The sequence below is a fragment of the Pseudomonas sp. DG56-2 genome (assembly GCF_004803755.1).
Classification (GTDB): domain Bacteria; phylum Pseudomonadota; class Gammaproteobacteria; order Pseudomonadales; family Pseudomonadaceae; genus Aquipseudomonas; species Aquipseudomonas auratipiscis.
This window is the reverse complement of sequence record NZ_CP032311.1, coordinates 1-115343: the sequence shown is the minus strand read 5'-3', so window position 1 is coordinate 115343 and position 115343 is coordinate 1. Positions and strand designations below refer to the sequence as shown.

The 115343-nt window shown below is 58.0% G+C and carries 111 protein-coding genes (1 of these 111 running past the window's edge); 57 read left to right on the top strand and 54 right to left on the bottom strand.

Features of this window, described 5'->3' with window-relative positions:
• On the bottom strand, positions 1-285 hold the start of the coding sequence (locus D3Z90_RS00555; RefSeq protein ID WP_136473928.1) for an acyl-CoA dehydrogenase. The gene continues 897 nt to the left of window position 1, outside the view; only the first 285 of its 1182 coding nucleotides appear in the window; it begins with the start codon at positions 283-285; its stop codon lies off the left edge, out of view.
• Between the two features lie 160 nt (positions 286-445).
• On the opposite strand from D3Z90_RS00555, the gene D3Z90_RS00550 reads away from it, so the two are divergent.
• From D3Z90_RS00550 to D3Z90_RS00505, 10 genes are all read left to right on the top strand, one after another.
• On the top strand, positions 446-1372 hold the full coding sequence (locus tag D3Z90_RS00550) for a LysR family transcriptional regulator (RefSeq protein WP_136473927.1): 927 nt from the start codon (positions 446-448) through the stop codon (positions 1370-1372).
• A gap of 406 nt (positions 1373-1778) precedes the next feature.
• A complete protein-coding gene (locus D3Z90_RS00545) occupies positions 1779-2900 on the top strand; it encodes a Re/Si-specific NAD(P)(+) transhydrogenase subunit alpha (protein WP_136473926.1) in 1122 nt (373 codons plus the stop codon).
• 11 nt (positions 2901-2911) lie between these two features.
• On the top strand, positions 2912-3229 hold the full coding sequence (locus D3Z90_RS00540; protein ID WP_107024308.1) for an NAD(P) transhydrogenase subunit alpha: 318 nt from the start codon (positions 2912-2914) through the stop codon (positions 3227-3229).
• A gap of 2 nt (positions 3230-3231) precedes the next feature.
• Positions 3232-4668: an NAD(P)(+) transhydrogenase (Re/Si-specific) subunit beta gene (locus D3Z90_RS00535; protein WP_136473925.1), complete on the top strand. Its 1437-nt coding sequence runs from the start codon at positions 3232-3234 to the stop codon at positions 4666-4668.
• A gap of 177 nt (positions 4669-4845) precedes the next feature.
• Positions 4846-6339 (top strand): acetyl-CoA hydrolase/transferase family protein, encoded by a 1494-nt coding sequence (locus D3Z90_RS00530; protein ID WP_136473924.1) that lies wholly within the window; start codon positions 4846-4848, stop codon positions 6337-6339.
• A gap of 318 nt (positions 6340-6657) precedes the next feature.
• A complete protein-coding gene (locus D3Z90_RS00525) occupies positions 6658-6873 on the top strand; it encodes a DUF1127 domain-containing protein (protein ID WP_136473923.1) in 216 nt (71 codons plus the stop codon).
• A gap of 296 nt (positions 6874-7169) precedes the next feature.
• Entirely contained in the window at positions 7170-7487 is a 318-nt protein-coding gene (locus D3Z90_RS00520; RefSeq protein WP_136473922.1) for a DUF2388 domain-containing protein, read from the top strand.
• A gap of 121 nt (positions 7488-7608) precedes the next feature.
• On the top strand, positions 7609-7902 hold the full coding sequence (locus D3Z90_RS00515) for a DUF2388 domain-containing protein (RefSeq protein ID WP_136473921.1): 294 nt from the start codon (positions 7609-7611) through the stop codon (positions 7900-7902).
• Between the two features lie 27 nt (positions 7903-7929).
• The gene (locus D3Z90_RS00510) at positions 7930-8250 is read left to right on the top strand and encodes a DUF2388 domain-containing protein (RefSeq protein ID WP_136473920.1); all 321 of its coding nucleotides are present in this window, start codon (positions 7930-7932) and stop codon (positions 8248-8250) included.
• Positions 8247-10205 carry a DUF4105 domain-containing protein gene (locus tag D3Z90_RS00505; RefSeq protein WP_136473919.1) on the top strand — a complete coding sequence of 653 codons (1959 nt, stop codon included), beginning with the start codon at positions 8247-8249 and terminating at the stop codon, positions 10203-10205. Before D3Z90_RS00510 ends, D3Z90_RS00505 begins: the two co-directional genes overlap by 4 nt.
• A 10-nt stretch (positions 10206-10215) precedes the next feature.
• Here D3Z90_RS00505 and D3Z90_RS00500 read toward each other — a convergent pair whose 3' ends face one another.
• Positions 10216-10617, bottom strand: coding sequence for a GFA family protein (locus D3Z90_RS00500; protein WP_136473918.1), 402 nt, complete (start codon positions 10615-10617; stop codon positions 10216-10218).
• 301 nt (positions 10618-10918) lie between these two features.
• Between D3Z90_RS00500 and D3Z90_RS00495 the strand changes: the two genes are divergently transcribed.
• The 9 genes from D3Z90_RS00495 (at position 10919) to D3Z90_RS00455 (ending at position 21046) form a co-directional block, all read left to right on the top strand.
• On the top strand, positions 10919-12226 hold the full coding sequence (locus D3Z90_RS00495; RefSeq protein ID WP_136473917.1) for a CitMHS family transporter: 1308 nt from the start codon (positions 10919-10921) through the stop codon (positions 12224-12226).
• Positions 12227-12297: 71 nt separating this feature from the next.
• Positions 12298-13071: a TerC family protein gene (locus tag D3Z90_RS00490; protein ID WP_136473916.1), complete on the top strand. Its 774-nt coding sequence runs from the start codon at positions 12298-12300 to the stop codon at positions 13069-13071.
• Between the two features lie 219 nt (positions 13072-13290).
• A complete protein-coding gene (locus D3Z90_RS00485; protein ID WP_136473915.1) occupies positions 13291-14949 on the top strand; it encodes a Na/Pi cotransporter family protein in 1659 nt (552 codons plus the stop codon).
• A gap of 33 nt (positions 14950-14982) precedes the next feature.
• Positions 14983-16359 (top strand): pitrilysin family protein, encoded by a 1377-nt coding sequence (locus tag D3Z90_RS00480; RefSeq protein ID WP_136473914.1) that lies wholly within the window; start codon positions 14983-14985, stop codon positions 16357-16359.
• 114 nt (positions 16360-16473) lie between these two features.
• Entirely contained in the window at positions 16474-17493 is a 1020-nt protein-coding gene (locus D3Z90_RS00475; RefSeq protein WP_136473913.1) for a DUF5924 family protein, read from the top strand.
• A gap of 38 nt (positions 17494-17531) precedes the next feature.
• Positions 17532-18674, top strand: a complete 1143-nt coding sequence (locus D3Z90_RS00470; RefSeq protein WP_136473912.1) for an ABC transporter permease — start codon at positions 17532-17534, stop codon at positions 18672-18674.
• A 26-nt stretch (positions 18675-18700) separates the two neighbouring features.
• The gene (locus D3Z90_RS00465; protein WP_371922343.1) at positions 18701-19474 is read left to right on the top strand and encodes an ABC transporter ATP-binding protein; all 774 of its coding nucleotides are present in this window, start codon (positions 18701-18703) and stop codon (positions 19472-19474) included.
• Position 19475: 1 nt separating this feature from the next.
• A complete protein-coding gene (locus tag D3Z90_RS00460) occupies positions 19476-20414 on the top strand; it encodes an MlaD family protein (RefSeq protein ID WP_136473910.1) in 939 nt (312 codons plus the stop codon).
• Positions 20411-21046 (top strand): ABC-type transport auxiliary lipoprotein family protein, encoded by a 636-nt coding sequence (locus tag D3Z90_RS00455; protein ID WP_136473909.1) that lies wholly within the window; start codon positions 20411-20413, stop codon positions 21044-21046. Before D3Z90_RS00460 ends, D3Z90_RS00455 begins: the two co-directional genes overlap by 4 nt.
• Here the strand turns inward: D3Z90_RS00455 and D3Z90_RS00450 are convergent.
• The 5 genes from D3Z90_RS00450 to D3Z90_RS00430 form a co-directional block, all read right to left on the bottom strand.
• Complete coding sequence (locus D3Z90_RS00450; RefSeq protein WP_136473908.1) at positions 21028-22257, bottom strand: nucleoside recognition domain-containing protein; 1230 nt, start codon at positions 22255-22257, stop codon at positions 21028-21030. The genes D3Z90_RS00455 and D3Z90_RS00450 overlap by 19 nt on opposite strands.
• A 156-nt stretch (positions 22258-22413) precedes the next feature.
• Complete coding sequence (gltP, locus tag D3Z90_RS00445; protein WP_136473907.1) at positions 22414-23745, bottom strand: glutamate/aspartate:proton symporter GltP; 1332 nt, start codon at positions 23743-23745, stop codon at positions 22414-22416.
• Positions 23746-24508: 763 nt separating this feature from the next.
• Positions 24509-24673 (bottom strand): DUF1328 domain-containing protein, encoded by a 165-nt coding sequence (locus D3Z90_RS00440; protein ID WP_136473906.1) that lies wholly within the window; start codon positions 24671-24673, stop codon positions 24509-24511.
• Positions 24674-24717: 44 nt separating this feature from the next.
• Positions 24718-24990: a hypothetical protein gene (locus D3Z90_RS00435; protein ID WP_136473905.1), complete on the bottom strand. Its 273-nt coding sequence runs from the start codon at positions 24988-24990 to the stop codon at positions 24718-24720.
• A 172-nt stretch (positions 24991-25162) separates the two neighbouring features.
• Positions 25163-25999, bottom strand: coding sequence for a BON domain-containing protein (locus tag D3Z90_RS00430; protein WP_136473904.1), 837 nt, complete (start codon positions 25997-25999; stop codon positions 25163-25165).
• Positions 26000-26208: 209 nt separating this feature from the next.
• Here D3Z90_RS00430 and algB point away from each other — a divergent pair, with 209 nt between their 5' ends.
• Positions 26209-27555 carry a sigma-54-dependent response regulator transcription factor AlgB gene (gene algB, locus D3Z90_RS00425; protein WP_136473903.1) on the top strand — a complete coding sequence of 449 codons (1347 nt, stop codon included), beginning with the start codon at positions 26209-26211 and terminating at the stop codon, positions 27553-27555.
• Entirely contained in the window at positions 27552-29339 is a 1788-nt protein-coding gene (locus D3Z90_RS00420) for an ATP-binding protein (RefSeq protein ID WP_136473902.1), read from the top strand. Before algB ends, D3Z90_RS00420 begins: the two co-directional genes overlap by 4 nt.
• Positions 29340-29354: 15 nt before the next feature.
• Here D3Z90_RS00420 and D3Z90_RS00415 read toward each other — a convergent pair whose 3' ends face one another.
• From D3Z90_RS00415 to D3Z90_RS00385, 7 genes are all read right to left on the bottom strand, one after another.
• Positions 29355-30974 (bottom strand): EAL domain-containing protein, encoded by a 1620-nt coding sequence (locus tag D3Z90_RS00415; protein ID WP_136473901.1) that lies wholly within the window; start codon positions 30972-30974, stop codon positions 29355-29357.
• 78 nt (positions 30975-31052) lie between these two features.
• Positions 31053-31826 carry an N-acetylmuramoyl-L-alanine amidase gene (locus D3Z90_RS00410; RefSeq protein WP_136473900.1) on the bottom strand — a complete coding sequence of 258 codons (774 nt, stop codon included), beginning with the start codon at positions 31824-31826 and terminating at the stop codon, positions 31053-31055.
• Positions 31827-31887: 61 nt separating this feature from the next.
• Positions 31888-33852 carry a diguanylate cyclase gene (locus tag D3Z90_RS00405; RefSeq protein ID WP_136473899.1) on the bottom strand — a complete coding sequence of 655 codons (1965 nt, stop codon included), beginning with the start codon at positions 33850-33852 and terminating at the stop codon, positions 31888-31890.
• A 27-nt stretch (positions 33853-33879) separates the two neighbouring features.
• The gene (locus D3Z90_RS00400; RefSeq protein ID WP_168198501.1) at positions 33880-34737 is read right to left on the bottom strand and encodes an endonuclease/exonuclease/phosphatase family protein; all 858 of its coding nucleotides are present in this window, start codon (positions 34735-34737) and stop codon (positions 33880-33882) included.
• A gap of 9 nt (positions 34738-34746) precedes the next feature.
• Positions 34747-35379, bottom strand: coding sequence for a thiol:disulfide interchange protein DsbA (dsbA, locus tag D3Z90_RS00395; protein ID WP_136473897.1), 633 nt, complete (start codon positions 35377-35379; stop codon positions 34747-34749).
• A gap of 166 nt (positions 35380-35545) precedes the next feature.
• A complete protein-coding gene (locus tag D3Z90_RS00390) occupies positions 35546-36163 on the bottom strand; it encodes a cytochrome c (protein ID WP_136473896.1) in 618 nt (205 codons plus the stop codon).
• Positions 36164-36196: 33 nt separating this feature from the next.
• Positions 36197-36499, bottom strand: coding sequence for a cytochrome c5 family protein (locus D3Z90_RS00385; RefSeq protein WP_136473895.1), 303 nt, complete (start codon positions 36497-36499; stop codon positions 36197-36199).
• 192 nt (positions 36500-36691) lie between these two features.
• On the opposite strand from D3Z90_RS00385, the gene yihA reads away from it, so the two are divergent.
• Entirely contained in the window at positions 36692-37324 is a 633-nt protein-coding gene (gene yihA / locus D3Z90_RS00380; protein ID WP_136473894.1) for a ribosome biogenesis GTP-binding protein YihA/YsxC, read from the top strand.
• Positions 37325-37627: 303 nt separating this feature from the next.
• Here yihA and polA read toward each other — a convergent pair whose 3' ends face one another.
• Positions 37628-40390, bottom strand: coding sequence for a DNA polymerase I (gene polA, locus D3Z90_RS00375; protein ID WP_136473893.1), 2763 nt, complete (start codon positions 40388-40390; stop codon positions 37628-37630).
• Between the two features lie 74 nt (positions 40391-40464).
• Here polA and D3Z90_RS00370 point away from each other — a divergent pair, with 74 nt between their 5' ends.
• Together D3Z90_RS00370 and D3Z90_RS00365 are read left to right on the top strand one after the other, a co-directional pair.
• Complete coding sequence (locus D3Z90_RS00370) at positions 40465-40755, top strand: DUF2782 domain-containing protein (RefSeq protein WP_136473892.1); 291 nt, start codon at positions 40465-40467, stop codon at positions 40753-40755.
• A gap of 64 nt (positions 40756-40819) precedes the next feature.
• Positions 40820-41770 carry a homoserine kinase gene (locus tag D3Z90_RS00365; RefSeq protein WP_136473891.1) on the top strand — a complete coding sequence of 317 codons (951 nt, stop codon included), beginning with the start codon at positions 40820-40822 and terminating at the stop codon, positions 41768-41770.
• A gap of 116 nt (positions 41771-41886) precedes the next feature.
• Here D3Z90_RS00365 and D3Z90_RS00360 read toward each other — a convergent pair whose 3' ends face one another.
• Positions 41887-42804, bottom strand: coding sequence for a zinc ABC transporter substrate-binding protein (locus tag D3Z90_RS00360; protein WP_136473890.1), 918 nt, complete (start codon positions 42802-42804; stop codon positions 41887-41889).
• 66 nt (positions 42805-42870) lie between these two features.
• Between D3Z90_RS00360 and zur the strand changes: the two genes are divergently transcribed.
• From zur to D3Z90_RS00340, 4 genes are all read left to right on the top strand, one after another.
• Positions 42871-43353, top strand: coding sequence for a zinc uptake transcriptional repressor Zur (gene zur, locus D3Z90_RS00355; RefSeq protein ID WP_136473889.1), 483 nt, complete (start codon positions 42871-42873; stop codon positions 43351-43353).
• Positions 43353-44132 (top strand): zinc ABC transporter ATP-binding protein ZnuC, encoded by a 780-nt coding sequence (gene znuC / locus D3Z90_RS00350; protein ID WP_136473888.1) that lies wholly within the window; start codon positions 43353-43355, stop codon positions 44130-44132. Before zur ends, znuC begins: the two co-directional genes overlap by 1 nt.
• Positions 44125-44907: a zinc ABC transporter permease subunit ZnuB gene (gene znuB / locus D3Z90_RS00345; RefSeq protein WP_136473887.1), complete on the top strand. Its 783-nt coding sequence runs from the start codon at positions 44125-44127 to the stop codon at positions 44905-44907. Before znuC ends, znuB begins: the two co-directional genes overlap by 8 nt.
• 131 nt (positions 44908-45038) lie before the next feature.
• Entirely contained in the window at positions 45039-45752 is a 714-nt protein-coding gene (locus D3Z90_RS00340; protein ID WP_136473886.1) for a PA5502 family lipoprotein, read from the top strand.
• A 37-nt stretch (positions 45753-45789) separates the two neighbouring features.
• On the opposite strand, the gene katE is transcribed toward D3Z90_RS00340, so the two are convergent.
• Positions 45790-47928 (bottom strand): catalase HPII, encoded by a 2139-nt coding sequence (gene katE / locus D3Z90_RS00335; RefSeq protein WP_136473885.1) that lies wholly within the window; start codon positions 47926-47928, stop codon positions 45790-45792.
• A 226-nt stretch (positions 47929-48154) separates the two neighbouring features.
• Between katE and D3Z90_RS00330 the strand changes: the two genes are divergently transcribed.
• The 3 genes from D3Z90_RS00330 to D3Z90_RS00320 all read left to right on the top strand — a co-directional run bounded on the left by D3Z90_RS00330 (position 48155) and on the right by D3Z90_RS00320 (position 50666).
• A complete protein-coding gene (locus D3Z90_RS00330) occupies positions 48155-49162 on the top strand; it encodes a methionine ABC transporter ATP-binding protein (RefSeq protein WP_136473884.1) in 1008 nt (335 codons plus the stop codon).
• Entirely contained in the window at positions 49162-49833 is a 672-nt protein-coding gene (locus tag D3Z90_RS00325) for a methionine ABC transporter permease (protein ID WP_038605236.1), read from the top strand. The genes D3Z90_RS00330 and D3Z90_RS00325 overlap by 1 nt, the downstream gene beginning before the upstream one ends.
• Before the next feature lie 62 nt (positions 49834-49895).
• Positions 49896-50666, top strand: coding sequence for a MetQ/NlpA family ABC transporter substrate-binding protein (locus D3Z90_RS00320; protein ID WP_136473883.1), 771 nt, complete (start codon positions 49896-49898; stop codon positions 50664-50666).
• Between the two features lie 70 nt (positions 50667-50736).
• Here the strand turns inward: D3Z90_RS00320 and D3Z90_RS00315 are convergent, their stop codons facing one another.
• The 5 genes from D3Z90_RS00315 to D3Z90_RS00295 are packed head-to-tail and all read right to left on the bottom strand — an operon-like array spanning position 50737 to position 54644.
• On the bottom strand, positions 50737-51369 hold the full coding sequence (locus tag D3Z90_RS00315; RefSeq protein WP_136473882.1) for an SCO family protein: 633 nt from the start codon (positions 51367-51369) through the stop codon (positions 50737-50739).
• Complete coding sequence (cyoE, locus tag D3Z90_RS00310; protein WP_136473881.1) at positions 51366-52265, bottom strand: heme o synthase; 900 nt, start codon at positions 52263-52265, stop codon at positions 51366-51368. The genes D3Z90_RS00315 and cyoE overlap by 4 nt, the downstream gene beginning before the upstream one ends.
• Entirely contained in the window at positions 52250-53332 is a 1083-nt protein-coding gene (locus D3Z90_RS00305; RefSeq protein ID WP_136473880.1) for a heme A synthase, read from the bottom strand. The genes cyoE and D3Z90_RS00305 overlap by 16 nt, the downstream gene beginning before the upstream one ends.
• A 9-nt stretch (positions 53333-53341) precedes the next feature.
• Positions 53342-53935 carry a hypothetical protein gene (locus D3Z90_RS00300; protein ID WP_136473879.1) on the bottom strand — a complete coding sequence of 198 codons (594 nt, stop codon included), beginning with the start codon at positions 53933-53935 and terminating at the stop codon, positions 53342-53344.
• Positions 53901-54644, bottom strand: a complete 744-nt coding sequence (locus tag D3Z90_RS00295; protein ID WP_136473878.1) for an SURF1 family protein — start codon at positions 54642-54644, stop codon at positions 53901-53903. Before D3Z90_RS00295 ends, D3Z90_RS00300 begins: the two co-directional genes overlap by 35 nt.
• Before the next feature lie 63 nt (positions 54645-54707).
• On the opposite strand from D3Z90_RS00295, the gene D3Z90_RS00290 reads away from it, so the two are divergent.
• A complete protein-coding gene (locus tag D3Z90_RS00290) occupies positions 54708-54911 on the top strand; it encodes a twin transmembrane helix small protein (RefSeq protein ID WP_136473877.1) in 204 nt (67 codons plus the stop codon).
• A gap of 6 nt (positions 54912-54917) precedes the next feature.
• Here D3Z90_RS00290 and D3Z90_RS00285 read toward each other — a convergent pair whose 3' ends face one another.
• Genes D3Z90_RS00285 through coxB form a run of 4 tightly spaced genes read right to left on the bottom strand, consistent with a single transcriptional unit; the run spans position 54918 to position 59181 of the window.
• A complete protein-coding gene (locus tag D3Z90_RS00285; RefSeq protein ID WP_136473876.1) occupies positions 54918-55805 on the bottom strand; it encodes a cytochrome c oxidase subunit 3 in 888 nt (295 codons plus the stop codon).
• A gap of 12 nt (positions 55806-55817) precedes the next feature.
• Complete coding sequence (locus D3Z90_RS00280) at positions 55818-56387, bottom strand: cytochrome c oxidase assembly protein (RefSeq protein WP_136473875.1); 570 nt, start codon at positions 56385-56387, stop codon at positions 55818-55820.
• A gap of 24 nt (positions 56388-56411) precedes the next feature.
• Positions 56412-58001 (bottom strand): cytochrome c oxidase subunit I, encoded by a 1590-nt coding sequence (gene ctaD / locus D3Z90_RS00275; protein WP_136473874.1) that lies wholly within the window; start codon positions 57999-58001, stop codon positions 56412-56414.
• Positions 58002-58053: 52 nt separating this feature from the next.
• A complete protein-coding gene (gene coxB, locus D3Z90_RS00270; RefSeq protein WP_136473873.1) occupies positions 58054-59181 on the bottom strand; it encodes a cytochrome c oxidase subunit II in 1128 nt (375 codons plus the stop codon).
• A gap of 369 nt (positions 59182-59550) precedes the next feature.
• Here coxB and D3Z90_RS00265 point away from each other — a divergent pair, with 369 nt between their 5' ends.
• On the top strand, positions 59551-60198 hold the full coding sequence (locus tag D3Z90_RS00265; RefSeq protein WP_136473872.1) for a hypothetical protein: 648 nt from the start codon (positions 59551-59553) through the stop codon (positions 60196-60198).
• Between the two features lie 61 nt (positions 60199-60259).
• Here D3Z90_RS00265 and D3Z90_RS00260 read toward each other — a convergent pair whose 3' ends face one another.
• From D3Z90_RS00260 to prlC, 6 genes are all read right to left on the bottom strand, one after another.
• Complete coding sequence (locus D3Z90_RS00260; RefSeq protein WP_168198421.1) at positions 60260-61825, bottom strand: SulP family inorganic anion transporter; 1566 nt, start codon at positions 61823-61825, stop codon at positions 60260-60262.
• A gap of 153 nt (positions 61826-61978) precedes the next feature.
• A complete protein-coding gene (locus tag D3Z90_RS00255) occupies positions 61979-62698 on the bottom strand; it encodes a carbonic anhydrase (protein WP_136473870.1) in 720 nt (239 codons plus the stop codon).
• 245 nt (positions 62699-62943) lie between these two features.
• Positions 62944-64002, bottom strand: coding sequence for a PA0069 family radical SAM protein (locus D3Z90_RS00250; RefSeq protein WP_136473869.1), 1059 nt, complete (start codon positions 64000-64002; stop codon positions 62944-62946).
• Positions 64003-64069: 67 nt separating this feature from the next.
• Positions 64070-66100: a M3 family metallopeptidase gene (locus D3Z90_RS00245; protein WP_136473868.1), complete on the bottom strand. Its 2031-nt coding sequence runs from the start codon at positions 66098-66100 to the stop codon at positions 64070-64072.
• 129 nt (positions 66101-66229) lie between these two features.
• On the bottom strand, positions 66230-66508 hold the full coding sequence (locus D3Z90_RS00240) for a YheV family putative zinc ribbon protein (protein ID WP_136473867.1): 279 nt from the start codon (positions 66506-66508) through the stop codon (positions 66230-66232).
• Positions 66505-68556 (bottom strand): oligopeptidase A, encoded by a 2052-nt coding sequence (gene prlC / locus D3Z90_RS00235; RefSeq protein WP_136473866.1) that lies wholly within the window; start codon positions 68554-68556, stop codon positions 66505-66507. Before prlC ends, D3Z90_RS00240 begins: the two co-directional genes overlap by 4 nt.
• A gap of 91 nt (positions 68557-68647) precedes the next feature.
• On the opposite strand from prlC, the gene D3Z90_RS00230 reads away from it, so the two are divergent.
• On the top strand, positions 68648-69196 hold the full coding sequence (locus D3Z90_RS00230; RefSeq protein ID WP_136473865.1) for a gamma carbonic anhydrase family protein: 549 nt from the start codon (positions 68648-68650) through the stop codon (positions 69194-69196).
• Positions 69197-69225: 29 nt separating this feature from the next.
• Positions 69226-69882: an HAD family hydrolase gene (locus D3Z90_RS00225; protein WP_136473864.1), complete on the top strand. Its 657-nt coding sequence runs from the start codon at positions 69226-69228 to the stop codon at positions 69880-69882.
• On the opposite strand, the gene D3Z90_RS00220 is transcribed toward D3Z90_RS00225, so the two are convergent.
• Positions 69866-70993: an aminopeptidase gene (locus tag D3Z90_RS00220; protein ID WP_136473863.1), complete on the bottom strand. Its 1128-nt coding sequence runs from the start codon at positions 70991-70993 to the stop codon at positions 69866-69868. The genes D3Z90_RS00225 and D3Z90_RS00220 overlap by 17 nt on opposite strands.
• Positions 70994-71060: 67 nt before the next feature.
• Between D3Z90_RS00220 and D3Z90_RS00215 the strand changes: the two genes are divergently transcribed.
• Together D3Z90_RS00215 and D3Z90_RS00210 are read left to right on the top strand one after the other, a co-directional pair.
• Positions 71061-71474, top strand: a complete 414-nt coding sequence (locus tag D3Z90_RS00215; protein WP_136473862.1) for a hypothetical protein — start codon at positions 71061-71063, stop codon at positions 71472-71474.
• Between the two features lie 53 nt (positions 71475-71527).
• Positions 71528-71941, top strand: coding sequence for a hypothetical protein (locus D3Z90_RS00210; RefSeq protein WP_136473861.1), 414 nt, complete (start codon positions 71528-71530; stop codon positions 71939-71941).
• Positions 71942-71944: 3 nt separating this feature from the next.
• Here the strand turns inward: D3Z90_RS00210 and D3Z90_RS00205 are convergent, their stop codons facing one another.
• Both D3Z90_RS00205 and D3Z90_RS00200 read right to left on the bottom strand, forming a co-directional pair.
• The gene (locus D3Z90_RS00205; protein ID WP_136473860.1) at positions 71945-72178 is read right to left on the bottom strand and encodes a DUF1161 domain-containing protein; all 234 of its coding nucleotides are present in this window, start codon (positions 72176-72178) and stop codon (positions 71945-71947) included.
• Positions 72179-72251: 73 nt separating this feature from the next.
• Positions 72252-72677: an OsmC family protein gene (locus tag D3Z90_RS00200; RefSeq protein WP_136473859.1), complete on the bottom strand. Its 426-nt coding sequence runs from the start codon at positions 72675-72677 to the stop codon at positions 72252-72254.
• A gap of 180 nt (positions 72678-72857) precedes the next feature.
• Here D3Z90_RS00200 and D3Z90_RS00195 point away from each other — a divergent pair, with 180 nt between their 5' ends.
• Positions 72858-73862, top strand: coding sequence for an LLM class flavin-dependent oxidoreductase (locus tag D3Z90_RS00195; RefSeq protein ID WP_136473858.1), 1005 nt, complete (start codon positions 72858-72860; stop codon positions 73860-73862).
• A gap of 108 nt (positions 73863-73970) precedes the next feature.
• Here the strand turns inward: D3Z90_RS00195 and D3Z90_RS00190 are convergent, their stop codons facing one another.
• Together D3Z90_RS00190 and D3Z90_RS00185 are read right to left on the bottom strand one after the other, a co-directional pair.
• A complete protein-coding gene (locus D3Z90_RS00190) occupies positions 73971-74195 on the bottom strand; it encodes a DUF1161 domain-containing protein (protein ID WP_136473857.1) in 225 nt (74 codons plus the stop codon).
• A gap of 106 nt (positions 74196-74301) precedes the next feature.
• A complete protein-coding gene (locus tag D3Z90_RS00185; protein ID WP_136473856.1) occupies positions 74302-74517 on the bottom strand; it encodes a dodecin in 216 nt (71 codons plus the stop codon).
• Between the two features lie 153 nt (positions 74518-74670).
• On the opposite strand from D3Z90_RS00185, the gene D3Z90_RS00180 reads away from it, so the two are divergent.
• Positions 74671-74997: a YqjD family protein gene (locus D3Z90_RS00180; protein ID WP_136473855.1), complete on the top strand. Its 327-nt coding sequence runs from the start codon at positions 74671-74673 to the stop codon at positions 74995-74997.
• Here D3Z90_RS00180 and D3Z90_RS00175 read toward each other — a convergent pair.
• Positions 74994-75890, bottom strand: coding sequence for a LysR family transcriptional regulator (locus D3Z90_RS00175; protein WP_168198420.1), 897 nt, complete (start codon positions 75888-75890; stop codon positions 74994-74996). The two genes, D3Z90_RS00180 and D3Z90_RS00175, sit on opposite strands and share 4 nt — an antisense overlap.
• 109 nt (positions 75891-75999) lie before the next feature.
• Here D3Z90_RS00175 and trpB point away from each other — a divergent pair, with 109 nt between their 5' ends.
• A complete protein-coding gene (trpB, locus tag D3Z90_RS00170) occupies positions 76000-77217 on the top strand; it encodes a tryptophan synthase subunit beta (protein WP_136473854.1) in 1218 nt (405 codons plus the stop codon).
• The gene (gene trpA / locus D3Z90_RS00165; protein ID WP_136473853.1) at positions 77214-78026 is read left to right on the top strand and encodes a tryptophan synthase subunit alpha; all 813 of its coding nucleotides are present in this window, start codon (positions 77214-77216) and stop codon (positions 78024-78026) included. Before trpB ends, trpA begins: the two co-directional genes overlap by 4 nt.
• A gap of 88 nt (positions 78027-78114) precedes the next feature.
• Here trpA and D3Z90_RS00160 read toward each other — a convergent pair whose 3' ends face one another.
• Entirely contained in the window at positions 78115-78444 is a 330-nt protein-coding gene (locus D3Z90_RS00160) for a DOPA 4,5-dioxygenase family protein (protein WP_136473852.1), read from the bottom strand.
• Positions 78445-78521: 77 nt separating this feature from the next.
• Here D3Z90_RS00160 and D3Z90_RS00155 point away from each other — a divergent pair, with 77 nt between their 5' ends.
• On the top strand, positions 78522-79139 hold the full coding sequence (locus tag D3Z90_RS00155; protein ID WP_136473851.1) for an NAD(P)-dependent oxidoreductase: 618 nt from the start codon (positions 78522-78524) through the stop codon (positions 79137-79139).
• Between the two features lie 96 nt (positions 79140-79235).
• A complete protein-coding gene (locus tag D3Z90_RS00150) occupies positions 79236-80807 on the top strand; it encodes a SulP family inorganic anion transporter (protein ID WP_136473850.1) in 1572 nt (523 codons plus the stop codon).
• Between the two features lie 963 nt (positions 80808-81770).
• Here the strand turns inward: D3Z90_RS00150 and aroE are convergent.
• Both aroE and hemF read right to left on the bottom strand, forming a co-directional pair.
• Positions 81771-82595 carry a shikimate dehydrogenase gene (gene aroE / locus D3Z90_RS00145; RefSeq protein WP_136473849.1) on the bottom strand — a complete coding sequence of 275 codons (825 nt, stop codon included), beginning with the start codon at positions 82593-82595 and terminating at the stop codon, positions 81771-81773.
• Positions 82596-82649: 54 nt separating this feature from the next.
• The gene (hemF, locus tag D3Z90_RS00140; RefSeq protein ID WP_136473848.1) at positions 82650-83576 is read right to left on the bottom strand and encodes an oxygen-dependent coproporphyrinogen oxidase; all 927 of its coding nucleotides are present in this window, start codon (positions 83574-83576) and stop codon (positions 82650-82652) included.
• 130 nt (positions 83577-83706) lie between these two features.
• Between hemF and D3Z90_RS00135 the strand changes: the two genes are divergently transcribed.
• On the top strand, positions 83707-84684 hold the full coding sequence (locus tag D3Z90_RS00135) for an NADPH:quinone reductase (protein ID WP_136473847.1): 978 nt from the start codon (positions 83707-83709) through the stop codon (positions 84682-84684).
• Positions 84685-84747: 63 nt separating this feature from the next.
• Here the strand turns inward: D3Z90_RS00135 and D3Z90_RS00130 are convergent, their stop codons facing one another.
• Together D3Z90_RS00130 and dprA are read right to left on the bottom strand one after the other, a co-directional pair.
• Positions 84748-85305 (bottom strand): L-threonylcarbamoyladenylate synthase, encoded by a 558-nt coding sequence (locus D3Z90_RS00130; protein ID WP_136473846.1) that lies wholly within the window; start codon positions 85303-85305, stop codon positions 84748-84750.
• A gap of 37 nt (positions 85306-85342) precedes the next feature.
• Entirely contained in the window at positions 85343-86449 is a 1107-nt protein-coding gene (gene dprA / locus D3Z90_RS00125) for a DNA-processing protein DprA (protein ID WP_136473845.1), read from the bottom strand.
• Between the two features lie 241 nt (positions 86450-86690).
• On the opposite strand from dprA, the gene def reads away from it, so the two are divergent.
• From def to D3Z90_RS00100, 5 genes are read left to right on the top strand one after another with little or no spacing between them, the layout of a single operon-like run.
• The gene (gene def, locus D3Z90_RS00120; RefSeq protein ID WP_038605133.1) at positions 86691-87197 is read left to right on the top strand and encodes a peptide deformylase; all 507 of its coding nucleotides are present in this window, start codon (positions 86691-86693) and stop codon (positions 87195-87197) included.
• Between the two features lie 57 nt (positions 87198-87254).
• Positions 87255-88187 (top strand): methionyl-tRNA formyltransferase, encoded by a 933-nt coding sequence (gene fmt / locus D3Z90_RS00115; RefSeq protein ID WP_136473844.1) that lies wholly within the window; start codon positions 87255-87257, stop codon positions 88185-88187.
• Complete coding sequence (rsmB, locus tag D3Z90_RS00110; RefSeq protein WP_136473843.1) at positions 88184-89494, top strand: 16S rRNA (cytosine(967)-C(5))-methyltransferase RsmB; 1311 nt, start codon at positions 88184-88186, stop codon at positions 89492-89494. Before fmt ends, rsmB begins: the two co-directional genes overlap by 4 nt.
• Positions 89495-89513: 19 nt before the next feature.
• Positions 89514-90887 carry a Trk system potassium transporter TrkA gene (trkA, locus tag D3Z90_RS00105; RefSeq protein WP_136473842.1) on the top strand — a complete coding sequence of 458 codons (1374 nt, stop codon included), beginning with the start codon at positions 89514-89516 and terminating at the stop codon, positions 90885-90887.
• Between the two features lie 9 nt (positions 90888-90896).
• Positions 90897-91229: a tetratricopeptide repeat protein gene (locus tag D3Z90_RS00100; RefSeq protein ID WP_168198500.1), complete on the top strand. Its 333-nt coding sequence runs from the start codon at positions 90897-90899 to the stop codon at positions 91227-91229.
• A 28-nt stretch (positions 91230-91257) separates the two neighbouring features.
• Here the strand turns inward: D3Z90_RS00100 and D3Z90_RS00095 are convergent, their stop codons facing one another.
• Entirely contained in the window at positions 91258-92145 is an 888-nt protein-coding gene (locus D3Z90_RS00095) for a lysophospholipid acyltransferase (RefSeq protein ID WP_136473840.1), read from the bottom strand.
• A gap of 39 nt (positions 92146-92184) precedes the next feature.
• The gene (locus D3Z90_RS00090; protein ID WP_136473839.1) at positions 92185-92736 is read right to left on the bottom strand and encodes a DNA-3-methyladenine glycosylase I; all 552 of its coding nucleotides are present in this window, start codon (positions 92734-92736) and stop codon (positions 92185-92187) included.
• 82 nt (positions 92737-92818) lie between these two features.
• Between D3Z90_RS00090 and glyQ the strand changes: the two genes are divergently transcribed.
• The 4 genes from glyQ (at position 92819) to D3Z90_RS00070 (ending at position 97186) form a co-directional block, all read left to right on the top strand.
• Positions 92819-93766 carry a glycine--tRNA ligase subunit alpha gene (gene glyQ, locus D3Z90_RS00085; protein WP_136473838.1) on the top strand — a complete coding sequence of 316 codons (948 nt, stop codon included), beginning with the start codon at positions 92819-92821 and terminating at the stop codon, positions 93764-93766.
• A complete protein-coding gene (glyS, locus tag D3Z90_RS00080) occupies positions 93763-95817 on the top strand; it encodes a glycine--tRNA ligase subunit beta (protein WP_136473837.1) in 2055 nt (684 codons plus the stop codon). The genes glyQ and glyS overlap by 4 nt, the downstream gene beginning before the upstream one ends.
• Before the next feature lie 3 nt (positions 95818-95820).
• Entirely contained in the window at positions 95821-96354 is a 534-nt protein-coding gene (gene gmhB, locus D3Z90_RS00075) for a D-glycero-beta-D-manno-heptose 1,7-bisphosphate 7-phosphatase (protein WP_136473836.1), read from the top strand.
• A 61-nt stretch (positions 96355-96415) separates the two neighbouring features.
• Entirely contained in the window at positions 96416-97186 is a 771-nt protein-coding gene (locus D3Z90_RS00070; RefSeq protein ID WP_136473835.1) for a 1-acyl-sn-glycerol-3-phosphate acyltransferase, read from the top strand.
• Positions 97187-97356: 170 nt separating this feature from the next.
• On the opposite strand, the gene D3Z90_RS00065 is transcribed toward D3Z90_RS00070, so the two are convergent.
• Both D3Z90_RS00065 and D3Z90_RS00060 read right to left on the bottom strand, forming a co-directional pair.
• On the bottom strand, positions 97357-98979 hold the full coding sequence (locus tag D3Z90_RS00065) for an MFS transporter (protein ID WP_136473834.1): 1623 nt from the start codon (positions 98977-98979) through the stop codon (positions 97357-97359).
• A gap of 102 nt (positions 98980-99081) precedes the next feature.
• Positions 99082-100731, bottom strand: a complete 1650-nt coding sequence (locus D3Z90_RS00060; RefSeq protein ID WP_136473833.1) for a GMC family oxidoreductase — start codon at positions 100729-100731, stop codon at positions 99082-99084.
• A 137-nt stretch (positions 100732-100868) separates the two neighbouring features.
• Between D3Z90_RS00060 and D3Z90_RS00055 the strand changes: the two genes are divergently transcribed.
• Positions 100869-101756, top strand: coding sequence for a LysR family transcriptional regulator (locus D3Z90_RS00055; protein WP_136473832.1), 888 nt, complete (start codon positions 100869-100871; stop codon positions 101754-101756).
• A gap of 5 nt (positions 101757-101761) precedes the next feature.
• On the opposite strand, the gene D3Z90_RS00050 is transcribed toward D3Z90_RS00055, so the two are convergent.
• From D3Z90_RS00050 to D3Z90_RS00040, 3 genes are read right to left on the bottom strand one after another with little or no spacing between them, the layout of a single operon-like run.
• On the bottom strand, positions 101762-102580 hold the full coding sequence (locus D3Z90_RS00050; RefSeq protein ID WP_136473831.1) for a sulfite exporter TauE/SafE family protein: 819 nt from the start codon (positions 102578-102580) through the stop codon (positions 101762-101764).
• A complete protein-coding gene (locus D3Z90_RS00045; RefSeq protein ID WP_136473830.1) occupies positions 102577-103848 on the bottom strand; it encodes an FAD/NAD(P)-binding oxidoreductase in 1272 nt (423 codons plus the stop codon). The genes D3Z90_RS00050 and D3Z90_RS00045 overlap by 4 nt, the downstream gene beginning before the upstream one ends.
• Positions 103849-103885: 37 nt before the next feature.
• Positions 103886-104770 carry an MBL fold metallo-hydrolase gene (locus D3Z90_RS00040; RefSeq protein WP_136473829.1) on the bottom strand — a complete coding sequence of 295 codons (885 nt, stop codon included), beginning with the start codon at positions 104768-104770 and terminating at the stop codon, positions 103886-103888.
• A 248-nt stretch (positions 104771-105018) separates the two neighbouring features.
• On the opposite strand from D3Z90_RS00040, the gene D3Z90_RS00035 reads away from it, so the two are divergent.
• From D3Z90_RS00035 to D3Z90_RS00025, 3 genes are all read left to right on the top strand, one after another.
• Positions 105019-106335 (top strand): sigma-54-dependent Fis family transcriptional regulator, encoded by a 1317-nt coding sequence (locus D3Z90_RS00035; protein WP_136473828.1) that lies wholly within the window; start codon positions 105019-105021, stop codon positions 106333-106335.
• A gap of 236 nt (positions 106336-106571) precedes the next feature.
• Entirely contained in the window at positions 106572-108095 is a 1524-nt protein-coding gene (locus tag D3Z90_RS00030) for a DUF3300 domain-containing protein (RefSeq protein ID WP_136473827.1), read from the top strand.
• 14 nt (positions 108096-108109) lie between these two features.
• Positions 108110-109000 (top strand): DUF2950 domain-containing protein, encoded by an 891-nt coding sequence (locus D3Z90_RS00025; RefSeq protein WP_136473826.1) that lies wholly within the window; start codon positions 108110-108112, stop codon positions 108998-109000.
• Positions 109001-109140: 140 nt separating this feature from the next.
• On the opposite strand, the gene gyrB is transcribed toward D3Z90_RS00025, so the two are convergent.
• The 4 genes from gyrB to dnaA are packed head-to-tail and all read right to left on the bottom strand — an operon-like array spanning position 109141 to position 115343.
• Positions 109141-111558: a DNA topoisomerase (ATP-hydrolyzing) subunit B gene (gene gyrB, locus D3Z90_RS00020; protein ID WP_136473825.1), complete on the bottom strand. Its 2418-nt coding sequence runs from the start codon at positions 111556-111558 to the stop codon at positions 109141-109143.
• A 4-nt stretch (positions 111559-111562) separates the two neighbouring features.
• Positions 111563-112666, bottom strand: a complete 1104-nt coding sequence (recF, locus tag D3Z90_RS00015) for a DNA replication/repair protein RecF (protein WP_136473824.1) — start codon at positions 112664-112666, stop codon at positions 111563-111565.
• Positions 112667-112685: 19 nt separating this feature from the next.
• The gene (gene dnaN / locus D3Z90_RS00010; RefSeq protein ID WP_136473823.1) at positions 112686-113789 is read right to left on the bottom strand and encodes a DNA polymerase III subunit beta; all 1104 of its coding nucleotides are present in this window, start codon (positions 113787-113789) and stop codon (positions 112686-112688) included.
• Positions 113790-113828: 39 nt separating this feature from the next.
• Positions 113829-115343 carry a chromosomal replication initiator protein DnaA gene (gene dnaA / locus D3Z90_RS00005; protein ID WP_136473822.1) on the bottom strand — a complete coding sequence of 505 codons (1515 nt, stop codon included), beginning with the start codon at positions 115341-115343 and terminating at the stop codon, positions 113829-113831.

Here is a 115343-nt window from a genome sequence, read left to right as displayed (position 1 = left end):
AGAGTCGATCCGCTCGACCTCACGGGCGATCAAACCGTAGCAGACATAGTTCAGGCCACTGCCACCGTATTGCTCAGGAATGGTCGCGCCAAGCAGACCGACCTCACCCATTTCACGGAAAATCGCAGGATCAGTCTGCTCATGCCGAAAAGCTTCCAGCACGCGCGGGGCCAGCTTGTCCTGGGCGAACTGATAAGCGCTGTCACGCACCATGCGCTCTTCTTCAGTGAGCTGTTGGTCTAGCAACAGCGGGTCGATCCAGTTGAAGCTTGCTTTACCGGCCATGAGCGAATCCTCGAAATAGGGGACCAGAGTTGTTGTGGATTGATCCTAGGCCTGTTCGGGGCATGAGACAAACGAGGAATACGCATCGTCTTGTGATAATTTCTCACTCCGTAAAGGTAGAAAACCCCACCCTTACGCCTTATTAGTGAGATTGACGTACATGCGACGAAAGATCCCCAGTACAACGGCCTTGGTCTGCTTCGAGGCAGCCGCCCGCCACGAGAGCTTTACCAAGGCCTCCCAAGAGTTATCTCTTACCCAGGGCGCCGTTTGTCGGCAAATCGCCGGACTCGAAGAATTTCTCAACGTTGAACTGTTCCGTCGTTCGCGGCGCGGGGTGAAGCTCACAGAAGCTGGCCTCTCTTATAGCCGCAGGGTGGCCGCACAACTCGATGCCGTGGAGCGCGACACCTTGTCAGTAATGGGCCAACAGGGCGCGAACGTCATCGAGCTTGCCGTGGTTCCGACCTTTGGTACCCAATGGTTGCTGCCAAGGCTCAAGGACTTCCAGCGGCACCATCCAGAAGTCACCGTCAATCTGACAAACCGCACCCGGCCGTTCCTGTTCGCCGATACCCCCTTTGACGCAGCCATCTATTTCGGTGATGCCGATTGGTCGGGCACTCACTCTCATCGACTGATGAGCGAAAGCCCGGTACCGGTTTGCAGCCCGGGCTTGCTAGCTGGCGCCACACAACTGGATGCCGAGCAAATTGCTCGATTACCACTACTGCAGCAGACCACGCGCCCATACGCCTGGCGCCAATGGTTCAACAGCCTGGACCTGAACGTTAGCCGCGACATGACAGGGCCACGCTATGAGCTATTCTCGATGTTGGCTCAAGCGGCCATGCATGAGATGGGAATAGCCTTGATCCCGCCCTTTCTGATTCAGCGAGAACTGGCAGAAGGGCGCCTGGTGGTAGCCAATCGACACGGCTTGTCCAGCATCAAGGCGTATTACCTGATGATCCCCGAACGGAAGGTCGAATCCGCCTCGTTGCGCGCTTTCCGCGATTGGCTGGTAGCCGAATCTCAGCGCTACGCCGCAGAGCATAAGGCTAGCAGCAACAACCTGACCCCGTAGTCAGCAAAATCACAACCCTACAGATGTACGTAAATGTCGCAATTATCAAAACTGTACTAATCGTCGCGACATAGACCTTAACCCTAGTATCTATGCGGCATTCGCAGCATAAATCGCGTTTTGACCGAAGCAATCGGCAAATTCGGCGGAATTTTTTTAAAAATTACCGTAATCTCCCTGAAGCCCGTATTTGACGGGCTCCAGGCCTGTTCTTGCGACATTCAGTCACAGGGTGACTTGTAGTTTGAATACCGTCACCCTTCAAAACTGGTTGAAGCGACTCAGGAATCACCTGCAAAATGCCGCGCCCCGCCTGGATTCGGCGGGATCGTGCTGATCGGCCGCCCCAGACGCACCATCCGCAGTGCGCTGGTTTACCAACAAAAGATCACGCAGGAGATTTGACGTGCACATTGGTGTTCCTCTCGAAACGCAGACGGGCGAAACACGGGTTGCTGCAACCCCGGAAACCATCAAGAAACTGATTGGTCAGGGGCATCAGGTTACCGTCCAGAGTGGCGCCGGCATCAATGCCAGCGTTCCGGACAGTGCCTATGAAGCAGTAGGCGCTGCCATTGGCAGCGCAGCCGATGCGTTTGGCGCACAGCTTGTTTTGAAAGTTGTGGCTCCCGACGATAGCGAACTGGCCCAAATCAAGAGCGGCACCATCCTGGTGGGCATGCTCAATCCGTTCAACAACGACATGATCGCCAAGATGGCCGAGCGCGGTATTACCGCATTCGCGCTGGAAGCGGCTCCTCGCACATCGCGGGCACAAAGCCTTGACGTGCTGTCTTCGCAAGCCAACATTGCCGGTTACAAGGCTGTGTTGCTGGCTGCCCATCACTATCCACGCTTCATGCCGATGCTGATGACCGCTGCCGGTACCGTTAAGGCCGCTCGCGTGCTGATTCTCGGAGCAGGTGTTGCCGGGCTGCAGGCCATTGCCACGGCCAAGCGTCTGGGTGCAGTGATTGAAGCCTCGGACGTGCGTCCTGCGGTGAAAGAGCAGATCGAGTCGCTGGGTGCCAAGTTCATCGACGTGCCTTACGAGACCGACGAAGAACGTGAATGTGCTGTCGGTGTAGGTGGCTACGCCCGCCCAATGCCGGCAAGCTGGATGCAACGTCAGGCCCAGGCCGTGCATGAGCGCGCCAAACAGGCCGATATTGTTATCACCACCGCCCTTATTCCAGGACGCAAGGCGCCGACACTGCTCAGCGCCGAGACGGTTGCACAAATGAAACCAGGCTCGGTGGTCATCGACCTGGCAGCGGCTCAAGGCGGCAACTGCCCATTGACTGTCGCTGACCAGGTGGTGGTGGAGCAGGGCGTAACCATCGTCGGCCCGACCAACCTGCCCGCGCAGGTGGGTGCCGATGCTTCGGCCCTCTATGCTCGTAACCTGCTGGACTTCATGAAGCTGCTGTTCGACAAGGACAGTCAGTTGGTGATCAACCTCGAAGACGATATCGTCGCCGCGTGCCTGATGTGCCGCGACGGCCAGATCATCCGCAAGAACGGATAAGGAGCCAGACAATGGAAGACATGCTGATCTCTCACGGCGTCTATAACCTGATCATTTTCGTTCTGGCGATCTATGTCGGTTATCACGTGGTATGGAACGTTACGCCTGCACTGCACACCCCCTTGATGGCGGTTACCAACGCCATCTCCGCCATCGTCATTGTCGGCGCCATGCTGGCCGCCGCCCTGACCGTTACGCCGCTGGGCAAAATCATGGGCACCCTGGCGGTGGCCCTGGCAGCGGTCAACGTATTCGGTGGTTTCCTGGTCACCCGGCGCATGCTGGAGATGTTCAAGAAGAAAGCCGCAAAGGCTGAGGGGAAGCAGTAAACATGAGCATGAACCTGGTAACACTTCTCTACCTTGTCGCCTCGATCTGCTTCATCCAGGCGCTCAAGGGCCTTTCGCATCCGACCACATCGCGACGCGGCAACTTTTTCGGCATGCTTGGCATGGCCTTGGCAGTCATCACCACTGTTGGGCTGATCTACAAACTGGGCGCTGAACTGGCCACTGCCGGTATTGGCTATGTGATTGTCGGCCTGCTGATTGGCGGTACTGCTGGCTCCATCATGGCCAAGCGCGTTGAAATGACCAAGATGCCTGAACTGGTCGCCTTCATGCACAGCATGATTGGTCTGGCTGCGGTGTTCATCGCCATCGCTGCCGTGATCGAGCCACAGTCGCTGGGCATCGTCTCCAGCATCAGCGACCCGATTCCTACCGGTAACCGCCTGGAGCTGTTCCTTGGTGCAGCGATCGGTGCAATCACCTTCTCCGGTTCGGTCATCGCCTTCGGCAAGCTCTCTGGTAAGTACAAGTTCCGCTTGTTCCAAGGCGCGCCTGTACAGTTCAGCGGCCAGCACCAATTAAACCTGGTGCTGGGCTTGGCAACTATCGGCCTGGGCCTGGTCTTTACCTTTACCGGCAGCTACAGCGCTTTTGCCCTGATGCTGATCCTGGCATTCATCATGGGTGTCCTGATCATCATCCCGATCGGTGGCGCCGATATGCCAGTGGTGGTATCGATGCTCAACAGCTACTCGGGCTGGGCGGCAGCTGGTATCGGCTTCTCGCTGAACAACTCGATGCTGATCATTGCAGGCTCGCTGGTAGGCTCGTCGGGTGCCATTCTCTCGTACATCATGTGTAAGGCGATGAACCGTTCGTTCTTCAACGTGATCCTCGGTGGTTTCGGCGGCGCCACAGACAGCGCCGGCCCGGCTGGCTCGCAAGAGTCTCGTCCGGTCAAATCCGGGTCAGCCGATGACGCGACCTTCCTGCTGAGCAACGCCGACACCGTGATCATCGTTCCGGGCTATGGCCTGGCAGTAGCCCGTGCCCAGCACGCGCTCAAGGAGCTCACCGAGAAACTTACCCACAACGGCGTAACAGTTAAGTATGCGATTCACCCGGTAGCTGGACGTATGCCTGGCCATATGAACGTACTGCTGGCGGAAGCCGAAGTGCCCTACGACCAGGTGTTCGAGATGGAGGACATCAACTCCGAGTTCGGCCAGGCCGACGTGGTACTGGTACTGGGCGCCAACGACGTGGTCAACCCGGCAGCCAAGAACGATCCAAAGTCGCCGATCGCCGGGATGCCGATCCTCGAAGCCTTCAAGGCCAAGACCATCATCGTCAACAAGCGCTCCATGGCCAGTGGCTATGCCGGCCTAGATAACGAACTGTTCTACCTGGACAAAACCATGATGGTTTTCGGTGACGCGAAGAAGGTCATCGAAGACATGGTCAAAGCTGTCGATTAAGCTTTTTTCAGGCTGTGACAATTAGCCCCAGCGCGGTATCGGCTGGGGCTTTCTAATGCCCGGCCCACCGACAGAAGGCTTCAATTGGTAGCCCAGCATTCGACCATGGTCGCGGGACGCCGGGACACTAAATCTCTAGACTGCGCATCTAGCTTTAGTAGCCTGAGATAACAATCCATGTACCGTGATCGTATCCGCTTGTCCTCCCTGCACAGCAAGGTTATGAGTGCGGCTGATGCCGCTGGCCTGATCGAGGACGGCATGACCGTCGGCATGAGCGGTTTTACCCGCGCCGGCGAAGCCAAGGCCGTGCCGCATGCACTGGCTGAGCGCGCCAAGCAATCTCCGCTGCAAATCAGCCTGATGACAGGCGCCAGCCTGGGCAACGACCTGGACAAAGAACTGACCGAAGCCGGTGTTCTTGCCCGTCGTATGCCTTTCCAGGTCGACAGCACACTGCGCAAGGCCATCAACGACGGCAAGGTCATGTTCATCGACCAGCACTTGTCCGAGACCGTGGAACAGCTGCGCAACCAGCAGCTGAAGCTGCCAGACATCGCGGTCATCGAAGCCGTTGCAATCACGGAGCAAGGCCACATTGTTCCGACCACGTCGGTGGGCAACTCCGCCAGCTTCGCCATTTTCGCCAAGCAGGTGATCGTCGAGATCAACATGGCCCATAACGCCAACCTGGAAGGCCTGCACGATATCTATATCCCGACTTACCGCCCGACCCGCACACCGATTCCGCTGGTCAAAGTCGATGATCGGATTGGTAGCACCGCCATACCGATCGACCCTGCAAAGATCGTCGGTATCGTCATCACCGAGCAACCAGACTCGCCGTCGACTGTGCTGCCGGCAGATGCAGAAACCCAGGGCATCGCCGACCACCTGATCACCTTCCTCAAGCAGGAAGTTGAAGCAGGGCGCATGACCAACAAGCTGGGTCCATTGCAAGCGGGCATCGGCACCATTGCCAATGCGGTAATGTGCGGTTTGATCGACTCGCCTTTCGAAGACCTGACCATGTACTCCGAAGTACTCCAGGATTCGACTTTCGATCTGATCGATGCAGGCAAGCTCAGCTTTGCCTCGGGTAGCTCCATTACCCTGTCGAGCCGTCGCAATGCCGACGTTTTCGGTAATCTGGAGCGCTACAAGGACAAGCTGGTGCTGCGTCCTCAGGAAATTTCCAACCATCCAGAAGTGGTCCGTCGTCTCGGGATCATCGGCATCAACACTGCCCTGGAGTTTGACCTGTACGGTAACGTCAACTCCACTCACGTCTGCGGTACGCGGATGATGAACGGCATCGGTGGCTCGGGCGACTTCGCACGAAACGCGCACTTGGCAATCTTCGTTACCAAGTCCATTGCCAAAGGTGGTGCGATTTCCAGCGTTGTGCCCATGGTCAGCCACGTGGATCACACCGAGCATGACGTCGACATCCTCGTCACTGAACAAGGTTTGGCCGACTTGCGCGGTTTGGCGCCTCGCGAGCGAGCGCGAGTGATCATCGACAACTGTGTGCACCCGGACTATCGCGAAGCCTTGAATGACTACTTCGCTCGGGCCTGCGAGCGCGGCGGTCATACCCCGCACATCCTGCGCGAAGCCCTGTCCTGGCACGAAAACCTGGAAGAAACCGGGCGTATGCTCGCCAGCTGAAGCTGACTGATCACGGTCGGTGATGCGCAATGCTCACCGGCTGTACAGTTGTAACCCATTAATATTCAAAAACTGTACTACTGTACCGGTACTTTCACCTCGAAAATCCCTCCCAACTGTCTTCACGGTGCGAAAAACGCACTACTTTAGTGCCGACCAGTACAGTTGCGTCTGTTTAGAGTGCAACAGTGCTATAAAACAGTTAACTGGACCATCACAATGAAATCGAACTGTATCTACTGTTATGGACGACAGAGGAGGATCATGGGCACCAGTTAAATCACTACCTAATGCCGCCACAAGCGGAAGGATGACATCATGGAACGTACCCTCAGTTCCGATCTGGTTTTCGAACGTAACAACGAACAATCCAAAGCTGCGCTGCCACTGCGCCTGTTGGCCAACCTGATGCTTTGGCAACGCCGCATCGCCAGCCGCCACCAGTTGGCTCGCCTGGACTCGCGCCTGCTGGCCGACGCTGGTATCAGCGAAGCACAACGCTACGAAGAGCTGAGCAAGCCGTTCTGGCGTTGATGCAGGGCTCGCCGGCCCACAGTCGGCGCCCTCGAATTCTAAAACCCGTCGCAGGTTACTGCCGACGGGTTTTTTCATTCTAAAGCCGCAGAATAGAGCCTTTTACATCAGAACAAGTACAGTTTACTTTTTTTAGAAAACGACAGGTACAGTTGATAAACTTCCTGTTTACCCTGTCCAACTCGCAGTTGCTCATCGCGTGATACGCTTACAGCACCCAGTCTGGGAAATAAGTAGCCCTTCCGACTGAGCGTGCGTCTGACACAACGAACCCGTCTTAAACCAGGAGATTGACCATGTTCCGTACAAGCTTGTTTGGCGCCGCGCTGGTACTTGCTCTGGCTTCCACAGCCAACGCCACCAGCTTCGTTGTCACCACCGATGCCGTCGTTGGTGCTGTTGCAGCCTCCACTGACGCCACTTCCGACGTATCGTCTTCGTTTCGAGACGACAAAATCGTTCGCGCTGCCCGTGACGATGCCGCCAGCTTCGTAGCCAGCCATGGCGAAATCCGCGGCGTTAAGCTGGAAAGTGCATTTGCCCACATTCGCCAGCAGGCCCCAACCCTGCAAGCAAGCGATGCACAATTGGCCCAGGCTATCCTGGCGCTGTGAAATCGCCTGCCCCCGGCTCAGTCATGTAACAACATGCAACGAAGCCGGGGCCCCTGCGCTGGCCCTGACCAGCGCATTGGGATAGCCTTTGCCGCTTGATCCGCCAAGCCCAACGAGACTCATGCGTTATCTGTCATTTCTGTTGTTTGTGCTCTGCTGGACGAGTACAGCCCACGCGCTGGACCTCACTACCAATAATCTTGTCGTCAGCGGTTATGTCACCAGCAAGGTGACCTCGGCGCCCTTCGATCGCAAATTGCTAGTGGACGCGCAAGATGATGCCGCCGCATTTGTTGCCAGCGAAGGCCAGATACACGGCGCTCGACTGCAGGCGGCTTTTGAGCGGCTACGCCTTGCAGACCTTGAACTTCCTGCCGACGACCTTGAACTGGCGCAGGCAATTCTCGTCCAATAAGTAACCCTATTTTTTCGGAGATGCTCCATGCGTAACCCGCTGATTGCCGCCACCCTTGGCCTTATGTTGCTGGCCGATGTGGCCCAGGCACAAACCCTGGTGGCCACCAGCAATATCATCGTTCGTGCATTCGGCCGCTCGATCGACTTCACCTCTGATACAACCACCTCGATCCGTGACTCCAAGGTCGTGCGTGAAGCCCGAGATGACGCCGCCAGTTATGTCGCGAGCAACGGCGAGATCCGCGGCGCCCAACTGGAAGCCGCCTTTGACACCCTGCGCCAACGCGTACCTGATGCACGCCAGGCGAGCGACCAGGATCTGGCTGAAGCCATTCTCGCTCTGTGAAAACCCTGCGCGCCTGGTTGCTCGGTAGCCTGCTAGCGCTACTCACTAGCCCTGTTCTGGCTGATCTACAGCTGCACCTGCAGCCTGAGGGCCTGGAGCCTGCGCAGCAGCGAGCCAGCCAGGCGTTGCTGGATGAAGCGTTGCAAGCCTTGCCGCCCAGTTTCAAGGCACGCCTGGATCGTCGCATCCAGGTCAGTTGGAGTGCGAAAATGCCTGAGGATGCCTATGGCCAGGCATCACTGGTTTCCACGCTTGAGCTCAATAGCCGACTTCTGCCGAGCCTCACTGACGGCAGCGCAGCTACCAGCAAAACCGGGCGCGCACATGGCACTGTGCACCAGGAACTGCTCGCTACGGTGCTCCACGAGCTGACGCACATTTATGACCGTGCGCGCCTGTGGCAGGGCCGTGAGCGACATCTCATCATTCAATGCACGCGGCACGTGAGCAGCCAGGGCAAAGTCGGCCTGCCCGAGGAATGTCGCGGCCAGGCCGAGCGACGCTTCACGCTCAGCGACGACCCACGCCTACTCGACCTGGCCGGCTGGCCGCAATATGTTGGCCGGCGAGGGGAGAGGGAGCAACACAACCGCCAGGTCGCACGCAGCCCTGACGACTATGAATTGAGCAGCCCGAAGGAGTTCATCGCGGTCAACATGGAGTACTTCCTTCTTGACCCGAGTTTCGCCTGTCGACGCCCAGCGCTGCACACCTATCTCAAAACACATTTCGACTGGGCGCCGGAGCATCCGGCGTGCGCACAGGCGCTGCCATTTCTCAATGCCGGAAATGATTTTGCCAAAGCGCCTCTGGGCGAGATTGATCCAGAGCGCGTGTACGCCGTGGATTACCTGCTGGCTGAAGCCAATCAGAACTGGGTCAGTCGCTGGGGACACAGCATGCTACGCCTGGTCATCTGTGCTCCGGGACGCCCGCGTGGCCCTGATTGCCGGCTGGATCTTGACCAGCACTTAGTGCTGTCGTACCGCGCCTTCGTCAATGATGTGCAATTGTCCAGCTGGGATGGCCTGACAGGTGCTTACCCTTCGCGCCTGTTCGTATTGCCCCTGGCTCAGGTCATTGATGAATACACCAAAACCGAGCTGCGCAGCCTGGCCTCAATTCCTCTGAAGTTCGACCGCAATGAGCTGGAAAGCCTGGTTCGCCAAGCGGCGGAGATGCACTGGAGTTATGATGGCAACTACTACTTCCTGTCCAACAACTGCGCGGTGGAAACCCTGAAGTTGCTGCGTAGCGGCACCGCCAACCCGCGCCTTTCAGACCTGGACAGCATCGTGCCCAATGGTTTGCTGGAAGTTTTGCAAGGACGCGGGCTGGCCGATGTCAGCGTCCTCGATGATCCACGCGAGGCTTTGCGCCTAGGATATCGCTTCGACTCCTACCGCGACCGTTATCAGGCCATGTTCCTGGTATTGAAGCAGCACTTGCCCATCCCCCAGGACAGCGTCGAAGGCTGGCTGGAACAATCAGCCGAACAACGCAGGCAATGGTTCGCCAAGGCTGACCTGCGCACCAGCGCAGCACTGCTCCTGCTGGAACAGGCAAGCCTGCGCAAGCAGTTGCTGCTGGCTCAGGATGAAGTCAAGCAACGTTACCTGACCGGGCGCGCCGAGAACGATGCCAGCGTCAGCAAGGCCAATGGCACGCTGCAACAGATTCTCGCCAACAGTGGATTTCTCAGCCGGCCCGCGGAGCTCTTGGGAAGTAGTGGCTACGGATTACCGCAAGCAAGTGAACGCAAGCAACTGATCAGCGAGTCCAGCCAACGGCAAAAGCAGTTGCAATCACTCAGTGCCGAACTGGACAAAGAAGTACGTGCGCTTCTTGGCCCAGCCCGGGCCGCAGAAATTGCCGCAGTCGAAGCGAACATCAAGCAGGTTGGAGAGCACCTGCGTGCTCTGCACAAAGCCGCCGGAGGGTTGCAGCTACCGTGAGGGCTCCAAACTAAAGAGTTTCCTCTGGCTCGCCGGGTAAATGCTCATCCAACTGCAGCCAGGGTAGGCGACTGCTGGTCCAGATATGCCGACTGGGCCGGGCCACTTCAGGCTGGTCCAGCGTGGCTATTGTGATGTCGATAGTTTCCGGGCTCAGATCCGTGCTCAGCGCCACATGAGCACCGCACCGACTGCAGAAATACCGCACGCAGCTAGGTGATGAGTCATAGCACTGCGGGGTCCCGCTCAACCACTGGAAATCAGCGCAGGGCAAGGTTGCCCAGGTTACCAGCAGCCCACCGCTCACCCGTCGACACACCGAACAATGGCAGTGTGCAACGTCGATTAATGGCCCCCGAACCTGGTAGCGCAGGGCCCCGCAATGACAGCCACCTTCATGCATGTCGCGCATCGCAACTCCCTCTCCCTTCAATCTATTGCCAACAATGCACCTCTCGTCGTCTTTGAGCCAGCGAAAGCTGGCTGAAAGCTTGCCGACTTAGGATTGCCTCCACCACCGGCACAGACCGGTCAGCCAGGGTATCTGACGTCCAGTACAGCGCCCGGCCCAATTAACAACAACAATGGTGATTCTGATGTCTGCTTACAACCGCCACCCCGCCGTATTTCCCCCGCTACTCCACGCACTGCGCCTCGCGCGCTGACCCGCCCGACCCGTTCCCTATTCGACGCGATACGCCTGGAGTACTCCCATGCTGACCTTCCTCGGCTTTGCCATGGTCATCACCTTCATGTACCTGATCATGACCAAGCGCCTGTCGGCCTTGATTGCCCTCATTCTGGTACCGATCCTGTTCGCCTTGTTCGGCGGTTTCTCGGGCGATATCGGCCCAATGATGCTGCAAGGTATTACCAAGCTTGCCCCTACCGGGGTGATGCTGATGTTCGCCATTCTATATTTCGGACTGATGATCGATTCCGGGTTATTTGACCCGGCAGTGCGTAAGATCCTCAAAATGGTCAAAGGTGACCCGCTGAAGGTCTCGGTAGGCACCGCGGTGCTGGCACTGGTTGTGTCGCTGGATGGCGATGGCGCCACCACCTACATGATCTGCGTGGCCGCCATGCTGCCGCTGTACAGCCGCCTGGGCATGAGTCCTCGAATTATGGCTGGTTTGATCATCCTCGCCGGAGGGGTGATGAACATGACCCCCTGGGGGGGGCCGACCGCCCGCGCCGCCAGCGCCCTGCATGTCGACCCGTCGGATATTTTCGTGCCGATGATTCCGGCCATGCTCTTCGGCGTGGTCGCCATCCTGGCGATTGCTTATATGTACGGTAAACGTGAGCGTGCACGCCTCGGTGAACTGCACCTTCCAGGCGATGAAATCGATCACAGTGAGATCAGTGTTTCGCAGTTCCCGGACGCCCGTCGACCCAAAATGATCTGGTTCAATGGCGCACTGACCGCGGCATTGATGGTGACGCTGGTAGCGGGTCTTTTGCCGCTTCCCGTGTTGTTCATGGTGGCCTTCAGTATCGCCATGATCGCCAACTACCCTTGCCTGCAGATGCAGAAGGATCGGGTCGCTGCACACTCCGGCAGTGTGCTGGCTGTGGTCGGGTTGATCTTCGCCGCGGGTATCTTCACCGGCATTCTCTCCGGTACCGGCATGGTCGAAGCCATGTCCAAGAGCTTGCTGGCAGTAATTCCAGACGCGCTGGGCCCCTACCTAGCGGTAATTACAGCAATTGTCAGTATGCCGTTCACGTTCTTCATGTCCAACGACGCCTTCTATTACGGCGTGCTGCCAGTACTGGCAGAAGCAGCCAGCCACTACGGCATCTCGCCTGTGGAAATGGCTCGCGCGTCGATCGTCGGCCAACCGGTACACCTGCTCAGTCCGCTGGTACCCTCTACTTATCTGTTGGTGGCTCTGGCCGGGATCGAGTTCGGCGATCATCAGCGCTTCACCCTGAAGTGGGCAGTGCTGGTTTGCCTGTGCATAATGCTCGCCGCGCTGCTTCTGGGAACATTCCCACTGTTCAGCAGCCTATAAACCGTAGACTTATCCAACCGTAGTGGCGCCTTTGCCCAGGCGCCCTGCATCAATCGCTCGAAGGAATACACATGGAATGGCTGACCAGCCCAGAAATCTGGGTTGCCTTTTTTACCTTGACGGCTCTTGAGATCGTTCTCGGCATCGACAACATCATCATGATCTCGATCCTGGTCAGCCGTATGCCCAAGCATATGCAGCAGCGCACCCGGATTTTCGGTCTGGCCCTGGCAATGGTCACGCGTATCCTTCTGCTGCTGTCGATTACCTGGGTAATGCGCCTCACCGCCGACCTGTTCGTGGTGATGGGCCACGGTATTTCCGGTCGCGACCTGATTCTGTTCTTTGGTGGCCTGTTCCTGCTGTGGAAAAGCTCTCAGGAGATCTACCACGGCCTCGAAGGCGAAGATGAGACCCACGACGAACCTACCGGCAAAGGCGGCAAGTTCCTTTACACAATTATCCAGATCGCGATCATCGACATCGTCTTCTCCCTGGACTCGGTGATCACTGCTGTGGGCATGGTCTCGCACGTTCCGGTGATGATCGCCGCAATTGTCGTAGCGGTGTTGGTAATGATGCTGTGCGCCGGCGCTATCAGTAACTTCATCGACAAGCACCCTTCCTTGAAAATGCTCGCCCTGTCGTTCCTGATTGTGGTCGGTACGGTGCTGATCGCCGAAGCCTTCGAAGTGCATGTACCGAAAGGTTACGTATACTTCGCCATGGCTTTCTCTCTGGCAGTCGAAGCCGTCAACATCAAGATGCGTTCGGCCATGGCTCGGAAGAAAAACCAGGAGCAAGGCGACCCGGTGAAACTTCGCAAGGATATTCCAGGTCAGTAAACCTGGGGTGTTTTGATCAAAGGGCCTGCGGGCCCTTTTTTCATTTGTTTTCATGACGCTTTTGTTTCAAAGCCTGTGCAGGCTATGCGATGCTGGCGTCAGACCGTCGGACCGACTAAAGCTTAAGTGAGCACTGGTAAAAACCGCCTGCGATCAGGCCGGGCTCACGGCTCTATCCATTTTGCCCCACTGGGGCACGCTCAACAGGGGGCCTGTTAAATGCTGACCCTGCTCAATCTGCTTTCCGCTGTAGCGCTGTTGATCTGGGGCACGCACATTGTGCGGACTGGAATCCTGCGGGTGTACGGCTCCAACCTGCGACGCGTTCTGAGCCAGAACATGTCCAAGCGGCCGCTGGCGTTCGTTGCCGGCATTCTGGTTACCGCCATGGTCCAGAGCAGTAATGCCACGGCGATGCTAGTAACCTCCTTTGTGGGGCAAGGATTGATGACCTTGACCCCGGCGCTGGCGATCATGCTCGGCGCCGATGTCGGTACAGCGCTGATGGCGCGAGTGCTGACCTTTGACTTGTCATGGCTGTCACCGCTACTGATTTTCCTCGGGGTGATCTTTTTTCTGTCCCGCAAGCAAACCCGTGCCGGACAACTAGGTCGCGTCGGTATTGGCCTGGGCCTGATCATCCTCGCCCTGCAACTGATCGTCGAGGCTGCCGCGCCCATTACCCAGGCTCAGGGCGTAAAGGTACTGTTCGCTTCACTGACCGGTGACATTCTTCTCGACGCTTTGGTCGGTGCCCTGTTTGCACTTGTTTCTTACTCAAGTCTGGCCGCTGTGCTCCTCACCGCGACCCTGGCTGGCGCTGAACTGATCAGCCTTCCGGTTGCCATCGGCCTGGTGATTGGCGCCAACATCGGCAGTGGTTTGTTGGCATTCCTCAGTACCAGCATGCAGAACGCAGCCGGACGGCAAGTGGCCTTGGGCAGTTTGTTGTACAAGTTGATCGGCCTGATTCTGATCATCCCGGTACTTGATCCACTGGTGCACTGGATGGATACGCTGAACTTCAGCGCCCAAGAGCTAGTGATTGGCTTCCATCTCCTTTACAACAGCCTGCGTTGCCTGATCATGCTGCCAACGGTCACCCCCATGGGACGACTCTGCAGTTGGTTATTGCCCGAGCGGGCAGAGACCAATGGTCGGGCCAAGCCGCGCCATCTCGATCCCGCTGCACTGGGAACCCCCAGCCTGGCCCTGGCCAACGCTGTGCGTGAAACCCTGCGCGTGGGTGATTTGATCGATAACATGCTTGATGCCATGCAGGGCGTACTGCTGGGTACTCACACAGCAATGACTCAACAAGTGCGCGGCTTGGCCGAAGACGTCGAAGCCCTCAACAATGCGATCAAACTGTACCTGGCGCAGATGCCCCGAGAGGACCTCAGCGATCAGGACAGCAAGCGCTGGGCAGAAATCATCGAACTGGCAATCAACCTCAAGCTGGCCAGCGACCTGATCGAACGAATGCTGCGCAAGGTACAGCAGCAGAAAACTTCCCAGCGCCGGGAATTCTCCGACGTCGGCCTGGAAGAGTTGACCGGGCTGCATAGCCAATTACTGGCCAACCTGCGCTTGGGGCTGTCGGTATTTCTCAGCGCCGACCCGGAGAGTGCTCGGCAACTGTTGCGGGAGAAACGCCGCTTCAGAGCACAAGAGCGACGCCTGGCCCACGCCCATGTAAGCCGACTGCAACGTAAAGTGCTGCAAAGTATCGAAACCAGCGCCTTGCACCTGGAACTGATTGCCGATATGAAACGATTGAACTCCTTGTTCTGCAGCAGTGCCTATGTGGTATTGGGTGGATCCGATACCGGCGGTCTACTGCTAGACAGCGTGCCTGATGATGCCCACTCACCTTGACCCTCACCTAGAACGCCCGCAAGGAAGCTCACCATGCGTTGCCTGATTTTCCTGTGCCTGCTATTAGGCGCCTTGCCCAGCTTTGCCCTCGACCGCTCGCAGGTCGAAGGCTACTTGCTGCCCAATGGCCTGCAGGTGTTGCTTAAATCGGGATATGAACGCAACCATGTGTCGATCCGCCTGGTTGTGGGAGTCGGCTTTGACGACTTTCCCTGCGAACAGCAAGAACTACCGCATCTGCTCGAGCACCTGCTGTTCAGTGGCCTGGACAACACGGGTGAAGGCGGCTTGGAAGCCCGCATGCAGGCTTTGGGCGGTGAGTGGAACGCTTATACCAGCAGTGCTGACACCACCTTCGTTATCGAAGCACCTGCGCGCAACCAACGTAAAGTGCTCGACCTGCTACTTGCAGTGATCAAGGACACCGAGATCGATGAGAAATCCCTGGCGCTGTCGAAAAAGATCGTAGAGCGCGAAGACGGTGGACACTATTCTCACCTGCAGCGCTGGCTGGATCGCCAGGATCTGGGCCACCGCGCAAGCGATCAACTCGCGGTGGAGCTGGGGCTCAAATGTGCAGAGCGCTCAGCCGTTGCTGACATGACGCTGGAACAAGTCAATGACGTCCGCCAGCACTGGTACGCCGCTAACAATATGAGCCTGATCATAGTCGGCGGCCTGGATCGCTTGCTGCCGGCCTATCTGGAACGGACCTACGGCGAACTCGACCCGGCTGAGCCTGGCGAGCGTCGAGCCCTTGACGGAGTTGTTCACAAAGCTGAAGCACGCCGCGAGCTGACCCGTGGCTGGCTCGGCGACAGCGCCCGCCTGCACTGGATGTTCCTGGAGCCGGTGCTGGACAACGATCACGGCCAGACTTACGACTTGTTGCAGCGTTACCTGGACTGGACGCTCTACGAAGAATTGCGCCTCAAGCACGGGCTGTCATACGGGCCGTTCAGTCAACGAGAAAGCTTTGGCGACACGGGAATAATGAGCCTCAATGCCGACCTGGATCGAGCCGACATCAAGGAGGCCGAGCAAGCGTTGGGCGACATGCTTGAGGGCTTGCGCAAGGACGGCCTGGATCCGGCGACCTTTGAACGCGTCAAGCAAGCCGCAATTGACCGCGAGGCCTGGACCACACAAGGTAACGCAGCGCTGGCCGATTACTATTGGGGGGCGCTCAACGATTACCTTGACGGACGCTTTGCCGATCCTGTGCGCTCAATGCGCCGGGTCAGCCTGGAAGACGCTAACAAGGCCTTGCGCCAGCTACTGGCCGAGCCTGGCTATGTGCGTGTTGAGCAACCCATGTTCAGTTATGACGAGTTGTACGGGCTGATTGCTCTTGGACTGGGTGTAATACTCGCTGGCGGCCTGATTCTGGGGCGGCGACGGCTCCCCTGACTTCATCGCCGCCGTGGCCGGAAAATGCCGGCCTTGGCTGGCGATAGAGACCCGCCTGAAACACAAACAGGAGTATCCTGTGCAGGTTTAAACCCAACCCCTGCGAACACCTTCATGCCTCTCTATCTTCAGCGCTTGATCGAATTGATCAAGCGCTACCCCGGCGTCATCGCTCTCGGCGGCTTTATCTCCGGTATTGCCAGTTTCATTCTGGTCGACCGTCAGGAAAGTCTGGCCAGCTGGATCGCCATCGTGATGCTGATCAGTTGGATATGGCTGATGATGGAAAACACCTTTACCAAGGTGTTCGCCAAGGTGTTCAAGCGCGAGATACCGCAGCCGTTGCTGCGCTATGCCACACAGATGATCCACCAGGAAAGTCTGTTCTTCGTCTTGCCGTTCTTTTTCGTCACCACCACCTGGAACAGTGGTCAGCTCGTGTTTACCGGGTTGCTCGGCGCCGCAGGACTGATATCGATCGTCGACCCTCTCTATTACAAATGGCTGGCGCCACGACGCTGGCTGTTCCTCGCACTGCACACCCTGACCTTGTTCGCGGCGCTACTCACTGCGCTACCGATCATTCTGCATCTGACCACCTCGCAAAGCTTCAAGCTGGCGCTGGTGATTGCCATGCTGCTTTCCTTCCCAAGCCTGGCCAGCAGCTTCCCCATCAACCACTGGCGACGCGGCGTAATGCTGGTGGTCATAACGCTTGCCGTAGGCGCCAGCGGCTGGATGATGCGCTCCTGGGTGCCGCCGGCAACCTTGTGGATGACCGAAGTAGCTGTCAGTACCCAACTGGAAAACCGCACGCCCGGGAACAGTTTGAGTGAGGTAACAGCCAGCCAGATCCGCGCAGGGCTATACGCATTCACGTCCATCAATGCTCCGCGCGGGCTGAACGAGCGGATTTATCACGTCTGGCAATTCGACGGTAAAGAAGTCGACCGTATTGCCCTGGACATCCATGGCGGTCGTAAAGAAGGCTACCGCGCCTGGACACACAAGCAGAACTTCCCCGCCAATCCAGTGGGACGATGGCAGGTGAGGGTACTGACCGAAGATGGTCAGGTCATCGGTGTTCTGCGCTTCAGTGTGGTTGACGATGGTCAAGCACCCAAAGGCGAGTAACGCTATGCTCTGAGGTTGCGATACGTCAGTCGGAATGCATGGAGCCTATGACTACACAAGCCAGCGCAACTCTGGACACCTCGAGCAATCCGCCGTGCCTACGGATTGCCGGTGACTGGACACTGGCCAATTACGCCAGCCTCAAGCGCACCAGCGATGATCTGATCGGCCACTATGACCAGAGCACCGAGGTCGACCTCCAACAGCTTGGTCGCCTGGATACCGCGGGCGCGTCTCTGTTGGTAGAGCTGCTCGGGGCCGACCGGCTGTCGCGGCTGACCGCAACGGCACAATTGCCCGACGCCAGCCGCGCGTTGCTGCAGACTGTGTACTGCTCGGTGCAAGACTTCTGCATCCCGCAGAAACAGCCGGAACAGTCGATAATGATCCAGCTGCTCAGCCGCATCGGCTGCGCAGTCAATACCCTCTGGCAGGACACCCTGCAAGTGCTGGGCTTTGTCGGCTTGATTCTGCAGACCCTGGTATCGCGCCTGATTCAGCCTCGGCGTTGGCGGGTCACCGCGGTGGTAGCGCACATCGAGCAAACCGGTCTGGACGCTGCACCCATCGTTGCCTTGCTGACTTTTCTGGTTGGCGCCGTCGTGGCCTTCCTCGGTGCCACAGTATTGGCCGGATTTGGCGCCAGCATCTTCACTGTGGACCTGGTTGCATTCTCCTTCCTGCGTGAATTCGGCGTCCTACTGACAGCAATTCTTATGGCTGGCCGAACCGCCAGTGCGTTTACTGCGCAGATCGGTTCAATGAAGGCCAATGAGGAAATTGATGCCATTCGCACCCTGGGCCTGGATCCGGTCGAACTGCTCGTCGTGCCCCGAGTGCTGGCACTCCTGATTGCTTTACCACTGCTTACCTTCCTCGCCATGCTCTGCGGCATGGTTGGCGGCGCGGTGGTGTGTGCGCTGTCGCTGGACATTTCCCCGGCCATGTTCCTGTCATTGCTGCAAAGCGACATTGGTGTCCAGCATTTCCTGGTCGGCCTCGCCAAGGCGCCATTCTTTGCCTTCCTGATCGCGTCCATTGGCTGCCTGGAAGGCTTCAAGGTCAGCGGCAGCGCCGAGTCGGTAGGCGCTCACACCACCTCCAGTGTGGTGCAGTCGATTTTCGTGGTGATCGTTCTGGATGCAGTGGCTGCGCTGTTCTTCATGGAGATGGGCTGGTGAGTCAGACAACCCCCAATAATCGCGAGGTGGTGATCGAGGCGCGCGGGATTTGTAACCGCTTCGGCACCCAGAGCGTGCACGAACAACTCGACCTGGACCTGTTTCGCGGCGAGATACTGGCTGTGGTGGGTGGTTCCGGCAGTGGCAAATCAGTGCTGTTGCGGAGCATCATCGGCTTGCGCCGCCCCAACGAGGGAAAGATAAAAGTGTTCGGCCAAGAACTCAGCGGCCTGAACGATGATCAGCGCTCAAAGGTTGAACGACGCTTTGGGGTGTTGTTTCAGAAGGGTGCCTTGTTCTCTTCCCTGACCGTCACCGAAAACGTCGCCTTGCCACTGATCGAGCATGCAGGCCTGTCACGTGCCGACGCCGAGCACCTGGCTGGGGTCAAGCTGGCCCTGGCCGGTTTGCCGATATCCGCCGCCGACAAATATCCCTCGTCCTTGTCCGGCGGCATGATCAAACGCGCAGCGCTGGCCCGAGCCTTGGCCCTGGATCCGGATATCCTGTTTCTCGATGAGCCCACCGCGGGCCTGGACCCAATCGGCGCAGCGGCGTTCGATCAATTGATTCTTACCCTGCGCGACGCCTTGGGTTTGAGTGTGTTCCTGATCACCCATGATCTGGATACCCTCTACACGATCACCGACCGGGTGGCGGTGCTATCGCAGAAGAAAGTACTGGTCGCAGGTCCGATTGCCCAGGTCGAAGACACCGACGACGCCTGGATTCACGACTATTTTCATGGCCCTCGCGGCCGTGCGGCGTATGTGGCCGCCTCAGCAGCAAAGGAGCGCTGAAATGGAAACCCGTGCACATCACGTGCTGATCGGCCTGGTCACGGTCATTGTGGTCGCCGGCGCCATGCTGTTTGGCCTATGGCTGACCAAGTCCAGCGTCGACGCCACTTTCAAGGATTACGAGGTGGTCTTCAACGAAGCGGTGTCGGGTTTGTCCCGGGGCAGCTCGGTACAGTACAGCGGTATCAAGGTGGGGGATGTCACCAGTTTGCGTCTTGATCCCAACGATCCTCGCCGAGTGTTGGCTCAGGTGCGCTTGAGCGCCGATACGCCGGTAAAGGAAGACACCAAGGCGAAACTGACCTTGACCGGCATTACCGGTACTTCGTTCATCCAGCTCAGCGGCGGTACACCACATAGTCCCGAGCTCAAGGGCAAGGATGGCAAGCTGCCAGTGATCGTTGCGTCGCCATCACCTATTGCTCGCCTGCTGGATGACGGCAGTGATCTGCTGACCAACATCAACATGCTGGTGCACAACGCTAACAAGCTGTTTTCCGAAGACAACGCCGCCAGCCTGACCAACACCTTGAATCATCTTGAGCAAACCACTGCTGCATTCAGCGAACAGCGTGGCGATATTCGTACCGCGATTCAGCAATTGGCCCAGATCGGCAGCCAAGCCAGCTCCATGCTTGAGCAGACCAGCGAACTGATGCGCAATGCCAATGGCCTGCTGAGCAACCAGGGCAAGCAGGCCTTCGGCAGCGCGGAACAGGCCATGCAGTCGCTGGCGCAAAGCACTGCGACCATCAATAGCCTGATCAACGACAACCGTGAAGCGCTGGATGGCGGCGCACAGGGGCTCAACCAACTGGCGCCTGCCATTCGCGAACTGCGCGAGACCCTCAATTCGTTGAAAGCTATCTCCCAGCGCCTGGAAGCCAACCCCAGCGGTTACCTGCTTGGCCGTGACACCAACAAGGAGTTCACCCCATGAGTCGCACCTGCCGCTACCTGGCCCTGGCTGTGGCGCTGAGCCTGGGCAGTGCCTGCTCGATCCTGCCCAAACCGGAGCCTGCCGATGTCTACCGCCTGCCGTTGCTACAAGTCACTCAGCCAGCGCCAGCGAGCAGTGCAGCGAACTGGTCGCTGCGCCTGAACAAGCCCTTGGCCAGTGATGCCCTGAACAACCCGAAAATTGCCGTGGCGCCACAGGGTGATTTGATCAGTCACTATAAGGGGGCACGCTGGAGTGATCCGGCGCCCCTGCTGCTGCGCAACCGCATGCTCGATGCCTTCCAAAGTGATGGTCGCGTGCCGCGCCTCAGTGCCGACGACAGCAACCTGCAGGCTGACTATGAGTTGGCGGGTGAGCTCCAGGCATTCCAGAGCGAATACCGTGCCGAGGGACTGATGGTGGTGATCCGCTACGACGCACGCCTGGTGCAAGGGCGCGACCAGCGCATCCTTGCCAGCCGACGCTTTGAAGTGCACCAGCCGCTTAGCGACAAGGATGTACCAGCAGTGGTCAGCGGCTTTGGCGCTGCCAGTGACAGGTTAATGGCGCAACTGGTCGACTGGACCTTGGCCCAGGCCAACCGAGCGCAGGTTCAGGCGAAGAACCAGTAGCAGACGCAGATAGCCGCGATGACCCCGGACAACTCGGCAAGCAAGGCGCAGCCCACCGCGTGGCGGGCACGCTGAATGCCGACAGCGCCAAAGTAGACTGCCAGTACATAGAAGGTGGTCTCTGTGCTGCCCTGGATAGTTGCGGCCACCAGTGCCGGAAAGCTGTCGACGCCGTGGGTCTGCATGGTTTCGATCAACATCGCCCGAGCGGCACTGCCAGAGAAGGGCTTGACCAGTGCAGTCGGCAAGCCTTCGACAAAGCGCGTATCCATACCCAGCCACTCAACCACATGCCGAATGCCATCCAGACTCAGCTCCAGGGCCCCTGAAGCGCGCAGTACGCCGACTGCGCAGAGCATGGCAACCAGATAGGGCAGCAGGCTTTTGGCAACGTCAAAACCCTCCTTGGCGCCTTCCACAAAGGTTTCATACACCTTCACCCGCTTGAACGCACCAATCACCAGAAACAGGATGATCAAGCCGAACAAGGTCAGGTTGCCCAGGATCGACGACAGCCCGGCCAAGGCGGTGGCCGAAAGGGTGCCGAGAAAAGCCATGAAGCCGCCCAGTATCAGGGCGCCAGGAATCAGATAAGCCAGGACTACCGGGTCCCAAAGACGCAGGCGTTGCATCACCGCGACCGAAAGCAGACCCACCAGGGTCGAAGCACTGGTCGCCAGCAGGATTGGCAGAAATACCAGGGTTGGATCGGTGGCGCCTTGCTGGGCGCGGTACATAAAGATAGTCACCGGCAGCAATGTCAGGGAAGACGCATTGAGCACCAGGAAAAGAATTTGCGCGTTGCTAGCCGTAGTCGAGCTGGGGTTGAGCTCCTGCAGAGCGCGCATGGCTTTCAGGCCAATGGGTGTGGCGGCGTTGTCCAGGCCCAGGCCATTGGCGGCGAAGTTCAAGGTAATCAAGCCCAGTGCTGGATGGCCGGGTGGAACTTCGGGCATCAGACGGGCGAAGAGCGGGCCGAGAACCTTGGCCAACCAATCGACAATGCCTGCCTTTTCGGCAATCTTCAGAAAGCCCAGCCAGAGGGTCAAGGTGCCGAACAGCAAGACCATGACTTCAACCGACAGTTTGGCCATGGCGAAAATGCTCTCAACCATTGCGGCAAAGATCCCGGCATTGCCACCTATCAGCCATTGCGCCAGCGCTGAGACGGCTGCGACCAAGAAAAAACCAAGCCAAAGGCCGTTGAGCATCCGTTGTTCCCCCACAAAGTTGCGACGAATGATAACGGCAGAGGTCGAGCAATGCACCGCTGCAAGATGGTTGAAAGCCGATCAGGGATCTGGGCAAGGCCTACAAAGAAAAAGCCCCGACCAGGTCGGGGCTCATTCAGTCAGCCAGGCGATGTCTCAATCGTTGGCCGTCTTACCAGCAGGCACCGCTTCTTTGCTGCGCCAGTGCGGCAGCGAGTTCCAGTAGCGCTGACCTTTGGCGTCGTCGTACATGCCTTCCCAGCGTGCGATAACCAGCACAGCCAGGGCGTTACCGATCACGTTCAGTGCGGTACGGGCCATGTCCATGACACGGTCGACACCGGCGATGAATGCCAGGCCTTCCAGCGGGATACCAACGCTGCCCAGGGTGGCCAACAGAACCACGAAGGAAACACCCGGTACACCGGCGATGCCCTTGGAGGTAACCATCAGGGTCAGAACCAGCAGCAACTGCTGGCTGATCGACAGGTCGATGCCATACAGCTGGGCAATGAAGATGGCCGCGATGCTCTGGTACAAGGTAGAGCCGTCGAGGTTGAACGAATAACCGGTCGGAACCACGAAGCTGCAGATGGCTTTCGGCGCACCGTAGGCTTCCATCTTCTCGATCACTCGCGGCAGCACGGTTTCGGAGCTGGCGGTGGAGTAGGCCAGGACCAACTCATCCTTGAAGATACGCATCAGCTTGATCACCGAGAAGCCAAACAGGCGGGCGATCAGGCCAAGGACCATGAAGGCGAAGAAGGCGATGGCGAAGTACACCAGCAGCACCAGCTTGGCCAACGGCAACAGCGAGGCAAAGCCGAAGTTGGCGACGGTCACGGCGATCAACGCGAATACACCGATTGGCGCGTAGTTCATGATCATGTGAGTGACCTTGAACATGGCTTCGGAGACGCCCTGGAAGGTTTTCACCAACGGGTCGCGGATGTCTGCCTGCAGGCTCGACAAACCAAGGCCAAACAATACCGAGAAGAAGATGATCGGCAGCATTTCGCCACGCATCAGCGCTGCGAAGATGTTCGACGGAATCAGGTTGAGGATCGTCTCGATGAACGCGTGTTCATGCTGAACCTCGGCCGCGGTCGCCTGATATTTGGAGATATCGACGGTACCGAGGGTACTCATGTCGATACCTGCACCCGGGTGGAACAGGTTAGCCAGAACCAGACCCACCACGATCGCGATGGTCGTGACCACCTCGAAGTAAATAATGGTCTTCAGACCGATACTGCCCAACTTTTTCGCGTCGCCTACCCCGGCGATACCCACAATCAGTGACGAGATCACGATTGGGATGACGATCATCTTGATCAGGCGAATGAAGATGTCCCCAGCAGGTTGCAGGACGTTACTGATCCACCATGCCTTTTCTGCACTGAAATGATTCAGTAAAGCGCCGATCGCAATCCCCAGTACCAGACCGATGAGGATCTGCCAGGCGAGGCTTAGCTTTGCCTTCTTCATGTCGTTACCTTTTCTTCAAGTGGACACGGGCGTCTGACAAACAACCGCGACCTAGACCTGCTCAAGCGTCATTTTGATCGTGAATGGTTATTGGCAGATGACTCCGTAGAAGGTCACCGCAGGCGAGCGTAGGAACGTTCGGCCCAGCGAAAAAAGGCGCAACTATTCCCACGTGAGGGGGGGGCGTCTAATGCCGTAAACGACTACCCTATGCCGAATCGGCATGATCCTTTTACGCCAAAACGAGCGTCCCAGAGGGCTTTTTAGCGAGCGTTCGGAAATCCGACGATGGCCAAAGCGCCACATTTCGGCAGATTTAGACGTATCCTCCTGAGTGGAAAACACGGTTGTTCGACAATCCGAATGCGTGAAAGCACCTCGATCAAGCACCCCTGGCGGGGTGAAAAAATATCGATGTACGGTCGCATGAAAATGTGCCTACGCACGTCTGGCGGGAAAGCTTGGGAAAATAGATAGCTAACGATCAATGCTCACAGCGATACGGAAGCTCGATCAAACACCTTGCCTGAAAAGCAGTTGTTCGACCTGAGACTTCCGCTATCGCTTCACCTGACCCGGCCCTCGTCGGAGGCACTCCCTGTACCCCTAGGCCTCTCCGATCCTGAAACAATCAAAGCTGCCCGGCCCCTTGGTCATGCGCCTGCCGTCCTCGGGCGGACGCAACATAGAAGCGTGAAACAGAAAAAGGTTCAGCTTCTATATATGTACGTAAATGGCGACGCCACTCAGTACCTGCGTTTATTCAACCTCTACCACGACGACCAAAGAAGAAGGAGGCTATGAACAGCACCAGGAATACGATGAACAGAATCTTCGCAATACCGGTAGCGGCGCCCGCGATACCACCGAAGCCCAACACTGCAGCGACAATGGCGATAATCAGAAAGGTGATAGCCCAACTCAACATGGTGATTCTCCTTACCGTTCTTGAAATAAATCCTCGGACAATGCTTAGAACACCCAACGATCACGCGGTGTAGTGGTATCCACCGAGGCGGCACTCGCGGCCTGCGGCCGAGATTGCATAAGCATCGGAGGGTTAGCCACCGGCGCCTTGATTACCAAGGCGGCTCGAACTGCTATCTCGTGAGCACTCTGTACGACTTGCCAGTTGTGATAGAGCTGGCCAGCAATGAGGGTTAGCAGCAGCGTCAAACTGAGGAGCAGTCCCTGGCGCAATTGATGTGGCGATAGTTGCACTAAGGTGGCGGTGTGGCGGTTCATGCCGTGCTCCTCCTGCTGCATTCATTGTTGTCTTGCAGTAGTTATTGCAGAGTGCATGCCAGTCACCGCTTTAATATATTTTCTATATAAATCAATAAGTTAAAAAATAAAGACGAATTATTTGGTGCGTATCCTGCACGATGCCCGTTGGGCGACCGTGCGATTTGCATGATTAACCTGAGACTTTGCTGGCGATCTTGAGCATGTCTGCGTCAACACCTCGTACGCCGCGAATTTGCCGTGCCACTTCCACCGCAATGGTTTTCTGTTCACTGCTGACTACCTCGCCAGACAGGCGCACGACGCCATCTTGGGTGGCAACCTTAATATTCGGGCCGTCGAGGTTTCGGCTGTACATGAAGCTGGTCTGAATCTTGTCATTGATCCAGGCATCACTAAGCTGTGGGTCGATCCGTACCTGTTGCTGTTCTTCTCGCAGCTTGGCCATATCAGCGGCGCTCAGGCTGATCAGGTTATTGACCAGAAACACCCCCTCTGTGGACCCCGCCAGAACGCCCGCCAGTTCCTTGGCCTCAGCGCTGTTCACCTGGCCTCGCAAGGTCACCACGCCGTCGCGGCTTTCCACTTCTATAGGTACCGCCTGGGTATGGGTACTCCACAGCAAGCGTGCCTGAATGACTGAAGCCAGCGTCGCGTCCTCCAAGCGCTGGGCGTAAGCACGTCGCTCCAGAGGCTGCTCGACCAGCTCGGCATTCACCCGCAGTTGGTTCTCAACGCTGTCGATACCGCGGGTCGCCAGGGCAACTTGCTCGGCCAGATGCCGCTCGACTTGGTTTTCGACTTCGCCCTGTAAATACGCGGTTTTTCCTTCAACCCGCACTTCTATCTTGTAGGGATTGAGCAGCCGATTCAGTGCCAGCGCAGTTTGCAGCCCGCCCTCCAACCGCGCTTGGTGAGCGGGCGTAGGGAGGGATTCGGCGGCAGAAGCAGCCAGCGGTAGCGAAAGCAACATGGCAGCAGCAACTGCCAGTCGGTATGGAGCAGCCATGGGAAAACCTCCTACAGAGCACAAACCAGTTGGACAGCTGTGTGCGCCGCAAGGTCCTACAAAGGAGATCACTCTAAAGTTTTCAATGAGTTAGATATGTGGATGGACAGGAGCTACCATGCAGTGATCGGAATAAATCAGAGAAAGGCATGCAACTTGCCCGATTTCTCCGGCACTAAGTAAAGATCAATCTAAAAGGAGCGTAGGAAATGGAGTCAGCCCAGGAACATCAAGGCCGTATCCTGTTGGTGGACGACGAATCTGCCATTCTGCGTACCTTCCGATATTGCCTTGAAGATGAAGGCTACAGCGTGGCCACCGCCACCAGCGCGACGCAAGCCGAGACGTTGCTTCAACGCCAGGTCTTCGACCTGTGTTTCCTTGATTTGCGCCTGGGCGAAGACAACGGCCTGGATGTACTGGCACAAATGCGTATCCAGGCTCCCTGGATGCGCATCGTCATCGTAACGGCCCACTCTGCGGTCGATACCGCCGTCGACGCGATCCAGGCCGGAGCAGCGGACTATCTGATCAAGCCTTGCAGCCCTGATCAGTTGCGTCTGGCAGCAGCCAAGCAATTGGAGGTACGCCAGCTGTCGGCGCGGCTTGAAGCGTTGGAAGGAGAAATACTCAAACCCAAGGACGGCCTGGATTCGCACAGCCCGGCCATGATGGCTGTGCTGGAAACCGCGCGCCAGGTGGCCGGCACCGATGCCAACATCCTGATTCTCGGAGAATCCGGCACGGGTAAGGGCGAATTGGCCAGAGCGGTTCACGGCTGGAGCAAACGCGCGCGCAAGGCCTGCACAACCATCAACTGTCCGTCGCTCACTGCCGAGTTGATGGAAAGCGAGTTGTTCGGTCATAGCCGCGGCGCGTTCACCGGGGCCAGTGAAAGCACCCTGGGCCGAGTCAATCAAGCCGACGGCGGCACCCTGTTCCTCGACGAGATCGGAGACTTCCCGCTGACGTTGCAACCCAAACTGCTGCGCTTTATTCAAGACAAAGAGTACGAACGTGTCGGCGACCCGGTTACCCGCCGCGCCGATGTACGCATTCTGGCCGCCACCAACCTCAACCTTGAGGACATGGTCCGCGAGGGTCGCTTTCGCGAAGACCTGCTTTATCGCCTGAACGTGATCACGTTGCATCTACCTCCGTTGCGCGAACGCAGCGAAGACATCCTGACCCTCGCCGACCGCTTCCTTGCGCGCTTTGTGAAAGAGTACTCGAGGCCAGCACGCATCTTCAGCGAAGAAGCGCGGGCAGCCCTCCTCAATTACCGCTGGCCGGGGAACATCCGCGAATTGCGCAACGTAGTCGAGCGGGCCAGTATCATCTGCTCTCAGGAGCGGGTTGAAATCAGCCACTTGGGCATGGCGGAACAACCGGCCACCAACGCGCCACGTGTCGGTGCCTCGCTGAGTCTCGACGAGTTGGAACGTGCCCATATCGGAGCGGTGCTTGCTACCAGTGAAACCCTGGACCAAGCCGCAAAAACCCTGGGTATCGACGCCTCGACGCTGTATCGCAAACGTAAGCAGTACAACTTATGAAATGGTCGATGAAGCTGCGTACGCAGCTTTTTCTCAGCATTTCGGCGCTGATTACAGTAGCGCTGTTTGGCTTGCTACTTGGCCTGGTCAGTGTTTTGCAAATGGCTAACACCCAGCAAGCGCTGATCCGCGAAAACGCTGCCACCCTGGATCTGGGCCTGAAGCTACGGCAAAACCTTGGCGAACAGCTGACATTGATGCTGAACGAATCAGCCGATATGAACGCACTTGGCAATCTGCAGGCGCAGTTTCAAAAGCTGTTGGACGAAGGGGTCAAACGGGGTAAAAGCCATGATGCCGACGCCGGTTTCGTCAGTACCAATGCCCTTTATCAGCAGTACCTCGAGACCTTTAACGGCACCCCGGTTCCCGCCCATGGCCTGGGGCCCGAACAACCGCTGGGCAAAGCATTCGGGGCGCTGCGCAGCAGTCTGGTCGATGCCCACAAGCGAGCGCTCGAGCATATCAATGATAATGAACAGCGCAGCTATGAACGCGCCTTGATGATTTCAGCGCTGCTCGGCCTGGTGGGTTTAAGCGTACTTATCCTGGGCTTTGTCACCGCCCATAGTCTGGCTCGACGCTTCGGGCAACCTATCGAGGCCCTGGCCAAAGCGGCTGACCAGATAGGCCAGGGCGACTTCAAAATCACCTTGCCGACGGCCCATGCGCTTGAGATCAACCAACTGACTCGGCGCTTCGGCTTGATGGCTGAGGCCTTGAACAAGCATCAGGCAACCAACATCGACGAAATGCTCACAGGCCAGCAGCGCCTGCAAGCGGTGCTCGACAGCATCGACGACGGTCTATTGATCATTGATCGCCAAGGCCACCTTGAGCACATCAACCCAGTGGCCCGCCGTCAGCTGAGCTGGGATGACAGCCGCCTGGGTGTCGGCCTGAGCGACGCCTTGCAGCGACCGGGTCTGGAGGAACAGCTGCAACGGGTGCTTCGCGGCGCGAGCCTTGACCGGGTACCTGAGGACCTGAGTCTGGAGATAGATGACGAACCGCGGCTGCTGGCTTATCGCATGACCCCTGTTTGCCATCCTGACGGGCAGATCCTCGGTGCGGTCATGGTACTTAATGACGTGACTGAGCAGCGCATCTTCGAGCGAGTACGCAGCGAGTTCGTCCTACGTGCTTCGCACGAACTGCGCACTCCGGTCACCGGAATGCACATGGCCTTCGGACTGCTGCGAGAGCGGCTGACCTTCCCTGCGCAAGCGCGAGAGACCGATTTGCTCGATACCATCGGCGAGGAAATGCAGCGCCTGACGCAACTGATAAATGACCTGCTGAACTTCTCCCGCTACCAAAGCGGGCAGCAAAAGCTGGAATTGATGCCCTGCGCTGTCGACGAGTTACTGGCCCGTGCCTGCACGCGATTTGCCGGCCCCGCCAGTGACAAGCAAATCGAACTTCAGGTAGAACTGGCGACGCCGCTGCCACATATCCAAGCCGATCCTGCGCAACTGGATCGGGTCATTGACAACCTGCTCGACAACGCCGTTCGCCATACCCCAGTGGCCGGCAGTATTCGCCTGCATGCCAGGCGGCAAGCGGAACGGGTCATCATTAGCATTGAAGACAACGGTGAAGGTATCGCCTATAGCCAGCAGGGACGGATATTTGAGCCGTTCGTGCAGGTAGGTCGTAAAAAAGGGGGAGCGGGTCTGGGACTGGCACTGTGCAAGGAGATTGTTCAATTGCATGGCGGGCGCATGGGTGTTTATTCCCGCCCCGGGCAAGGCACTCAGTTCTATATGGCCTTGCCAGTTTGAAACCGCACAGCACCCTCAGGCTTCATCGTCGATCCGCCGCGGCGCCATGCGCCGCCCCCGGGTGATCAACTCGACGAACTGACGGGCACTGAGCGGATGTGCAAATAGCCAGCCCTGGCCATAATCGACACCTTCGCTGTTGAGCAGCAAGGCCTGGTCTTCGTATTCAATGCCTTCCGCTATGACCCGCAACTGCAAGGCATGCGCCATACGAATGATGTGGGGTGCCACACCGCTGCTGGCCGCATCATGTCCAAGAGCGTCGATAAAAGCCTTGTCGATTTTCAGGCAGTCCACCGGAAGTGTCTGCAAGTAAGCCAGGCTGCAATAACCTGTACCGAAGTCATCGATCAATACCTGGTGGCCGCACGCCCGCAAGGACTGTAAGTTGTCACGAGCAACCACGACGTCGATCAGGCCGCGCTCGGTAACTTCGAACGCAATCTGACTGGCAGAGACATGGTGCATTGCCAGTAGACGTGCAGCCACTCTGCCAATCCGAGGCACCATCACGTCACAGGCGGCCAGATTGACCGATACGTACAACTGCCGATTGGAGCGCAGAAGCTGCCCTAACTGTTCAAGTACCCGCTGCAGCACGAAGTCGGTGATCGGTCGAATCTGCCCGGTATTTTCCGCCAGCGGAATAAACAGGTCAGGGCTGGTCAAGGTACCGTCCGGTCGACGCCAGCGCACCAACGCCTCAGCCCCGACACAGCGACGGCTATTGAGCTCGAAGATCGGCTGGTACAGCACCTGCAATTCGCCCCGACGCAGCGCGCCCTGCAGTTCGGAACTCATCGAGCGCCGCTGACGTACCAACTGCAGCACCAACCAACCCAGGCACCACGCCAACACCAGGCTGCCGGGAAAAAGCAGCCACAACACCCCGTTCATCTTCAGCGGCAAACTGGCACGCGGCACGATCAACGCCAACTCATAGTCGGGCGACTTGGTGGGCATCAGGTAAACCAGTCGGTCGGGCAATTCCAGCAGCGAGTCCTTGGATTTCGGCGGCCAGTCAGAGGAGGGCGGCCAAACCTGAGGAGGACCCAGCACCGGCACAGCCCGCGTACCGTTATCCAGCACCACCAGCAAGCTACCATCGGGAGGTAGATCGACTACATCCGTCAAATGCCCGCGCGAGGTAGCTACCAGGAATTTGCCACGTCCCAACATCAGCGCGGCAATGTTGTCATCTGGCTCGGTGGTGGTGTTCAACCAATAGCTATAGGTCGGTCCATGAATATCCGGAGGTCGCAAAGGGCTGATGGTGCGCTGCCCAATTCGATTGGAGCAGGCCACCGTGCCATCAACGTAGGCTGCTTCATAGACGAAGCGATAATTGAAGCCAACCATCTGCAAGACATTGAGCATCGCTGCGTCACAACCGCGAAGCGGTTGCGCTTCCAACTGATCAACACCTTCGCGCAGTTGCCCGAAAATCTGCTCTAAACGCTCGAGAAAGCGCTCGCCCTTGGCGTTCATCTGGTCGCTTTCACTCAATTGCATCTGATGCATGGCCACGCCGATGCTGGCGAGCAGCAACAAGATTGCGCTGGCCGAAGCCGCAAGTGTGGCCAGTAACCAGGGACGGTAGAGCAAGTGGCGCAGCACAGAAATAGCAGCTGACATCAAGAAACACCCAGTTGAATACCAAGAGGTATAGCAACTGCCGGTCAAGTCAGCCTGGCCGTTTGGCGGCGTCGTTACTCAGCGGCCATTGAGTACCTGCAACATCGCAGCCGTTTGTGCATCTGCTACGCCGTCGAAACGCTGGGGGCGAAAGCGCATCTGGAAGGCTGCCAGAACATGTTTGGTACTGACATCGTAGACACCGGTCTGCTCGATTGCGTAGCCGAAGCGTGCCAATTGCTGCTGATACCAAGTGATACTCGGTGGATTGACGCTGAAGCGCGCCTGCTGCTGAGCCACTGCTTGCGCGTTGGGCCAGACACCCAAGCCTGCATCGGCCAGACGCTTCCAGGGGAACATCGGACCAGGGTCGAGCTTGCGCGACGGTGCGATGTCGCTGTGACCAACAATGTAGCGCGGCTGAATGTTGTTGCGCTTGACGATGTCCTTGAGCAGCGCGATCAAGGCTTCGATCTGCGCTTCGGTATAAGGCTGCCAGACCCGTCCTGCCGGTGTATCGGTGAAACCCGGGTTGACTATCTCGATACCGATGGAGCTGGAGTTGAGCCAGGTACGCCCATCCCACCGACTATCGCCGGCATGCCAGGCGCGGCGACTTTCATCGACCAACTGGTAGACCGTCGCCGGCGAGTCGCCAATCAGGTAGTGGCTACTGACCTCACCATGAGTCAGCAGCGCCAGGGAGCGCTCGAGGTTCGCGTTGGTGTAATGCAGGACGACGAACTGGATGCGTCCGTCCTGGTTGACCGAAGTGTGGCTGCGGTCGATCCGCAAACCACTGCTGCAGCCTGCAAGCGCAAGCAGCAAGAGCGCGGTAAAAATGGCTTTCATGGTGAAGGGCACATGTGATGATCTGCAATGCAATAGCATAACGTATGTACGCTACCGTCACTTATCCTTGTTCGACTCGATTTCTACCGAGATGTTTCGCGCGATAAAGCGCTTCATCAGCGCGCTTGAGCACTACTTCGCTGCGCTCGCCTGAGCGAAACGCGCTGATTCCGATCGACAGGGTAATGGTCACGCGCTCGCCCTTGAAGTGGAAAGGGCAGGCTTCTACAGCGGCACGCAAGGCTTCGACCAAACGACAGCCTGCGGCCAAAGCAGTCTGTGGAATCAACAGGACAAACTCCTCACCACCAAAGCGAGCAATGAAGTCCTGGGGGCGTAAGCGTTTACGCAACTCATTGGCGACTATCTTGAGCACCTTGTCGCCGGCCAAATGGCCGTAGCTGTCGTTGATCCGTTTGAAGTGGTCCAAGTCAAGGATAGCCATCAACAAATGGCCACCGCTCTCTTGCCAGTGCAGCAACTCCTGGTCGACGCGTTCCGACCAGGCAGCCCGATTGGGTAACCCGGTCAAGGGATCGATCAAGGCTTTCTGTCGCTGCTCCTCGAGATGCTCGCGATAGCCCATGGCTTCTTGTTCCATGTTGGCCACACGCTCGGCCAAGCCCTGCAAGCGACCCGCCATTTCCTGCTCGCGCTGATCACGTTGATGCTGATGCTCATCCATTGTGCCGAGCAACCCTTCCAAGCGGTTTTCCAGGACCGACTTGAGGCTGTCCAGATCGGCTGCACCTTGCACACTGTTTTGCAAACCGTCGACCTGTTCGCGCAACTGGCTGTCCAGGTCACGGGCAGCGGTGCTGTTGTCGGCATGGCCTTCGCTGGCTTCCTGCAAGTGGCTCTGAAACGACTCAAGTCTTTCGTTGAGTTGTTGCAAGTACGCTTCGAACTCATGCTGACCGCTGTCGTTGATGGCCAGCATGAGCACGGCCAGGTCGTCCAGTACCGGTAGCAACTCATACCAGTTCAGGCCATGTTCCAAACGGTCGCGCACATGTTGCGCCTGCTCCTTGTGGCGTTCGGGAAAGTCCAGGTCGTTGAGCAGGCCCAGCAAGGTTTCTTCAATGTGCGCGGCAACCGAGCTATAGCTTGGTTCGGTGCCATCGGGCAGAGCGTATTGGATAGCCTCGGGTAGCGCTTCGGCGCTTTCACCCTGATGCGCAGCGAGGGAGGCCTCAGCATCCACAGATTTCTCGACGGTTTCCAGAGCTTCGGGTTCTTGTGCCTGTAGCTCTGGCTCTGGCTCTCGCTCTCGCTCTCGCTCTAGTTCTATTTCTGGCGCCGAGACTACCGACACGGCTTCGGCTTCAGGAGCGATGCTGGTGGTTTGAGCTTCGGCGGGGGGCTGCAATTCATCGATGTCTGCAGACTCGTCGGGAGCAAGCAGTGGTTCGGCACCAACTGCCGCCTGCAGCGCAGGGACACTGCCCGCCACAGCGTGTCCTTCACCTGCAAAAGCCGGCTGCAACTCTTCGATTTCTGCCTCACGACCGCCAAACAATCGCTGTAGCAAGCCGGGACGCGCGATCTCCTCCGGCCGCTCCAGTGCCGACAGCGCCTGACCTTGCAGGCTGCTGAGCTCACCCAGCAACAGCGGCATTTCGCGTGACTGGCCGGCCCGGGCGTCGAGTTGCTTGGCGAACTTTTTCAGCGGACGACTGACATCACTTGGCAAGGGCAAGCTCTGCAACTGACTCACCAACGCATTCAACGCGGTACCTACCTGGCCGATCCGTGTTTCTCGACGCTGTTCGGAATCGAGCACCGCCTTTTCCAGGCGCGGAATGAGCCCAGCCAGGGCGGCATCCATGTTGTCGGTGCGGATAACTTCGCGCATTTCCTTCATGCACTGATCCACCGCCCGATCGCTACCTTCAGCGGCCAAGGTGCTACGCACCAGACCACGGCGCAACAAGTCGAGGCGGGCTTCCCAACGGCGCTCGAGCTTCTCTTGCTGTTCGATACTCTTGAGGTACTTTTCTTTCCAGCGTTGCGCTTCGTCGGTCATGCCTGGGTCCGCAGAGGGTAGTGGCAATTAGCTCAAAGCGGGCAGCGTATCCATAGCAAGGGCATCAGGCAAACGAATCTCAACAGCAACCGGAAGATGGTCGGAAATTGGCTGGGCCAGCACCTCGACCCGCTCCAGTGTCAGGCTCGGGCTGAGCAAAATATGATCAAGGCAGCGCTGCGGCCGCCAACTGGGGAAGGTGGCTTGCACTTGCGGGGCGACAAGGCCCAAATCGCGTAGGGGAGAGTGTTCGAGCAGATCATTGGCGTGAGTATTCATGTCGCCCATCAGCACCTGATGACGATATCCGCCAATCAATTCACGGATATAAGCGAGCTGCAGGGCCCGGGTCTTCGAACCCAGTGCCAGGTGCATCATGACCACGACCAGTGCGTCTTCGCCTTCACCAAAACGCACCAGAATCGCCCCGCGCCCAGCTGGACCAGGCAGGGGATGGTCTTCGAGCAATTGCGGCTTGAGGCGGCTGAGCACGCCATTGCTGTGCTGAGCAAAGCGCCCAAGGTTGCGGTTGAGCTGCTGGTACCAGTACGGGAAGGCACCCAGTTGAGCCAGATGCTCGACCTGATTGACGTACCCGGAACGCAGGCTTCCGCCGTCGGCTTCCTGAAGGGCGACCAGGTCGAAGTCACCGAGCAATTCACCGATTTTCTGCAGATTGCCGGCACGACCGTTATGCGGCAGCAAGTGCTGCCAGCTCTTGGTCAGGTAGTGGCGGTAACGTTCGGTGCTGATACCCACCTGGATATTGAAACTGAGCAGACGCAGCCTGCCATCCTCTGGCAGGCCATTTGCCTGCAAGTGATGTTCGTTGACCCGCGGGTCATGCAGGCCTACGCCTCGCTCAGCTTTCCAACGTCGCATGATGGGCGCCGCTTACTTGGCGGCGCGCTCCTTGGCGATCAGTTGGTCAGCAACGTTCAGCACACCTTGTGGACCTTGGGCAGTGCCCAGGTCGAAACGATACTTGCCGTTGACGACCATGCTTGGAACGCCGGTGATTTCATACTTCTTGGCCAGCTCTTTGGCCTTCTGTACCTGGCCTTTGATTGCAAAGGAGTTGAAAGTGGCGAGGAATTTGTCTTTATCGACACCTTGGGTAGCCAGGAACTCGGCCATTTCTTCAGGGTCGGTCAGTTTCTTGCGCTGCACCTGAATCGCTTCAAACACTGCAGCATGAACCTGGTGCTCGACACCCATGGCTTCGAGGGTCAGGAACATTTGACCATGTGCATCCCACGGGCCACCGAACATGGCGGGGATACGCTTGAAATTGACATCGGCGGGCAGTTTTTCCGCCCATGGATTAACCACTGGTTCGAAGCTGTAGCAATGCGGGCAGCCGTACCAGAACAACTCGACGACTTCGATCTTACCTGGCACCGACACCGGTACGGCGTTGCTCAGCTCGACATACTCCCGACCGGCTTCGATGGGCTCGGCAGCCTGGGCAGTCATTCCGAATACGCTGGCGGCGACCAGCGTGGCGCTGAGAATCAAATTACGCATGCTTCACTCCTGAGCAATCTATTGGTCGCCTCGATACGACCTGCGGTAAGACAGGTCGAAGCGGGCCCGAGTTCGTTAGTGTAACGGCAGCGGGCACAAAAAAGGGTGGCCCAAGCCACCCTTTTCATCTTTACGCTGCAGTATTAACCCAGCGTTAAAGCGTGGATCAGTGCAGACCCTGAATGTAGCTGGACAGCGCTTCGATGTCCTTGTTGCTCAGCTTGGCAGCGATGGTGCGCATCGTGGTGGCATCGCCGTCGTTGGTGCGATTGCCTTCGCGGAAGTCGGTCAGCTGTTTGGCAACATAGGTAGCGTGCTGGCCACCCAGGTGTGGGAAGCCGGCCAGGGCAATGCCCGCGCCGTTAGGCGAGTGGCAGCCGCTGCAGGCTGGCAGGCCCTTCTCGATGTCACCGCCATTGAACAGGGCGCGGCCATGCTCGACCAGCTTGGGATCGGCAGCACCTACGCTACCTTTCTGGCTGGAGAAGTAGGCAGCGATGTCGGCCATGTCCTGGTCGTTGAAAGCCGCGAGCATGCCGGTCATTTCCAGCACGGTGCGCTTGCCCGACTTGATGTCGTGCAGTTGTTTCTCCAGGTACTTTTCACCCTGGCCTGCAAGTTTCGGGAAATTCGGCGCCATGCTGTTGCCGTCAGGATTGTGACAAGCGCCACATACAGCAGTTTTGGCCTGACCAGCAGCGGCATCCCCTTTGATAGGCTCTGCGGCATTGGCTGCACCAGTGACGCCTAAGGTCAACAGCAGACTCACGAGTAGTTTGTTCATCAGCTAATCCAACTACGGCTAAGGGTGAAAGAGTTATGTATCGGGACTTTGGCTCATCCACTGGATGATCACCTGGTAGTCCTCGGCACTGCAGTCCATGCACAATCCACGCGGCGGCATAGCCTTGAAACCCTGTGTGACATGCTTCACCAGCGTCTCCATTCCTTGCGCCAGCCGAGGCTCCCATGCTGCCTTGTCACCAACCTGCGGTGCCTGCGGTAGCTGTCCGGCATGGCAAGCGGCACATGCTCGCTTGTACACTGCCTGGGGATCCTGTGTAGCCTGAGCGCTGAAAAACGGTATCAAGACACCTGCAGCAAGCAGCCATTTCGTCATACGAACGACCTTTCAGGGTTGGGGGTTGCACTGCGTTCTACTGCGCGAGCTTGAATCAACCGCCCCCGTGCACATCCTCCTACGCCGGGATAATGCGCACACAAAAACTGGGGCATTATATACTCCCGTTACTGAAACGGAAACGACACTGCTTGCCGAGACCTCCTCGCGCAACGCCCAACCGGAAAAACCATGCAAGTCAAAAACCCCATTCTCGGTCTCTGCCAACAAGCCAAATTCGCGCTCAGCGCCGCCAAGGTCGACCAGTGCCCAGCCGACCAAGGCTATGAAGTGGCTTTTGCCGGCCGCTCCAACGCCGGCAAATCCAGCGCCCTGAATACCCTGACCCACGCCAGCCTGGCGCGCACCTCGAAAACACCGGGGCGCACCCAGCTTTTGAATTTCTTCAGTCTGGACGATGAACGGCGTTTGGTCGACTTGCCGGGTTACGGTTATGCCAAGGTTCCGATTCCGCTCAAGCAGCACTGGCAGAAGCACCTGGAAGCCTACCTGGGCAGCCGCGAATGCCTGAAGGGCCTGATCCTGATGATGGACGTGCGCCATCCAATGACCGATTTCGACAAGATGATGCTCGACTGGTCCCAGGCCGCTGGCATGCCTATGCATATCCTGTTGACCAAGGCCGACAAGCTGACCTTCGGCGCAGCCAAGAACACCCTGCTCAAAGTGCAGTCCGAAATCCGCAAGGGTTGGGGTGATGCCGTGACTATCCAGTTGTTCTCGGCCCCCAAGCGCCAGGGCTTGGAAGAAGCCTATGGCGTATTGGCCAAGTGGATGGAATTGGCCGACAAGCCCGCAGAATAAGGGCTGCCCGGCAAACGCCGGGCAAAAAAAACCCCGGACTTCGTATGGGGAGGGGGAAGTTCGGGGTCCAAGTTTCCGGACCGCTAGGGCGGGGTCCAGATATCTGCCAACACTTAACACAACATAGGAGCATCGAAGGGCTTCACCAGCCATTCAGGTACTCTGAGTCGCAGTTCACTGGTTTAGTTCCGAAGCTTTAGAAACTATTTGCGATAGGGCCAAATTCCTTTCGAGATAACCTCCCTGGAACCGAAAAAAGCCGCGACGATATGTCGCAGATTTTTTCGGCAATTAGGCGCATTTTTAATGCGCTTCGTCCCAATTTGACCCTACTCCCACCTCAACCAGCAGTGGAACATCGAGTGATGCGGCGTTGCTCATGTGCGGGCGAATTTGTTCACGGACCTGCTCGATCAGGTCTTCGCGCACCTCCAGAACCAGTTCATCGTGGACCTGCAGAATGACTCGAGCGTCCAGGCCAGACTCGGTAAGCCAGTTATCCACAGCCACCATGGCGCGCTTAATAATGTCTGCCGCCGTGCCCTGCATCGGCGCGTTGATCGCCGTGCGTTCTGCCCCCTTGCGCAAGGCTGGGTTCTTGGCATTGATTTCAGGCAAGTACAAACGGCGACCAAACAGTGTTTCGACAAAGCCTTGTTCCGCCGCCTGCGCGCGAGTGCGCTCCATGTAGGCCAACACGCCAGGGTAACGCGCAAAATAGCGGTCGATGTATGCCTGGGACTGTTTGCGGTCCACGCCAATCTGTTTGGCCAGGCCAAAAGCGCTCATGCCGTAGATCAAACCGAAGTTGATCGCCTTGGCACTGCGTCGCTGATCGACGGTGACTTCCGCCAGATCAACACCGAAAACCTCCGCCGCAGTGGCCCGGTGTACGTCCAGGTCGTTGCGAAACGCGTGCAGCAGCCCCTCGTCCTTGGCCAGGTGCGCCATGATTCGCAGTTCAATCTGCGAATAGTCCGCCGCCAGAAGCTGATAGCCAGGCGCTGCGATGAAGGCTTGGCGAATCCGCCGACCTTCCGCGGTGCGGATTGGAATGTTCTGCAGGTTCGGATCACTGGAGGACAAACGACCGGTGGCTGCGACTGCCTGCTGGTACGAGGTATGGATACGCCCGGTGCGCGGATTGATCTGTTCCGGCAGGCGGTCGGTGTAGGTGCTTTTGAGCTTGCTCAAGGAGCGGTACTGCATCAGCACCTTCGGCAGTGGGAACTCCATGTCGGCCAGTTCAGCCAATACCGCTTCAGCGGTAGAGGCCTGGCCCTTGGCGGTCTTGCTCAGCACCGGCATGCCGAGCTTTTCGTAAAGGATCACGCCCAGTTGCTTAGGGGAGCCGAGGTTGAACTCCTCACCTGCAATGGCAAAAGCCTCGCGCTCCAACTCGACCAGCTTATCGCCCAACTCGACGCTCTGGATACCCAGCAAGTTCGCATCGACCAGCGCACCTTGGCGTTCGATTTTCGCCAACACTGGCACCAGCGGCATTTCGATATCGGTCAGCACCGGCAATACGCTAGGGGTTTTAGCCAGCTTCTGTTGCAGCGCCTGGTGCAGGCGCAGGGTAACGTCCGCATCTTCGGCCGCGTAGGGGCCGGCCTGTTCCAGACTGATCTGGTCGAACGTCAGCTGTTTGGCGCCTTTCCCGGCAATGTCGGTAAAACCGATGGTGGTGTGGTTCAGGTACTTGAGCGCCAGGCTGTCCATGTCGTGGCGGGTAGCCGTGGAGTCCAGCACATAGGATTCAAGCATGGTGTCGAAAGACACGCCCTGCATCAGAATGCCATTGGCACTATCACCACCAATGGCGCAGTTGGCCAGGATGTTCATGTCGTACTTGGCGTTCTGCCCGACTTTGAGTTTGCTCGGGTCTTCCAGCAACGGTTTGAGCGCCAGCAGCACGCTGTCACGATCCAGTTGCTCAGGCGCGCCCATATAACTATGGGTCAAGGGCACATAAGCGGCTTCGTGGGCCTGCACGGCGAAGGACAAACCCACCAGCTGCGCCTGTTGCGCGTCCAGGCCGGTAGTTTCGGTGTCAAAGGCAAACAATGGGGCGGCACGCAGCTTTTCCAGCCAAGCGTCGAAGCGGGCCTGATCGAGGATAGTTTCATACTTCGCCTCGACCACTTCCTCGACGACCTCGGCGACGATCTCCTGGCCGGCTCGCTTGGCGTCACGTTGTACCTCGTCGATCCAGCTCTTGAACTCCATTTCGGTGTATAGCTCAAGCAGCGCTTCGCGATCCGGCTCGCCACACACCAGGTCGTCGACTTCAACATCCAGCGGTACATCGACCTTGATCGTTGCCAATTCGTAGGAAAGGAAGGCCGCATCGCGGTGCTCTTCAAGCTTTGCTGGCAAGGTCTTGGCGCCACGAATGGCCAGGCCTGGGACCTTGTCCAGATTCTCGTAAAGCTCGCGCAAACCACCGCCAATACCGGTCAACAGGCCAACGGCGGTCTTTTCGCCGACGCCTGGAACACCCGGAATGTTGTCGACTTTGTCGCCCATCAGGGCAAGAAAGTCGATGATGTGCTCAGGACCGACGCCGAATTTCTCGTGTACGCCAGGTACGTCGAGGACAGTACCGGTCATGGTATTGACCAGCGTAATGTGGCCATCAACCAATTGCGCCATGTCCTTGTCACCGGTAGAGATGATCACCGGGCGGTCCAGAGCGGCGCTGCTGCGGGCCAAAGTGCCGATAACATCGTCGGCCTCTACCCCTTCTACGCACAACAATGGATAGCCCAAGGCACGAACGCTGGCATGCAACGGTTCGACCTGCACACGCAGATCGTCCGGCATGCTGGGCCGGTTGGCCTTGTACTCGGCGAACATTTCATCACGGAAGGTGCCGCCCTTGGCGTCGAACACCACCGCAAACAAGCTGTCCGGATACTGCTTGCGCAGGCTCTTGAGCATGTTCAGCACGCCCTTGACCGCACCGGTCGGCATGCCCTTGGAGGTGGTCAGCGGCGGCAGCGCATGGAAGGCGCGGTAGAGGTATGAGGAACCGTCCACCAGGACGAGGGGAGCTTGGCTCATGAGCAGAATCAACCTTTTCGGCGGGCCCGGCGCTAGAATGTCCGGAACATTGACGACAAAGGGACAAGGTTATCATGCGTACACTAAATCGCCTGTTGCTGCTCAGCCTGTTGGCAGCCACTCCGGTCGTCACCTTGGCCGCAGAAGATGCGCCATCGGCTGATCCGGAAGTAACTATTCGCACGGAAGGCGACAAGACTATTCAGGAATACCGTCAAAATGGCTTCCTGTATGCAATCAAGGTCACCCCAAAAGGTGGCAAGCCTTATTTCCTGGTACGCGCCGACGGTACGGACGCCAACTTTGTTCGCTCCGACCAACCAGACATGCTGATCCCTTCGTGGAAAATCTTCGAGTGGAAGTAAGCCGTACCCTTCACATCAACCTGGCACTTCGCTGTAGAGGTGCCCGTATGGGCAATTTTTGATCATGTCAGTCTTCACCCCCCTGACCCGGCCTGAGCTGGAAACCTTTCTGGCGCCGTACGGCCTTGGCCGCCTGCGAGACTTCCAGGGCATTGCCGCCGGCACCGAGAACAGCAATTTCTTTGTCAGTCTGGAACAGGGAGAGTACGTGCTGACGTTGGTCGAGCGCGGTCCGATCCAGGATCTGCCGTTCTTCATCGAACTGCTCGACGTGCTGCATGAGGCCGACCTGCCGGTGCCTTACGCCCTGCGCGACACCGACGGCGTGGCCTTGCGCGAGCTGGCTGGCAAGCCGGCGCTGTTGCAGCCGCGCCTGGCTGGCAAGCACATCAAGGCCGTCAATAATCAGCATTGTGTGCAGATCGGCGAATGGCTAGGCCACCTGCACCTGGCAACTCGCAACAAAGTGCTGGAGCGCAAGACTGATCGCGGCCTGGACTGGATGCTGGAGACCGGTGTCGAGCTGATGCCACGCTTGAGTGAACAACAGCGCCAGTTGTTGCAAGGCTGCCTCGACGAGATCAGCGCGCATCAGGCGCAGATCATGGCACTGCCACGGGCCAACCTGCATGCCGACCTGTTTCGCGACAACGTCTTGTTCGAAGGCACTCACCTTACCGGTGTGATCGATTTCTACAATGCCTGCTCCGGGCCAATGCTCTATGACCTGGCCATTACCCTCAACGATTGGTGCTGCGATGATCACGGCAACATCGACAGCCCGCGGGCGCGAGCGCTGCTCGGTGCCTACGCGTCACTGCGTCCATTCACTGCTGCCGAAGCCCAGCTGTGGCCGGTCATGTTGCGCATTGCCTGCGTACGTTTCTGGCTGTCGCGCTTGATCGCTGCCGAATCTTTCGCGGGCATGGATGTGCTGATCCACGACCCAGCTGATTTTGAAGTTCGGCTGGCGGCGCGCCAACACGTGGAAATTGCCTTGCCGTTTGCCTTGTAAGGTAACCTGCGATCCCGGTCGGGATGGGTTTACTCCGGGCCGGGCCCGGAGCATGCCCGCCACATTGCGGCAGGATCGCGGGGCAAGCCCGCTCCTGCCGAGTTACCGCGGTCGTCCTAGAGCTTTTCCAGGCAGCCAGCCAAATCATTGCCCAGCTTCTCGAGCAATTGCTCGTAACCCTGAGCGCTCGCCGGCGCCGTGCCGCCCAATGCATCCAGCTCAGCCAGGGTTACCGGCAAACCTGCCGTCAATGTCTCGGCCAGACGCGGACGCAGCGGCGGTTCACTGAACACACAAGTCTTGCCTGTTTCCTGCAGGCGCTTACGCATTGCCGCCACGTGCTGTGCACCTGGCTGTACTTCGGCAGCCACACTGAAAACGCCCGCATGCTTGAGGCCATACGCCGACTCGAAATAGTCGAATGCCTCGTGAAACACAAAGAACGGCTTGGCGCTGACACCGGCCAAACGCGTCTTCAGGCGCGCATCCAGGGCGTCCAGGCGCTCATTGAAGGCTTTCAGATTGCTCTGGTAGCGCGCCGCATTGGCTGGGTCGACGCCGCTGAGGTCAGCAGCCATCTTCGCCGCAATTACCCGAGCGTTGACCGACGACAGCCACAGGTGCGCATCAAGGCTGCCTGGGCGATGGTCGTGGTCATGATCATCGCCGTCTTCGTCATGTGAATGGCTGTCTTCGCCAAAATGACGCAGATGCAGCCCCGGCAGGTCCTGTACAGCTACGCTCGGCTTACTGCGGGTTTTCAGCACCCGAGGCAGGAAGCCTTCCATATCCGGACCGATCCAGTACAACAACTCCACATCGCCCACCCGGCGTACATCGGAAGGGCGCAGTGCGTAGTGATGTGGCGAGGCGCCAGGCGGCAGCAATACTTCCGGGCTGCCAACACCATCCTGGACTGCAGCGGCAATCTGCTGCAGAGGCTTGATGCTGGTCAGGACACGGACCTCAGCCTGTGCCTGAACCATCACCATCGAGGTGATAAAAGCGACAAAAAGGGCAAAAAATCGAGACACGATGACCACTCACAGGGGCAGGAACAGGTAACATAATAACGTCTCCAATCAGAACCGTCGCCGCCCATGCCTAAAACCCCGCTGGCCACTCGTCCCCACGACCACTCCCACTGCGTCCACAGCGCCTTGGCCGAGGCCGATGCACTGTGCGCGCGTAAAGGGCTGCGACTTACCGCCCTGCGCCGACGTGTGCTGGAATTGGTATGGCAAAGCCATAAACCGCTGGGTGCCTACGACATTCTCGCCGTATTGAGCGAGCAGGATGGACGCCGAGCGGCGCCACCAACGGTGTACCGTGCCCTGGATTTCCTTCTGGAAAACGGCCTGGTTCACCGTATCGCCTCGCTCAACGCATTCATGGGCTGCAGTCACCCCGAGCATGCGCACCAAGGCCAGTTCCTGATTTGCCGCGAGTGTCATGTAGCCATCGAGCTGGAACAGACCAGCATCAGCGACGCAATTGTGGCCAGTGCCAACGACGTCGGCTTCAACGTCGAAGCGCAAACCGTCGAAGTCGTCGGTTTGTGCGGCAACTGCCGGAGCGCCTGATGAGCAATGCGCTGATTCGACTCGAACAGGTCGGCGTGGCTTTCTCCGGGCAAGCGGTGCTCGACAGTATCGACCTGGCCGTGGAACCCGGACAAATCGTCACCTTGATCGGCCCCAACGGGGCGGGCAAAACCACCTTGGTGCGCGCCGTGCTGGGTCTGCTCAAACCCCACACCGGCAAAGTCTGGCGCAAGCCGCGCCTGCGCGTTGGCTATATGCCGCAAAAGCTGCAGGTGGATGCCACGTTGCCGCTGTCGGTCCTGCGCTTTCTACGCCTGGTACCAGGTGTGGATCGCAACGCCGCGCTGAGTGCACTGAAAGAAGTCGGTGCCGAGCAAGTTATCGACAACCCGATACAAGGTATCTCCGGTGGTGAAATGCAACGGGTGTTGCTGGCCCGGGCGCTGCTACGCGAGCCTGAACTGCTGGTGCTCGATGAGCCGGTGCAAGGCGTCGATGTCGCCGGCCAGGCAGAGCTTTATAGCTTGATCACACGTTTGCGCGATCGCCATGGTTGCGGCGTGTTGATGGTTTCTCACGACCTGCACCTGGTAATGAGCACCACTGACCAGGTGGTGTGCCTTAATCGTCACGTCTGCTGTTCCGGCCATCCAGAACAAGTCAGTGGCGATCCGGCGTTCGTCGAACTGTTCGGCAACAACGCGCCAAGCCTGGCGATCTACCACCACCATCACGACCATTCCCACGACCTGCATGGGTCGGTGGTCGCCCCGGCCCAAGGCGGGCATGTACACGGAGAAAACTGCAAGCATGGCTGATTTTCTGCTTTACGCCCTGCTCGCAGGCTTGGCCCTGGCGGTCGTAGCCGGCCCTTTGGGCTCATTCGTAGTCTGGCGGCGCATGGCCTATTTCGGCGATACGCTCTCTCATGCGGCATTGCTTGGCGTAGCCCTGGGCTTTGCATTAGATGTCAGTCCCGCGTTGGCAGTGACAATTGGCTGCCTGTTGCTGGCGCTGCTCCTGGTGACGCTGCAACAGCGCCAGCCGCTGGCGTCCGACACCTTGCTGGGGATTCTGGCCCCAAGCACCCTGTCCCTGGGGCTTGTAGTACTGAGCTTCATGCATGACGTGCGCATTGACCTGATGGCTTATCTGTTTGGCGACCTGCTGGCGATCAGCCCGGGCGATTTGGCCTGGATACTCGGCGGCAGCGCTGCGGTACTGCTCTTGCTGGTCGTACTCTGGCGACCTCTGCTGGCGGTGACCGTGCATGAAGAGCTGGCGATGGTCGAAGGCCTACCAGTGGCGGCTCTGCGCTTGGCACTCATGCTGCTGATTGCGGTGGTAATCGCCGTGGCGATGAAAATCGTCGGTGTTCTCTTGATCACCTCGCTGTTGATCATTCCGGCCGCTGCGGCACAACGCCACGCCCGCTCGCCGGAACAGATGGCCCTGGGCGCCAGCCTGCTCGGGGTAACAGCGGTCTGTGGCGGTTTAGCCTTGTCATGGTTCAAAGACACGCCGGCCGGCCCTTCGATCGTGGTCTGCGCGGCAGTGCTATTCTTGCTGAGCCTGGCCATACCCCGACGTTGATGATGCAGGGGGCAGCCTTGGCGGTTGCACCCTGCGACAGTTAAATCGCGCAGGGCCCTGAAGATTTATTTTCGAGTCTGCGGACTGGGTGTAGACTTGCTCGCTTTTTGCGCAAATAGAGAGTCGCAGGAATGAAGCCGTTCGCCTTCCGTTATCTGCTCCTTGCCGCGTTTTCGGTAATCCTGGCCGCGTGCTCCAGCACCCCAGCCGAGAACGCTGCCACGCCAGCCCAGGCCGATGCCTGGCAGCAGTTGGAGCAAAGCATCGCCAGCAGTGAGCTGGCTACCGCCGAAGATCAACTGGCCGCACTGCAGGCCCAGGCACCTGATGACAGCCGGGTAGAGCAGTATCAGCGGCAGTTGGCCGAGGCCTATCTGCAACGCAGCCAGATCGTTCTGCAAAAGGGTGACGTCAATGCCGCCGCCACTGCCTTGAGCCGCGCCCGGGCGTTAATGCCCAAGGCCCCGGCGTTGACCGGTGGCGTCAATGGCGCCATTGCCCAGGCCCGCAAGGCTGAGCTGGAAAAAGCCGAAGCCGCCCTCAAGGCAGCCGAAGCACGCCCGGCGGCAAGGCTTGTCGACCCCACGGCCCAGAGCACGGTGGTTGCACTCAAAACCACGAATATTCGTGAAATGCGCCGCCAATTGGATGATATCGCCGCTGATGTTGTGAATTACAAGTGCGATGTTGTGTTCCAGGTCCCGCGCAAAGACGACGCACCATGGCTCAAGACCCTCCTGGGCAAGCGAGTGCACAAGCTTGACAGCGAGTTCGACCTTCAGCAATCGCATGAAATTCATCGCAACCAGCCAGCACAAGCTGTGCTGGTGCCTCGGCGCTCCTGAAGGAACGGGTGCCTGCCCAGGCACCCGTAGCCTATAGCTACGCCGGAACCCCCTGAGCGGCAGCCTCGCGCTCCCACACCCGATGCTTGCTGATGGCGGTGATGAAAGCCTTGTGGGTTTGCGCGTCATTACCCAACAGCAATCCGCTATCTGCCTTCAAACCAAGCTTGTCGAGCAATGGCTGTGCTTCACTGGCAAGCCCCATCGGCTTCAAGTGCTTATAAGCTTCGAGCAGAAAATGCACGGCCAGGCCGCTGTTCATCAAGGCTTGAAGCGACGCTTTGCCGGCCGGCACCCAAACCGCATCGAAGACCACCGAGGGCATGCCTTCCATCGAGGCATCCACTGCTAAAGCCCTGCCTTGAGCGGTTTTCACCGGCGCAGAGGTTGGCCCCAGCAGCTTGATCTGCGCACTCTGCGCTTCCAGCGTTTTCACCAGTGTGTCGACACTCTCGGCATCGACGCCATCGGCTACCAGCACCGCCACCTTGCGCCCCTTGATACCTTCCCCAAGAAGGTTCATCTGGCTCAAGGCAGGTGATTGCTTGAGGCTCGGCTCGCGAACATCAACGGTGCCTTTTTTCGGTGCAGGCAGCCCGAGGTTCGCCGCCACACGAGCCGCCAGCTTCAGGTCGATGTTGGCCAGAATCTCGTTCACTTCACGTGCGCGAATGAACTCTCGCTCAACCTTCCCCAGCTCGAAACTGTAAGCACTGATGATGTGCTCTTGTTCGGTTGGGCTCATGCTCTGGAAAAACAGCCGTGCTTGGGAAAAGTGATCGGCGAACGACGGGCTGCGCTGGCGCACCTTGTGCGCCTCGATTCGTTCAGGGTAGGACTCGAAACCACCGTCACTGGCAGCAGGCGGCGTCTCCTTCGGCCAGCCGCCGTCGATTGAGTTGGGTTCATAAGAGGCCCGTCCTTTGTCGAGCGTGACCCGGTGCTGTGCATCGCGTTGACCGTTATGGTTGGGCGCGAGCGGTCGGTTGATTGGAATTTCATGAAAATTCGGACCACCGAGTCTACTGATCTGGGTATCGGTGTATGAGAACAACCGGCCCTGCAGCAGCGGGTCGTTGGAGAAATCAATGCCGGGGACAATGTGCCCAGGGCAGAACGCTACCTGCTCGGTTTCGGCAAAGAAGTTGTCGGGGTTGCGGTTGAGCACCATTTTGCCCAGCGGTGTTACCGGCACCAGCTCTTCAGGAATGATCTTGGTGGGATCAAGCAAGTCGAAATCGAACTTGTGCTCATCCTCTTCAGCAACGATCTGCACACCGAATTCCCATTCCGGGTAATTACCCGTCTCGATGGCCTCCCAGAGGTCTCGCCGGTGGTAGTCGGTGTCCTTGCCGGCCAACTTCTGCGCCTCATCCCAGAGCAGCGAGCACACGCCAGCTTTTGGCTTCCAGTGGAACTTGACGAAGCTCGACTTACCTTCAGCGTTTATCAATCGGAAGGTATGCACACCGAAGCCTTGCATGGTGCGCAGGCTTTTCGGAATGGCTCTGTCGGACATAGCCCAGATAACCATGTGAGCCGACTCGGGAACCAGCGAGACAAAGTCCCAGAAGGTGTCATGGGCCGAGCCACCCGTTGGCATCTCGTTGTGCGGCTCAGGTTTCACTGCATGGACGAAATCCGGGAACTTGACCGCATCTTGAATGAAAAAAACCGGCATGTTGTTGCCAACGAGATCGAAATTACCCTCATCGGTAAAGAACTTGACGGCAAAACCTCGCACATCTCGCACGGTGTCACCAGACCCCCTTGGCCCCTGAACCGTCGAAAAACGCACAAACACGGGCGTGATCTTCTCCGGGTCCTGAAGAAATCCAGCCTTGGTCAGCGCAGCGTGCGATTGATAACTCTGGAAGTAGCCATGGGCACCGGTACCGCGTGCGTGAACGATCCGCTCTGGAATACGCTCATGGTCAAAGTGCGTGATTTTCTCACGCATGATGAAGTCTTCGAGTAACGACGGGCCCCGCTCTCCGGCTTTGAGCGTGTTTTGATTATCGGCAATTTTCACGCCCTGATTGGTACGTAAGGCCTGGCCGGTAGCATCGCTGCGAACGGCCTCAAGGCTCTGAAGCTTGGCATTGGTATTGGCCCGGTCCGGGGTCTGGGTACCGGCCAGTTGACTTTCCTTGGGCGGATTCTTCTTGCTGGGCATTGGAACGCTCTCCTCAATCAGTCTCGGATCGACCCCACGGCGGGTCCATTTAGTAGTGACTGGTCAAGGCCAACGAGCGTTCATTCGGATTGACCACTGATCGCGTTATTCCAACAGCATTGGTCAAATGCAAAATAAATGCTAAGAACCTCTATATGAACAGGCTAAAATGCGCCCCCCGGCTAACCGCTGACCCAAATTTCATGCGCCCCACAAGGTTCGCTACGTGATCGAGTTTCAAAATGTGCATAAAACCTACCGCGTCGCCGGTAGGGACATTCCCGCGCTGCACCCGACCAACCTGAGCGTCGAGAACGGCCAGGTGTTCGGACTGATCGGCCATTCCGGTGCCGGTAAAAGTACCCTGCTGCGCCTTATCAACCGTCTGGAAGCCCCAAGCGGCGGCAAGATCATTGTTGACGGTGAAGATGTCACCGCGTTCAACGCTGATGAACTGCGCCAGTTCCGCCAACAGGTCGGGATGATTTTCCAGCACTTCAACTTGCTGGCTTCCAAGACCGTGGCCGACAACGTTGCCCTACCGCTGACCCTGGCGGGCCAGCTGTCGCGCAAGGAAATCGATGCTCGGGTCAGTGAGCTGCTGACGCGCGTCGGCTTGTCCGAACACGCCAGGAAGTATCCCGCGCAATTGTCGGGCGGTCAGAAGCAACGTGTAGGCATCGCTCGCGCCTTGGCCACCAAGCCCAAAATCCTGCTTTGCGACGAAGCCACCAGCGCCCTCGACCCGCAGACCACCGCTTCGGTCCTGCAATTGCTGGCAGAGATCAACCGCGAACTTAAGCTGACCATTGTGTTGATCACCCATGAAATGGACGTGATCCGCCGCGTGTGTGACCGCGTTGCCGTGATGGACGACGGGAAGATTGTCGAGCATGGACCGGTGGCGGATGTATTCCTGCATCCACAGCACCCAACCACCAAACGTTTTGTTCAGGAAGATGAACAAGTCGACGAGAATGAGCAGCGCGATGACTTTGCCCACGTTCCAGGTCGCATCGTGCGCCTGACCTTCCAGGGTGACTCGACCTACGCGCCACTGCTGGGCACCGTAGCCCGCGAAACCGGCGTCGACTACAGCATCCTCGCGGGTCGTATCGACCGTATCAAAGACACCCCGTATGGGCAGCTGACCCTGGCCGTGACTGGCGGCGACATGGAAGCGGCTTTCGCCCGCTTCACAGCGGCTGATGTTCATATGGAGGTATTGCGTTAATGGACGCTTTGAGTTTCTTTGCCAACGTCGACTGGGCCGAAATCTGGCTGGCCACGATCGATACCATGATCATGTTGTTCGGCTCGCTGTTCTTCACCGTATTGCTCGGTCTGCCGCTGGGCGTACTGCTGTTCCTCTGCGGCCCGCGCCAGTTGTTCGAGCAGAAGGGCGTCTATGCGCTGCTGTCGCTGGTGGTCAACGTGCTGCGTTCGCTGCCGTTCATCATCCTGTTGATTGTGATGATCCCGTTCACGGTGTTGATCACCGGCACTTCGCTGGGCGTCGCCGGGGCGATCCCGCCGCTGGTTGTGGGCGCTACACCGTTCTTCGCCCGCCTGGTTGAAACAGCCCTGCGTGAAGTCGACCGTGGCATTATCGAAGCAACCCAATCAATGGGTGCAACCACTCGCCAGATCATCACCAATGCGTTGCTGCCAGAGGCCCGTCCGGGCATTTTCGCGGCAATCACGGTCACTGCCATCACCTTGGTCTCCTACACCGCAATGGCGGGTGTGGTGGGCGCAGGCGGCCTCGGCGACTTGGCGATCCGCTTTGGCTATCAACGCTTCCAGACTGACGTCATGGTCGTAACCGTGGTCCTGCTGCTGATACTGGTTCAAGTACTGCAGAGCGTGGGCGACAAACTGGTTGTGCATTTTTCCCGTAAGTAACCCCATGGGTCGGCAAGGCCGACGCACCGGGGGCCGGATCGGCCCTCACAAGGAGTGATTTGATGAAAAAGCTGCTTGCTGTTGTCGCCGCCGTCGCGGCCTTCTCCGCTCAGGCTGAAACCCTGACCGTCGCTGCCACTCCGGTGCCGCACGCCGAGATCCTGGAGTTCGTCAAACCAGCTTTGGCCAAAGAAGGCGTGGACTTGAAAGTCAAAGTCTTCACCGACTATATCCAGCCGAACGTGCAGGTTGCCGAAAAGCGTCTGGACGCCAACTTCTTCCAGCACCAGCCATACCTGGATGAGTTCAACAAAGCCAAAGGCACCAAGCTGGTCAGTGTTGCCGGTGTTCACCTGGAGCCGCTGGGTGCTTACTCGAGCAAATACAAAAAGCTCGATGAACTGCCATCGACCGCCACCGTCGTGATCCCCAACGACGCTACCAACGGTGGTCGTGCCTTGCTGCTGCTGGACAAGGCTGGCGTCATCAAACTCAAAGACAACACCAATATCCTCTCGACCGTCAAAGACATTACCGAGAACAGCAAGAACCTGAAATTCCGTGAACTGGAAGCGGCGACCATTCCACGCGTACTGACTCAGGTCGACCTGGCGCTGATCAACACTAACTATGCGCTGGAAGCAAAGCTCAACCCAGAGAAAGACGCCCTGGTCATTGAAGGTGCCGATTCGCCTTACGTGAACATCCTGGTTACCCGTGAAGACAACAAAGATGCCGAGGCAGTGAAGAAGCTGGTTGCAGCCCTGCACACCCCGGAAGTGAAGAAGTTCATCGAAGACAAGTACAAGGGCGCGGTCAAGCCTGCGTTCTGATCCAGAAGACTATCGTCGGGCAAGCTCTCTCCCACAGCGTCGGTGGGAGCGGACCTGCCCGGCGATGCTTTTAGTCGCGCTTGAGCAAGCCCGGCAACTGCGCTACCAACTTCTGATTGTTGAACGGTGCGCGAATAAACCCCCGCTGCTTGCCGTCTGGCCCAATCACCGCCAGGTTGCCACTGTGATCAACCGTGTAGTTCGGCTTGCTGGTATCGGCCGGAATGAACGGGATGCTTACCGCATTGGCCAGCTTCTGCAAGTTATCCAGTGAGCCGGTCAGGCCACGGAAATCCTTGTCGAAATATCCCAGATACTGCTGCAGCTGAGTCGGGGTATCACGGTTCGGGTCAACACTGACCAGAATGACCTGCAAGCGGTCTACCGCTTCCTTGGGCAATTCGCTCTTAACCTGACGCAACTGCGCAAGGGTGGTCGGGCAGATGTCCGGGCAGAAGGTGTAGCCGAAGAACAGTAGCGACCATTTACCTGTAAGTTCATCCACCGCCACGGTCTGACCCTTTTCGTCAGTCATTTCCAGGCTTGGCACCGTGCGGCTCTGCGGCAGCAGAATAATGCCCGCATCGATCAGTTCAGCAGGGTTGCCCTCACTGCGGCCATTGAGCACTTTGTTGACGGTAAGCCCAAGGATCACGGCGACCAGGGCAACGAGGATGAAAACGGTTTTCTGGGTTCGAGTCATAGGTTCAACAGTAAGTAGTGATCAACAAGCAGCGCGATGAACAGCAAAAACAGGTACCAGATAGAGTACTTGAAGGTCTTGATCGCGGCATGCGGCCGACTGCCACGGTACAACACCCAGGCCCATTGCAGGAAGCGCAAGCCCAGTACCGCGGCGCAGGCCAGGTACAGCGGCCCACTCATATGAATGGCATAGGGCAGCAGGCTGACCGCCAGCAACACCAGGGTATAGAGCAAAATGTGCACCTTGGTGTAATGCTCGCCATGGGTCACCGGCAACATCGGAATATCCGCCTTGGCATACTCTTCCTTGCGGTGAATGGCCAGGGACCAGAAATGCGGGGGAGTCCAGGCAAAAATGATCAGTACCAGCAGCAGCGGTTCGGCACTGATATGGCCGCTGACCGCCACCCAGCCCAGCAACGGCGGCGCCGCACCGGCTAACCCGCCAATCACGATGTTCTGCGGTGTGGCCCGTTTGAGAAAGCCGGTGTAGATCACTGCGTAGCCCAGCAGTGAAGCGAGGGTTAGCCAGGCGGTGAGGGCATTGGTAAACACCAGCAGCAGGCCCATGCCTGACAGCGAAAGCAGCAGGGCGAAAATCAGCGCGGCGCCTGGCGTTACCCGGCCTTCGGCCAACGGCCGCTTGTGTGTACGTGCCATTAGCGCATCGATGCGCCGATCCACCACATGATTCACCGCAGCAGCACCGCCGGCGCAGCAGGCGATGCCCAGATTGCCGAACAACAGCACCGTCCAGGGCACGCCCGCACGTGTGGCGAGGAACATGCCCACCAGCGAGGTGATCAGCATCAGCACCACCACCTTGGGCTTGGTCAGTTCCAGATAGTCGCGCCAGCCAGCCTGCTGACTGCGTTCACTCAGAAGCGACGCCATGAGTTATCTCCCAGATAGTGAACCACGCCGCCGTTAGTAAGCGGTGTCAGGCGCCAACCTTGGCTGACTCGACGTGCCTTGGCCTTGGCCACCAGGCGTATACGGTAATTGACCAGCACCATGCTCAGCAGCAGCATGGCGCCACCGGCGTTATGCGCCACGGCCACCGGCAGTGGCAGGTGGAACAGCACATTACTTATCCCCAATCCAACCTGTGCGCCCAGTGCCAGCAACACCACGCCTGCCAACTTGCTCAGGCCATGGCGGTGTAGCTTCCAGCTGAGCATCAGCAGCACACATGTGACCAACAAAGCCCCCATGCGATGGCTCATGTGAATAGCTGTGCGTGCATCACTGTCCAACTGCCCGCCGAGGTAATTGGGGCCGATGTGTTGAGTGAGGTGAAAGCCGTTGGCGAAGTCGGCCTGTGGCCACCATTGGCCATGGCAGGTGGGCAGGTCCACACACGCCACCGCGGCGTAGTTGGCACTCACCCAACCACCCAAGGCGATCTGACCGACAACGACAAGGAACCCCAACGCGGCCACCCGCCTGACGCTCAGGGGCAGCTTGGGCAGGGGAGCAAATGCCCGCGACAATCGCAGGCTCAGCAAGAACAACAGACTCAAGGTGGCAAACCCACCTAATAGATGTGCCGTAACGACCTGCGGCCAAAGCTTGAGGGTCACCGTCCACATGCCGAATGCCGCCTGCGCGAACACCACCACGAGCAACAGTAAAGGCAAGCGATAAGGCTGGCCATCCCGGCCATGGCGACGCCAAGCCTGCCAGGCCAGGAGGGTGATCACCAACGCCAAGGTGCCTGCAAAGTAACGATGGACCATTTCGTTGCGGCCCTTGTGCTCCTCCACCGGCGAGTCCGGATAATGCAGTTCGGCATGAGCCAGCTGCGCCTCGCTCTTGGGCACGCTGATGAAGCCGTAGCAGCCCGGCCAGTCCGGGCACCCCAGGCCGGCATGGGTGAGACGGGTATAGGCCCCGAGCAGCACAACTACCAGCGCCAGCAAGGTGGCAAATACAGCTAGACGGTATCCAGGTCTGGCCATGATCTAGTCCTACCCGATATTGGACAGTTTCAGCAGATGGCGCAGGTCGTTGAGCAGATCCTTGCCCTTGACCCTGGCGTCATAACGCAGCACCAGATTGCCGTGTGGATCGATGACCCAAAGCTGAGCATCTTGCTTGCCCTGACTCACGGCACCGTACTTGTCCAGGTTCAGCGGGTAGCGTTGCAGTTGTGGATATTCACGATCGAGCCGGGCCTGATAATCACCCGTCAACGGCTGGGTTGTGGCCAGGGCATGACTGGCGCGGCTGGCATCGCGACCGAGGCCGACTTGAATCTGCCGGGCCAGGTACACCAGTTGCTGACAATCCAGGCCACATTCCTTAGGCGCGCTGACCAACAGCTGCCAGCGCTGTTCATCGGCGTCCACGCCAAGATCGGCGCGGCTTTTACCATCACCAATCATCTCGCCGTGATAGCTGCGGCTATCGGGCACCCAGAACTGCAACTTATACATGGCAGTGGCCAGTAGCATAGGGCCAACGACCACCAGCAGGATCAGGATCAGTTGCAGGCGTCCGCGAGTTCGCCCGCGCGGCGTCTTGCCTTCAGACATGTTGAGTGGACTCGTGACGGCTCCCATGCTGTTTCTCCTTTTTGTTGTTATGCCAGCCGAAGTAGAGGTAGAGCAGGACCAACGCCAACGCCAGGGCAAACCACTGCACGGCGTAGCCCACATGTTTTTCCGGCCCCATGGCAACCACAGGCCAGTCCAGACGGTAGCTGACCGGGCTGGCCTCCAGACGCAGTTCATGAGCAAAGCCCTGGCGCGCCAACTGCGTCCAGAGATGACCGGCATCGATGGCTGTCAGCAGCCGCGGCCAACTGCCACCCTCAGGATCGGCATGCAGCTGGAAGGTCGCGCCTGGGGCGATATATACCCAGGCATCCAGGCTCAAGGTTTGCTCCGGCGTAGCGAACTGCACGGGATTGCGTCGGTCCGGCCATGGTAACCAGCCGCGATTGAGCAGTAGCCAAAGCCCGCTGGACTGATCGAAAAAGGGTTGTAAAAGCTCGACGCCGACGTGGCCATCCCGCATGCGGTTATCCAGCAGCAAACTGTGCTGGGTATCAAAATGGCCGAATAGGCGAACACGGCGGTAAGCCGGGTCTTGCACCTGGGTCAGTTGCGTCACACCAATGGGTTCGCCAGCCTGGCGCTCGGCGTAGCTGCCAAGCAGGTCGCGCTTTTGTTCCGCACGCCCGAGTTGCCAGAAACCGAGGCCGATCAAGCCCGGTAGCAGCAACAGCACTACCAGCGTCGGCAGCCAACCAGGGCGAAATGGCTTCACCCGGTCACCCCATGGTCAATCGCTATACTTAAGGTCATCGATGCATCCCCCCGGAGTTTCGCCATGCTTAAAGCTGCGATTGTCCTGATGCTGCTGGCGACCATCGCCAGTCTGTTCAGTGGCCTGTTCTTTCTGGTCAAGGACGATGGCGACTCCACACGTCTGCTCAAAGCCCTGACCGTGCGGGTTACCCTCGCCGCGCTGACCCTGGCGCTGGTGACCTGGGGCTTTTACAGCGGCCAACTAGTCTCCCACGCGCCGTTCTAAAACCCGCTACAGCACATACACAAAGATAAACAACCCGACCCAGACCACGTCGACGAAGTGCCAATACCAGCTAGCCGCTTCGAAGCCGAAATGCTTATCGGGGCTGAAGTGTCCACGCATGATGCGCACCAACATAACGAACAAAATCAGCGTGCCCATGGTGACGTGCGCACCATGGAATCCGGTGAGCATGAAGAATGTTGCGCCATAGATTCCCGAACCCAGGGTCAAACCAAGCTCGTTGTAGGCTTCGTGATACTCGTACGCCTGCAGAATGAGGAAGGCGACTCCGAGCACGATGGTCAAGCCGAGCCAGAATTTCAGCGCACCCCGGTGATCCTTGCGCAGGGCGTGGTGCGCGATAGTCACCGTGACACTGGAGCTGACCAGCAAAATGGTATTGATCAACGGCAGATGCCAAGGATCGATGATGTCTTTTGCCGGTGGAAATAGCTTCGGATCCGGCGTGTTCAGCAATGGCCAGGAAAACTCGAAGTTTGGCCAGAGCATGTGCGCTACGCCCTTGGCACCTTCTCCCCCCAACCAGGGCCCGGCCAGATTGCGGACGTAGAACAACGCCCCGAAGAAGGCGATGAAAAACATTACCTCGGAAAAAATGAACCACGACATCCCCCAGCGGAACGACCTGTCCAACTGCGGGCTATAGAGCCCGGCGCGACTTTCCTTGACGACCGCGCCAAACCAGCCGAACAGCATGTAAGCCAGGCACAGCGCGCCGAAGAAGAAGATCCACGGACCATGGGAATCCGGTCGCCCGGCCTTGAGATCGTTGAACCAGGTACCCAGGCCAAACACCGTAATGAACATGCCGATGGTGGCAATGATCGGCCACTTGCTCTGCGCCGGAACGTAGTAGTGCTCATGCGAAGCCATTGAGTGTTCTCCTTATCGGGCACCCTGTGTGTCCTGGCTCGCCAGGTGTGCAACCGGCGGGTGGCGAGCGGTGATATCGAACAACGTGTAAGCCAGCGTCAGGTGTTTCACATCCTTGGGCAGGTCGCGGTCGACGATAAAGCGCACCGGCATTTCGATACGCTCTCCTGGCTGCAGTACTTGCTGGGTAAAACAGAAGCACTCGGTCTTGTGAAAGTAGGCCGCCGCTTCTGCCGGGGTGATGCTTGGAACAGCTTGGGCGCTCATAGGCTTGTCGGTCGGATTGCGCGCTATGAACACCATTTGGTTCACTGCTCCCGGGTTGACGTCGATCTGGTCGGCGGTGGAGTAGAACTCCCAGACCATGTCACTGGCATTGGTCGACATAAACTGCACCTTCACCATGCGACTCGGGTCACTGGTCTGGCTGCCTTCATACTGCCCACCGGTCTTGCCGTTGATACCGAATGCCTTGCACATCACGTCGTAGATCGGCACCAAGGCAAAGCCGAAGGCGAACATCACCACAGTCAGCAGCAACAGCCGCACGACCAGGCGTTTGAGCGAGGTCCCTTCACTCATGGTTCATCCTCAGGCCCAGGCCGTTCATTTCACTTCCGGTGGTGTCTGGAAGGTGTGGTAAGGCGCAGGGGATGGCACTGACCACTCCAGGCCTTCAGCACCATCCCAAGGCTTGGCTGGGGCAGGCGCACCACCGCGAATGCATTTGATGACAATGAACAGGAAGAAGATCTGTGTGGCGCCGAACATGAAGGCACCGATCGATGAAATCATGTTGAAGTCGGCGAACTGCAGGTTGTAGTCCGGGATCCGTCGGGGCATCCCGGCCAAACCGACAAAGTGCATCGGGAAGAACGCCATGTTCATGCCAACGAAGGACAGCCAGAAATGCAGCTTGCCCAAGGTTTCGTCGTACATGTGCCCGGTCCACTTCGGCAGCCAGTAATAGGCCGAAGCAAAAATCCCGAAGATTGCACCCGGCACCAGCACGTAATGGAAATGGGCGACCACGAAATAGGTATCGTGGTATTGGAAATCCGCCGGGGCAATAGCCAGCATCAACCCTGAAAAGCCGCCAATGGTGAACAGGATGACGAAGGCAATGGCGAACAGCATCGGTGTCTCGAAGGTCAGCGAGCCTTCCCACATGGTGCTGACCCAGTTGAACACCTTCACTCCGGTCGGCACTGCGATCAGCATGGTGGCGTACATGAAAAACAGCTCGCCAACCACCGGAATGCCCACCACGAACATATGGTGAGCCCACACGATAAAGGACAGGAAGGCGATCGCACCGGTGGCATAAACCATCGAGGTATAGCCAAACAGTGGCTTGCGCGAAAACGCCGGGATGATCGAGCTGACCGCGCCGAATGCCGGCAGGATCATGATGTAGACCTCGGGGTGGCCGAAGAACCAGAACACATGCTGGAACAACACTGGATCACCGCCGCCCGCAGCGCTGAAGAAGCTGGTGCCGAAGTGAATATCCATGAGCATCATGGTTACCACACCGGCCAGAACCGGCATGACCGCAATCAACAGAAACGCGGTGATCAACCAGGTCCAGACGAACAGCGGCATTTTCATCAGCGTCATGCCTGGAGCACGCAGGTTGAGAATGGTGGCAATCACGTTGATCGCCCCCATGATCGAGCTGATGCCCATCAGGTGAATGGCGAAAATGAAGAAGGTCACGCTTTCCGGAGCATAGGTAGTCGATAGTGGGGCATAAAACGTCCAACCGAAGTTGGGCCCGCCACCCGGCATGAACAGCGTCGAAACCAGCAGCAGGAAGGCCGCTGGTAGCAGCCAAAAGCTGAAGTTGTTCATGCGCGGCAAGGCCATGTCCGGCGCGCCGATCATCAATGGAATCATCCAGTTGGCCAGGCCGACAAACGCGGGCATCACGGCCCCAAAGACCATCACCAGCCCGTGCATGGTGGTCATCTGGTTGAAAAACTCCGGCTGAACGATCTGCAGGCCTGGCTGGAACAGTTCGGCGCGAATCACCATGGCGAAAGAGCCGCCCAGCAGGAACGCAATAAAGCTGAACCACAAGTACATGGTGCCAATGTCTTTATGGTTGGTGGTCAGCACCCAGCGCATCAAGCCTTTGGCCGGTCCGTGGGCGTGTTCATGACCCTGGCTGTGGTCGTCGATCACTGCGCTCATGTCCTGTCTCCTGCAATCCGGTGGCTGGTGCGGGAATTCCTGTCAGGTCGGCTCATTTGCTTTCTGCCTGTTTGATCGCCAGCACATCTTTAGGCGTGACCATGTCGCCTTTGTTATTGCCCCAGGCGTTTCGCTCGTAGGTCACCACGGCAGCAATGTCGACTTCCGAAAGCTGTTTGCCGAAAGCCGCCATGGCCGTGCCCGGCTTGCCATGGAAGACAATGCTCAAGTGATCTTCCTTCGGTCCGGTAGCGATCTTCGAACCCTTGAGGGCCGGGAACATCGGCGGAAGGCCCTGGCCTTCAGCCTGGTGACAGGCGACACAGGTGGTGTGGTAAACCTTGTCACCACGCTCGACCAACTCTTCAAGCGTCCATTCCTTGCTGGTCAGTTCCTTGAGCTTGGCCGCATCTGCCTTGCGCTCGGCGAGCCAGGTGTCGTAATCGGCTTTGGATTTGACCTCCACCACCACAGGCATGAAGCCATGGTCCTTACCGCACAGTTCAGTACATTGGCCGCGGTAAATGCCGGGTTTCTCGACCCGGGTCCAGGCTTCGTTGACGAAGCCGGGAATGGCGTCGCGCTTGACTGCAAATGCCGGCACCCACCAGGAGTGAATCACGTCGGCAGCCGTCACCAGAAAGCGTACCTTGGCGCCGACCGGCAGCACCAATGGCTGGTCGACTTCAAGCAGGTAATGCTCGTCTTTGGGGGCTTTGTTGTGGATCTGGTCGGCGGGCGTGGCCAGATTACTGAAGAACTCAACGTCCTGGCCCAAGTACTTGTAATGCCATTTCCACTGGTAACCGGTGACTTGAATATCGACATCCGATTCACTGGCATCGTAAATATCGATCAAGGTCTTGGTCGCAGGGATGGCCATGGCCACCAGGATCAGGAAGGGCACCACTGTCCACATGATCTCGACCCAGGTGTGCTCGTGAAAATGAGCAGGCTGCTGGCCGGTTGAACGACGGTGGACGATCATCGACCAGAACATCGCACCAAAGACCACCAGGCCAATGATCACGCAGATCCAGAAGATGGTCATGTGCAGGTCGAACACTGCGTTGCTGACTTCTGTCGCCCCTGGCGCCATGTTCACGGTCCAGGCGGCGTTGGCCTGACCGAATACCGACCACAACAGGAGGCCCATCCAGACATGTGGATGTCGCATCATTGCGGGTTCCCCTTATCGTTCTTGTTATCCCGGAGGCGTGGACCTACGGCTAAGGGTACGGCGGCCAAGACTGCGAACTTCGACGACCGAGCCCCTGCGAACTGCAGTCGGGCCTCATCAGCGAATCACTTTCAAACCGGAGTATAGACAGCGACCTCGTCGACGCAACGCGATAGGAAAATTCCTCGACCCCAAGTTGAACGTTTGCGCGCAAAGCCGCGAACTAGCCGGGGTGAGAGCACAATGATGGCATTTCGATATAATCTCTGAATATAAGACTGGATCGGTTATGCCAAATACGTCTTAGCCGTTTGCAGAACCGAGCTATTTTATGTCTTCCGTTTGTCACGCCTTTACCCTGGAGTTGTCATGAACATCGCCGCTTTGCGCGAGCAGATTTCCCGTGCCCATCAACATGAGACCGAAACCGGCCAACTGAAAGATCAACTTATCAAGCAACTGCCGCACTTACATCCTTCGATTCAACTGCCGGAGATTGACGCCCAAGGCGCGTTGACCCGCTTCGTCAGCGCCTACATCGAACAGGTTCCAGAGCTGCTTGAGGCCGCCAATGAAGTGGCCCGCGAAGCCGGTATCGAATCGCAAATAAAACCTGTACTGAAAATTGCTGAACAGTATTTCCTGCAGCCACCCGCCATCACCAATGGCCACCTCGGCCTGGGTTGCCTGCTGGATGAAGCCTACCTGGCGCATCGCTTGGTAGAAGAAGTGAACGACTTGTATATCAAGCACTTCAACCAGCCGTTGATACCGCTGGATACCACTGTGGCCAACCTGATTGCCCACCAACTGATCGGCGAAGAATTCGCCAACCAGTTGGACGAAGTGGTTCACCACTCGGTGGACGAAATGCTTGATGAAGAAAGCTTCGCTCTGGAATCGGTCGAGCAGTATCGCCACAAGCTCAGCAGCCCCGAAACAGGCGCTGCCTGGAAACGCTGGCCTTGTCTGTCACGTCAGCTGGGTGTCGGCCTGGATCTGGATCAGCCGGCTTAAGCACTTATTGCGCCCCCACCGGCAATGATTGCCGGTAGGAGCGGGCTTTAGCCGCGATGAGTCAGGCGCCCAAGCCCGCCGTTGTGCGCACCCGCCCTTCGGTCCGGCGTTTCAATCTGCGCTGCTCAATCACTAGCCGCGAACCCTTGCCTGCGTTGGCCCGCCCCCAATCTTCAAGCAGTTCAAGGCATGAATGATCGATATAGCTGAGGTTGGCCAGCGGCACATGCAGCGTGGTCCCTGCTGGAATACCTTCAAGCACTTGGGCCAACGCCGGCACCTTGAGAAAGGTTGCCGCGCCGCTCAAGCGCAGCTCCAGATGACCGGGAACATCAAGGCTGGCCAAGCTGATTTTCAGGCGTGCCGCCTTCAGCGCCAACTTAAGCAAGGTCAGTGCAAAACCCAGCAACACTCCGGTCAACAGATCAGTAAAGATGATCGCTAGCGCCGTGACCGCGTAGGTAAACATCGGCATACGGCCGTACCGGCTCAAACCCTTGAAAGCCTTGAAGTCCACCAGTTTGATACCGGTGTACACCAGCACCCCCGCAAGACTCGCCACGGGTATCTGCTGCAACAAACTGCCAAGTACCACGACAAACGCCAGCAACCACACCCCGTGCAGAATTGCCGACAAACGCGTTTGGGCACCGGCCTGAACATTGGCGGAGCTGCGCACAATCACCCCGGTCATGGGCAACGCCCCCAGCACACCGCAGAGCATGTTGCCCAATCCTTGCGCCGATAATTCACGATCAAAATCCGAACGCTGACCATTGTGCATGCGGTCTACAGCAGCAGCGGAAAGCAACGTTTCAGCACTGGCGATAAACGCCAGGGCAAAAGCTGCCACCAGCAGATTCGGATCAGCCAGACTCAGGAGATCAGCCGGACGCAACCAGTCGATAGCCTCACTCAGATCCGCCGGTACTTGAACGCGATTGACCGGCAGCGTGAGCCAGATACTGATTGCGGTCATCAAGGCGACCCCGAGCAGCGCACCAGGCACAAACCTCAGCGTTTGCGGCCGAAATCGCTCCCAGCCCCACATAACCGCGATAGTGCCCAGCCCCAATGCAGCAGCCTGCAAACCCTGGTCCCGTCCACCTTGCATGAACGCTTGCCTGACGGTGTCAGGGAAACCAGCCAGATTGGCAAGGCCTGAAGGCTGCGGCGTGCTGTCGAACATCACATGTACCTGGGACAAAACAATCAACACACCGATACCGGCGAGCATGCCGTAGACCACCGCAGGAGCCGTAACCCGAAACCAGCACCCCAGGCGCAAGCGCCCGGCCAGCAGTTGCAGCAGGCCTGCCAGCAACAGAATCGGACCCAGCATTGCCACGCCGTGCTGACGTACCAGCTCAAACACCAAAACAGCCAGGCCAGCGGCAGGACCGCTTACCTGCAGGGGCGAGCCGGCGAGCCAACCGACCACGATCCCGCCGATGATTCCAGTAATCAGACCCTTGGCTGGCGGCATGCCCGAGGCTATGGCGATACCCATGCACAAGGGCAGGGCGACCAGAAAAACCACTACAGAGGCCAGTAGCTCCCGCGGGATTAACGCTTTCGCTTGTGTCTTGTTCACCGTGTCACTCCTTCTCTCAAGATTCACAGCCATTCCGATGGCCGCAGGCACAACCCCTGACAAACACGCAGCCGCTAGCCGCCAGCAGGCCGGCAAGGCAGTCAGGAGAATTCAAGGCAGCCGATGACCAGACCGCACCCGTGGGTGCAGCGGTCAATCAGGCAGTTATGGAGGTTTCAAGGACGCTTAGTAGCGGCCTTTGGGTGTTGCGCAGGGAATCGGTTGACCGGCGGACAGCGGTTGGAAGCTGTCGCTGGCAGCATCGTATGCTTCGATCTGGCTGGTTTCGATGTCATAGATCCAGCCATGGATAAACAACTGGCCGGCTGCCAGACGCGAAGCCACCGAAGGGTGGGTACGCAAGTGGTGCAACTGGGCAATGACGTTTTCCTTGGTCAGTACCTGCATGCTTTCATGCTCGCTGCCGCAGGAACAATTGTCCTCGACCACCGTGCGGGCCACCTCGGCATGGCGTAACCAGGCCTTTACCGTCGGCATCTTCTCGAGACTTTGAGGGTTCAGTACTGCGCGCATCGCGCCGCAATCGGAGTGACCGCAAACAATGATGTGATGTACGCCCAAGGCCAGTACTGCGTATTCGATGGCGGTGGATACACCACCATTCATCTGCCCATACGGCGGTACTACGTTACCCACGTTACGGGTAACGAACAGGTCGCCGGGCGAGCTTTGGGTGATCAACTCGGGCACGATGCGCGAGTCAGCGCAGGTGATGAACATGGCACGAGGCTTTTGCGAGGTGGCGAGCTTCTTGAACAACTCCTGCTGCTCAGGAAAAACGTCGTGGTGAAACCGCAGAAAGCCGTCGACGATATGCTTCAGGGCGGCATCAGCGCTCTCGGCAGGTGCTTCCGGAACGACCTTGGATGGGTCCTTGACGGGCATGATTCATCCTCTTTGACGGTTTTTGGTTAAGTCCATTTTACCGGGTTGATGATTCAAATAGCGCATGTCGTTTGGATGACCAGCGCGCACCAACAATCACATCAGTTGTTGGCTGAATTCCTACGCTACGCGGAAAAACTTAACTCAAACTGAATTAAGAGGCTCTAGAACGGGCGTTCCAGAGATTCAAGGAGAGGCCAGAATAATATCAAAAAACCATCAATGGCCAATACCCATTACTTACGTCAGAGCAACGACATCTGCCCTCCTGGCGGACAAAAGGCACTGCAATCAAGCGCATAGCCTTTGCGCTGATTCAGCTCCAGGCGACGGATCGCCTTGGCGAACCGCTGCGCCAACAAGTCGGCAAATACACCTTCACCGCGCATGCGCGCACCAAAGCGGCTGTCATACAACTCTCCACCGCGGCTCTGGCGGATAAGACTCAATACATGGTTGGCGCGTTGTGGATAGTGATCCTGCAACCATTGCTCGAACAACGGTGCAACCTCCAGCGGCAAACGCAACAGCATGTACGCCGCGCTCAGCGCTCCGGCGTTCTTGGCCGCCTCAAGCAACTGCTCCAGCTCGCTGTCATTGATCATCGGGATCATCGGTGAACACAGCACGCCTACCGGAACGCCGGCCTCACTCAGCACCCGGATCGCTCGCAATCGCGCCTTGGGCGCTGCGGCCCGAGGCTCCAGCGTGCGTTTTAGCTCATCATCGAGGGTCGTCAGGCTGATCATTACCGTCACCAAGCGTTGCCGGGCCAGCTCGGCGAGCACATCCAGGTCACGAAGGATCAACGAGCCTTTGGTGACAATCGTGACCGGATGACGATAGCGCAGCAGCACCTCCAGCAAGCGCCGGGTCAGTTTCTGCTCGCGTTCGATGGGTTGGTAGGGATCTGTGTTGGAGCCAAGATTGATCGGAGCACAGACATAACCCGGCTTGCTCAACTGCTGCTCAAGCACTTGCGCAGCATTGGTCTTGGCGATCAGCTTGGTCTCGAAATCCAGTCCAGGAGACAAATCCCAGTAGGCATGGCTTGGCCGCGCATAGCAGTAGATACAACCATGCTCGCAGCCACGATAGGGATTGATCGAGCGGTCGAAAGGCAGATCGGGTGAGGTGTTGCGAGTAATGATGGACTTGGCCGTCTCGCTGCGCACCTCGGTCCCTTGGGTCATGGGTACCTCTTGGTACCAGCCATCGTCTTCTGCAAGCGATTGCCTGGGGGCGAAGCGATTGTGGGGATTGAGGGTCGTACCACGGCCCCTTTGCGGTGCTGGAGAGAACATCGCGCCAACCTCTATACTGTATTTACATACAGTATAGAGGTATGGCTATTTCTGCCAGCGCCTTTGGTCAATCATCTTCAGCCACACCATACCAGCGCAGGAAGGGCACATAGCTCACTGGACGTCCCAGGAAAGCTTCCAGGCTTTGCGAAATTGGGCGCGCCGCACCTTGTGACAGAACCACATCCTGCAACGCTCGCCCCGTCGAAGCACTGCGCAAGCCTTCGCTCTGGAAACGTGTAAACAAATCAAAAGCCTGAGCATCGGACCACAGGTAAGCGTAGAAACTCGCGTCATATCCACTGACCAAGTGATCCAAGGCATGCATGGGACGTTCAAAACCTACCAATGGCCAACCACAAACCTGCGCATGACTGGTCTCGGCTCGCTGGTCGATTGTCCTGCCGTCATCAGCTGACAGGTGCAGATCGAAATCGAACAAGGCTTGAGACAGCAGGAGTGCGCACTCCTGAATGCCCTCGCCCTGCAAAGCCGTCAGCGCCAGTTGTACCTGCTCCGTTGTCAGCTTGCGGCCATCCTCATGGTGCGAAGAAATGTCGGCCATGTAGTCGGCATCCCACGCCCAACGTTCAAGCAATTTACTCGACACCTCTACGCCGTCCGCCCCCAAGCGTCGTAGATCGGACAGTAGATGGTTGTTGGTGCGCACCAGCAGGTGGTGCATGGCATGCCCGTACTCGTGAAACAACTTGCGCAGAGAGAGGTGACTGAGTTGTGGTTGCTCACCACCAATGCCTGGTGCGATGTCGCTGAACACTACCGCCACGGCGCCATGGTAGATACCCTCGGCATCGATCCGTCGGTGCCAGATGTATGAGGTAGAAACGCCCAACACTTGTTTGCCAGGTCGGTCGATCAGGTCGAGGTGAATATAACCAATCGTCGCATGGTCCTGGAGCACCTCAAAGGTGAGTACGCCTGGATCCCAGGCCGCGACGGACTCATCAGTGTTCAAGGTGACGCCAAACAACTGCCAGGTCAGCTCACGCAAAGCTTGCACCACCTTGTCCAGCGGGAAGAAGCCGCGCAGCCCTTTAGCCGGAAGACCCAACGTTGCCCGCGCATCAGCAGCCTGCAGATAAGTCACGTCCCAAGGTTGGACAGTCTCCAGACCATGGGACTGCCCCACCGCCTGCAGTCGTGTTTGCCTTCGCTGCATCCCTGGGCCAACCCTGCGAACCAGATCGTCGAGAAAGCCTGCAACTTGCTCGACGGAGCCGGCACTTTTCGATTCAAGGCTCAACGCCATGTAACTGTCAAACCCTAGCAGGCGGGCTTTTTCGAGCCTGAGTTGCGCCAACTGCTCCAGCACCGGGCCGTTGTCATGTGCCAGTTCACTGTCCCAGCCGCGGGTGGTGTATGCGCGGTAAACCTGCTCGCGCAGGGCGCGGTCCGTGGCATGTTTAAGAATCGCGTTGCACGGTTCCTGCACACAAACAATCAGCCAGCCGGGCAATGAGGCATCCCTGGCCTTTTGAGCCAGGTCGGCGCGCAGCGGTTCAGGAACCCCCTCAAGCTGCGTTTCATCGGTAATGTGGATGCTGGATTGCTCAACCGACTTCTGCAGCGTTTCCTGGAATTTCCCCTCCAACTCGCGGATCCGCGACTCCAGCTGTTCCAGTTCAAGCTGTCTGGCATCGTCCAGGCCAACACCTGCCAGACGAAACTCCTTGAGCACTTGTTGCAAGGTGCCACGCTGATGGGCATCAAGATTGGCCCCCACGTCGCTGGCGGCGAGACGCTCATACAAAACATGCAGCGGCGCATTTTTAAGCTTCTGCTTGAAGCGCGCGTCGATGAGTCCATAGCACTCGAACACTTCAGATGCCCAGGCATCGCCTCGAGCCATCAAAGGAACCATGGAGTAGAACACTCCCTGCAACCTGGCATCCAGCCCATCCACGGCAAGCACCAGGTCGTCCCAAGTGGGCAATGCCTGCTGATGGCCGATGATTTGGTCGATGCCGTTTTCGTGCTCCTCGATCACCTGATCGACAGCAGGACGTAAATGCTCCAGGGTGATTTGGTCGTAGGCGATCAGACCTTGGGCGCCCAACAGTGGATTTTCAGTACTCATAGTGCTTCCTTGCTCGGGTTATCAGTGACCCGAGCTTGCAAGACACATCAGCCTGACAAGCGGTAACTATCTACTGCACGGGAAAATACAAGACACCCAGGGCAGGACGCCCCGGGTAGGGTGACAGCCTTACTCCGCAGGCTTTTTCAGCTTGGGATTGGGGAAGAACTGAACAGTCTGCACCTTCGCCTCGGCTGGTTTGACCTCGATCTTGTTGACTCGAGTGCCCAGCTCCTTGGGCACCGACAGCCCCTGTTCGTTGAGCGTGTCGCAGAACCCACACGCCACACACTCTCGATGCGGGACGCTGTCTTCGCTCCACATCATCAGTTTGTCCGGCTCGCTGCATGCCGGGCAGACTGCCCCGGCGATGAAGCGTTTTTTCGTTATCACAGGCCCATCGCTCATGCCGCCACATCCTCACTCAAACCACAATGGCGCAAGAGTGCATCGATTGATGGCTCACGACCACGGAAGTCGACGAACAGCAGCATCGGCTCCTGCGAGCCGCCACGCGCCAGAATCGCCTCGCGAAAAGCACGACCCGTTTGCGCGTTTAGCACGCCTTCTTCCTCAAACCGCGAGAACGCATCGGCCGAGAGCACTTCAGCCCACTTGTAACTGTAGTAGCCCGCGGCATAACCCCCGGCAAAGATGTGCGCAAAGCTGTTGGGGAAGCGGTTGTACGCAGGTGGCCGCATGACCGAGACTTCGTCGCGAATGCCCTCGAGCACTTCCAGCACACTACGGCCGTCGCCGTGGCTGGCGTGCAGTTCGAAGTCGAACAGCGAGAACTCCAATTGACGGACCATCATCAGCCCGGACTGGAAGTTTTTCGCCGCCAGCATTTTCTCAAGCAGGTCTTGTGGAAGGGCTGCACCGGTTTCGTAATGAGCGGAGATCAGCGCCAGACCTTCAGGCTCCCAGCACCAGTTTTCCATGAACTGGCTAGGCAGTTCCACGGCATCCCAGGCCACACCATTGATTCCCGACACACCGGCATGCTCGATGCGAGTCAGCAAGTGGTGCAAGCCATGCCCAAACTCGTGGAACAAGGTGGTGACTTCATCGTGCGTCAGCAGCGCAGGTTTACCAGGTACTGCAGGCGTGAAGTTACATACCAGGTTTGCCACCGGGCTCTGCAATTGGCCCTCCGCGTTCCGTCGACGGTCGCGGGCACCGTCCATCCAAGCGCCGCCACGCTTGTTGGCGCGGGCATAAAGGTCGAAGAAGAAGCGGCCTACGTGCTGACCATGCTCCTTAATTTCGAACAGGCGCACATCCGGATGCCAGGTGTCGAAGCCCTTGAGCTCGGCAATTTCGATACCGTACAGACGCTGGACAATAGCGAACAGACCAGACAACACCTTATCAATCGGGAAGTAGGCACGCAGGGTTTCCTGAGACACGCTGTAGCGCTGCTCACGGAGTTTTTCGCCGTAAAAGCCGCTGTCCCAGCTTTGCAGGTCCGGACAACCTTGCTCGGCCGCGTAAGCCTTGAGCTGAGCCAGATCCTGGATGGCAAACGGCTTGCTGCGCTTGGCCAGGTCACGCAGGAAGGTCAGCACCTGGTCGCTGGACTCGGCCATTTTTGTTGCCAGGCTCAGCTCAGCGTAGTTCGCATAGCCCAGCAGTTCGGCTAACTCCTGGCGCAGGTCAAGAATTTCGCCCATCACCGGACCGTTGTCGAACTGACCGGCATTAGGACCCTGATCAGAAGCGCGGGTGCAGTAGGCGGCGTAAATTTCTTCGCGCAACGCGCGATCTTCGCCGTAAGTCATCACGGCGTAGTAGCTGGGGAACTCCAGGCTGATCAGCCAGCCATCAAGCCCTTTGGCCTGGGCTGCAGCGGCCATCTGCGCCTTGGCCGAATCAGTCAGTCCGGCCAGCGCAGCCTCATCGGTGACATGCTTGGTCCAGGCCTGGGTGGCATCGAGCAACTGGTTGGAGAACCGGCTGCCCAGCTCGCTGAGTTTGCTTTGCACCTGGGCATACCGTTGCTGCTGATCAGCTGGCAGGTCGATACCCGACAGGCGGAAGTCACGCAGGGCATGTTCAAGAATAGTCTTTTGCGCAACGTCGAAGCTTGCCGCTTCCGGGCTGGCGATCAACGCCTCGTAGGCCTGGAACAGCTCGCGGTTCTGGCCAAGTTCAGTGGCATACGCACTGAGCGCTGGCAGGCAGGCCTCGTAGGCTTCACGCAGCTCGGCGCTGTTGCACACGGCATTGAGGTGACTGACCGGGCTCCAGGCGGCGCCCAGGCGATCATTGAGTTCGTCCATGGCCAGCACCAGACCGGCCCAGCTTGGTTGCTGGCCTTGAGTCTTGAGGATTTGGGCAATAGCTGTACGGTTGTCGGCCAGGATCTGTTCAATCGCCGGCTGCACATGCTCGGCACGGATCGCCGAGAAGGGCGGCAAGTCATAAGACTGCAGTAGCGGGTTGTTCGCACTCACGGTTAAACACCTTGGCAGAAGAAACACCGGACCATCTTAATTACAATCGACGCAGACCGCAGCCCTATCAACACCAAAGAGAACCCCTATCATGGCCATTCGCACCTTCCAGAACCATTCGCCGCGCTTGGCCGAGCGTGCCTTCGTGGACCGCAGCGCCGTGGTGCTGGGTGATGTCGAGATCGGTGCAGACAGCTCCGTCTGGCCACTGACAGTGATCCGCGGCGATATGCACCGAATCCGCATTGGCGCTCGCACCAGCGTGCAAGACGGCAGCGTGTTGCACATTACCCATGCCGGCCCGTTCAATCCCGACGGCTTTCCATTGCTGATCGGTGACGAAGTGACCATCGGTCATAAAGTGATGCTGCATGGCTGCACCCTCGGCAACCGGATTCTGGTCGGCATGGGCAGTACGATCATGGACGGGGCAATCGTCGAAGACGAAGTGATCATTGGTGCCGGCAGTCTGGTCCCGCCGGGAAAACGCCTGGAAAGCGGCTACCTGTATGTTGGCAGCCCGGTCAAACAGGCCCGGGCCTTGACTGAAAAGGAACGCGCGTTCTTCCCCTACAGCGCCAGCAACTACGTAAAACTCAAAGACCAGCACTTGGCCGAAGGCTATCACTTGCCTGAGTGAGTCCGTCCACGCCCCTTATCGAGACAGTTATGCATCAGCAGAATATTCTTTTCGACCTCGACGGCACCCTGACCGATCCGCGCCTGGGCATCACGCGTTCGATCCAGTTCGCCCTGGCCAAGCTGGATATCGATGAACCAGACCTGGCGCGTCTTGAGCACTTCATCGGCCCTCCGTTGCTACAGGCATTCATGCAATTTTATGGCTTCGACGAAGCCAAAGCCTGGCAAGCGGTGAATTTCTACCGCGAGCGCTTCAAGGTGACCGGATTGTATGAAAACCTGGTGTTCGAGGGTGTCCAGCCGCTCCTCGAAGCCTTGAACGGGCAGGGCAGAACGCTGTACATCGCCACGTCCAAGCCTTGGCAGTTTGCCCGTGAGATTGCCCGGCATTTCCAGTTCGATCATCACTTCAAAGTGATCTACGGCAGTGAGCTGGACGGCACCCGTACCAACAAGGTCGAGTTGATTGCTCACCTGCTTGCCGAGGAATCGCTGGATCCGGCGCAAACCTTGATGATCGGCGACCGCAAGCACGACCTGATTGGCGCTCGCAGCAATGGACTGGAAGCTGTCGCAGTCGGATACGGCTTTGGCAGTCATGAGGAGCTGACAGCGGAACAACCGGCCTATCACTTTGCGACCTTGGCCGAGCTGCACAGCGCGTTCATCACCAACCGGGGCTGACAACTACCGCGGGGTGAGGGCGCGCTTGCTCCGTGATTCTATTCAGGGCTTGCTGGCGCTGCTCGAGCGACAGCCGCCCGAGGCTTTCAACCCGCTGATAGAAAGCTTCCCAATCCCCATTTACCTGGGTAAACAGCGCCGCGAACGCTGGCACCCATTGGTCGTACAATCCAAAGGGCAACAGCTTGGCGTTGTTCATTGGCGCATTGATCCAGGCGTCAAAACGGCCTTTACCTCCCCACTGGCTGTCGCGCAAAGTACGGTATTCTCGGCGCAAGCGCTCGAATTCGGCTTGTTTTCCGGCACGCTTGGCTGATTCAGTCAGCGGTGCTGCGTACAACGCCTTCAACCGTTCACGGCTGGCCAGAACCAAAGCCATGAACTGATCGCGTTGTTGACCATCGTCCAGTGTCTGCGCTGGCAGGCCGCGAGCAGCACGCCACTGGCGAGAACCTTCCTGTTCGACAAAGGTGGCAAATGATTCGTTGAATGCCGTGTCGTCCTGCACATACACGCGCTGGTGTGCCAGTTCATGGAAAATGACCGTGGCCAGTCGCTCGTCACCCCAGCCCAGCATCGAGCTCAGGATCGGGTCATCAAACCAACCCAGGGTCGAGTAGGCCTCCACACCCCCCACATACACATCCAGCCCCTGCTGCTTTTGCAGCGCAGCTGCGCCGCGGGCAGCACCTTGAGTGTAATAACCGCGATAGGCGACGCACCCGGCAATGGGAAAGCAATGGGTCTGGGGTTCGAGGGAAAACTCCGGCGTAGCAAACACATTCCACACCACAAACGGGCGGCCAATGTCCGCATAAACCCGGTAGCTGCGGTTATCCGGCAGTTTCAACTGCGCGCTGGCGAACGTCCTGGCCTGTTCGGCGTGCAGCAGGTGCTGACGCAATTTCGGGGGGGTGGCGGGCTGCGCGAGCACCTCGGAGACCGGTTTGCGCGCCTGCAACAGCTGCCACTGCCCGCTGGCCAACTGCCCGTAATAGCCAATGCTGGAACAACCGTTGAGCAGCCCGAGCGCCAGCACGGGAACCAAGTAGCGAAAAAAATGGTCGAGTGCCCCAAGACTTGAGCGCAATAAAAGAAATAGTCGAAGCATTGGTGTCCCGTTATCCGCTCAAGAGCTCATCAGCTTCAAGACTATCCTGCCCGGCTGGAGTTTTGCCATGCGTACACTGCTTGTCTTCAGTGGTCTTCTGCTTTTATCCGGCTGTGCCGGCTTGCCTGCCCCCGATCCCAACCAGGCCTGGATCGACCTTGCGCCCAGTTCGGACGATACCTTGCATGCCGTAGAGGTAGACGAGCGTACTTGGAGTGATAACCGTTATTTCGAAGTCTCGCCCGGCAGCCACGAACTGACGGTGCGCTACCTGTTCCCGGTGACCCCCAGCAATATTGGCCCGGTCAGCGAGCCGCTGTGGCGCGATTGCCAACTGAATCTCAAGTTCAAGGATTTCAATGCCGGGCAACGCTACCAGCTTGAAGCGGGCAGCATAGGCTTTCGCCCGTGGGCAAAGCTCTACGACGACCAGCGTAATCTGCTCAGCAAAGGAGCTCCGGCGGGCTGCCAGCGCACCTGACAGTGTGAATGGCGCTATGCTTATGCTTTGTAGGTTACAAGCGGGAGTTTGCCATGCGCCAGCCAATGATGCTGATTGCCCTCAGTACCCTGGGGGCCTGCGCCAGCCCCCTGCCTCCAGTTGATAGCAAGCAGGCGTGGGTCGATCTGTACACCATGACACCCGGCAAGATACTGATGGCCGACCGTCTGGATGGTGAGCGGCTTAACGACGGACGCTTCTTCCAAGTCACGCCAGGCAAGCACGAGCTGACCGTCCGCTTCGATTTTGAAGTGTATTCCGGAGGTTTCTCGGTCGATCCCGTGGACCGGACCTGTTATCTGAAAGTGCGTTACGACAACTTCGAAGCCGGCCAGCGCTATCGTCTGGAAGCCCGGGCTCCCGCAATGCGACCCAGCGCCTATCTTTACGACGCACAGCGCAAAATCGTCGCAGAAGAAGCCAACGACATCTTTTGCATTCCCTGACGCTTAACGATCATTCTTCTGGTAGATGATCTTTTTGGTTCCGCCCTCGCAACTGCCGACCACCATATTCTGGTCGTGAACCTCTTCGTTCTTGACGATTTCAAGGGTGTAGGAGCTGACGTTGTTTGCCTGAATCTTCGCTTCGATCTCAGCCTTGAGCTCCTCGCAGTTTTTCGGGGCGGCAAGCACAGAAGTAGTCAGCAGCGATGCCATCACAGCTATTGCAACACGAATCATGGGACAGCTCCTTGTGGCGGCAGAGGTCCTGCCGACTCCCATTTGACCACAAGAAGCCCGTCCCGGTTCGACCTTATCCCACCAGGGTGGCGTCCAGACTGATGGTTGCATTGAGCACTTTCGACACTGGGCAACCGGCTTTCGCCTTGTTCGCCACCTCCTTGAATTGCTCCTCGCTGGCACCAGGAACCTTGGCCCTGAGAATCAAGTGCACGGCGGTGATGGCAAAACCGTCAGGTTGTTTATCCAAGGTCACCTCAGCTGTGGTGTCGATACGCTCGGCGATGAACCCCGCCTCACCCAGCAGCATCGATAACGCCATGGAAAAACAGCCGGCATGGGCTGCGCCGATCAGCTCTTCCGGATTAGTCCCTGGCTGTCCTTCAAACCTTGTGTTGAACCCATAAGGGTTTGCTTTAAGCGCACCGCTTTCAGTGGAAATCTGACCTTTTCCTTCTTTCAGGCCACCTTCCCAAACGGCCGATGCTGTCTTTTTCATACTGCCTCCTGAGTGTCTGCAGGGCGCAAGTTTGCGCAGCCTAAGATTCAGAGCGTGGGTGCCTGGGCAAGTTCAGCTTGATTGCACCCAAGCCTTGAATCCTCAGGATGTGCCCATACAGAGTTGAGAAGGCTCCGGTTTTATGCCGGACAAATGACTGCCCAGGAGGCTGACCAGCCCATGAAGCGACTTGCGGATATCAAATTCTCCACCCTCGACCTGGTACCGGTTCGTGCCGACGGCAGCCCGGCGCAATCGCTGCGCAACTCGCTGGACCTGGCACAACATGTGGAAAAATTCGGCTACAACCGCTTCTGGGTCGCTGAGCACCACAACATGGATGGCATTGCCAGCTCGGCGACTTCGGTACTGCTTGGCTACCTTGCCGGCGGCACTTCGACCATCCGCGTCGGTGCCGGCGGGGTGATGCTGCCCAACCATGCGCCGCTGGTAATTGCCGAACAATTCGGCACCCTGGAAAGCCTCTATCCGGGTCGAATAGATCTGGGACTGGGACGTGCACCGGGTTCCGACCAGATGACCGCCCGAGCCCTGCGTCGCGAACGCTCCGGCAGCCCCGACGACTTTCCCGATGACGTCGAAGAATTGGTGCGTTACCTAGGCCCGCGCACACCGGAGCAAAAGGTCATCGCGGTGCCTGGTTACGGCACCGAAGTGCCGATCTGGCTATTGGGGTCCAGCCTGTTCAGCGCGCAACTGGCCGGTATGCGCGGCCTGCCATATGCCTTTGCCTCACACTTCGCGCCGCGCTACATGCACGAAGCCATCCGCATCTATCGAAACCACTTCACGCCATCAGCAGTACTCGACAAGCCCTATGTGATGCTCGGTGTGCCGCTGGTAGCCGCCGACACCGATGAGCAAGCCAACTACCTGGCAACTTCGGTGTATCAGCGAATTCTTGCCTTGATGCGGGGCCAAAGCCTGGTCCAGCGACCACCTGTAGAAAGCATGGATGGCCTGTGGTTGCCCCACGAACGAGAGGCGGTGGGGGATTTCCTGGGATTGGCGATGGTGGGCGGGCCGGAGAAGATTCGGGCCAAGCTCGATGTTCTGCTGGAACAGACTCAGGCAGACGAACTGATTTTCACCTGTGACCTGTATGAACATACCGACCGTATTCGGTCCTATGAGCTATTGGCACAGGTCATGAGCGGTAGCTGATTGCCTCATCGCCAGCAAGGCTGGCTCCTGCAAAGATTGCGGTAACAGCGAATCTGCGGGAGCTGGCGTTGCCAGCGATGAAGTCTTGGCAGGCTCAATGGCTGCCTATCAACCACGCTTGTAAACGATTTCCTTGGTGCCACCTTCGCAGGTCCCTACGACCTTGCCGTCAGACGCTGCACCCTTGTCGACTATCTCAAGCGAATAGCCGCTGACACCTTTTGCGTCAATTTTGGCGGCTATTTCGCTCTTCAGTTCTTCGCACGGCTTGCCCGCTGCAAGGGCGGTGCCTGCCAGCATCATCAAACCTGCGGCCACTACCAACTTCTTCATCGATCGCTTTCCTTGTTCAGATCAAAGTGGAGGATGGCGCCGGAACCCGTCCAGGCGCCTCTAGACTGTGTAACTCAATTGACCCGTACAAGCCAGTGCCACGATTTCAGCTATTGACGATACGGAATCCGACTTTCAGCGTGACCTGAAAGTGCGCTGCCTTGTTGTCCTTGATATGACCGCGGGTGTCGACCACTTCGAACCACTCAAGATGCTTGATGCTTTTGCCCGCTTCAGCCAAGGCATTATTGATCGCGTCTTCTATGCTGGTGGGCGATGAGCCGACAAGTTCAATTTTCTTGTAAGTGTGATGATCCGACATAATCAGTCTCCTTTTCGAATGTGAGCTTTGAGCCTAGCAGCGACCGGCTGTTTTACCCGAAAGGCACAGAAACGGAGGAAAGTCGGACTGCACTTTCTTGAGCTGACGAAGTCGGAAGCAAACAGCTCACTCACACCTGAAAGGAGAGTCACCATGGCCAACCACTCGCTGCGTAAAGCGTCGCTGCAAAGCATGGAAGCGGAGATAGAAAACCTGCTCAAGGCACTGGAAAGTCTCAAGGACGACGCCTCGGATGAGTCCCGCAAAACCCTCAAGACGCTCAAAGGCAATGCCGAGAGTGCCCTCCGCCATTCGCGCAGCCTGCTCAGCGATACCTACGAAGAAGTGAAAACCAAGACCCGCGAAACTGGACTGGCCACCCGCGATTACGCCCAGGAGCACCCGTGGACCACAGCAGGCGTGGCATTAGGTGCTCTAGGTCTGCTCGCGGCCTACCTGATGTGCAAACGCTCCAACTAATCAGCCTGGCGTTCCAGCTCCGCTCGAAGCCAACCGGCTAATTGCTCGGCGCGCCCGTCCGCGGCGCGTCGAGGTATCCACAATGCCAAGACTGCCTGGGTCTGGCAAAAGCCCCAGGGCGCCGCCAGACGACCGGCGCGCAAGTCATCGGCTACCAGCGGTTGCGGCGCAATAGCAACGCCCAGGCCGGCGACCGCTGCCTCCAGTAAATAATACAAATGCTCGAAATCCTGCCCGTACTGCAACGCGTCGCGGTTGATACCCTGTTGCTCCGCCCAACTGGGCCAGGCCTGGGGTCTTGAGGTGGTCTGTAACAATCGCTCATCGAGCAACGCCTGGACAGACGCCTGCTGCAGGCGGGCAAACCCTGCGTAATGCGGACTCAGCACAGGGCCGATGCGCTCCTGCGCCAGCACATGCACCTGCATGTCCGCAGGCCATGGTGGTTCTGCAAAAACCAGCAAGGCATCCAGGCCCGGGCGACGCGGATCAAGATCGCCTTCACCGGCAGACAAATGCAGTCGCAACTCCGGCAAATCAGCCTTGAGTCGGCCCAGGCGCGGAATGAACCAGCGAGCCAGCAAACTCCCTGAGCACCCGAGGACAAAAGGAGCGTCCGTACCACGTTGGCTCAGCTCGCCACAGACGCTGCGCAAGCGATCAAAAGCATCAAAACTTGCGTCCCGTAAGCGCAGCCCCGCATCTGTGAGTTTAATGCCACGTCCATCTTTAACGAACAGACTGACGCCCAGGTGCTCCTCCAGCACTTTGATCTGCCGGCTTACGGCGCCATGAGTTACGTGCAGTTGTTCGGCCGCCAGACTAACGCTATTGAGCCGGGCAGTGGCTTCAAATGCCCTGAGGGCATTGAGAGGAGGCAGATCCTGGCGCATAACGTGTGAGTTTTCCTGACATGTTGAAGCAATCTTATCGGTTTTCAGCAGCGCATGTCGTGGGTACAGTAAAGCCATTCCCAGTTTCCACTACGCCCTGGAGCGACACATGACCCAGACCAACTTCCGCGCCGGCCCCGATGCAAATGGCCTGTTTGGCGCTTTCGGTGGCCGCTACGTGGCTGAAACGCTGATGCCGCTGGTGCTCGACCTTGCCCGCGAATACGAAGCGGCCAAGGCCGACCCCGAGTTTCTGGAACAGCTGGCGTACTTTCAGCGCGATTACATCGGTCGTCCCAACCCGCTGTACTTCGCCGAACGCCTGACCGAACACTGCGGTGGCGCGAAGATCTTCTTCAAACGCGAAGAACTCAACCATACCGGCGCGCACAAGGTAAACAACTGCATCGGCCAAGTTCTGCTGGCCAAGCGCATGGGCAAAAAGCGCCTGATCGCCGAAACCGGTGCTGGCATGCATGGTGTCGCTACAGCGACCGTGGCCGCACGATTTGGCTTGCCTTGCGTGATCTACATGGGCGCCACCGACATCGAGCGCCAACAGGCCAACGTTTTTCGCATGAAGCTGCTGGGCGCGGAAATCGTTCCTGTGACCTCCGGTACCGGCACCCTCAAGGATGCCATGAACGAGGCACTGCGCGACTGGGTCACCAACGTTGATGACACCTTCTACCTGATCGGTACCGTTGCCGGCCCACACCCTTATCCGGCAATGGTCCGCGACTTCCAGTCGATCATTGGCAAGGAGACCCGTGAGCAGTTGCAGGCCAAAGAAGGACGCCTGCCCGATAGCTTGATCGCCTGTGTTGGCGGCGGCTCAAACGCCATGGGCCTGTTCCATGATTTTCTCGACGACGCCAGCGTACAAATCATCGGTGTTGAAGCCGGCGGTCATGGCGTAGACACCGACAAGCATGCGGCCAGCCTCACCGGTGGCATTCCAGGCGTACTGCACGGTAACCGTACTTACCTGCTGCAGGACGCCGACGGACAGATCACCGATGCCCACTCGATTTCCGCAGGCCTGGACTACCCGGGGATCGGCCCGGAGCACGCTTATCTGCACGAAGTGAAACGAGTCGAGTACGTCAGCATCAACGACGAAGAAGCCTTGGCCGCGTTCCATACCACCTGCCGCCTGGAAGGCATTATTCCAGCGCTGGAAACCTCCCACGCCCTGGCCGAAGCAATCAAACGCGCCCCGACCCTGCCCAAGGATCACCTGATGGTAGTTTGCCTGTCCGGGCGTGGTGACAAAGATATGCAAACCGTGATGAGCCATATGGCTGCCCAGGAGAAACAGGCATGAGCCGTATAGAACAACGCTTCGCCGAACTGAAAAACGAGGGCCGTGCTGCACTGGTCACCTTCATCACTGCGGGCGACCCTGGCTACGACGCCTCCCTGGCAATTCTCAAAGGCCTGCCAGCTGCCGGCGCCGATGTGATCGAACTGGGCATGCCATTCACCGATCCAATGGCCGACGGCGTCTCCATCCAACTGGCAACCCTGCGTGCCCTGGATGCTGGCCAGACCCTGGCGAAAACCTTGCAGATGGTTCGCGAGTTCCGGGTCGATAATCAGACCACGCCGATTGTGCTGATGGGCTACTACAACCCGATTCACCGCTTCGGCGTAGAAGCGTTCGTGGCCCAGGCCAAGGACGCAGGTGTCGACGGCCTGATCATTGTCGACCTGCCGCCTGAGCATGACGCCGAACTGGCAACCCCGGCGCAGGCTGCCGGCATCGACTTTATCCGCCTGACCACCCCAACTACCGATGACGCGCGCCTACCACGCGTACTGGAGCGCAGTTCCGGCTTCGTCTACTACGTCTCAGTGGCAGGTGTTACGGGTGCCGGCTCGGCCACCAGCGAACAGGTCAGCGATGCGATCGCGCGACTTCGCCGGCATACCGATCTGCCCATCAGCGTCGGCTTTGGTATCCGTACCCCCGAGCAGGCGGCGGCCATTGCCAAGCTTTCAGATGGCGTGGTGGTGGGGTCGGCGCTGGTCGACAAAATTGCCAAGGCAGCGAATGCCGAGCAGGCCGTGGGTGATGTGCTTGAGCTGTGCTCAGCGCTGGCCCAGGGTGTGCGGGGTGCGCGCAAGGCGTGATTGCGTAGCGATCTAAACGCGGGGCCAGCCCGCACCCACAGGTTGCTGCCTATGGGTGCGGGCTGGCCCCGCGAAGCTACCGCAGTCTCTACGCAAAAATAGACAGATCCAAGGGCCGCACCGCCCCCATCCAGATCGCATGATCACGGTGATCCGCCAAGTCATCCCCCGTCAACGGGTGCAGAAACACCACCAGCCCCTTCCGATACAGCGCCAGCCAAGGCAACACCACCCCCACCACTTCCGGTCCGAACGCCAGTTGGCAACTCCAGTCCGGATGCGGTCCTACGGGCTTCTGATGCATGCGCCCCATACTCACGCCGAACAGCCGGGACGCTTCTTCACATAGCTGCCGAGCCTGCTCCATTGTGCTGGCGTCGTAATAGATATGGGCGTGATAACCCTTGATCCTTTGCACACATGCTCCTGAATTTATGCGAACCCTGGCGCGAGACTCAGGGTCCAATGATCATTCGCAACGAAAGGAATGATCTGGTGAAAAATGCCGAAACCCCAGTATTCAAACTGGTCATCCTAGGCGGTCTGAGCAGCCTGGGCAGCGCCTTGATAGCCGAGCTGCTCAAGCGCCAGCACGAAGTCATCGCGGTGGTCGATGAACTGAACGCTCGCGCACCACGACCCGGACTGCACTTCAAAATCGGAGGCCTGAATACCACTGACCAAGCGGAGCAAAGCGTCGCCGGTGGTTCGGCAGTGGTCTGCCTGTTGCCAGCATTGGCCCCCGATGACTTTGCCACGCAGCTTCGCATGAGCCAGGCACTGATCGCCAGCCTCTCCCGCACGACTATACGACGCTTGCTCCTAGTCGGCGATTTCAGCGTACTCGATCACAGTGAGGGGCACAGTGAACAGCAGCGAACCTGCGCCGAACAGATCGTCGACCTGTTACAACGCAGCCACCTGCAATGGACGCTGGTCAACGCCCCGCAAGAGATCGCCGGGCTGAGCATTGAACACTTTCGCAAGACGCAAGGCACGCTGGAACCAGGCCTCGCCGAGCCGTTGCAGCAGTTGGCCAGGATTGCCGCTGCCATGGTCGATACCCTGGAGCTGAATCTGCATCAGGGCGAGCATCTGAACTTTGTATTCTGATTTAACGTTAATGAGGTTGATGAGCCCGCTTTAACTTGCGCGCACACGTCATTCCATCGCACCCTGAACAGCCATTGTTTGCGATAGAGCTTGTTCATGCCCTGGCCTGATCGCCACTCCCTACTGCCATTTCTCAGCTGGCTACCCCGGCAGACGCGGGGGAGTGTGCGCCGTGATCTGCTGGTAGGCCTGAGCGGCGCGATATTGGCTCTGCCGCAATCGATCGCCTATGCCCTGATCGCCGGCCTGCCCGCGGAATATGGCCTTTACGCAGCGATAGTCCCGGTGCTGATTGCCTGCCTTTGGGGGTCATCCTGGCATCTGATCTGTGGGCCGACAGCCGCCATTTCCATCGTGCTCTACACCAGTATCAGCCCTTTGGCTGTCAGTGGAAGCGACGATTACATCACCCTCATCCTGTTGCTGACGTTTATGGCCGGCGTGTTCCAGTGGTTACTGGGACTGCTGCGCTTTGGCGCCCTGGTAAATTTCGTCTCTCACTCAGTGGTGCTGGGGTTCACCCTCGGTGCTGCAGTAGTCATCGCACTGGGTCAATTGCCAAACCTGATGGGAATGGACCTACCCAGCCAGGCGACAGCCCTGAAAACCGTTGAGAGCCTGGTGGAACACGCAGGTGACGTTGACTGGCCTTCGCTGGTTCTGGGACTTGGTACGCTGGCACTCGGCATTGCCCTCAAGCTCCTGCGACCGCGTTGGCCCGGCCTGTTGATCACGTTGAGCATTGCCAGTCTGCTGGCTTGGCTATTGCCTGCTGTGTTTGGCCGGGTGCAATTGGTGCCCGGTTTCATCGGCCAACTACCGCCATTGAGCCCTCTACCGCTACTGGACCTTGAGTTGATCCTGCGTCTACTGCCTAGCGCAGTAGCCGTGGGTATGCTCGGGCTGGTCACCAGCCTGTCAATCGCACGCTCATTGTCGTCGCGTTCGGAACAAATGATCGACGCCAATCAGGAAGTCCGCGCCCAAGGTTTGTCGAATATGGTGGGCAGCTTTTTCTCCGGTTATCTGTCATCAGGCTCCTTCACCCGGTCCGGGCTGAGCTACGAGGCTGGCGCCCGGTCGCCACTGGCCGGGGTGTTCTCAGCTTTGTGGGTAGCCTTGTTCGCCGTAGCCGGCGCCGGGTTGATTGCGCACATTCCGATTCCGGCCATGGCGGGCAGCATTCTTCTGATCTGCTGGGGGCTAGTTGATCATCGAGCCATGCGGGCGCTGTTCCGGGTGAGTCGTGCGGAGTTTCTAGTCATGGCCCTGACCGCCGCCGCAACCTTGTTACTGGAACTGCAGACTGCCATTTACGCAGGGGTACTAGCCTCGCTGTTCTTCTACCTCAAACGTACCTCGCGACCACGGGTCCAGCAGTCGCGCGAAGGTAACGCCGACGTGCTGCGGGTCGGCGGGTCGATCTTCTTTGGCGCCAGCCACTATCTGCAAGTACGCCTGCAGCGCTGCCAGGGCCCCGACGTGGTGATCGATGCCCGACAGATAAACTTTATCGACTATTCGGGCGTCGACATGCTGCACCGTGAAGCCCACCGACTGCGCCGGGCAGGTGGCAGCCTGACGCTACATCGAGCCCGCCCACAGGTAATCGAGGAGTTGCACAAGCTGGAAGGGGCAGCAAATTGTCCCATTCAGTTCGCTGAGTGAAATTGCGACGGGGCATGTCCGATTTTTCCTGAAATGGGCATTTCGGATACTCGGCGAATGTCTTTGTGCGAAACTCTAGACTCCTCTGGTTGTAAATCGCGAACTCTTGTTTCAGGGGCTGCAATTACCTCAGCAATGCCGGCTATATTAAATAGTGAGCTTATAGATAGGAGATGGCATAGGGAATGTACACGTTACGCTATTTAGTAAGCTTGGGACTAACTCTTATCGCCTGCTCCATGTTTTACACAATGCTTATTATGCTGGTAGTAACAAAATTCCTCCCATTGGAAGAGACGTCTTACTGGATTATAAGCGGCATCTTGTTTGTTATCATCACCGTTGCCAGCTTGAAATTTTACATCCCCCGGCTACGCAATATATGGTAACCCTCGCCATGCCAAACAGCTTGGACGCTCACTCGCATGGTTGGCCAGCTTGCATTATGGCTTACGCCCGAGAGCTCTGCAGAAATGTACACAGTTAGATATTTAATAAGTATGGGACTGACTATAACCGCCTGCTCAATGTTCTACACATTGGTTATTATGTGGTGCGTAACAGTATTTTTCCCATTAGAGGAAACACCATATTGGACTGTATACGGAATTTTGTATGTGATAATTACCGCTTCTGGCTTGAAGTTTTACATCCCAAGACTTCGCGATATATGGTAACCATCGTCACCTCTCCATGATATCACTTACTTTGTCTTTCAGAGTTCTCTTCTGGAACCATAGAACTTATTGTAATTGAATCTACTAACACCTCAAATACCGCCTGCGTCAGGCAGGCGGCAGCCAGACGCTGTATCGAGCGCATCAATAGATGATCGAGGAATTACACAAGTTGGAAAGGGCAGCGCTGTGCCCAATCCGCTTCAAGGAGTGAAACTATCGCAGGGCAATCTTCGGGCGAGTCACGCGCACTGGAGGGAACGGATTTCCCCCCGAGACTCGTGCGTCAACCGCGAGCCAGTTGACGACGCAGTTCGTCCAGTACAGGAGCCGTATCCGGACGCACGCCGCGCCAGATGAAGAAGGCTTCGCCAGCCTGCTCGGCAAGCATACCCAACCCGTCCAATACCTTGGCGGCCTTGTGTTCGCTTGCCCAGCGGCAAAACGGCGTTGGCTCTTTGCCGTACATCATGTCGTAGCAAACCGTTCGGCCCGGCTCGATCAGACTCGCGGAAATGGGTGGCAACTCGCCCGCAAGGCTGGCGGAGGTAGCATTGATGATCAGGTCCACCGGCTCTTGCAGCCAACTGAAACCACTGGCGGCCACCGGCCCCAAGTCAGCGAATTCACGGGCCAGTTGTTCGGCCTTTTCCACGGTGCGGTTGGCGATAACCAGAGAAGCCGGGTTATGCGCCAGCAATGGTTCCAATACACCGCGCACGGCACCGCCAGCACCAAGCAGGAGGATGCGCTTGCCGGTTAGCTGCACGCCAGCATTGACGGTCAGGTCACGAACCAGGCCGGCGCCATCGGTGTTGTCACCCTGCAGGGTGCCATCGGCCAGTTTGCTCAAGGTGTTCACAGCGCCAGCGCGCCGTGCTCGTGGCGTAAGGCTATCGACCAGGCGATAAGCCTCTTCCTTGAATGGAACCGTGACGTTGGCCCCCAGCCCCTGTTTAAAGAAACCCTGAGCGCACATGCTGAAATCGTCCAGAGGTGCCAGCAAGGTGCTGTACTCCAGCTGCTGGCCAGTCTGGTCGGCAAACAGGCGGTGAATCAGCGGCGACTTGCTGTGGCCTATCGGGTTACCGAATACAACGTACTGGTCCATTCACGCGCTTCCTGATTGGGGGCCGGAGCTGCCGGCAAAGTTATCCACAGGGTCTCAGCGCTTGGATCGAGCCTCACCAATCCAGTCGCGGTCCTGCAGGAAATACTCGGTCAGGCGAGCTTCTTCACTGCCTGGCGCAGGTTTCCAATCGTACCCCCAACGCACTTGGGGTGGCAGTGACATCAGGATTGATTCGGTGCGACCACCCGATTGCAGGCCAAACAGCGTGCCTCGGTCGTAAACCAGGTTGAATTCAACGTAGCGACCGCGGCGAAACTCCTGGAACTGACGTTGCTCAGCGGTATAGGCCATAGCCTTGCGACGCTGGATGATCGGCAGGTAGGCCTCTACGTAGGCATCGCCAATCGCGCGCATGAAAGCGAAACAGGTATCGAAGTCCCATTCGTTCAGGTCGTCAAAGAACAGGCCGCCAATACCACGAGGCTCGCCGCGATGCTTGAGGTGGAAGTAACGGTCGCACCACGCCTTGTAACGCGGGTAGACATCAGCACCAAAGGGCGCACAGGCGCGCTCGGCCACCTGATGCCAGTGCAGGCAGTCTTCTTCGTTGGCGTAATAAGGGGTCAGATCGAAGCCACCACCAAACCACCAGACTGCTTCTTCACCTTCCTTTTCGGCGATGAAGAAACGCACGTTGGCGTGAGAGGTTGGCACATGCGGATTGTGCGGGTGGATAACCAACGACACGCCCAGTGCTTCAAACCCCCGACCGGCCAATTCTGGTCGGTGGGCACTGGCCGAAGGCGGCAAACCGCTACCAAAGACGTGGGAGAAATTGACCCCGCCTTTTTCAATAACCGTTCCGTCACCTATTACACGGGTTCGTCCACCGCCACCTGCTTCGCGCGTCCAGGCGTCTTCGACAAAGCGGGCGCCACCGTCCTCGGTTTCGAGGGCGGCACAAATACGGTCTTGCAAGTCGAGCAGGTAGGCTTTCACGGCCTCGGTGCGGCTAGTCATCAGGTCACCTGGAAGCGGGCATGAGCAAATTCGGCGCGTAGCATACCACCGGCGACAGGGTGGCCGCAGTTGACGGCGGTCATGCAAAGGCGTCCGATAGGGGTTTTCCAGACTCGACAGGAGAGTGCAGATGGCCAAGCGTATCCAGTTCAGCCAGCATGGGGGCCCGGAGGTCCTGGAACTAGTCGACTTCGAACCTGCCACCCCCGGTCCACAGCAGGTTCGCGTGCGCAACCAGGCCGTTGGCCTGAATTTTATCGACACCTATTTTCGCAGTGGCTTGTACGCACCACCGGCCTTGCCCTCAGGCTTGGGTACAGAAGGCGCCGGGGTAGTCGAGGCCATTGGTGAACAGGTCACCCGGCTCAAAGTCGGCGACCGGGTGGCTTACGCCGGAGGGCCGCTGGGCGCCTACAGCGAGATACATGTGCTGCCTGAAGCCAATCTGGTCAAGCTGCCGGACAACATCAGCTTCGAGCAGGCCGCGGCCGTCATGCTCAAAGGCCTGACCGTGCAATACCTGCTCAAGCAGACCTATGCCGTGCAGCCTGGCGACATCCTTCTGTTCCACGCCGCTGCGGGGGGCGTCGGCTCACTGGCTTGCCAATGGGCCAAGGCCCTGGGCGCCAAATTGATCGGCACGGTCAGCTCCGCGCAGAAGGCCGAGCGCGCAAAAGCACTGGGAGCCTGGGCAACCATCGATTACAGCCGCGAAGATGTAGCGCAACGGGTGCTGGAACTGACCGATGGCAAGAAGTGTCCGGTGGTTTATGACGGTGTTGGCCAAGATACCTGGCTGACCTCGTTGGACTGCCTGGCGCCGCGCGGACTGATGGTCAGCTTCGGTAATGCCTCAGGCGCTGTCAGTGGGGTCAACCTGGGTATCCTGGCGCAAAAGGGTTCGCTGTATGTCACCCGGCCGACCTTGGCAAGCTATGCCAACAATGCCGAAAACACCCAAGCGATGGCCGATGACCTGTTCGCAATGATCGCCAGCGGCAAGCTGACGGTGGATATTCAGCAGCGCTATGCGCTGAGCGAAGCAGCCAAGGCCCAGACCGAACTGTCGGCGCGGCGCACAGTGGGGTCTACGGTGCTGCTGCCGTAACTCTTCGCGGGGCAAACCTACGCCTACAGCCAGACTGTGGGAATAAGCTTGCCCCGTGATGATTTATCCCGCCCGGACCAGATCGCCGGTCACCAGATCCCGGATCACGCTCGGATTGCGCCGGCCACCCAATGCGCCGCCCAACACCAGGTCCAGTTGCCCTCGGAAGTATTGCTCCACACGCAACCTTGACTTAGCCGCAGGACGGCCCTGAGGGTTGGCCGAGGTCGAGACCAAAGGCCCGACCAGCGAACACAGCTCACGCACAACCGGATGATCGCTAACCCGCAAGGCCACGGTGTCATGCACGCCGGTAATCCACTGCGGCAACATGTTCTGGTGTGGCACCAGCCAGGTGTTGGGACCAGGCCAGGTACTGCCCATACGGTCAAGCCAGATCTCGGGAAAATCTTCGAACAAAAAGTCGAACTGACGAATATTGTCAGCGACCAGAATCACCCCTTTATCGACCGAGCGCGATTTGATCGCCAGCAAGCGATCGACCGCTTCCTCGTTCCACGGATCACAGCCCAGGCCCCACACTGCCTCGGTTGGGTAGGCAATCACCGCACCGGCCCGAATCTCACGCGCGGCTTGTTGCACACGCCAACTGCTCACCATTGCTATCACTCCGCATTAAGGCTGACTCGCAGTGTACTTAGGCAGACCGGGCAAACCAACGCCCAGCTTCATTGCAAACCCGTCCGTTTACTTCAAGCTCGGTCAACGCCGCCAACACTCTGGGCAACGGCCAACCGCTGTTGCTGGCCAAGGCTTCACTGGTTTGCGGCGCAGCCAACAGCAATGCCTCAAGGACATGTCGCTTACCACTGTCTTTGCTGCAGGTTACCGGTGGCAACTGCTGCCAGCCTTGCAGGGTTTGCATGATTTGATCCACGCTTTCAACCAACAGCGCTCCGTCGCGAATCAGCTGGTGACAGCCTTTGGAGCCAGGATGATGAATCGACCCGGGAATGGCGTAGACCTCGCGACCTTGCTCCGCTGCCAGACGCGCAGTGATCAACGAGCCGCTGGCCAGACTCGCCTCGACAACGAGCACGCCCAGGGATAGGCCGCTAATGATCCGATTGCGCCGGGGAAAGTTGCTCGCCACCGGTCCTGTATCGAGCGAAAATTCGGAAACTACAGCGCTTCCTTGCTCGATCATCGCTGCGGCCAGCGCTCGATGTTGCTGTGGATAAAATTTCTGCAGGCCGGTGCCCAACACCCCGATCGTTTGGCCTCCGACATCCAGGGCACCCTGATGAGCGGCGCCATCGACGCCAAGCGCCAGGCCGCTGGTGATCACGAATCCTCCTTGGGCAAGGTGACGGGAAAACGCCGTAGCCGTGTCCAGAGCCGGACGAGATGCCCGGCGACTGCCGATGATCGCCAACTGTGGTTTTTCCAGCAGCGCGGGATTGCCGGCCACGAAAAGCAGGGGTGGGGCGCTGTCCACCTCGGCCAATAGAGCCGGGTAGGCGGGATCGTCCCACATCAGCAAATGCCGGTCGCGGCCCTCTAGCCAGGACAATGCAGCAGCAGCACCGTCGCGCACTTCTTCACTGCGCCGAGCTTCGGCGCTGGCAGCAGGAAGCCCTAATGAGCGCCAGGCAGCGGCCGGCGCACTGAGTGCTGCAGATGCGCTGCCGAAGGCTTGCAGGAGTGAATGAAAGCGTTGCGGACCAAGCGCAGGCAAGCGATGCAGACGCAAGCGCGCCTCAAGTTCGGCTGGGGAAAGCTCCCGGCCAGCGGACAGTGGCATAACGATCATCCTTGATCGACGGCGTTGAATTACACTGAGGAAAAGCTGTGGATAACTCTGTTGATAATACTTTGACAACCGGTTGAAGGATTCTCCTGAGCGGCGTCACTGCGTGCTTGCCGAGGAAAGGCTTCAAGCTGTGTGAAACCTTAGCTGACCTTTGCAGGTGCCGAATGCGCCGAATCCCTTTATTATGTGTGTTCATGTTTGTAATTCATCGCACAGTGCAGCTCATACGCTTATGGCCATTCTGAACATCCTCGAATTCCCGGACCCGCGCCTTCGCACCATCGCCAAACCGGTGACCGAAGTCGATGACGGCGTTCGCCAGTTGATCGATGACATGTTTGAAACCATGTACGAAGCCCCTGGCATCGGCCTGGCGGCAACCCAGATCAACGTACACAAGCGCATCGTGGTCATGGACCTGAGTGAAGATCGCAGCGAGCCACGGGTGTTCATCAACCCCGAGCTCGAGATGCTGACCGACGAAATGGACCAGTACCAGGAAGGCTGTCTGTCGGTGCCGGGTTTCTACGAGAACGTCGATCGCCCGGTGCGGGTCAAGGTCAAGGCGCTGGATCGCGACGGCAAGCCGTACGAACTGATTGCCGAAGGTCTACTGGCCGTGTGCATCCAGCACGAATGTGATCACCTCAACGGCAAGTTGTTCGTCGACTACCTGTCCACGCTCAAACGCGACCGGATCAAGAAAAAACTGGAAAAGCAGCACCGCCAGCAAGCTTGATCTCCTCTTTCCAAAGGCTTGCTCCGGCAAGCCTTTTTCTTTTTAAGCGAGAACTCCATGCGCATTGTCTTTGCAGGCACCCCAGAGTTTGCCGCCGAACACCTCAAGGCCCTGATCGACAGCCCCTATGAAGTAGTGGCCGTCTACACCCAGCCGGATCGGCCGGCCGGCCGTGGGCAAAAACTGATGCCCAGCGCAGTCAAGCAACTGGCTGTGGATAACGGCATCCAGGTCCTGCAACCGCCAACACTGCGCAACGCCGATGCTCAAGCCGAGCTCGCTGCGCTTGCGCCCGATTTGTTGGTGGTGGTCGCTTATGGCTTGATCCTGCCGCAGGCGGTATTGGATATCCCACGTCTTGGCTGTATCAACAGCCACGCTTCGCTTCTGCCACGCTGGCGTGGTGCGGCACCCATCCAGAGAGCAATCGAAGCCGGTGACAGCGAAAGCGGCGTGACGGTAATGCGCATGGAGGCCGGTCTGGATACAGGCCCGATGTTGCTCAAGGTCACCACCCCCATCAGTGCCAATGACACCGGCGGCAGCCTGCACGATCGCCTTGCCCAGATGGGCCCATCCGCCGTGCTCGAAGCGATTGCCGGGCTGGCGGCAGGCACTTTGGAAGGTGAAATTCAGGACGACAGCCTGGCCACGTATGCCCACAAGCTGAATAAAGACGAAGCCCGTCTGGACTGGACCCGTCCGGCCGTCGAGCTGGAGCGTCTGATTCGTGCCTTCAATCCCTGGCCGATCTGCCACAGCAGTCTGAACGGTGAGGCTGTGAAAGTACTGGTGGCCAACTTATCCACAGATAGCGGAAAGCCGGGCGAAATCCTCGCGGCCAGCAAAGATGGCCTTATCGTAGCCTGCGGCGAACAGGCGCTGTGCTTGACCCGACTGCAATTGCCCGGCGGCAAGGCGCTGAATTTCAGCGACCTGTTCAATAGCCGTCGCGAGAAGTTCGCCATCGGTACGGTGCTCGGTCAATGAATCCACGTCTGGCAGCCGCCCGCGCCCTGGCGGCAGTTATCAGCGGCAAAGCCTCCCTGAACAGCTCACTGCCTACACAACTGGACAAGGTGGAAGTACGTGATCGCGGCCTGACCCAGGACCTGGCATTTGGCACCGCACGCTGGCAACCGCGACTCTCTGCGCTAGCTGAACGGCTGCTGCAAAAACCCTTCAAAAGTGCCGATGCCGATGTCGAGGCCCTGCTGTTGGTGGGCTTGTATCAATTGCTCTACACTCGCGTGCCTGCCCATGCGGCCATTGGCGAAACCGTTGGCTGTGCCGACAAGCTGAAAAAGCCCTGGGCCAAGGCGCTGCTCAATGCAGTACTGCGCCGTGCGCAACGCGAGAGCAGTGAAATTCTTGCCGAACTCGAACGCGATCCGGTGGTGCGCACGGCCCATCCCCGTTGGCTACAGAAGTCATTGAAGGCATTCTGGCCGCAACAATGGGAAGCAATCTGCGCCGCCAACAACGCTCATCCGCCGATGATCCTGCGGGTCAACCGCCGTCATCACAGTCGCGAGGCGTACCTTGAGCTGCTGCACCAGGCCGGTCTGGAAGCCAGCGCCTGCCAGTACAGCGGCGACGGTATTGTTCTGGCTCAGGCCTGCGATGTACGCGGACTGCCGGGTTTTGACCAGGGCTGGATCAGCGTTCAGGACGAAGCTGCGCAACTGGCAGCAGACCTGCTCGATCTGGCTCCCGGCCAGCGCGTTCTCGACGCCTGCTGCGCACCGGGAGGCAAGACCTGCCACCTGCTCGAAGCTGAAGAAAAGCTGGACTCGGTGGTCGCTATCGACCTTGAGGCCAAGCGTCTGACCCGAGTCCGGGAAAACCTCGATCGCCTCGGCCTGGAAGCCCAGTTGATTGCCTGTGATGCCCGCGATACTGCCAGTTGGTGGGATGGCAAGGGCTTCCAACGCATCCTTCTCGATGCGCCTTGCTCGGCAACAGGGGTCATTCGCCGCCACCCAGACATCAAGATGACCCGGCAAGCCGAGGATATCCAGGCGCTGGCTGCCTTGCAGGGCGAGTTGCTCGATGCCTTGTGGCCAACGCTCGAAGTCGGCGGCATCCTGCTGTATGCCACCTGTTCGACCCTGCCGACCGAGAATACCGAAGTCATCGAGGCGTTCCTCAATCGCACGCCGGGCGCCCGCGAGCTGGACCTTGCAACCCAAGCTGGCCTGCGCCAAACGCATGGCCGTCAGTTGCTGGCCCAGGAAGGCGGACACGATGGCTTCTACTATGCCAAGCTGATCAAAATCGCCGCCGCACGCGGATAACAAGAGAAGGGAAGAGCGGATGAAAATCATCATCCTGGGTGCAGGGCAAGTCGGCGGTACGTTGGCTGAACACTTGGCCAGCGAAGCCAACGATATTACCGTGGTCGATACTGACGGCGACCGCTTGCGCGATCTCGGCGACCGTCTGGACATCCGTACCGTCCAGGGCCGCGCCTCGTTCCCTACCGTACTGCGTCAGGCCGGTGCCGATGACGCCGACATGCTGGTGGCGGTGACCAACAGCGACGAGACCAACATGGTCGCCTGCCAAGTCGCCTACACCTTTTTCCACACGCCTACCAAAATTGCCCGAGTGCGTGAGTCGGCCTACCTGACACGCGCCGGTCTGTTCGACAATGATGCTATTCCGGTCGATGTACTGATCAGCCCCGAGCAGGTAGTCACTCACTACATCAAGCGGCTGATCGAACATCCAGGCGCGCTGCAGGTAATCGACTTCGCCGAAGGCAAAGCCCAGTTGGTTGCCGTGAAGGCGTACTACGGCGGGCCGCTGGTCGGTCAGCAACTGCGCCAGATCCGTGAACACATGCCCAATGTAGATACCCGCGTCGCCGCGATCTTTCGCCGCGACCGACCGATCCTGCCCCAGGGCGACACGGTTATTGAAGCCGACGACGAAGTGTTCTTCATTGCAGCCAAGGCCCACATCCGCGCGGTGATGGGTGAATTGCGGCAAATCGATGAAAGCAACAAGCGCGTCGTCATCGCCGGCGGCGGGCAGATTGGTGAACGCCTGGCCGAAGCCATCGAAAGCCGCTATCAGGTCAAGATCATCGAGATGAACCCCGCGCGTTGCCGGTACCTCTCCGATACCCTGGACAGCACCGTGGTGTTGCAGGGCAGCGCCTCGGACCGCGACTTGATGCTGGAAGAGAACATCGCCGAAGCCGATATCTTCCTGGCCCTGACCAACGATGACGAGGCCAATATCATGTCCTCGCTGCTGGCCAAGCGCCTGGGCGCACGCAAGGTGATGACCATCATCAACAACCCGGCCTATGTCGACCTGGTCCAGGGTGGTGATATCGACATTGCGATCAGTCCACAGCTGGCCACCATTGGTACATTGCTCGCTCACGTGCGCCGCGGCGATATCGTCAGCGTGCACTCGCTGCGCCGCGGTGCGGCGGAGGCGATCGAAGCAATTGCTCACGGCGATTCGAAGTCGAGCAAGGTGATTGGCAAAGCCATCGAAGATATCGCCCTGCCGCCCGGCACGACCATCGGTGCGATCATTCGCGATGAGGAAGTACTGATAGCCCACGACGACACGGTCATTGAAGCAGGCGACCATGTGATCCTCTTCGTTGTGGATAAAAAGTACATCCGTGACGTCGAGAAGCTATTCCATGTAGGGTTGAGCTTCTTCTAAGAGGAAGTCCTGATGCGCGAATCACTGGAAAAGATGCTTGCCAAGGGTGTGGATAACGCACTGCTGCGCTTCGGCCTCGGCAAGGCCTGGCTGGATGAGGGCAATGGCGCCGAGGCTGCAGTGCACCTGCAGCGCTGTGTGGAATTTGATCCCAAGTATTCAGCAGCGTGGAAACTGCTGGGTAAGGCACATCGGCTGCAAGGTGACAATGCCGCAGCACGCCAGGCCTGGGAGCAGGGGCTCGACGCGGCCAAGGCCCACGGCGACAAGCAGGCCGAGAAAGAGATGACGGTGTTCCTGAGGAAGCTGGACAAGGAAAATGCCCAGCTCCCCAAAAGCTAGCAAGCCCAGGCTGGCGCGGGCAGGGGACTCAGTACCAGCGCGCTTCACCAGGTGGACGCTTCTTGAAGCGTTTCATGCTCCACATGTACTGGCTTGGATAAGCTCGCACATAACGCTCTACCACCTGGCTCATTGCCGCCACCGACGTTTCGGTGTCTTCGCTGTACATGGCTTGCGGCGCTGCTTCCAAGATGACTTTGAAGCCTGAGCCATCGGGCAAGCGCAGGGCATGCAGGAATACCCCCACGGCTTTGCCGCCCGCCAACATGTTCGGCACAAATTTGCTGGTCAACGCCTTGGTGGCGAAAAACGGCACGAAAATACCTGCAGATTCGGCTGGCTCCGGGTCTGCCGGGATGCCGACCTGACCGCCTTTACGCACTTCCTTGATGATGCTCAGGATGCCTTCCTTGGTAGACGCCGCCACGCGGTTACCCAGTTGTACACGTTGTTCACGGAGCAAATCGTCAACCGCCTTGAGCTTGGGCGGACGATAGAAAATGATCGGTTTGCACTGGTTGCAATAGAAGTGATTGAGCACTTCCCAGTTTCCCAGGTGACTGGTGATGCCGACGACCCCCTTGCCTGAGGCCAGCGCGGCGTGCAAAACATCCAGGCCTTCAACTTCGCGGACCAGTTCCAGCGAACGCTGGGCCGGCCAGATCCAGGCGCAGGCACTTTCCGTAAAGGACTTGCCAATGTCCATCAAGGTGCGACCCACCAATTGCTCACGTGCTACCGGGTCCATCTCCGGAAAACACTTGGCCAGGTTGATTCTTACCACTTCGCGCGAACTGTTCGGCACCTTCCACATGATCCAGCCGATGGCGGCGCCGATCCGCTGTACTGCGCCCCACGGGAGCTTGGCAAACAATCGCAACGCCCCGACCATCAAGGCGCCCTTGAACTTATCCACAGGCTGGTTCCTCTTTCTGCAAGCCGGCCATTGTACTCCTCAGCGCAACAGAGCGGCGTAGCGATCGCAATCGGTGGTGTGATCCATGACCATCCCGGTGGCCTGCATAAAGGCATAGCAAATAGTCGGTCCCACGAAAGTGAACCCGGCTTTCTGCAATGCCTTGCTCATGGCCTTGGCTTCATCGGTAACCGCCGGGACGTCGCTGCGCTGGCTGAAGTGATTGATTTTCGGCTCACCGCCGACAAACGACCAAAGCCAATCAGCAGGGTTCTCCACGGCCAGCCAGGCCTTGGCGTTGCGTCGCGCAGCGTTGAGTTTCAGCCGATTGCGAATAATGCCGGGATCGAGCATTCGCTCCTCGATTTCTTCGTCGGTCATTCGCACCAGGCGCTCAGGATCAAAGCCAAACAGTACCTCACGGTAGCGTTCACGCTTCTTCAACACAGTGATCCAGGACAGCCCGGCCTGAAAGCCTTCAAGCAGCAACATCTCGAACAATTGGCGTGGATCGCGCTGCGGCGTACCCCACTCCTGATCGTGATAAGCCTGGTAAAGCGGATCGTCGGTACACCAAAAGCAACGTGGCATAAGGCTCCAAGGGTAGAGGCTCAAGCGAATCGGGTTATACTCCCGCTCTTTATATTCGCAGCCCTAGAAACAGGTGAATTTCGTGAGCCAGCCTACGCCAGCAGTGCGTACCTTCCAAGACTTGATCCTCGCCCTGCAGAACTACTGGGCCGAGCAAGGTTGTGTGGTGCTTCAGCCCTACGATATGGAAGTGGGCGCCGGCACTTTCCATACCGCCACGTTTCTGCGCGCCGTCGGCCCGGAAATCTGGAACGCCGCCTACGTACAACCAAGCCGCCGCCCTGCTGACGGCCGCTATGGTGAAAACCCCAACCGCCTGCAGCACTACTACCAATTCCAGGTGGTGCTCAAGCCAAACCCGGCGAACTTCCAGGAACTGTACCTGGGCTCGTTGAAGGCCATCGGCCTCGACCCGCTGGTACATGACATCCGTTTCGTCGAAGACAACTGGGAATCGCCGACGCTTGGCGCCTGGGGTCTGGGCTGGGAAATCTGGCTCAACGGCATGGAAGTCACCCAGTTCACCTACTTCCAGCAAGTAGGTGGCATCGAGTGCATGCCGGTCACGGGTGAAATCACCTATGGCCTTGAGCGTCTGGCTATGTACCTGCAGGGCGTCGACTCGGTCTACGACCTGGTCTGGACCGATGGTCCGTTCGGCAAGGTTACCTACGGCGATGTGTTCCACCAAAACGAAGTGGAACAGTCGACCTACAACTTTGAGCACGCCAACGTCGAGAAGCTGTTCGAACTGTTCGACTTCTATGAAAGCGAAGCCAATCGCCTGATCGAACTGGAACTGCCACTGCCGACCTATGAAATGGTCCTCAAGGCCTCGCACACTTTCAACCTGCTCGACGCTCGCCGCGCCATCTCGGTAACCGCGCGCCAGCAGTACATCCTGCGTGTACGCACACTGGCCCGAGCTGTGGCTCAAAGCTACCTGCAAGCGCGTGCCAAGCTGGGCTTCCCGATGGCGACCCCTGAATTGCGTGATGAAGCATTGGCCAAGTTGGAGGCTGCACAATGAGTGCTCAAGATTTCCTGGTTGAACTGGGCACCGAAGAACTGCCGCCAAAAGCCCTGAGCGCCCTGGCCGACGCTTTTCTTGCCGGTATCGAAAAAGGCCTGCAGGCTGCTGGCTTGAACTACACCGACAAAAAGGTCTACGCCGCGCCGCGTCGTCTGGCCGTGCTGATTCGCCAGCTGGATACCCAGCAGCCAGATCGCAGCATCAATGTCGACGGGCCTCCCCGCCAGGCGGCGTTCGATGCTGAAGGCAATCCGACCCAGGCAGCCCTCGGCTTCGCCAAGAAGTGCGGCGTAGACCTGGCGGAAATCGATCAGAGCGGCCCGAAGCTACGCTTCTCCCAGCATATTCCGGGCAAGGCTACCGCCAGCCTACTGCCAACCATCGTCGAAGATTCGCTGAACGACCTGCCAATCCCCAAGCGCATGCGCTGGGGTGCTCGCAAGGAAGAGTTCGTGCGTCCGACCCAATGGCTGGTAATGCTCCTGGGCGACAACGTCATCGACTGCACTATCCTCGCCCAGAAAGCTGGCCGTGACTCTCGTGGCCACCGCTTCCACCACCCGGAAGACGTGCGCATCAGCGCCCCGGCGAACTATCTCGAAGACCTGCGCAAAGCCTACGTGCTGGCCGACTTCGCCGAGCGCCGTGAAATCATCAGCAAGCGTACCGCTGAGCTCGCCCTGCAGCAGGAAGGCACCGCGATCGTGCCACCGGCCCTGCTCGACGAGGTGACTGCACTGGTCGAATGGCCGGTGCCGCTGGTTTGCTCGTTTGAGGAGCGCTTCCTTGAAGTACCGCAGGAAGCCCTGATCACCACCATGCAGGACAACCAGAAATACTTCTGCCTGCTGGACGTGGACGGCAAACTGCTGCCGCGCTTCATTACCGTGGCCAACGTCGAAAGCCGCGATCCGAAGCAGATCATCGAAGGTAACGAGAAGGTTGTACGCCCACGCCTGACCGACGCCGAGTTCTTCTTCAAGCAGGACAAGAAGCAGCCTCTGGAAAGCTTCAACGAACGCCTGAAGAATGTGGTGTTCCAGGCTCAATTGGGCAGCGTCTTCGACAAGGCCGAGCGTGTTGCCAAACTGGCCGCGTTCATCGCCCCCCGTATTGGCGGTGACGCCCAGCGCGCATCCCGTGCCGGCTTGTTGTCCAAGTGCGACCTGGCCTCCGAAATGGTCGGCGAATTCCCTGAAATGCAGGGCGTTGCCGGCTATTACTACGCCCTCAATGATGGCGAGCCGCAAGATGTCGCCCTGGCCCTCAATGAGCAGTACATGCCGCGCGGTGCCGGCGCTGAATTGCCGACGACCTTGACCGGTGCGGCTGTGGCCATCGCGGACAAGCTCGACACTCTGGTCGGTATCTTCGGTATCGGCATGCTCCCGACCGGCAGCAAAGACCCTTATGCGCTGCGTCGTGCAGCGCTGGGTGTACTGCGCATCCTGATCGACAAGCAACTGGACCTGGACCTGAGCGAAGCGGTGAGTTTCGCCGTGACCCAGTTCGGCGCCAAGGTCAAAGCTGCAGGCCTGGCTGAGCAGGTACTGGAGTTTGTCTTCGACCGTCTGCGTGCTCGTTATGAAGACGAAGGCATCGATGTGGCCACTTACCTGTCGGTACGTGCGCTCAAGCCGGGTTCAGCTCTGGACTTCGACCAGCGCGTGCAGGCTGTACAGGCTTTCCGTCAATTGCCGGAAGCCGCTGCCCTGGCCGCCGTGAACAAGCGTGTTTCGAACCTGTTGAGCAAGGCCGAAGGTGCTGTGGCCACTACGGTCGAGCCGAAGTACTTCGACAATGCCAATGAGTTCTCTCTGTACTCGGCGATCCAGCAAGCTGATCAGGCTGTGCAACCCATGGCCGCTGCGCGTCAGTACAGTGAATCGCTGGCACGTCTGGCAGCTCTGCGTGAACCGGTCGATGCCTTCTTCGAGGCCGTGATGGTCAACGCCGATGATGCCAATGTACGAGCCAACCGTTATGCCTTGCTCAGCCGCCTGCGCGGTCTGTTTCTGGGCGTAGCCGACATTTCGCTGCTGGGGTAAGTTTTGAAGCTGCTGATTCTCGATCGGGACGGAGTAATCAACCAGGACTCCGACGCCTACATCAAGTCGCTGGACGAGTGGATACCGATCCCGGGTTCGATCGAGGCCATCGCGCAGTTGAGCAAGGCCGGCTGGACGGTGGCAGTTGCCACCAACCAGTCCGGCATCGCTCGCGGTTACTACGACCTGGCAACCCTGGAGGCCATGCATGCGCGCCTGCGCATGCTAGTGGCGGAGCAGGGGGGCGAGGTTGGCCTCATCGTCTATTGCCCTCACGGCCCGGATGAAGGCTGCGATTGCCGCAAGCCACAGCCGGGCATGCTGCAAACCATCGCCGCGCATTACCAGGTTGATCTGGCTGGCGTATGGTTTGTTGGTGACAGTAAGGGTGACCTGGAAGCCGCATTGACCGTCGATGCTCAACCGATTCTGGTAAAAACCGGAAAAGGTGAGAAGACCCTGAGCAAGGGAATTCCGCAAGGAACATTGATTTTCGATGATCTGGCAGCCATCTCCAGAGAACTTATCCACAAATAGTACGCCTACAACCCAGGCGCACTTTTACTAGGCGGGCAAGCCCGCAACGGTACATGCCGCTATGTCGATCCTGCAGGCGATCAGAATTTTTCTTTTTTACCTGCTGCTGGGTACCAGCTCTTTGCTGTGGTGCACCCTGAGCTTTTTTATCGCGCCGTTTCTACCATTCAGCGCTCGTTATCGCTTCATCAATGTCTACTGGTGCCGTTTCGCCTTGGTCCTGGCACGGGTTTTTCTGAACATCAAGGTCAAGGTCAGCGGGGCTGAAAACATCCCCAAACAACCTTGTGTGATCCTTTCCAATCACCAGAGCACCTGGGAAACCTTCTTCCTGTCTGCCTATTTTTCACCGTTGAGCCAGGTGCTCAAGCGTGAGCTGCTCTACGTGCCGTTTTTCGGCTGGGCCATGGCTATGTTGCGCCCCATCGCCATTGACCGTGACAACCCCAAGGCTGCACTGCGGCAGGTTGCCAGCGAAGGCGACAAATTGCTCAAGGACGGTGTTTGGGTACTGATTTTCCCGGAAGGTACCCGTGTGCCATTCGGCCAGATCGGCAAGTTCTCCCGTGGTGGTACCGCCTTGGCAGTGAACGCCGGCCTGCCTGTTCTGCCTATCGCTCACAATGCTGGCAAGTTCTGGCCAAAGCAGGGATGGAACAAGCGCGCCGGTACTATCGAGGTAGTGATTGGGGCCCCTATGTACGCTGAGGGTACCGGTCCCCGTGCCATTGCCGAGCTGAACGACCGGGCGGCGGCCTGGAACGAACAGACTCAACGGGCAATGGGATCATTGCCTACAGCGGCGCCTGATGCGGCCCAGAGCATTGCCTGACGATCTGTGGATAACTTGTGTACAGTATTTGGATCTTTCGCTAAAAACATTGCTAAGTCATTAATTTAATTACTTATTTGCGTGTATGACTGTTTTTTGAAAATCGTGCATAAGTTTTTCCTTGGCATAAAAAAACCGGCGCTTAGCCGGTTTTTTATGCCCGTGGAACGTCAGACCTTATCGATGTCCACATCTCGGGTTTCTTTCAGGCAGAACAACCCGACCACCAGGCTGATACCCGTGATCAGTACCGGGTACCACAGGCCGTAGAAGATATCTCCGGTATACACCACCAACGCAAACGATACGGTAGGCAGGAAGCCGCCGAACCAACCATTGCCGATGTGATAGGGCAGGGACATCGAGGTGTAGCGGATGCGCGTCGGGAACAGTTCGACCATCACCGCTGCCAAAGGACCATAGGTCATAGTGGCAATCAGAATCATCGCTACGATAAGCGCCACTACCATCGTTTCGTTCACGTTCGCTGGGTCTGCCTTGGCCGGATAACCCGCCTTGTCGATCGCAGCTCGCAACGCCACTTCATCGAAGCCATCGATGCGCTGGTCACCCACGGTAACAACCACTTCGCTACCGGCAGCGACAGATTCCGAACTGTACGGCAGGCCTTGTTTGACCAGGAATGTCTTCACCTTGTCGCACGGGCTATCGAATCGAGCCTTACCTACCGGGTCGAATTGGAACGTGCAGCTTTGCGGGTCGGCCATGACCACAATAGGTGCCTGGCGGCTGGCCATATCAATCTGCGGGTTGGCGTAGTGACTCAGGGCTTTGAACAGTGGGAAGTACAGCACAGTCGCCAAAAGCAGGCCGAGCATCAGGATAGGCTTACGCCCGATGCGGTCCGATAGCCAGCCGAAAAATACAAAGAACGGTGCGCCGATGACCACACTGATGATCAGCAATGTATTGGCCTGCGCCGGGTCCATCTTCAACATCTGGGTAAGGAAGAACAGGACATAGAACTGTGCGGTGTAGAAGGTCACCGCTTGCCCGGCGTTGATACTGAACAATGCAGTGAGAACGACCTTGAGGTTTGCCCAGGAACCAAAGGACTCACGAATCGGTGCCTTGCTGGTTTTGCCTTGTGCCTTCATTTTCACGAAAGCCGGCGACTCATGCATGCTCATGCGGATCCAGGTTGAGATCGCCAACAACACGATCGACAACAGAAACGGCAGGCGCCATCCCCAAACTTCAAACTGGTCGCCGCTGATATATCGACTACCCAACACAACCAGCAGCGACAACAACAAACCAAGTGTCGCTGTGGACTGGATGAAGCCGGTATGGAAACCACGCTTTCCGGGTGGCGCATGCTCGGCTACATAAGTCGCCGCACCGCCATACTCACCGCCCAGGGCCAGGCCTTGAAGCATCCGCAGAATCACCAGGATGATCGGTGCGGCGATACCAATGCTGGCGTACGTCGGTAACAGGCCTACTGCAAAAGTGGACAGTCCCATCAGTACGATGGTTACCAGAAAGGTGTACTTGCGCCCAATCATGTCACCCAGGCGACCGAACACCAGCGCCCCGAATGGTCGGACCAAAAAGCCCGCAGCAAAGGCCATCAAAGCGAAGATAAAGGCAGTGGTATCGTTCACCCCGGCGAAGAACTGCTTGCTGATGACCGCGGCCAGTGCCCCATAGAGAAAAAAGTCATACCACTCAAAAACCGTCCCGAGGGATGACGCGAAAATGATCTTGCGCTCTTCACGGCGACTATTGCTGACCGTTGCGGCGCCCTGCTCCTGAATGTAATCCGACATCGTTGCTGTCCTCGGCCTCAAGGCCCCAGTGATTATTCTTGTTGTTCCACTGTCGACGCAGGCAGACCGCGGCCCGCGTCGTTATTGCTACGCACCCTTGGGTCAGGGCGTCGGTATTGCGTTTTCTTCGTCGATCCGCGTTGTGGATAACTTCCCCCGTGTAATCAATTGCGCCGCTTTTTCAGCGATCATCAAGGTGGGCGAACAGGTATTGCCGGACACAATCTGCGGCATGATCGAGGCGTCAGCGATACGCAGCCCCGGTACGCCGTGCACGCGTAATTGCTCGTCGACCACATCCAATGCACCGTTACCCATCCGGCAGGTACCCGCCGGATGAAAAATGGTGGTGCCAATTCGTCCGGCAGCTTCATGTAGTTGCTCTTCGCTGTGCAAATCGGCCCCAGGTAGGTACTCACGAGGATTGAACGCAGCCAGGGCAGGGGCCTGGACGATCTTGCGAGTGATGCGTATGGCCTGGGCGGCAACCCGCAGATCCTCAGGGTCACTCAGGTAATTAGGATCGATCAGCGGCGCATCGTCCGGGTTGGCCGAGCGGATATCGATACGTCCACGGCTGGACGGGCGTAGATTGCAGACCGAAGCCGTGAACGCTGGAAACTGATGCAACGGCTCGCCAAAGCGCTCAAGTGACAGCGGTTGAACATGGTATTGAAGGTTGGCGGAGGCTTGTTCCGGCCCAGAGCGTACAAATGCTCCCAACTGGCTCGGTGCCATGGCTAGCGGTCCGCTGCGGTCGTACAGGTAGCGCACGCCCATACCCAGCTTGCCCCAGGCACTATTAGCGACCTGGTTGAGCGTGCGTGCGCCATCGACCTGATAGATCAGGCGCAGTTGCAGGTGGTCCTGCAGGTTGCCACCCACGCCCGACAATTCATGACGAACAGTTATCCCCAGGCTCTCAAGCAAAGCCCGCGGGCCGATGCCTGAACGTTGCAGAATGCCGGGAGAACCCACTGACCCTGCACACAGGATGATCTCGCGACGGGCATTGAAGTGCTGCCACTCGCCGCGCCAGCGCGCTTTTACCGCAGAGGCGCGACCTGCGTCGAGAACCACCTGATCGACCAATACGTCAGTCAATACAGTCAGATTGGGGCGAGCCAGTACGGGACGTAAAAAGGCCTTGGCGGAGTTCCAGCGCACACCGGAACGTTGGTTAACCTGAAAGTATCCACAACCCTGGTTATCGCCACCGTTGAAGTCGGCCACGCTCTCAATGCCACTCTGCGCCGCCGCCTCACGAAAGGCATCCAGAATCGGCCAGGAATAACGCTGCTGCTCGACGCGCCACTCGCCTTCATCACCATGCACTTCACTGGCACCGGCAAAGTGCTTTTCGCTGGCCTTGAACAGCGGTAACACATCTTTCCACGCCCATCCGGCATTGCCTTGCTCAGCCCAGCGATCGTAGTCACTCGCCTGCCCACGCATGTAGATCATGCCGTTGATCGAGGAACAGCCGCCCAGCACCTTGCCCCTGGGATAGCCCAAGGCCCGACCTTGCAAGCCTGGCTGGGCTTCGGTCTTGAAGCACCAATCGGTACGGGGGTTACCAATGCAATACAGATAGCCCACTGGAATGTGGATCCAGGGATAGTTGTCTTTGCCTCCCGCCTCAAGCAACAAAACACGGCAGGTCGGATCAGCAGACAAACGATTGGCCAGAAGACATCCAGCAGGACCAGCACCGACCACAACATAGTCGTAGAGAAAATCGGCAGATGGCATGGGCAACCTCGCGCCTGATTATTATTCTTGTCTCAACCCATGTTATTGATTAATTTCGAGATGAAAACGTTAGATTTCACTCAAGTGCTGTGCGTTTTAACACAACGTTCGTGAACACATGATTCACAAGGAAAAGCATGTTCGACTGGAATGATCTGCGGTTTTTTCTCGAGTTGCAGCGCAGCGGGCGTCTGCTGACAGCAGCCAAGCGCCTGAATACCACCCACAGTACGGTCGCGCGGCATATCGACAACATCGAACAGAGCCTCGGCACCGCGCTGTTCGTCCAACACGCCCAGGGCTACGAACTGACTCCCTCCGGGCAAGCCCTGCTCAAGCATGCCGAAGCCATGGAAAACGTTGCCCTACTGGCCCAGGAGGAGATTACTCAGGCCATCACCCCTCTGGGGAAAATCCGTCTGGGCGTTACCGAAGGCATCGGTATCATGTTCTTCACCCCGCGAATGGGCAGCCTGTTCGAACGCTATCCCGGGCTGGAGGTTGAACTGGTTGCGGTGCCACGATTTGTCAGCATCCTTAACCGAGAAGCTGAAATCAGCATCCATTTGGAACGACCCAACGCTGACCTGCTGATCACCCGCAAACTCACCGACTATCGCCTGGCGCTCTATGCCAGCCGTGAATACCTGGCCCAGGCGCCCACCTTGCATCACCGCGAGGACCTGGCCAAACACAGCTGGATTGGTTACGTCGACGACCTGCTGTTCAGCCAGGAACTGCTGTTTCTAAACAGTTTCTGCCGAGCACCGAACGTGGTGTTTCGCAGCACCAGCGTGATCGCTCAGCAGCAGGCTGCCCGTGCGGGGTTGGGCATTGCCGTGCTACCCAACTATATGGCCCAGCAAGACCCTTCACTGGTACGCGTGTTGCCCAGCGAAACCATCCAACGCAGCTATTGGATCTGTACCCGCCGCGAGTTGCACAAGTCCGTTCGCTTGCGCGTAGTGTGGGATTTTCTCCTGGCGTTATGTGCTCAGGAGCAGGACACCTTGCTGGCGGAGTAGGAGGCTTAGCCCCCCAACGTTTTGATTGTAAGAAGCAACGCCGCGCAGATCCCGACACCCGCAAACAGTTGTTGCAAGCGTGGTCCCGCCAGACGACTGGCAAACTGGCGGGCAACCAGCAGTCCTGCGATTGCACCGGCCGCAAAGGGTGCGCCGACGCTCCAATGCATTACACCAGCCACACTGGCACTAACAACGCTCCCGGTAGATACCAGAGCAATCACGGCCAGCGAGGTAGCGACGATGCTTTTCATATCCAGGTTGGTGTAGCGACTCAGTGCAGGGATGATTACAAAACCACCGCCGACCCCAAGCAAACCGGAGAGCAGGCCAGACAACGCGCCGGTGACTGCCAATGCCCGGGCACATGGCAGGGTCCAACGCAGTCGCCCTTGCAAGGGGTTGAGCACACACGGCATGACCGTACGCTTGCCCAATGGCGGCTCACCGCGCAATTCACGACGAGCCTTGAGTATCATGCGCCCGCAGGCGTAAATCAGCACTGCAGCAAAGGCCAGGGATAGCGGTGCATTGGGAAGCTGATGCGCCAGCATCAAGCCCAACGGTGCAGCGGCGACTCCGATAGCCGCCACAAACGCTGCCGCCCGGTAGCGCACCACGCCTTGGCGTAGTCCCAATGCGGCGCCCACAGTCGCAGCCATGCCGACGGCGAGCAATCCAACTGGCGCAGCCTCCACCATCGTCAGCCCCAGGCCAAAGACCAGCAGTGGAACGGCCAGAATTCCGCCTCCTGCACCGGTCAATGCCAACACAGCGCCAATGATCGCTCCCAATCCAACCGCTAGGAATTGTTGGTCGATCACTGCCTGGCCTCTAGCGGTGCCGCATGGGGTTTGGCCAGCCACTCACGACCTTTGAGCATGCAGCGCCAGTACAGCGGTGGCAGGATCTGCGCCTTGAGCAACCAGGCCAGACGGGTAGGGCGACGACCATCAAGCAGCCAGCGCGGGAAGCTCGGCGACAGTTTGCCCCCATAGGTGAACTCCGCCAGCACGATCTTGCCACGCTCAACCGTGAGCGGGCAGGAACCATAGCCATCGTAGTGAGCAAGCCTCGACAGTCGGCCAAGGGCAACCAATACGTTGTTGGCGACTACCGGGGCCTGTTTTCGCGCAGCGGCTGCGGTCTTGGCGTTAGTGGTATTGATCCCATCCCCCAGAGCGTGAATGTTGGAGAACTTGCGGTGACACAGCGTTGCCGGATCGACGTCAATCCAGCCTGCAGTGTCGGCCAAGGGGCTGTTGCGAATGAAGTCGACAGGTACTTGCGGCGGCACGACATGCAACATGTCGAACGGCTGGGTCAGGGTTTCACTGCTTCCATCAGGCAAGGTGCGTTCAAAGGTAGCTTGCCGAGCTGGGCCATCGACAGCAACCAAACGATGGGAGTATTGGAGGTCCACACCGTACTTGTCGATGTACTCCATCAGGGCAGGCACATAGTCGGCAACGCCAAAAAGCACGGCGCCTGCGTTGAAGAACTTCGCCTGAACATCACCAAGACAGCCTTTGCGCAGCCAGTGGTCACACGACAGATACAAGGCTTTCTGTGGCGCGCCAGCGCATTTGATCGGCATCGGTGGCTGGCTGAATATCGCTCGACCTTTGCGCAAGTTTTGCACCAGCTGCCAAGTGTAAGGAGCCAGATCATAACGGTAGTTCGAGGTCACCCCATTGCGGCCCAGGGTCTGCACGAGGCCATCAATGGCATCCCAATCGAGCTTCAAGCCGGGGCAGACCACCAACTGTTCGTAGCTCAGCAAGCGCCCGTCATTCAAGATTACGGTTTGAGCAAGCGGATCAAAACGCTCTACCCGCGCCTTGATCCAGTGAACACCGGACGGAATGGTCGACTCCATGCTCCTGGCAGTGCTCGGCGCGTTGAAGACACCAGCGCCGACCATGGTCCAACCGGGCTGATAATAGTGGGTGTCGCTAGGGTCAACGAGGGCAATATCCAACGAGGGATCGCGGCACATCAAGCTTGAGGCAACAGCTACGCCGGCGGCCCCTGCACCAACAATCAGGACCTTGTGATGATCGCCTTTAGGCGATGTGGTTTGAGCAGGCATGGCAAGGTGTTCCTTTAATAATAATTCTGGGTACTGCTCAGAGTGCGTTGAGCGGAATTTTCAAATAACGCACTCCGTTTTCTTCCGGTTCAGGCAGTTGGCCACTGCGCATGTTGATCTGTACCGAAGGCAGGATCAGCACTGGCATGTCGAGCGTGGCATCGCGGGCTTCGCGCATGGAGACGAAGCTGTCCTCGCTGATGCCTTCTTTCACATGGATGTTGCTGGCACGTTGCTCGGTCACGGTGGTCATGTAACGAAGCTCACGCCCTCCCGGCAGGTAGTCATGGCACATGAACAACCGCGTATCGGCGGGGAGGGCAAGAATGCGCTGGATCGAGCGATACAACGTACGAGCGCTTGCCCCTGGGAAGTCACAGCGGGCTGTGCCGTAATCCGGCATGAATAGGGTGTCACCCACAAAGGCGACAGCTTGCCCCCCAATCTCGACCACGTAGGTCATGCAGGCCGGCGTATGCCCTGGGGTGTGCAAGGCGCGAGCTTGCAGGTTGCCAATTGCAAAGTGCTGCTCGTCATCGAACAGCACATCGAATTGGCTGCCATCGCGAGCGAAGCGACTGTCAGCATTGAACAAGGTGCCAAAGACTTTTTGCACTTGAGTAATCTGGCTGCCGATTGCAATTTGCCCCCCCAAGGCCGCCTTGAGATACGCCGCGGCAGACAGATGATCGGCATGCACATGGGTTTCGAGAATCCACTGGACCGTAGCGCCCAGCTCTTTCACCCGAGCAATCAACTTGTCTGCTGAACAACTACTGGTACGCCCGGATTTGGGATCGTAGTCCAGCACGCTATCGACCAACGCACATTGGCTACTGTCACGGTCCATCACCAGATAGCTGATGGTCGAGGTGGCACTGTCGAACAGGGCCTCCACATACAAATTGCCGCCGATGATCATTACCACTCTCCAGATAATTCGTGTGCCTGGGCGTCGAGCCAAGTGCGCATTGGCAAAGCTGCCATCAAGATGCATGCCACCGTTAACAAGCCAATTTTCCGAGGCCAAACGCCGCTTTTATTGAACGACATAGACTTCGTCCCCTATCAACTGCCGAAGTTTCTGCCAACTGTTGGCAGACAATGGCAGTTTTTGGCAGTGGTGCTCGCCTTTCAGTTAAGCTGCTCGCGTGCTTTTCCTGGTGCCTTATGTCTTATTCCTCGCGAAAATTCCCCGCCCCCGCAGTTCAAGCGCTGGTGTCGTACCTTGAACACGACGCCCAGCCGACAATCGTGCTGGATACCGACTACAACATTCTCGCCGCCAACGCCGCCTACCAGCGTCAGTTTGGCGTTGAAGGCCAACCTCCCATTGGCGGTAAGTGTCACAGGGTTTCCCATCATTACGCCGTACCATGCGACCAGGCTGGTGAACTCTGTCCAATGCGCAAGGCATGGAGCAGTCGAGCGCCTGAGCGCGTGCTACACGTTCACCACACCCCCCGCGGACCCGAACATGTTGACGTCGAGTTGCGGCCAATCCTTGATCAACAAGGTGAAGTGATTGCCTTTGTCGAACGTCTTACCAGCATCGCGGTAGCCTCTGCTCAGCCTCAGCAACAAGGGTTGGTAGGGCGCGCGCCAGCCTTCACGGAGGCGTTGGCAAGCCTGCAGCGCGCAGCACCTGCGCAGATTCCGGTGCTGCTCCAAGGGGAATCCGGAACAGGTAAGGAGCTTTTCGCACGAGCCTTGCACTTGGGCAGTCCGCGCAACTCCGGTCCACTGGTTGTCGTCGACTGCACCGGCCTTACCGAGTCTCTGTTCGAAAGCGAGCTGTTCGGTTACGAGAAGGGCGCTTTCACCGGCGCCCTGCAACGCAAGACAGGACTCGCTGAAGCCGCTCACGGCGGCACACTGTTTCTGGATGAAATCGGCGAAGTACCGCTGGCCATGCAAGTAAAGCTTTTACGCCTGATCGAGTCAGGCAGCTTTCGTCCGGTTGGAAGCTTGCGAACAGTCCATTCGGATTTCAGGCTTGTTTCAGCCACCCATAAGCCGCTCAAGGAAATGGTCGCTGCAGGGACCTTTCGAGAAGACCTGTATTACCGAATCAGTGGCTTTCCCGTTCGTCTGCCTTCACTTCGTGAGCGCGCAGAAGACCTGCCCTTACTGATCGAAAGCCTGCTGCAACGGATGGCGGGAAAATCCGCACCTCATGTCGATAGCGAAACACTGAAGCTACTCAGGCTGCACAGCTTTCCAGGAAACATTCGTGAGCTGCGCAACATTCTCGAGCGAGCAAGGCTATTCGCCGACGACGGCGTTATCCGTGCCGAACATTTACCGAGTGACTTGCGCAGCGCCCTGGACAGGACTCCAATCCCTTTGCGGCGCCGTGACAAACAAGGTTTTGCGCAACTGGCGCAGGCACTGGAAAACTTTTCAGGTTCTCGCAGTGAACTCGCCAGGCATCTGGGATTGAGTGAAAGAACCCTTTACCGACGCTTGCGTGAACTGGGTTTGTAAATATCCGCCGTGCTTAAAGCTCGATAGGTTCCACGTGGAACATCCGATGTTGAGAACGGGCTCACAGGAAGCAGTCCGTTGCATGCGATTGTGCTCATTCGACAGCGCTTTTTTCTTCTACGCTGATACTGCTCACCCGCTGCGGAGAGCTGTCCAAGCGTCGATTGTCGGTCGGAAACCAGTAGGGCCAACCGCCTGACGTTCCGCTCTGTCTTTTCTGCCACAGGAGCATCGTCATGTCTGCCTGTCTTCACCGGGCGATTTTGCTAACCATCGCCATGCTTGCGCTCTCAGGCTGTTCCGATAAAGATGCACCACCCAAGGCAACGACCGCGTCATCCGCATCGACTGTTGCGGCCGCACCAGAATCTGCACCCCCTCCAGCCGCTCCAACGGCCCCAAGCGAAGCGGTGTTCAGCACCGAGCAACTTGATCAAATGCTTGCCCCGCTGGCGTTGTATCCGGACGCGTTACTGGCTCAGGTACTGATGGCTACCACCTATCCAGGCAATGTCGCTGACGCCGTTGTTTGGTCCAAGGCGCATCCCAAGGTCAGCGGTGATGCCGCCGTCCAACAGGTCGCCGACCAACCGTGGGATCCCAGCGTGCAATCGTTGGTGGCTTTTCCACAGGTACTGGCTACCCTCGGGCAGGACCCAGTCTGGGTGCAGCGCGTCGGCGATGCCTTTCTTGCCCAGCCCGACGCGGTCATGAACTCGGTGCAGCGCCTGCGTGCCAAAGCCAAGGCAGCAGGCCATCTGGAGTCCAACGAACAGCAGACTGTCACAGTACAACCGGCAAGTGCCGCGGCAGGCGGCACAACCACAGTGGTGCAAGGTAGCGCACCGGCACAAACCATTGTCATCCAACCAACCAACCCGCAGGTTGTCTACGTGCCCAGTTACAACCCTTCTGTGGTGTACGGCAATTGGTCATCCCCGTCCTATCCACCAGCGTATTATCCACCGCCACCGGAGTATCCCATCGCTACGGCGTTGGCCACAGGTCTGGCTTTCGGTGCCGGCATAGCGATCGTCAATTCCCTGTGGGGTGATTGCGACTGGGACGATCATGACGTCGATATCAATGTAAATCGCTACAACAACATCAACAACGTCAACCGAAGGCTCGATGCCAACCAGAACAACTGGCGTCACAATCCTGCGTACCGCGACGGCGTTCCGTACCGCGACCAAGCCAGCAGAGCCCAGTTCGACCGACGTTTACCGGGCAGCGAACAGCGCACGGTCTACCGCGGTGACACGCCGGCCCGTGTCGAAGACCGCGCGCGAGCCCGGGAAAGCCTCGCGCAGCATGGCATAGAAGCACCGGCAACCAGCAACCTTGAAGCCCGCCAAAGGGTGCAGAGTGCCGACCGCGAGCGCGCCCAACAAAGCCTTGAAAAACAGGGTATCAGCCAGACCGGTAGCGCACGCGAACGCGCCCAGGTTGCCGACCGCCAACTGAAAAGTGATGCTCAAACCCGCCAGCGTGCTCAGGCGCCTCTACAGAATCGCCAGCATCAACAGCCCGCGCGCAACCAACAGGTACGCCAACAAGTGCGCCAGCAGCATGCGAGCACGCAGGCGCCACGCAACAATGCCTTGGCCGGTGTACGCAACCCTTCGCAGTCACGCATAGCCAGCAATCGTGGCCAGGTCAGCCAACGAAGCGCCAGCCGACCTTCCGTAGCGTCTGCGGGCCACCAAGTGCAACGACCCGTACGGATGCAATACAGCGGTGGCGGCCGTCGCCGTTGAGAGGAGAGTCAGTCATGAATACTACAAGTCGATTTGCGCTTGTTATGCTCCTGCTGTGGGCGTCCAGCAGTTACGCTCAAAAACATTTCCCAGATGCGCAGGCTGCAGGTGAAGCGTTGGTACAGGCGTTGGGTAGTGAAAAAGCCGATAGCCAACAGTTGGCGAACCTGCTCGGCAACGACTGGCAAAGTTACATCCCAACCAAGAACGTTGATCGAAAAGATGTCGACGCCTTTCTCTCTCTCTACAAGCAAAAGCATCAAATTCAGGCTGACAGCCCGGACAGAGCGCATTTGGTTGTCGGTGACGCGTCCTGGGTGTTTCCAATTCCCGTAAGACACAGTGCTAATGGTTGGTCATTCGATACCAAAGCCGGCGCCAAGGAGATCCGCTTACGCCGTATCGGACGAAACGAACTTGCGACCATTGAAGCGGTGCGTGCCTACCACGATGCCCAGATGGATTACGCCGAAGTTGATCGCAATAACAATGGGGTCCTCGAGTACGCACAAAAATTCATCAGTAGCGACGGTCAGTTCGACGGTCTGTACTGGCCAGAGGAGGAGGGCATCGAGGAAAGTCCGCTTGGACCGCTCTTTGGTGATGCCGCCGTTGGCGATGACTGGCACGGCTATCACTATCGTATCCTCACTGCCCAGGGACCTTCGGCGCCGGGCGGCGCCTATAACTACAAGATCGGTGATCGCATGACTCGTGGCTTTGCCGTAATTGCCTGGCCAACGACCTACGGTGACACTGGCGTGATGAGCTTCATGATCAGCCACGACGGCGAACTATTCGAGAAAGACCTCGGCCAGGACAGCACGAAACACGCTGCTGCGATCACACGTTTCGATCCCGACAGCAGTTGGAGCGAAGTAAAGGACGCGGAGAACACGCGCTGAAGGAACTAGCTCGACATATGAACTCTGCACAAAAAAAAGCCCGCGTTAGCGGGCTTGATAATGACCGAGGAGCCTAGTTTCAAATTCTGGTCGGCCATTCATTTTTGATACGTTACTGCTTTACGTGAACCTTCGCCTGATCAGAAATCCAGGTTAGACACCGCCAATGCGTTGCTTTCAATGAACTCGCGACGCGGTTCAACGGCATCACCCATCAGCGTGTTGAAGATCTGATCGGCAGCGATAGCATCTTCAATAGTCACCTTGAGCATCCGACGCACAGTTGGGTCCATCGTGGTTTCCCAGAGTTGATCAGGGTTCATCTCACCCAGACCTTTATATCGCTGAATGGTGTGACGCTTGGTGCTTTCGGTCATCAGCCAGTCGAGCGCTTCCTTGAACTCAGTGATCGCCTTCTTGCGTTCACCTCGCTGCACATAGGCACCCTCGCCGAGCAGGGTGCTCAGTTGCGCGCCCAGGGCAGTAACGGTGCGATAGTCGTTACTACCGAAGAAGTCACGGTTGAAAGTAACGTAGCTGGCGAGACCGTGGGAGGTGATTTCCACTTCCGGCAACCAGACATTGCGCTCTTTGTCTTCACGCAGGCTGGCCTTGTACAGCAGGCCCGACTTCTCGCTGATACGCAGACGCTCTTCAAACTTGCCCAACCATTCCTGCATTGCAGCATGGTCACCCAGTTGCTCCAGGGTTACGGCCGGCAAGTAAACGAAGTGCTCGGTCAGTTCCTGAGGGTACAGGCGCGACAAACGCTTGAGGGTCTTCATCACCGTACGGAATTCGTTTACCAGACGCTCCAGCTCAACGCCGGAAACAGGAGGTGCCGATTCGTCCAGGTGCAAGCTGGCATCTTCCAGAGCCGATTGGGTCATGTATTCTTCCATGGCCTCGTCGTCTTTGATGTACTGCTCTTGCTTGCCCTTCTTGACCTTGTACAGTGGTGGCTGAGCAATGTAGATGTAACCACGCTCGACCAGTTCAGGCAGCTGACGGAAGAAGAAGGTCAGCAGCAGCGTACGAATGTGCGAACCGTCGACGTCAGCATCGGTCATGATAATGATGTTGTGATAGCGCAACTTGTCGATGTTGTACTCTTCGCGGCCGATACCACAGCCCAACGCCGTGATCAGTGTGCCCACTTCCTGGGACGAGATCATCTTGTCGAAACGCGCTTTCTCGACGTTCAGGATCTTACCTTTAAGCGGCAGGATAGCCTGCGTCTTGCGGTTGCGGCCTTGCTTGGCCGAACCACCTGCGGAGTCACCCTCCACCAGGTATAGTTCGGAAAGGGCAGGGTCCTTCTCTTGGCAGTCAGCCAGTTTGCCTGGAAGACCCGCGATGTCCAGCGCGCCTTTACGGCGAGTCATTTCTCTCGCCTTGCGCGCCGCTTCTCGAGCACGTGCAGCATCAATCATCTTGCCGACGACGGCTTTGGCTTCATTCGGGTTTTCCAGCAGGAAGTCAGAGAAGTATTTACCCATCTCTTGTTCAACGGCTGTTTTGACTTCCGAAGAAACCAGCTTGTCTTTGGTCTGCGAGCTGAACTTGGGATCCGGTACCTTCACCGAAATGATCGCGGTCAGACCTTCTCGGGCATCATCGCCGGTGGTCGAAACCTTGTTCTTCTTGGCCAGGCCTTCTTGCTCGATGTAGTTGTTCAGGTTACGCGTCAAGGCCGAGCGGAAGCCGACCAAGTGAGTACCGCCATCACGCTGTGGAATGTTGTTGGTGAAGCACAACAGGTTCTCGTTGAAACTGTCATTCCATTGCAGAGCAATTTCAACGCCCACACCGTCTTCGCGTTGTACGCTGAAGTGGAACACCTGGTTGACCGGAGTCTTGTTGGTGTTGAGGAACTCGACGAAGGCACGCAGACCACCTTCGTACTTGAAGTATTCTTCTTTGCCCGAACGCTCGTCCTTCAGCAGGATACCAACGCCAGAGTTGAGAAAGGACAATTCACGAATCCGCTTGGCCAAGATATCCCAGCTGAAGTGGATGTTCTTGAACGTCTCGCTCGAAGGTTTGAAGTGAATCTGGGTGCCGGTAGTTTCACTGTCGCCGACAATAGCCATAGGCGCCTGTGGAACACCGTGAACATAAGTCTGCTCCCAGATCTTGCCGCTACGACGAACTGTCAGAAGTAACTGTTCAGACAGGGCGTTAACAACAGAAACACCTACACCGTGCAGACCGCCGGATACTTTGTAGGAGTTATCGTCAAACTTACCGCCTGCGTGCAAGACGGTCATGATGACCTCGGCGGCGGACACGCCTTCCTCTTTGTGCACGTCCACTGGAATGCCGCGACCGTTATCGCGAACACTGACGGATTCGTCTGGGTGGATAGTTACGGTGATGTCATCGCAGTGACCGGCGAGTGCTTCGTCGATCGAGTTATCGAGCACCTCGAACACCATGTGGTGCAGACCGCTACCATCATCGGTGTCGCCAATGTACATACCGGGACGCTTGCGCACGGCATCTAGCCCTTTCAGCACTTTAATGCTGGAGGAGTCGTACGTTTGATTTTCGCTCATGCCTTCACTCCCGATGGTCGTGGGTCTGGGTGATACGGCCCTGTTCCACGTGGAACAAAGCAACTGGCGTTTCCGTCTGCCAGCCTTCCCTCAATAATTCATGATCTACACAGGTGATAAACACCTGGCAGCGTAAGTCTTCCAACAAGCGGCAAAGTGCGTGGCGGTGTTGCTCATCCAACTCGGACGGCAAATCATCCACAAGATAAATACATTGGCCGCGTCGCGCCTGGCTAACCAGGTGCCCTTGGGCAATGCGCAGTGCACAGACCACTAGTTTCTGCTGGCCCCGAGACAATATATCGGCGGCGTTATGTGCGCCGAGTCTCAAGCGCAAATCAGCTCGTTGCGGTCCAGCCTGGGTATGGCCCATTTGCTGATCGCGTTGCAAGGACGAAGCGAGTACTTCACTAAGCTCTCGCTCTTTGTCCCAGCCACGGTAGTAACTCAGGGTCAGTCCGTCGAGTTCGACCAAATCGCTCAGGGTTTGCTCAAAGACGGGCTTCAAGGCCTTGATGTAATTTCGGCGGTATTCATCCATTTCAGCACTGGCCAGGCACAGTTCCCGGTCCCAAGTCGCTTGCGAAACAGCGTCAAGTGTACCATGCCGCAACCATGAGTTCCGCTGCCGCAAAGCCTTCTGCAGGCGTTGCCATGTGGCCATGAAGCGGGGTTCCACGTGGAACACGCCCCAATCAAGGAACTGGCGACGGATTTTTGGTGCCCCTTCCAACAAGCGAAAGCTGTCCGGGTTGATTAATTGCAGCGGCAGAATCTCTGCCAACTGCGCGGCACTTCGAGCATTTTGCCCGTCGATACGAATGGTGAACTCACCTTGCCGATCCCGCGAAATACCCAGATTGCTTGATCCACCTTCACTCAACTCGACTTGGCCGAATACCGTACAAGCCAACTGTTCGTATTGAATGACAGGCGTTAGACGCGTGCTGCGAAAGGATCGGGCCAGGCCCAACAGATGCACCGCTTCCAACACACTGGTTTTCCCACTGCCATTGGCGCCGTACAGGATATTGATGCGGGGGGAGGGAGAGAAGGTCACCGGGTGCAGATTACGCACCGCGGTGACCGAAACGCGACTGAGGGACATCTAAAGTCTGCTGGACAAATTACAGACGCATTGGCATGACAACGTAAGCGGAGTCGTCGTTATCGGCTTCCTGCAGCAGGGCGCTGCTATTGGAGTCCGAAAGAATCAGGCGAACTTGCTCAGTAGTCATGACACCCAGTACGTCTAGCAGATAGCTGACGTTGAAGCCGATTTCCAGCGAGCTACCGTTGTAGTCGACGCTGATCTCTTCTTCAGCCTCTTCCTGTTCAGGGTTGTTCGCTTGAATCTTGAGCTGACCGTTGGCCAGTTGCAGACGAATGCCTCGGTATTTCTCGTTGGACAGAATGGCGGTACGGCTAAACGCCTCACGCAGCGCCTGACGGTCACCAATTACCAGCTTGTCGCCACCCTTGGGCAGCACACGTTCGTAGTCTGGGAATTTGCCATCGACCAACTTGGAGGTGAAGGTGAACTCACCCGTGGTGGCACGAATGTGATGTTGACCCAGTACGATGCTGACCATGCCATCAGGCTCAGTCAGCAGGCGAGCCAATTCCAGGATACCTTTGCGCGGCACGATAACTTGATGACGATCGGCATGACCGATGTCAGCGCGCATGGAGCACATGGCCAAACGGTGACCATCGGTGGCTACGGCGCGCAAGGTGTCTGCAGAGACCTCCAGCAACATGCCGTTGAGGTAGTAACGCACATCCTGTTGGGCCATGGCGAAGCTGGTGCGCTCGATCAAGCGGCGCAGCCGACTCTGCTCAAGGTTGCAGGTCAGCGAACCAGGACCTTCCTCAACAGTTGGGAAGTCATTGGCTGGCAAGGTCGAGAGGGTGAATCGGCTCCGGCCAGCCTTGACGATAATCTTCTGTTCATCGAGCTTGATGTCGATCAGTGCATCGTTGGGCAAGCTTTTGCAAATATCCATCAGCTTGCGCGCAGGTACGGTGATCTCCCCTGGCTCGGCGGGCTCTTCGAGCTGCACACGGCCAACCAGTTCCACTTCCAGATCGGTACCAGTGAGTGAAAGTTGTTGTCCCTGAACAACCAGCAGTACGTTGGACAGTACTGGCAAGGTCTGGCGGCGCTCAACGACGCCTGCGACCAGTTGCAGGGGTTTCAACAGGGCTTCGCGTTGAATGGTGAAGTGCATGGTCTAGTCCCTTGCCTTAATAAGCTGCGCTGACGCCAATCACGTCGTCAGAGTCCGCAGCAGGTTCTTGTAGTCCTCGCGGATATCCGCGTCGGATTCCTTGAGTTCATTGATCTTGCGGCATGCGTGCAACACCGTAGTGTGGTCGCGGCCGCCGAAAACATCACCGATTTCCGGCAAGCTGTGGTTGGTCAGCTCCTTGGACAGGGCCATGGCAACCTGACGCGGTCGAGCAACCGAACGAGAACGGCGCTTGGACAACAAGTCGGAAATCTTGATCTTGTAGTACTCGGCAACTGTGCGCTGGATGTTATCCACACTCACCAGTTTGTCCTGCAACGCCAGCAGATCCTTCAGCGACTCACGAATCAGCTCGATGGTGATGTCGCGTCCCATGAAGTGCGAGTGAGCGATGACTCGCTTCAAAGCGCCTTCAAGTTCACGCACGTTGGAGCGAATGCGCTGGGCAATGAAGAATGCAGCATCATGAGGAAGATCGACCTTCGCCTGGTCGGCCTTCTTCATAAGGATGGCCACGCGAGTTTCCAGTTCAGGAGGTTCAACAGCTACAGTCAAACCCCAACCGAAGCGCGACTTCAGGCGCTCCTCCAAACCTTCGATCTCTTTCGGATAGCGGTCGCTAGTCAAAATTACTTGCTGACCACCTTCGAGCAAGGCGTTGAAAGTGTGGAAAAACTCTTCCTGGGATCGCTCCTTACGAGCGAAGAACTGAATGTCATCGATCAGCAACGCATCAACCGAGCGGTAAAAACGTTTGAATTCGTTGATCGCGTTGAGCTGCAGCGCCTTGACCATATCAGCAACGAAGCGCTCCGAATGCAGGTAGACAACCTTGGCATTCGGATTCTTCTTGAGCAGATGGTTACCCACAGCGTGCATCAAGTGCGTTTTACCAAGACCTACACCGCCGTAAAGGAACAACGGGTTATAGCCGTGCTTGGGGTTGTCAGCGACTTGCCAGGCAGCCGCGCGAGCAAGCTGGTTGGATTTACCTTCGACAAAATTCTCGAAGGTAAAGGTTCGATTCAAGTAGCTGGTGTGCTTGAGCGCGCCTTCTACCTGAACGGTGCGTTGCTCGGCACGGCCGCTTGGCGCTGGCGCGGTATTGGGGTCGCCCATCGAATCGAAGCTGTCCCGTGATGGGGCTTGTTCGACTTCAGCAACAGCCACCGCTGCAACAGGTTTTGAGACAGGTTCATTGACCACTGCGACTTGCGCGGCCTGCGCCTGGGATGCAGCGACGGCGGCAGCCAACGGTGCATTGGGAGCAGCGCGCGGTGCCGAACTGCGCCTGCTACCTATTAATAAGGAAAGAGCAGGCGCCATCCCGTTGCCATGCTCACCCAACAGTTCGAGCAAGCGGCTCAGGTACTTTTCGTTGACCCAGTCGAGAACAAAACGATTAGGCGCGTAGACGCGCAACTCGTCGCCTTCGGCTTCGACCTGTAGCGGACGGATCCAGGTGTTGAATTGCTGGGCAGGCAGTTCATCGCGCAGAAGCTCCACGCACTGCTGCCAAAGTTCCACTGACAC

Coding starts and splice junctions, on each gene's coding strand:
- D3Z90_RS00055 (WP_136473832.1), top strand. CDS start 100,869: ATGTTCGACTGGAATGATCTGCGGTTTTTTCTCGAGTTGCAGCGCAGC.
- D3Z90_RS00475 (WP_136473913.1), top strand. CDS start 16,474: ATGCCTCTCTATCTTCAGCGCTTGATCGAATTGATCAAGCGCTACCCC.
- katE (WP_136473885.1), bottom strand. CDS start 47,928: ATGCCCAGCAAGAAGAATCCGCCCAAGGAAAGTCAACTGGCCGGTACC.
- D3Z90_RS00515 (WP_136473921.1), top strand. CDS start 7,609: ATGCGTTATCTGTCATTTCTGTTGTTTGTGCTCTGCTGGACGAGTACA.
- D3Z90_RS00470 (WP_136473912.1), top strand. CDS start 17,532: ATGGAGCCTATGACTACACAAGCCAGCGCAACTCTGGACACCTCGAGC.
- D3Z90_RS00205 (WP_136473860.1), bottom strand. CDS start 72,178: ATGATTCGTGTTGCAATAGCTGTGATGGCATCGCTGCTGACTACTTCT.
- D3Z90_RS00130 (WP_136473846.1), bottom strand. CDS start 85,305: ATGGTGAGCAGTTGGCGTGTGCAACAAGCCGCGCGTGAGATTCGGGCC.
- D3Z90_RS00060 (WP_136473833.1), bottom strand. CDS start 100,731: ATGCCATCTGCCGATTTTCTCTACGACTATGTTGTGGTCGGTGCTGGT.
- D3Z90_RS00300 (WP_136473879.1), bottom strand. CDS start 53,935: ATGGGAGCCGTCACGAGTCCACTCAACATGTCTGAAGGCAAGACGCCG.
- D3Z90_RS00090 (WP_136473839.1), bottom strand. CDS start 92,736: ATGCCACGTTGCTTTTGGTGTACCGACGATCCGCTTTACCAGGCTTAT.
- D3Z90_RS00150 (WP_136473850.1), top strand. CDS start 79,236: ATGCCCTGGCCTGATCGCCACTCCCTACTGCCATTTCTCAGCTGGCTA.
- recF (WP_136473824.1), bottom strand. CDS start 112,666: ATGTCCCTCAGTCGCGTTTCGGTCACCGCGGTGCGTAATCTGCACCCG.
- rsmB (WP_136473843.1), top strand. CDS start 88,184: ATGAATCCACGTCTGGCAGCCGCCCGCGCCCTGGCGGCAGTTATCAGC.
- polA (WP_136473893.1), bottom strand. CDS start 40,390: ATGAGCCAAGCTCCCCTCGTCCTGGTGGACGGTTCCTCATACCTCTAC.
- dsbA (WP_136473897.1), bottom strand. CDS start 35,379: ATGCGTAATTTGATTCTCAGCGCCACGCTGGTCGCCGCCAGCGTATTC.
- D3Z90_RS00280 (WP_136473875.1), bottom strand. CDS start 56,387: ATGAGTGAAGGGACCTCGCTCAAACGCCTGGTCGTGCGGCTGTTGCTG.
- znuC (WP_136473888.1), top strand. CDS start 43,353: ATGAGCAATGCGCTGATTCGACTCGAACAGGTCGGCGTGGCTTTCTCC.
- D3Z90_RS00305 (WP_136473880.1), bottom strand. CDS start 53,332: ATGGCCAGACCTGGATACCGTCTAGCTGTATTTGCCACCTTGCTGGCG.
- D3Z90_RS00530 (WP_136473924.1), top strand. CDS start 4,846: ATGTACCGTGATCGTATCCGCTTGTCCTCCCTGCACAGCAAGGTTATG.
- dprA (WP_136473845.1), bottom strand. CDS start 86,449: ATGCCACTGTCCGCTGGCCGGGAGCTTTCCCCAGCCGAACTTGAGGCG.
- D3Z90_RS00450 (WP_136473908.1), bottom strand. CDS start 22,257: ATGCTCAACGGCCTTTGGCTTGGTTTTTTCTTGGTCGCAGCCGTCTCA.
- znuB (WP_136473887.1), top strand. CDS start 44,125: ATGGCTGATTTTCTGCTTTACGCCCTGCTCGCAGGCTTGGCCCTGGCG.
- D3Z90_RS00550 (WP_136473927.1), top strand. CDS start 446: ATGCGACGAAAGATCCCCAGTACAACGGCCTTGGTCTGCTTCGAGGCA.
- D3Z90_RS00195 (WP_136473858.1), top strand. CDS start 72,858: ATGAAGCGACTTGCGGATATCAAATTCTCCACCCTCGACCTGGTACCG.
- D3Z90_RS00420 (WP_136473902.1), top strand. CDS start 27,552: ATGAAATGGTCGATGAAGCTGCGTACGCAGCTTTTTCTCAGCATTTCG.
- hemF (WP_136473848.1), bottom strand. CDS start 83,576: ATGACTAGCCGCACCGAGGCCGTGAAAGCCTACCTGCTCGACTTGCAA.
- D3Z90_RS00415 (WP_136473901.1), bottom strand. CDS start 30,974: ATGTCAGCTGCTATTTCTGTGCTGCGCCACTTGCTCTACCGTCCCTGG.
- zur (WP_136473889.1), top strand. CDS start 42,871: ATGCCTAAAACCCCGCTGGCCACTCGTCCCCACGACCACTCCCACTGC.
- D3Z90_RS00500 (WP_136473918.1), bottom strand. CDS start 10,617: ATGCGCGACATGCATGAAGGTGGCTGTCATTGCGGGGCCCTGCGCTAC.
- D3Z90_RS00035 (WP_136473828.1), top strand. CDS start 105,019: ATGTCTTATTCCTCGCGAAAATTCCCCGCCCCCGCAGTTCAAGCGCTG.
- D3Z90_RS00265 (WP_136473872.1), top strand. CDS start 59,551: ATGAACATCGCCGCTTTGCGCGAGCAGATTTCCCGTGCCCATCAACAT.
- dnaN (WP_136473823.1), bottom strand. CDS start 113,789: ATGCACTTCACCATTCAACGCGAAGCCCTGTTGAAACCCCTGCAACTG.
- D3Z90_RS00215 (WP_136473862.1), top strand. CDS start 71,061: ATGCGTACACTGCTTGTCTTCAGTGGTCTTCTGCTTTTATCCGGCTGT.
- D3Z90_RS00285 (WP_136473876.1), bottom strand. CDS start 55,805: ATGGCTTCGCATGAGCACTACTACGTTCCGGCGCAGAGCAAGTGGCCG.
- coxB (WP_136473873.1), bottom strand. CDS start 59,181: ATGATGCGACATCCACATGTCTGGATGGGCCTCCTGTTGTGGTCGGTA.
- aroE (WP_136473849.1), bottom strand. CDS start 82,595: ATGGACCAGTACGTTGTATTCGGTAACCCGATAGGCCACAGCAAGTCG.
- D3Z90_RS00365 (WP_136473891.1), top strand. CDS start 40,820: ATGTCAGTCTTCACCCCCCTGACCCGGCCTGAGCTGGAAACCTTTCTG.
- D3Z90_RS00510 (WP_136473920.1), top strand. CDS start 7,930: ATGCGTAACCCGCTGATTGCCGCCACCCTTGGCCTTATGTTGCTGGCC.
- D3Z90_RS00315 (WP_136473882.1), bottom strand. CDS start 51,369: ATGACTCGAACCCAGAAAACCGTTTTCATCCTCGTTGCCCTGGTCGCC.
- D3Z90_RS00520 (WP_136473922.1), top strand. CDS start 7,170: ATGTTCCGTACAAGCTTGTTTGGCGCCGCGCTGGTACTTGCTCTGGCT.
- D3Z90_RS00370 (WP_136473892.1), top strand. CDS start 40,465: ATGCGTACACTAAATCGCCTGTTGCTGCTCAGCCTGTTGGCAGCCACT.
- yihA (WP_136473894.1), top strand. CDS start 36,692: ATGCAAGTCAAAAACCCCATTCTCGGTCTCTGCCAACAAGCCAAATTC.
- fmt (WP_136473844.1), top strand. CDS start 87,255: ATGCGCATTGTCTTTGCAGGCACCCCAGAGTTTGCCGCCGAACACCTC.
- D3Z90_RS00320 (WP_136473883.1), top strand. CDS start 49,896: ATGAAAAAGCTGCTTGCTGTTGTCGCCGCCGTCGCGGCCTTCTCCGCT.
- cyoE (WP_136473881.1), bottom strand. CDS start 52,265: ATGGCGTCGCTTCTGAGTGAACGCAGTCAGCAGGCTGGCTGGCGCGAC.
- D3Z90_RS00185 (WP_136473856.1), bottom strand. CDS start 74,517: ATGTCGGATCATCACACTTACAAGAAAATTGAACTTGTCGGCTCATCG.
- D3Z90_RS00200 (WP_136473859.1), bottom strand. CDS start 72,677: ATGAAAAAGACAGCATCGGCCGTTTGGGAAGGTGGCCTGAAAGAAGGA.
- D3Z90_RS00385 (WP_136473895.1), bottom strand. CDS start 36,499: ATGACGAAATGGCTGCTTGCTGCAGGTGTCTTGATACCGTTTTTCAGC.
- D3Z90_RS00045 (WP_136473830.1), bottom strand. CDS start 103,848: ATGCCTGCTCAAACCACATCGCCTAAAGGCGATCATCACAAGGTCCTG.
- D3Z90_RS00290 (WP_136473877.1), top strand. CDS start 54,708: ATGCTTAAAGCTGCGATTGTCCTGATGCTGCTGGCGACCATCGCCAGT.
- D3Z90_RS00430 (WP_136473904.1), bottom strand. CDS start 25,999: ATGGCTGCTCCATACCGACTGGCAGTTGCTGCTGCCATGTTGCTTTCG.
- D3Z90_RS00490 (WP_136473916.1), top strand. CDS start 12,298: ATGGAATGGCTGACCAGCCCAGAAATCTGGGTTGCCTTTTTTACCTTG.
- D3Z90_RS00210 (WP_136473861.1), top strand. CDS start 71,528: ATGCGCCAGCCAATGATGCTGATTGCCCTCAGTACCCTGGGGGCCTGC.
- D3Z90_RS00255 (WP_136473870.1), bottom strand. CDS start 62,698: ATGCCCGTCAAGGACCCATCCAAGGTCGTTCCGGAAGCACCTGCCGAG.
- D3Z90_RS00260 (WP_168198421.1), bottom strand. CDS start 61,825: ATGGCTGTGAATCTTGAGAGAAGGAGTGACACGGTGAACAAGACACAA.
- def (WP_038605133.1), top strand. CDS start 86,691: ATGGCCATTCTGAACATCCTCGAATTCCCGGACCCGCGCCTTCGCACC.
- D3Z90_RS00325 (WP_038605236.1), top strand. CDS start 49,162: ATGGACGCTTTGAGTTTCTTTGCCAACGTCGACTGGGCCGAAATCTGG.
- D3Z90_RS00040 (WP_136473829.1), bottom strand. CDS start 104,770: ATGATCATCGGCGGCAATTTGTATGTGGAGGCCCTGTTCGACAGTGCC.
- D3Z90_RS00440 (WP_136473906.1), bottom strand. CDS start 24,673: ATGTTGAGTTGGGCTATCACCTTTCTGATTATCGCCATTGTCGCTGCA.
- gyrB (WP_136473825.1), bottom strand. CDS start 111,558: ATGAGCGAAAATCAAACGTACGACTCCTCCAGCATTAAAGTGCTGAAA.
- D3Z90_RS00405 (WP_136473899.1), bottom strand. CDS start 33,852: ATGACCGACGAAGCGCAACGCTGGAAAGAAAAGTACCTCAAGAGTATC.
- D3Z90_RS00065 (WP_136473834.1), bottom strand. CDS start 98,979: ATGTCGGATTACATTCAGGAGCAGGGCGCCGCAACGGTCAGCAATAGT.
- ctaD (WP_136473874.1), bottom strand. CDS start 58,001: ATGAGCGCAGTGATCGACGACCACAGCCAGGGTCATGAACACGCCCAC.
- trpA (WP_136473853.1), top strand. CDS start 77,214: ATGAGCCGTATAGAACAACGCTTCGCCGAACTGAAAAACGAGGGCCGT.
- D3Z90_RS00480 (WP_136473914.1), top strand. CDS start 14,983: ATGCGTTGCCTGATTTTCCTGTGCCTGCTATTAGGCGCCTTGCCCAGC.
- D3Z90_RS00390 (WP_136473896.1), bottom strand. CDS start 36,163: ATGAACAAACTACTCGTGAGTCTGCTGTTGACCTTAGGCGTCACTGGT.
- D3Z90_RS00030 (WP_136473827.1), top strand. CDS start 106,572: ATGTCTGCCTGTCTTCACCGGGCGATTTTGCTAACCATCGCCATGCTT.
- D3Z90_RS00225 (WP_136473864.1), top strand. CDS start 69,226: ATGCATCAGCAGAATATTCTTTTCGACCTCGACGGCACCCTGACCGAT.
- D3Z90_RS00485 (WP_136473915.1), top strand. CDS start 13,291: ATGCTGACCCTGCTCAATCTGCTTTCCGCTGTAGCGCTGTTGATCTGG.
- D3Z90_RS00135 (WP_136473847.1), top strand. CDS start 83,707: ATGGCCAAGCGTATCCAGTTCAGCCAGCATGGGGGCCCGGAGGTCCTG.
- D3Z90_RS00175 (WP_168198420.1), bottom strand. CDS start 75,890: ATGCGCCAGGATCTGCCTCCTCTCAATGCCCTCAGGGCATTTGAAGCC.
- D3Z90_RS00190 (WP_136473857.1), bottom strand. CDS start 74,195: ATGAAGAAGTTGGTAGTGGCCGCAGGTTTGATGATGCTGGCAGGCACC.
- D3Z90_RS00025 (WP_136473826.1), top strand. CDS start 108,110: ATGAATACTACAAGTCGATTTGCGCTTGTTATGCTCCTGCTGTGGGCG.
- D3Z90_RS00240 (WP_136473867.1), bottom strand. CDS start 66,508: ATGAGCGATGGGCCTGTGATAACGAAAAAACGCTTCATCGCCGGGGCA.
- D3Z90_RS00495 (WP_136473917.1), top strand. CDS start 10,919: ATGCTGACCTTCCTCGGCTTTGCCATGGTCATCACCTTCATGTACCTG.
- gltP (WP_136473907.1), bottom strand. CDS start 23,745: ATGAAGAAGGCAAAGCTAAGCCTCGCCTGGCAGATCCTCATCGGTCTG.
- D3Z90_RS00220 (WP_136473863.1), bottom strand. CDS start 70,993: ATGCTTCGACTATTTCTTTTATTGCGCTCAAGTCTTGGGGCACTCGAC.
- D3Z90_RS00410 (WP_136473900.1), bottom strand. CDS start 31,826: ATGAAAGCCATTTTTACCGCGCTCTTGCTGCTTGCGCTTGCAGGCTGC.
- trkA (WP_136473842.1), top strand. CDS start 89,514: ATGAAAATCATCATCCTGGGTGCAGGGCAAGTCGGCGGTACGTTGGCT.
- D3Z90_RS00250 (WP_136473869.1), bottom strand. CDS start 64,002: ATGTTCTCTCCAGCACCGCAAAGGGGCCGTGGTACGACCCTCAATCCC.
- D3Z90_RS00230 (WP_136473865.1), top strand. CDS start 68,648: ATGGCCATTCGCACCTTCCAGAACCATTCGCCGCGCTTGGCCGAGCGT.
- D3Z90_RS00540 (WP_107024308.1), top strand. CDS start 2,912: ATGGAAGACATGCTGATCTCTCACGGCGTCTATAACCTGATCATTTTC.
- D3Z90_RS00070 (WP_136473835.1), top strand. CDS start 96,416: ATGTCGATCCTGCAGGCGATCAGAATTTTTCTTTTTTACCTGCTGCTG.
- D3Z90_RS00525 (WP_136473923.1), top strand. CDS start 6,658: ATGGAACGTACCCTCAGTTCCGATCTGGTTTTCGAACGTAACAACGAA.
- trpB (WP_136473854.1), top strand. CDS start 76,000: ATGACCCAGACCAACTTCCGCGCCGGCCCCGATGCAAATGGCCTGTTT.
- D3Z90_RS00455 (WP_136473909.1), top strand. CDS start 20,411: ATGAGTCGCACCTGCCGCTACCTGGCCCTGGCTGTGGCGCTGAGCCTG.
- glyS (WP_136473837.1), top strand. CDS start 93,763: ATGAGTGCTCAAGATTTCCTGGTTGAACTGGGCACCGAAGAACTGCCG.
- D3Z90_RS00435 (WP_136473905.1), bottom strand. CDS start 24,990: ATGAACCGCCACACCGCCACCTTAGTGCAACTATCGCCACATCAATTG.
- algB (WP_136473903.1), top strand. CDS start 26,209: ATGGAGTCAGCCCAGGAACATCAAGGCCGTATCCTGTTGGTGGACGAC.
- D3Z90_RS00460 (WP_136473910.1), top strand. CDS start 19,476: ATGGAAACCCGTGCACATCACGTGCTGATCGGCCTGGTCACGGTCATT.
- D3Z90_RS00180 (WP_136473855.1), top strand. CDS start 74,671: ATGGCCAACCACTCGCTGCGTAAAGCGTCGCTGCAAAGCATGGAAGCG.
- D3Z90_RS00535 (WP_136473925.1), top strand. CDS start 3,232: ATGAGCATGAACCTGGTAACACTTCTCTACCTTGTCGCCTCGATCTGC.
- D3Z90_RS00340 (WP_136473886.1), top strand. CDS start 45,039: ATGAAGCCGTTCGCCTTCCGTTATCTGCTCCTTGCCGCGTTTTCGGTA.
- D3Z90_RS00245 (WP_136473868.1), bottom strand. CDS start 66,100: ATGAGTACTGAAAATCCACTGTTGGGCGCCCAAGGTCTGATCGCCTAC.